This window comes from Paraburkholderia sp. GAS334, from assembly GCF_050436625.1.
Taxonomy (GTDB): Bacteria; Pseudomonadota; Gammaproteobacteria; order Burkholderiales; family Burkholderiaceae; genus Paraburkholderia.
In genome coordinates this window covers 229,040-341,971 of the sequence record NZ_JBNDMO010000005.1, presented here as the reverse complement: position 1 = coordinate 341,971, position 112,932 = coordinate 229,040, and the positions used below count along the sequence as shown (strand labels likewise).

Below are 112,932 nucleotides of genomic sequence, written 5' to 3'. Positions count from 1 at the left end.
AAGGCTCGAGGAACATCGCGCCGGTGACGACGACCGTGTCGTACGACGGATCGTCGAACGCTTTCGATTCGACCTGCACGCCTGATGAACTACGCACCGGGCCGCCATGCTCCGAAATGACTTCGATCTCGTACGCCGGGCTATCCGCCCCGAGATTGGCGAGTTCGAACACCGACACGGCGACCATGTCGAGAATCTGGAATCCTGGAAAAACCACCACGCCGATTCGCTTCATTACACCACCCTCAGCAATGTCTCAAAACGAGGTAAATACGTCATTTGAGACACAAAGATACGCGCCTAGACTCTCCCATGTCAACACCGGAAGCCGCCCGACAAGGCGACCAACCGGGGCGATATTCCCTTATTGATCAACATGATGGGCGCCGCGCATGGATGAGTGCCGGCGCCTCAAGGAGAGATTCACATGGCAAAGTCATCGAACAAGGGCACGGCGCTGATCACGGGCGCATCGTCGGGGATTGGCGCGGTTTACGCGGATCGCCTCGCGCGCCGCGGCTACGACCTGATCCTGGTGGCGCGCGATACGCAACGCCTCGCGAACCTCGCGGACAAACTGTCGAAGGAAACCGGCCGCACGGTCGAAACACTCGCCGCCGACCTGACCGCGAATGCCGATCTACGCCGCATCGAGGCACGCCTGCGCTCCGACGCGGGCATCACGATGCTGGTCAATAACGCTGGCGTCGGCGCGACGTCCAAGCTGATCGATTCCGATCCGGACAGCCTCGAAAGCATGATCCAGCTGAATGTCGTCGCGCTGACGCGGCTGACTTCGGCGGCAGTGCCGGGTCTGGTCGCGCGCGGCAAGGGGATCGTGATCAACATTTCTTCGATCGTCGCGGTTTCGCCGGAGCTGCTGAACGGCGTGTATAGCGGCACGAAGTCGTTCGTGCTGAACCTGACGCAGTCGCTGCATCACGAAGTCAGCGGGCACGGCGTGCAGGTGCAGGCCGTTCTGCCGGGCGCGACCAGCACGGAATTCTGGGATCGCGCGGGGACACCGGTGTCGGCGCTGCCGGAGGCGTGGGTGATGTCGGCGGCCGATATGGTCGACGCCGCGCTCGCCGGTCTCGACCAGGGCGAACTCGTCACGATTCCGTCGTTGCCGGAGGCGGCCGACTGGCAAAAGGCCAACGACGCGCGCCTCGCGCTCGGGCCGAATCTGTCGCACAGCCGCCCGGCTGCGCGTTACGGCGTGGGTAAGGGCGTCGCGGCTTGAGCTTTGCTCTCGCGTATGACGAAAAACGGGCCTGCGATACACGCTGGCCCGTTTTCTGACGCGACATCACGTCGCGCAGTACCTGGGCAGGGAGCATTGCTTCGATCCGCTCGCGGCTTTTGTCCGCCTGTTCTCCCGGTGATCTATAAATAGATTTCATTCGTCATTTATAGGGGCCGTCAAATGGGCATGCTTCAGGACAAGATCGCACTGGTCGTAGGCGGAACATCGGGTATTGGCGCGGCTGCCGCGGCGCTGTTTGCGGACGAAGGCGCGGAAGTCGTCGTGGTTGGCCGCCGTCAGTCGGAAGGCGATGCGGTGGTCGCGCAGATTCGCGAGAAGGGCGGCCGTGCTTCGTTTATCGCCGCGGACGTTGCGGATGGCGCGAGCGTCGCCGCGATGACCGAAGAAGTGATGCGCCGTCACGGTCGCATCGACTGTGCGTTCAACAACTTCGGCATCAGCGCGGGACGCGGGCCGCTGGCGGAGCAGGACGAAGCAACGTGGGACCGCGTCATCGATATCAACCTGAAGGGCGGATTCAACGTCCTGAAGAGCCAGCTTCCGATCATGGCGCGTCAGGGCAGCGGCTCGATCGTGTTCACCTCATCGGTGCTCGCGGAAGTGTTCGTTCCGGGCCTGGCGATCTACAGCGCGAGCAAAGGCGGGTTGACCGCGCTCGCGCGCTCGGCTGCGATCGAAATGGCGTCGAAGGGCGTGCGCGTCAACGTCGTGAGCCCGGCCATCACGCGCACGCCGATGACGGAAGGTTCGTTCGTCAAGGGCGAGAGCGGCGAGAGCGAACATCCCCTTACGTCGATGCATCCGCTTGGGCGGGTCGCGGAACCGGAGGAAGTCGCGCAGGCCGCGCTGTTTCTGTTGTCAGACCGCGCGTCGTTTATCACGGGACAGGTGTTGAGCGTCGATGGCGGACTGACGTCGCAGTAATTCCGCCGCGTGAAACCCCGCTGACGCTAACGCTAACGCCATCACGAAGTCACGCCGTTAGCGGGGTACTCCCTTCATTGCTGGCGCGCAGTGCTCGTGCAGTCGCGCATAACACTTTTGCGCGCCTCCCCTTCGCTTGCTAGACTGCCTTCGCACATCGTCCGGGCGATTCATCGCCGGTCGCATCGACGCATACCGCGTCGCATGAATTTGCGGAGGCTCCATGTCTTACATGTTGCTCATCGTCGAGCCCATCGAACAGCGCCAACAGCGCACGCTCGAACAGGGCCACGAAGTCTATGACCAGATGGTGCGTTTCGCCGAAGACCTCAAGTCGCGCGGCGTGCTGCGCGGCGTCGAATCGCTGAACTCACAGGCGAAAGGCGCACGTGTCCAGGTGCGCAACGGTCAGAGCAAGGTCATCGATGGTCCGTTCGCCGAGGCGAAGGAAATGATCGGCGGCTTTTTCATCATCGACTGCGAGACGTTGAAGGAAGCCGTCGCGATTGCCGGGGAATGTCCGGCGGCATCCTGGTCCACGATCGAAGTCCGCAAGGTCGGCCCCTGCTGGGACTAAAGCCTTCGCGCGTCCATCTTCGCGGCCAAGGGAATTCCCTGGTGCGGTCATTCGCGTGTCGATCCTGCCCCGCGTGGTTCGTCGTGCATGCAGAAGCCGAAAAACGAACGGCTTTTCTGACCAGCCAGGGAGAACTGCGATGCGATTCATGATCATTGTGAAGGCGACGGCGACGTCGGAAGCTGGCGTCATGCCTGACGACGACACCGTGCTGAACGCCATGGGGACGTACCACGAAGAACTCGCGAAAGCGGGCGTGCTGCTCGATGCGAACGGCCTGCGACCGACGTCGAAAGGCTGGCGCATCAAATATTCCGGCGGCAAGCGCGCCGTGATCGACGGCCCGTTCGCGGAGACGAAGGAACTGATCGCGGGCTATACGCTGATCCAGGCGCGTTCCCGCGAAGAAGCGATGGAATGGGCGCGCCGCTTCCCCGCGCCGTTCGGCGAAGACGCCGACGGCGAGATCGAGGTGCGCGAGCTCTACGAGGCGGAAGACTTCGAACCCGACGGAATGCTCGGACGGACCCGCAAACCGCAGGCGCAGAAGCAGAAGCAGAAGCAGAAGCAGTAATACACACACAACCTTTAATGAGATCCCTCATGCATAAACAGATCTTCGTGAATCTGCCCGTCGACGACCTGCCGAAATCGATGGCGTTTTTCAGCGCGCTGGGCTTGAACTTCAACAAGCAGTTCACCAACGATTCAGGGGCCTGCCTCGTGATTGGCGAAAACATCCACGCGATGCTTCTCGTCAAACCCTTCTTCAAGGGCTTCACAGGCAAGCCGATCGCCGACGCGAAAGCGACGACCGAATGCCTGGTGTGCCTCTCGTGCGAAAGCCGCGCGGAGGTCGACGCACTGGTCGCCAAAGCGGTCGCCGCCGGCGGCACGGCGCCGCGTGCGCCGCAGGATCATGGCTTCATGTACGGCCACGGCTTTGAGGACCTCGACGGCCACATCTGGGAACTGGTGTACATGGACCCGAACGCGGCGGGCGCGCCCTGAGGCCCGTCGTGACGTCGACGGATACGCATCGGGCCATCGAGGCGGTCTGGCGGATCGAATCCGCCAAGGTCATCGCCCACGTCGCGCGCATGGTGCGCGACGTGGGCCGCGCCGAAGAGCTCGCGCAGGACGCGCTCATCGCCGCGCTCGAACACTGGCCTGACGCGGGGGTGCCGGCCAACCCGGGAGCCTGGCTGATGGCGACAGCGAAGAATCGCGCGCTCGACTGGCTACGTCAGCAGGCGCTGCACGCGCGCAAGCACGAAGAACTCGGGCGTGACATGGACGCGCTGGAGACGCATGTTGTGCCCGATTTCGTCGACGGACTCGATGCCGCGCGCGAAGACGATATCGGCGACGACCTGTTGCGGCTCGTTTTCACGGCGTGTCATCCGGTGCTTTCGACCGACGCGCGCGTTGCGCTGACGCTGCGTCTGCTCGGCGGCCTGACCACAGATGAAATCGCGCGCGGGTTTCTCGTGCCTGAGCCGACCATCGCGCAGCGCATCGTGCGCGCCAAGCGCACGCTCGCGGCGGCGCACGTGCCGTTCGAAGTGCCGCAGGCTGACGCACGGGCGGTGCGGCTCGATTCGGTGCTCGAAGTGATCTACCTGATTTTCAACGAGGGCTATTCGGCCACGGCCGGCGACGACTGGACGCGCCCCGCGCTCACCGACGAAGCGCTGCGGCTCGGCCGTGTACTCGAAGGACTGACGCCGGGTGAGAGCGAAGTGCATGGTCTCGTCGCGCTGATTGAAATCCAGGCGTCGCGCATGCACGCGCGAACGGACGCGGCAGGCCGTCCCGTGTTGCTTCTCGACCAGGATCGCAGCCGCTGGGATCCGCTCCTGATCCGTCGCGGGCTCGCGGCGCTCGACCGATCGCTCTCGCTGGGCGGCGCGAGCGGACCGTACACGTTGCAGGCCGCGCTCGCCGCGTGCCACGCGCGCGCTCGCACCGCTGCCGAAACCGACTGGTCGCACATCGTCGCGCTCTACGATGCACTCGCGGAGGTGTCGCCTTCGCCGGTTGTCGAATTGAATCGCGCGGTCGCAATCGGCATGGCGTTCGGTCCGCAGGAAGCACTGCCCATCGTGGATGCGTTAGGCGACGAAGGCGCGCTCGCGAACTATCACTGGCTGCCGAGCGTGCGCGGCGATCTGCTCGCCAAGCTCGGTCGTCAGGAAGAGGCGCGCGTCGAGTTCGAGCGTGCAGCCGCGATGACGCGAAACGCGCGCGAGCGTGAGTTGCTGCTGGAGCGTGCGGCTGCGATGGGCAAGCGCAGCTGAGCATTGGCCCTGCAATGGCGCAATGACGTCATGGCGTCATGCGCGGCGCGTGTTACCGGCGCCCGGCCGACCCGCGTGAGACGCAGGCGCTGCCGCACTGCTGCGCACATCCGCCTGACCGTGACATACTCTGGAAGACTGTTGCCGGAGTTTCTGACATGACGCATGCCTCCTGCGAACCCGCCCGCATCACCGAACCGGACCTCATCGCCATTCGCGACGACCTGGCGAGTCGTGAGCCGATTTTTCATCGTCCGGAGTGGGGCAGTACGCGTGCGGACTTCGAGCGGATGATCGCTGACGGCTTCTGGGAAACGGGCGCGTCGGGCCGGCGTTACAGCCGCGCGTTCGTGCTCGACGAACTCGAACGCCGCTATGCGTCGCCGCCACTCGATGACGACTGGGAGAGCTGCGACTTCCATTGCCAGCGTCTCGCCGCCGACATTTATCTGTTGACCTATTCGTTGCGTCAAGGCGCACGCGAGACAAGGCGTTCAACGATCTGGCAGCGCGCCGGATCCGACTGGAAGATCGTTTTCCATCAAGGCACAATCGTTCAGGACGCCTGACGCGTGCCTTGAGGATTGCGCTGCAGCAGGCCTCGGTGCGCGAGCTTCTCAACCAGAAAATCGACGAAACTACGCACCCGCAGCGACAGATGCCGTCCGTGGGGATACAGCAGCACGAACGGCCTCGATGTGCCGCCGAACGCCGATAGCACTTCCACCAGCGAACCTTCGCGCAGATCGCGCTCCACCACGAAGCGGTACGTCTGAAACAGGCCGGCGCCGGCACGCGCTAGCGTCACACCACCCAGCACGTCACCGCCGCTCGAATAACCGCCCTCGGTTGGGCGTTCGACCATCTGGCCTGTCTCGCGATCGGTGAAAAGCCACGGGATGCGGCGTCCGCTACTTGGCAGATCGAACTGGACGCAGTCGTGTTGCGTGAGGTCGTCGGGCGAGGCGGGCGTGCCCGCGCGCGCCAGATAGCCCGGCGTTGCGACCACGACCAGTTCCGCGTCTTCCAGCTTGCGCGCGATGAGATTGGATTCGTCGGGCGCGCGTCCGCGAATCGCGAGGTCGTAGCTTTCCTCGGCGAAATCGATGTTGCGGTTGCTGATGTGCACGTCGACCTGGATCTGCGGATGGCGGGCCCGAAACTCCGGCAGCAGTGGCAGCACGCGGTAATGCGCATACGGTGTCGGCATGCTGATGCGCAGCTTGCCGGCGGGCGCGGACTGCTCGCCGGTCGCCTGCCGCTCGGCGTCGACGAGTTGCGCCAGCGCGTCGCGACACTGCTCGAAATACGTGCGACCGGCGTCCGTCAGACGAATCTGCCGCGTCGTTCGCACGAACAGCCGCACGCCCATCCGCTCTTCCAGACGCGATACCGAACGGCTCACCGCAGCGGGTGTCACGCCCGCCGCATTAGCTGCCGCTGTGAAGCTCGCCAGCTCAGCCGCCCGACAGAACAGCTCGATGCTGCCCAGCAGAAGGTCGTCGAATTGCCGTTTCGTATTCATTACACGATGTATGAACAAATTTTCCAATTGCCGGATTTATCGCTGAGAGCGACATAAGTATAGTGGTTCGTGCGGGAGCCTGAACACACGTCCGGTTCCTTGCAGCAAGTGCCGCCCGGCGCTTCCTGCAATCGCGTTTTATCTTTGCCGCCGAAACCATGACGACGGCGCGCGCCAGACAGAGAGCGGCCGCGCGCTGATACAGGGATAATCGGTCTAAATAAAGGAGCCGATGATGAACCCGTCCAACACTTCCACGACGCTGCTGGCGAAGCTCGGCATCAGCGTGCCGATCATCCAGGCGCCGATGGCGGGCGTGAGCACGCCCGCGCTGGCCGCGGCGGTGTCGAATGCGGGCGGACTGGGCTCGCTCGGCGTCGGCGCGACGACGGTCGAAGGCGCGCGCGCGATGATTCGCGAGACGCGCGCGCTGACCAGCAAGCCGTTCAACATCAATCTGTTCGTGCATGCGGCCGCCACCGCCGACCCGGAACGCGAAGCGCGCTGGCTCGCCTATCTGGCACCGGAGTTCGCACGTTTCGGCGCCGAGCCGCCGAAGGCGCTGCGCGAAATCTACAAAAGCGCGGTCGACGACGACGCCATGCTGGCGATGCTCGTCGAAGAGCGTCCGGCGGTTGTGAGCTTTCACTTTGGCCTGCCGAAGCCGCACATCATCGAAGGTCTGCACGACGCGGGCATCGTCCTGCTGGCAAACGCGACGAATCCGGATGAAGCAGCACAAATCGAGCGGGCGGGCATCGACGCGATCGTGGCGCAGGGCATCGAGGCTGGCGGCCATCGCGGCATGTTCGATCCCGAACAGCCCGACGAAGCGCTCGGTACGCTCGCGCTGGTACGCGTTCTGGTCCGGCAAACGAGCCTGCCAGTGATTGCAGCGGGCGGCATCATGGATGGCGCGGGCATCGCGGCCATGCTCGCGCTCGGCGCGCAGGCGGTGCAGCTTGGAACGGCTTTCGTCGCGTCACCGGAATCGGCTGCGGATGCGGCTTATCGTCAGGCGATCGTTGATCCGGCGGTCCGGACGACATTGATCACATCCATTTCCGGCCGGCCGGCGCGGGGAATCCAGAACCGCATCGCCGAACTGGGACGTGCTGCGGGGCGCCCACCGTTCCCCGATTACCCTATCGCCTATGATGCCGGCAAGGCTCTGCACGCCGCGGCCAAAGCGCAGGGCAATCACGAATACGCGGCGCATTGGGCGGGTCAGGCGGTGCGTTTGTCGCGCGCGATGCCGGCGGCTGAACTGGTGGCGACTTTAGTGCGTGAGACGGCAGAAGCGTTTGAGGCGGCCGCTTAGGGCAGCCCGTTCGGGCCGCGTCAGCTTACTGCTCCTGCCGACGGCGAAACTGCGCAACCTTGTGCCGGTTGCCGCACATCGCCATGCTGCACCAGCGCCGCCGGTGCGACTTGGTGCGGTCATAGAAGTGCAGCACGCAATCCGGGTGCTCGCACTTGCGCACGAGGCTAAAGTCGCCCGTTGCAAGCAGTTCCGCCGCCGATTCCGCGAGCGGTATCAATACCTGTTCCGCCGAACGCGCCTCGTATCGGCGACTGATCTGAACGCTCCCGTCCGTCGCGGCTACCAGCTGCGTCTGGTAGTGCCCGTGCGCCAGAAAGTCATTCAGCGCAGCGATTTCCACGGTTTCCTCTGCTTTGCGCTGGGCCAGCAGCGTGCGGACGAGCTCGCGCAATCCGCGCGCCGCGTCGCGTAACGCAAGCGGCTTGAGCGCGGGCGCTTCGCCAGGCACCACCAGATTCATTTCGCCCAGCCAGTTCAGCACGTCCTCGTCCGTCTGCCAGAAGTCGACCATCTGGTCATCGACCACGGCGACCGTGTTGAGCATATCGAGCGCGGGGTGATCGCCGACGAACGACGGCCGGGCACCGGGTGCAGGCGCGAAAGTGTGTGTATGAGCAGAGAGCATGACAGTTCCTGATTCAGTGTTTCTACTGTAACCGTTAAAAATAAGTTTGACAAGTTACGTCGCCGGGCTATGATGTAACCGTTGTACCTAGTTTTTAGCGGTTTCAAACGATCCCTGTCAGGAGAACCTCATGTCTGATGCTTCATCGGCGCAAGCCACTGTTCCTTCGATTCCCCGCATGGCGCTCAAGCGCGTCGAAGCTGACGGCGTCAGTGTTTTCTATCGCGAAGCGGGGCCGGTCGATGCGCCGGTGATTCTGCTGTTGCATGGCTATCCTTCGTCATCGCATATGTACCGCGATCTGATTCCGCGTCTTGCCGCGCAATATCGCGTGATCGCGCCGGATCTGCCGGGCTTCGGTTTCACGACGGTGCCGGCCGGGCGCGAGTACGTCTACACGTTCGACGGTCTGGCGCAAACGGTACGGGCGTTTGTGGATGCGCTCGATCTCCAGCGCTACGCACTGTACGTATTCGACTACGGCGCGCCGGTTGGCTTTCGTCTGGCGCTGGCGTATCCGGATCGCGTGTCGGCACTCGTTTCGCAGAACGGCAACGCGTACGAAGAAGGCCTGGGCGATGCATGGGATCCAATCCGCCGCTACTGGGCCGAGCCGAGCGAAGCCAACCGCAATGTGATCCGCGATGCTGTGCTGACACTCGAAGGCACGCGCTGGCAATACACGCACGGCGTGAAGAATCCGGACGACGTCGCGCCCGAGTCGTACACGCTGGATCAGGCGCTGCTGGAGCGTCCAGGCAACAAGGACATCCAGCTCGACCTCTTCCTGGACTACGCTTCAAACGTGAAGATGTATCCGGAATTCCAGGCGTTCTTCCGCGACTTCAAGCCGCCGACGCTCGCGATCTGGGGCAAGCACGACCCGTTCTTCATTCCGCCGGGCGCCGAAGCGTACCGTCGCGACAACCCCAATGCGACTGTCGAGTTTCTGGATACGGGTCACTTCGCGCTGGAAACGCACGTGGATGAAATTGCGGCAGGGATTCACCGGCTGATGCGTTCAGCGCAGGTGTAAGCGGTCGGTGTAGGGGCGATGGCGGCCGTCGCGGTCGCCATCGGCGTGATGTGCTTTATCTCAACGCACGCGAGATTCCGGCCACAGCGCCAGTCTGAAGCGAAGGACGAGGTTCGGAAGTCTCAGAACTCCACATCCAGTTCGTCGATTTCCTCGACTTCCTTCTGCGCGTCGGCGATCCATTCCTGCATCTCGGGCAGCGCGAGTATCGCCTGCCCATACGCGACGATATCCGGATCGAGCTTCACGTCGTACGTGACGAAGCGCGTCACGACCGGCGCATACATCGCATCGGCGACCGTCGGCTTTGCGCCGAACAGAAACGGCCCGCCATATTGCGCGAGACACTCGCGCCAGATCGCGACGATCCGTTCGATATCGGATTGCGCGCGCGCCCACACCTTGAAATCAGGAAAATGCGCTTTCAGGTTCATTGGCAACGCGGAACGCAGTGAACTGAAGCCTGAATGCATTTCGCCGCAGATCGAACGGCAATGCGCACGCTCGCGGCGGCCGTCGGGCAGCAGGCCCGCGTCGGGACGAATCTCATGAAGATATTCGGCGATGGCGAGCGTGTCCCAGATGCGGATGCCGTCGTGAAGCAGGCATGGCACGAGAATGGAAGGCGACAGCAGCAACAGTTCCGCGCGCGCGCCGGGATCGTCGATTGGCATCACGATTTCTTCGAACGGAAGCCCGCTCAGCTTCACGAGCAGCCACCCGCGCAGCGACCACGAAGAATAGTTCTTGCTGCTGATGGTTAGCGTGGTGTTGGCCATACGTATCTCCTCAACCGATGCGCGGTGCTGTCTGCCATGCACGTTATCGTGCGCGGCGCGCACCAGATCACGGCAAAACGTGCGCCCTGCGCGAAAGCGCGCAAGTGCCATGCCAACCGCTGGTGCCTTCGGGGGCCCATGCTGCCGCCTGGCATACGTATTGCCTCATTACAGTCATCACTTTTTTAGAGCATCCGTGCGAAGGGCCATGAATCCGCTGTCCTACCCCGCCTACCAGGCCTTCGCCAACATGATGCAGCCGTTTCGCCACGGCGCATCGCTGGTTAACAGCACGCTTAACCTGTGGCCAGAAATGGGCGAGACGCCCCACGGCCGGTCGCTTCGCGCCACATGCGAGCTGATTGCGCTGTCGGGTCTCACGCATCAACGGCCGCCATTCGATATTGATTCGATTGAAGTGGATGGTAAAGCCGTTGCCGTCGTCGAGGAAGTCTCCGCAGCGACGCCGTTCTGCTCGCTGCTGCACTTCCGCAAGGACCACGCGCCCGCGCAGCCGCAACCGCGCGTGCTGGTGATTGCGCCGATGTCGGGACACTTTGCGACGTTGCTACGCGACACGGTCCACACGATGCTCGCCGAGCACGACGTCTACATCACCGACTGGCACAACCCGCGCGACGTCCCGCTTTCGCAGGGCCGCTTCGGCTTCGACGAGTTCGTGCAGACGGTCATCGACTTCACCGAAGCCATCGGTCAGGGCACGCACCTGCTGGCCGTGTGCCAGCCGACGGTCGCGGCGCTGGCCGCCGTGGCGCTGATGGCCGCCGACAATCACCCTGCACAGCCCGCCAGCATGACGCTGATGGCGGGCCCGATCGATACACGCATCAACCCGACGCGCGTGAACGAGCTGGCGAAGAGCAAACCGATCGAGTGGTTCGAGCAGAACCTGATCAGCGCCGTGCCGTTCGGTTTTGCAGGCGCAAGCCGGCGTGTCTATCCGGGTTTCGTGCAGCTGAACGCGTTCATGGCGATGAATCTTCAGCGCCATATGGACTCGTTCGCGACGATGCACTACGAGCGTGCGAAAGGCGATCCAATGAAAGCCGACGCAATCCAGATCTTCTACGAAGAATATTTCGCGACGATGGATCTGACCGCGGATTTCTACCTGGAAACCGTCGATACCGTGTTCCAGAAACATGCGTTGCCGCTGCATGCGCTGGAAGTGCGCGGACGACGCGTCGATACGTCGGCGATCCGTCGCACGGCGCTGATGACGGTCGAAGGGGAAAAGGACGATATCTGCGCGGTCGGCCAGACGCTGGCGGCGCAGGATCTGTGCGACAAGCTGCGGCCGTATCTGAAGACGCATCACGTGCAGACGGGCGTCGGACACTACGGCGTGTTCAATGGCAAGCGCTGGGAACGGCACATCTATCCGCGCGTGCGCAGCATGATTCAGGACAATGAGCCGCGTGCGGTCGTCGTGAGCCCCCGCGCGCAACCGATCCAGCTGGCGGCTTCGTCGCTGGTCAATCCGCCGCCGGGGTCGGCGCCCGCCGCGCCCGCCGCGCCCGCCGCGCCCGCCACCGATGAAGAAGCGGACGTCATGACGAACGTCGTGCCGTTACGGCGTAATTCGGCTTCCTCGCATTAGGCCGGACGATCGCGTGGGTTGAGCGTCTGGCTTAACGCGAACGCGCGCGCGTCGATGAGATCGCGCGCGGTTCGCCAGCGTCTTTACGTCACTTCGCTTTTCCACGGCGTGACCGCCGGCACCTCACACGGCCCTTCAGCATCGATCGACTTGAAGTCGGCGGGAGAGACGATCTCCAGATACTCCATATCTTCGGAATAATCGAACAGGTAGTGGATGATGCCTGGCGCCTGATGCACGCAGTCGCCGGCGGCGACGAGCGTTTCCTTGTCGCCGTACATGAAGCGCGCCCAGCCCTTCAGCATGATCACGATGTGGAAGTCGGCCTCATGACGGTGCCAGCCGGTGCCTGCTGCTGGTGCCATGTTCGCCTTGACGAGCTGCGCGAGCACCTTGCCGCCCGTCGCCTTCGCGATGCCGAGATCGCGATACAGAAAGAAGTCGCGCAAGCCCTGGTCCTCCCAGGCGGTGTCCTGCGGACGGACATGCGAAAACTCAGTGGCGAGTCCGGTAGTCATAAGCGCGCTCCAGAATGATGAACGGTCCAGGGAAAACAACACGCGGATCGTCTTTCCAAGCATCAAGCATTCCAGGCGTTCCGCTCTGCAGGGTGCAGCCGTCACGGGTCATGCGTCTTTTGCGACCAGCGTCCAGTTCAGACGAAAACGCGGATGCACGCTGCGCTCGCCGAGACGTTCGACGAACAGCGCTAGCGCACCGTCAAGTTGCGCGAGCGCGTTCGCCGCCGCGGGATCGATCGAAGACAAAAGATGCTGCATGGACGTGCTTTCGGCGGCCGCGCCTGCCAGCAAAGCCGGGTTGGCGACGCTGTATTGTGCGATCAGCGTGTCGACCCCGGCCAGTATCGATGTTGCCAGATCGTGGCCGAAAACGACAGAAGAAGACGGCAATGCGGTGCGTGTTTGCCCAATCGGGTGACTGGGCGCACGGGTCCAGTGCAGGCAGGCGAGCAGCGATCCGCTCGCCAGTTCGAGGCTGGGATTCCATACGAAAACGCGGCGAGGCGGGCGGCCAGCGTCGCGCCGGATTCCTGCGTGCGAGCTGCGATGACGCGTCGATCGGCGCGGGAGCGCATATTGCCGACGAAGCGACGCCGGGACACCGCGACCACGTCGTGTCGTGGTTCAACCCCGGTTCGCGACGTAGTCGGGCGTGTGATCGTACTCGGCGTCGGGCACGGCCGGGCGCGGCGCGAGTTCGAGCGGCAGTACGCCAGCCCAGACAGGCAGGCTCATGTCTTCCTCGTCGTCCTTCGGGCCGCCCGTGCGGATCTTGCAGGCGTACTCATCGAGCGCGATCCTCAGCACGGTCGTGGCGGCCAGTTCCTTCGAATTCGCGCGCCGCGCTTCGCGGGAACGGCCACGCGCGATGGTTTCCACGAAGGCGTCGAGGACCGCGGGCTTATGTTCGTCGGGAACCCGCTCGCAGACGCCGTAAATGACCGCCGAGCGGTAATTCATCGAATGATGGAACGCCGAGCGCGCCAGCACGAGACCGTCGAGATGCGTGATCGTGACGCAGATCTGCGCGCCCGACGCCGCCTGCCTGATAAGACGGCTGCCGTTCGAGCCGTGGATGTACAGATGATCCCCTTCGCGCCAGCAGGCCGTCGGAATGCAGTGCACGCCACGTTCGTCTGTGAACGCGACGTGGCAGATGTGCGCGGCGTCGACGATCGCATTGAGCGTCTCACGCTCATACCCGGCGCGTTCAGCGACGCGGCGCACGCGGGTGCGCTCGCTTGGGGCGGTGGCCTTCATGTCCATCTGCAGGGTTCCTTTTGTGTGGGGTCTGCTGGCAGAATAGGGTTTTCGTGGCTCTACGTGTAGACCCACCAAGCACTCAAACTCTGGAGCCACGGTTCAATGGATTTTGGATTGCTTCTGTCCGCGTACGCGCGACAGCAGAACGACCGCAAGCTGCCGCGCCAGCGGATGCTCTACGAAGCGTTGCGCAGCGCGATCCTTGACGGCACGATCGCGCAGGGCACGCGGCTCGTCGCGACGCGCGTGCTGGCTGAAGAACTCGGCATCGCGCGCAACTCCGTGCTGTATGCGTACGAGCGGCTTGCCGCCGAGGGCTTTCTCGAAGCCGACCGGCACGGTTCGGTGGTGGCGCACCTGGGTTTGCAGCAGCAGTCGTCCATGTGTGCGGCCGCTCCGCTGCCCGCTACGTTGTCGAAACGCGTGGCGGGGTTGAGCAACGATCGGGATGCGTTGAAGGAGCTCGTCGCATTTCGCCCCGGGCTTCCGGCGCTCGATGAATTCCCGCTCGCGCAATGGCGTGCCGCCATGGAGCGCGCGTGGCGTGGCATCGATGCATCGGATCTCGGCTATGGTGGAAGTCACGGGCATCCGTGGTTGCGCCGCGCGATTGCGGACTATCTGAAGGTGTCGCGCGGTGTGCGTTGCGATCTCGAGCAGGTGTTCATCACCGATGGCACGCAGACGAGTTTCGACGTCGCCGCACGCGTGCTCGCAGACCCGGGCGATATCGCGTGGATCGAAAACCCCGGCTACAACGGCGCGCGCGCCGCGCTTCAGGCGGCCGGCCTGCGCGTCGTGCCGATTCCCGTGGATGCGCACGGCATCGCGCCGACGCCGGCTCACTGGCAACAGTCGCCGCCGAAGCTGATCTACATCACGCCGTCGCACCAGTATCCCCTTGGCAGCGTGCTGAGCCTGGAGCGGCGCGTTGCGTTGATCGACGCGGCGCGCGCACATGGTACATGGATCATCGAAGACGACTACGACAGCGAGTTCCGGCACGAGGGACCGCCGCTGTCGGCGGTGCAGGGGCTCGCGGCCGATACGCCCGTGGTGTACGTCGGCACGTTCAGCAAGACGCTGTTTCCCGCGCTCAGGCTCGGCTTCATGGTTGTGCCTGCACAACTGGCGGATGCTATTTCGCTGACGATGGGCGAAATCTCGCGGCGCGGGCGCGTGGCGGATCAGGTCGCATTAGCGGACTTCATCGATCGCGGCATGTACAGCCGTCACCTGCGACGCATGCGAAGGCTCTATTCGGCACGACGTGAGGCACTGCTCGAAGCGATCGAGTGTCATTTGCGCGGTATCGTGACGGTGTCGGGTGGCGCGGGTGGCATGCATCTCACCGCGCGGCTTGACGTGCCGCTTTCCGATGTCGAAGTCGGCAAGGCGGCGCTCGTCAGGCGCATCGTCGTGCCGCCGGTCAGCGGTTATTGCCTGCCGGCGCCGGGTGCGGAGCGTTACAACGGGTTTGTGCTCGGTTACGCGGGTGTGCCGGCTGATGAGATCGATGGCCTCGTCGCGCAGGTGGCGAACGTGATCGAGACGATGCTGTCAGCGCGCGAATCGTAGCGATCCGCGCGCCATGCCCTCAGCCGCGATGGATCACGACTTCAGCGGAACCCAGAGTTCGACGCCGCCCATGCCCGTCGTCGGGTTGAACTGCTCGCTATAGCACTCGAACACGGGTGCATCGGCGACCTGGTGTCCGGACTCCGGCAGCCATTTGTTCCAGATCGTATTCCATGTGCGGCGGATCGCTGAGATGTGATCGCGATGCGTGAATATGGCGTAGCGCTGTTCGCCGATTCGCACACGCGCCAGATCCGCCGGCAGCGATGAAAAGTCCGTGACTTCGACGCCGCACAGATAGTCGAAATTGCCGGCGTCGTCGTTGTTGAAGCAGACGCCGTACGCGATCTGTCCGACCTGTCCCGGCACCTTGCCGATGCGTGGACCGAAGCGCTGCCATTGCGCGGGAATGCCTTCGCTGTGTTCGAAGTGATACCGCTCGCTCAGGCCCGCGACAAGCAGCGGTTTGCCGGTTTCGATGCGCGGCGGCGCGAGGTCTTCGAGAAAGGATTCGTTCATTTTGATGGGCTCCACGAGTTCGATGTTGCACACGTTGCCTTGCGTACGGACCGCTTCGGGCGTGACGCCGAACTGGTCGCGAAACGCGCGGGTGAATGCCTCGTGAGAGCCGTATCCTGCATCGACGGCTACCGCCAGGATATCGGGCGCGCCATTCGCCAGCGCGCGCGCCGCTTCCGACAGACGACGGCCGCGCACATAGCGCATCACCGCGCGACCTGTCGCGGCTTCGAACGCGCGCGACAGATGGAAGCGCGTGACGCAGCCACTCGTCGCGATATCGTCGAGCGTGATGTCGCTTGCGAAGTGACTTTCGATAAACCAGAGTGCTTTTCCGACGGGGTTCATGCCAGCTCTCATGTCAGCATGGAACCAGCATAGCCGTGGCGAATGCGGCGCATTTGATCGCGCTTGCGCACATCGTCCGCGCGCTCGGACGGGGCAACGTCATTGCTTTCATGGCCCATGATGACGTCTCCCAATGGTTCAACTGCTGCGGGCTGTGGCTCCGCTGCCAGGGCGTTTTGCAGTGCCGTGCAGGTTCCCAGCTTCGCCGTGCGGGGAGGGTAAGGGCGCGGGCGAGGATGCGCGTGCGCGCAGGAATGCTGCGCCCGCGAGACTCGCGACCGCTGCGAAGATTGCCCCAGCCAGGAACGCAACGTGATAGCCGGCGTTGAGCGCGACGGGCGCCGGTGCGCCGCGCGCAAGAAGCTGGTCGCTGCGCGCGGCGGCGAGGCTCGCCAGAATCGCGAGACCGAGTGCACCGCCCATCATGAACGCCGTGTTGACGATGCCTGACGCGAGCCCGGAATCTTCCGGCTTCACGTCGCTCATTGCGGCGAGCAGCAGCGGATTGAACGCGATACCTGCGCCGAAGCCGAGCAGCAGCATGCCGGGCAGCACGTCGATCGTGAAGTGACCATCCACCGGCGCGCGCGCGAAAAGCGCGAGTCCGCACGCCGCGATCAGGAGGCCAACGGCCAGCGGCAATCGCAAACCGAAGCGCATCACGAGCCGCGCAGAGAGCCCAAGCGAGAAGAACGCCATGATCAGGTTCGCGGGCAGAAACGCGAGACCGACCTGCATCGGCTGGTAGCTGAGCACGCGCTGCAGATAGAGCGCAGAGATGAAGAACCACGCGAACATCGCAGCTGCCCACAGCACCCCGACGACATTCGCTGTCGCGACATTGCGCAGTGTGAAGAGGCCGAGCGGCATCAACGGATGACGCACGCGCGATTCGATCCACAGAAAGACTACGAGCAGTGCGGTGGCAATGGCAAGAAGGCCAAGCGTGGTGAGAGACGTCCAGCCGGCCTCGTTGCCGTTGACGATCGCATAGACCGCCAGCATCAGCGATGCCGTGACGCTGGCCGCACCCGCGACATCGAGCTTGCCTGCCTCCTGCTTGCCACGCCCTGCTGGCAATAGCGCGAGACACAGTGCATAGACAGCGATGCCGATCGGCAGATTCACGAGGAAAATCCAGTGCCAGCTGAGCACATTGGTGAGTAGCCCGCCGAGCAGCACGCCGATACTGCCGCCGCCCGCGCACACGAAACCGTAGACGCCCATCGCTTTTGCACGCTCGCCCGTTTCGGTAAACAGATTCATGATGAGCGAGAGCGAAACCGCCGATACGACAGCGCCGCCCAGACCCTGAACGGCCCGCGCGCACACGAGCAGAACCTGCGTAGTCGAAATGCCGCAGGCGAGTGATGCGACCGTGAAGAGGGCGATACCGGCAAGGAACAGCCGCCGGTGCCCGAAGAGATCGCCGAGACGCCCGCCCAGCAGCAGAAACCCGCCAAAGGTCAGCATGTATGCGTTGACGACCCACACGAGCGAGGTCTCTGAGAAGCCGAGGTCCGCCGCAATCGACGGCAGCGCGACGTTCACGATTGTCGTGTCGAGGACGATCATCAGCACGCCCATGCACAGGACGATCAGCGCGAGCCAGCGTTTGTTCCCTTCGATGTGGTGCGTCATGCGTGGGTCTCCGTTACGTTCGCTGCGCGCGAACAGAGGGGCCAGTCCCTCATCATCCCGCTTGGGTCGAACTCGAAGTTTAGTACGAGACGGCAGGTTGGGAGCGTGGCCGCGGAGATCACATCATAAGGGCGTCCCGTGGAGATGGGGTCATGGCGGAACACTCCAGCAAAGACGACGGTGTCAGGATGAACTACATCGCGCGCAACGCAAACCGTTTGAGCTTGCCCGTCTCCGTGCGAGGCAAGGCATCGACGAACGTGATCACGCGTGGGTATTTGTATGGCGCAATCGTATTCTTGACGAAATCCTGCAGTTGCGCGACCAGTCTGTCGTCAGGCACATAGTTTGGGCGCACCACGACGAACGCTTTCACGATCTGCCCGCGCGTTTCGTCGGGCATACCGACGACGCCGCATTCGGCCACCGCTTCGTGCTGCATCAGCGCGCTTTCGACTTCCGGGCCGGAGATGTTGTAGCCCGCGGATACGATCATGTCGTCGGCGCGTGCCTGATAGAACACGTAGCCGTCTTCGTCCTGATACACCGAATCGCCGGGCAGATTCCAGCCGTCGCGCACGAATTTCAGCTGACGCTCGTCTGCAAGATAGCGGCAACCCGTGGGTCCGCGTACCGCAAGCTTGCCGATCGTGCCGCGTGGAACGGGTTGCATTGCATCGTCGACCACCTGCACCACATAACCCGGCACCGCGCGGCCGATCGCGTTCGGACGCACATCATCGGCTGCCGCAGCAATGAAAATGTGGATCAGCTCCGTGCCGCCGATGCCGTCGATCATCTCGATGCCGCTCGCGTTGCGCCACAGCGCACGCGTCGAGTCAGGTAGCGCTTCGCCCGCCGACACGCTTTTGCAGAGGCTCGATGTATCGAAGCGCGGCAGCAGCGGCGCCATCTGCCGGTAGAACGTCGGCGCGGTGAACATAACCGTCGCGTGAAAGCGTTCGACGGTTTGCAGCAGCGTTTCCGGGGTGAGTCGCTCGATCAGCACAGTTGACGCACCGGCGCGCAGCGGAAAGCACAGCATGCCGCCAAGGCCGAATGTGAAAGCAAGCGGCGGTGTGCCGCAGAACACGTCATCGGGCGAAGGCTTGAGCACGTGACGCGGAAACAGGTCACACATCGCGAGCACGTCGCGATGAAAATGCATGCAGCCTTTCGGCGTGCCCGTCGTGCCGCTGGTGAACGCGATGAGACAGACGTCGTCGCTGGCGGTGTCGCACGCGGTGAATTCGGCCGGCTTGTTGACCGCGAGTGTTTCCAGCGAATCAGCGGAGTCGTCATGAAAGACGCGTGTTTGTTTGAGATCCACGCAAAAGAATTCATCGTTGGGATTCGCGCAGCGTTTCAGTTCGTCGAGCAGGCGGTTGTCGCACAGTGCGGCGCTGATCTTCGCCTTGTCGATGATCTGCTTGAGTTCCTTCGCGCGCAGTAGCGGCATGGTCGGCACGACGACGAGCCCGGCCTTGAGCGCCGCGAGAAACGCCACGGCCATCTGCAACGTATTCTGACCACGCAGCAGCACGCGATTGCCGGGACGCAATCCCATTTCTTCGACCAGTACGTGCGCGCTGCGATTCACCAGGGTTAGCAGTTCGCCGTACGTGGTGGACTGCGGTCGTCCGTCCACTTCAGACCAGATTGCGGGACGGTCGCGCCAGCCAGCTTCGACGCTGCGATCCAGCAGTTCCGTCGCGCAGTTGAAGCGCGCGGGATACGCCACGTCAGGGTTGTCCAGCAGAAACACGGGCCATTGATCCTGCGGCGGGAGATTGTCCCGTGCGAAGGTATCGACGTGTGCTGACGGTTCCATCATGGTCTCCGGAGCGGGTGAGATGTTTAGCGGGCTTCGTGAGGGATCACAGCAGTCGCTTCAATTTCAACTTTTGCTTCGTCTTCGATCAGCGCGACCACCTGAACCGCGCTCATCGCGATGTCGTAGTCGCCGATCAGTTCGCGGAATGCGCCGCCGATTTCCTTTAACGAAGCGAGGTACTCGCGCTTGTCGGTGACATACCACGTGAGGCGCACCAGATGCTCCGGCTTCCCGTTCGCTTCGCGCAGTACCGCGACGACATTGCGGAGGGCCTGGATCGCCTGCGCGGCGAATTCCGTGCTTTTGAAGCGCGCCTCTTCATCCCAGCCGATCTGTCCGGCGATGAAGACCTGCGTGCCGCTCGCGGCGACGCCATTTGCGTAGCCGCGCGGCTTGACCCAACCGGCTGGCAGCAGAGGTTTTTTCATGAGCGAAGCTCCTGCGTGGATTGGAATTGCGGGGCGAACGCCGTCATGGCGGCGGCGATGTCTTCGGGGATATCGATCGACGCGCCCGTTTCAAGCGACGTCGTCACCAGCACCTGATGTGCGCGGAAACGCACTTCATTGCCGCACTGGCCGACGATGTCGATTTTGACCGAGCGTCGGCCAATAGCGTCCAGCGAGAGCGATAGCGTGACCGTTTCACCCATCCGGCTCGGTCGCGAAAACTCGCATTCGAGCTTGACGATCGGTAAGCCGACGCGCCGCGTTTCGATCATGTGCGCGTAGTCGATCTTCAGGCCTTCGGTGAACCAGTCTTCGACCAGTGCGTTGGTCATGATCAGGTATTGAGGGAAATAAACGATGCCCGCCGGGTCGCAATGCGCGAAGCGGATGCGCACGGGCAATTCGAACGCGGCACTCATGGATTCGGCTCCCGACGTTCACGTTGGGATGCATGCGCCTTAAGCACGTCACGCCCGACGATCAGTTGCTGCACTTCCGTCGCGCCTTCGTAAATACGCAGTGCGCGGATCTCGCGATACAGCACTTCGACGGCCATGCCGCTTTGCACGCCCGTACCACCCCACAGTTGCACGGCCGCGTCGATCACCTGTTGTGCGCCTTCACTGGCATGCCATTTCGCCATCGCTGCTTCGCGTGTGACGTTTTCGCCCTGATCGCGCAGCCACGCCGCGCGATAGACGAGCAGTGCGCTGCTGTCGATGGTCAACGCCATCTGTGCGAGTTTTGCCTGCGTCAACTGGAAGTCGCCGAGTGTCTGGCCGAACATCTTGCGTGATGCCGCGCGTTCAAGGCCCGATTCCATTGCATGACGTGCAAATCCAAGCGATGCCGCCGCAACCGACGTGCGAAAGATGTCGAGCGTTCGCATCGCTATCTTGAAGCCTTCACCGGGTGCACCGAGCATTTGACCGCGCGGCACGCGTGCACCCGCAAAATGTAGTCGCGCGAGTGGATGCGGCGCGATCACGTCGATGCGTTCGGCGATCTGCAAACCCGGCGTGTCCGCATCGACGATGAATGCGGAGATGCCGCGTGCGCCGGGCGCTTCGCCGGTGCGTGCGAACACGACGTAAAAGTCGGCGATACCCCCGTTGGATATCCACGTTTTTTCGCCGTCGAGCACGTATGAGTCGCCATTCAGGCGCGCGGATAGCGCCATCGCGGCAACGTCCGATCCCGCTTCCGGTTCGGATAGCGCGAAGGCGGCGATTGCCGTACCGCTAGCGACACGCGGCAGATAGCGCTGCTTCTGTTCATGCGTGCCGGCGAGCGAGATTGCACCGGATCCCAGGCCTTGCATTGCCAGCGCAAAATCGGCGAGGCCTGAATGCTTTGCGAGTGTTTCGCGCAGCAGGCACACGGCGCGCGTGTCGATCGTATCGCCGTGGCCGCCATAAGCCGTGCCGCCGACGCCGTATTTCAGCCAGCCCGCTTCGCCCAGCGCGCGAACGAGATGGCGACAGGTTGCGTCAACGTCATCGTGTTTCTCATCGCGTAGATGTGTCGCGGCCCACGCTTCGATTCCGGCTGCGAGTTCGCGATGACGGTCTTCGAAGAATGGCCATGCGAGTGCGCCATGCATGTCTGGTTTAGCGAAAGCGTTCAACTTAGTCTCCCTCGAACACAGGGCGTGATTTCGCTGCGAATGCGCGATATGCGCGGTCGAAGTCGAGCGTGCTCATGCAGATGGCTTGCGCTTGCGCTTCCGATTCGATCGCTTCGTCGACACTCATGCTCCATTCCTGATGCAGCATCTTCTTGGTGATGCCGTGAGCAAACGTCGGTCCGGCGACAAGGTCAGCAGCAAGCTTTGCCGCTTCATCAAGGAGCGCGTCAGGTTCGCACAGGCGGTTGTAAAAGCCCCACGCGAAGCCTTCTTCGCCGCTGGCAGACCGACCCGTGAGCAGAAGATCGGTGGCGCGTCCCTGGCCGATGATGCGCGGCAGGATCGAGCACGCGCCCATGTCGCAGCCCGCGAGACCCACGCGGGAAAACAGGAACGCGAGTTTGCTGCGCGCCGTGCCGAGCCGAAGATCGGACGCCATCGCGAGAATCGCGCCCGCGCCGGCACACACGCCATCGACGGCCGCTACTACCGGTTGTGGGCAATGACGGATCGCCTTCACGAGGTCGCCCGTCATGCGCGTGAACATCAGCAGTTCCGGCATCGGCAGATCAATCAGCGGCCCGATGATTTCGTGCACATCGCCGCCTGAGCAGAAGTTTTCTCCCGCGCCGTGAATCACGACGGCCTTCACATCCGTTGCGTATGCAAGCTGACGAAAGAGGTCGCGCAGTTCCGCGTACGATTCGAACGTCAACGGATTCTTGCGTTCAGGGCGGTTCAATGTGACCGTTGCGACGCCTGCCTTAACCGACCATCCGAAATGCCGTGCTTCGTAGTTCGCCAGCGTGACGCGATTGCCGGCGAAGAGCGCATCGGCGTTGTGTTGTGTCATGGAAGTCTTCTCCAGTTCGGTGCGGATCAGCTGCCCAGGTTATCGAGCAGATGTTTCTTGAGCTTGCCTAGACGCAGATGCATCCGCGATTTTTCGTCGAGATCGAGGCCGCCGAACATTTCGACGACCCACTGTTCGTGCGCAATCGCCATGCTGTCGAAGAGCGCGCGGCCGTCCGCGGTGAGCTTCACGCTGATCGAGCGACGGTCGTTCGGATCGACATCGCGCACCACGAGCCCTTCTTTTTCGAGCTGATCGGTGATGCCCGTGACGTTGCCACCTGTCACCATCATGCGGCGGGACAGCTCGGTCATCTTCAGTCCGTCGGGATGGCGCTCGAGTTGCGCCATCAGATCGAAACGCGGCAACGTCGTGTCGAAATCAGCGCGCAGACGTTTGCGCAATTCGGCTTGCACGAGGTTGGTGGTGGTCAGCATGCGCAGCCACAGACGCAGACCCATATGGCTGTCCGCGCCAGTACTCATCTCAAGATCGACGACGTTGTCGGCGGGTTTGGCCACGCCTTTGCGCGCTGTCTTTGCTTCAGCAGAAGATGTCTTTTTCACTTTGGCTGTAGGGGTCACACTATTTCTCCACCTGAGACGGAGATCGACTGTCCGGTGATTGCATCGGAGCCCGGCGCGCATAGCCAGAGCACGCTGTTCGCGACTTCTTCCGGCGCGACGAAGCGGTGTTGCGGATTCTGGCGCAGCAGTGCTTCACGCGCTTCCTGCTCGCTGCGTGAAGTCTTCGCGGTAATCTGATCGAGCGATGCGCGCAGCAGTTCTGTTTCGGTATAACCGGGACACACTGCGTTTACGGTGATGCCCTTTGTAGCGACTTCGCGCGCGAGTGAGCGGGTGAGGCCAATCACGCCGTGTTTCGCGGCGCAGTAGGCGGCGACGTAGGCGTATCCCGTCTGTCCAGCCGTGCTTGCGACGTTGACGATCCGGCCTGTGCCGCGTTCGAGCATCGCGGGCAACACGGCGCGCGTGCACAGGAAAACGCCGGTGAGATTCACGTCGAGCATGCGTTGCCAGAGCGACATGTCGGTGTGCGTGAAGGGTGCCGCCTGCGCCTGACCCGCGTTGTTGATGAGCACATCGACCGGGCCCGCACGTTCGGTTGCCTGCGCGAATGCCGCCACAACCGAAGCTTCCTGCGTGACGTCGACGCTGACGAAGCTCACTTCGCCTGCACCGCTTAACGCATCGCGTTGCGCTTCGAGTCTTGCCCCATCGCGGCCCATCAGTGTGACGCGTGCACCCGCACGTACAAGCGCGGTGGCTGTCGCTGCACCGATGCCGCTGCCGCCGCCCGTGACGACGGCATGTCGTCCTTCAAGTCCCTGCCATGCGTTGCTCACACTGTTCCCTCCGCGCGCTGCGCGCGCTCCTGTGGCGACAGCCGCGCGTTCTCGACGGCCTGCGCGCGTTCGCGCTCGAGATTACGTTCAAGCTGCGATTTCGCGGCGATGTACTGCCTGGGCCACGCAACGTCGAAATAGCCGATCCGCGCAGCTTCGTTGAGCGTCCACGAAGGATTGGCCAGATGTGGACGCGCGACCGCGCACAGATCGGCGCGTCCCGCAGCGATGATGCTGTTGACGTGATCCGCTTCCGAAATCGCACCGACGGCGATCGTCGCGATGCCAGCTTCGTTGCGGATACGATCGGCGAACGGTGTCTGAAACATGCGGCCGTAGACGGGTTTTTCTTCCTTGCTGACCTGTCCCGACGAAACGTCGATCATGTCCACACCTGCCGCTTTGAATGCGCGTGCGATTTCAACGGCATCATCCGGGGTCGTGCCGCCATCGACCCAGTCGTGTGCGGAAATGCGGACTGAAATCGGCTTGTCCGCAGGCCACACCTTGCGGATCGCAGCGAACACCTGCAGCGGATAACGCAGACGGTTCGCGAGCGAGCCACCGTATTCATCCGTGCGTTTGTTGGTAAGCGGCGAGAGAAAGCTCGAAAGGAAGTATCCGTGCGCGCAGTGCAGTTCGAGCCAGTCGAAGCCGGCCTTAACGGCCATTTCCGTTGCACGCACAAATTGCGCTTCGATCGTTCGGAGATCGTCGTGCGTCGCTTCGCGCGACCACTGGCTTACGCCATGCAAATACTGTTGCGGCGAAGCTGAAACCAGCGGCCAGTTGCCGTCTGGAAGTGGCTGATCGATGCCTTCCCATGCGACGCGCGTCGATGCCTTGGCGCCAGCGTGTCCGAGTTGCAAACCGATCTTTGCATCTGACTGACGATGCACGAATTCGACGATCCTTCGCCATGCGTCGAGATGTTCCGGTGCATACATGCCAGGGCACCCGGGCGTGATACGCGCTTCCGGCGACACGCAGGTCATTTCGGTCATCACAAGCGCGGCGCCGCCCATGGCGCGCGCGCCGAGATGCATCAGATGATAGTCACCGGCAATGCCATCGATGGCAGAATACTGCGCCATCGGCGATACGACGACCCGGTTCTTCAACGTGACGCCACGCAGCGTGAACGGAGTGAACATCGGCGGTATCGGACGTTGGTGTTCGGCACGCGCGGTGCCTGATTCGCTCGCGAGCCAGTCTTCGAATTGCGACACGTAGCGCGCATCGCGTGCTCGAAGGTTCTCGTGCGAGATGCGCTGCGAGCGCGTGAGCAGCGAATAGGCAAACTGTTCCGGATCGAACGACGTGTAACGGTTGACGTTCTCGAACCATTCCGTCGAATTGCGCGCAGCGTTTTGAATCCGCAGCACGTCGACGCTGCGGACCTCGGTGTAGTGCTTTAGCGCTTCGCCGAGATTGTCGGGATGCGCGTCGATGCTGCTGGCCAGTTCGATTGCATCTTCGAGGGCGAGCTTCGTGCCCGAGCCGATCGAAAAGTGCGCGGTGTGCGCGGCATCGCCCATCAACACGACCGGCGTCTTGCTGCCGTCCGCGCGTGGTTTCCAGTGCACCCATTCCTTGTTGACGACGCGCGGAAAGCGGATCCATTGCGACGAGCCGCGCAGGTGGCTCGCATTGGAAAGCAGCGGATTGCCGTCGAGATATTTCGCAAAGAGCCGCTCGCAGAATGCGATGCCGTCTTCCTTGCTCATCTCTTCAAGACCCGCGGCCCGCCACACGTGCTCAGGGGTTTCGACGATGAATGTCGACGTGTTGTCGTCAAAGCGGTACGCGTGCGCCTGGAACCAGCCCCATTCGGTTTCTTCGAACGCGAAGGTGAATGCATCGAAGAGCTTCTTCGTGCCGAGCCAGACGAAACGGCAGTTGCGCATGTCGATGTCGGGCTGATACGTCGCCACGTATTTCTGGCGGATTGCGCTGTTGGCGCCGTCGCAGGCGATGATCAGGTCGGCGTCGTAGACGTCGTCATTCGTCACCTGGGTTTCGAAGACGAGCTTGACGCCCAGTTCCTCGCAGCGCGCCTGCAGGATATTCAGCAGACGCTTGCGGCCAATGCCGCAAAAGCCGTGGCCGGACGAGCGAACCTGTTTGCCGCGAAAGTTGATCTCGATGTCGTCCCAGTGATTGAATGCGTCGAGGATGTGATCGGCACTGGGCGCGTCGGCCGCGCGCAGGTTGCCGAGTGTCTGGTCCGAAAACACGACGCCCCAGCCGAACGTGTCATACGGACGGTTTCTTTCAACCACCGTCACTTCGTGCTGCGGGTTCCGGCCCTTCATCAACAGCCCAAAGTACAGGCCAGCGGGGCCTCCTCCGATACAGACGATTCGCATGCCGTGCTCCAGACGTGGATTTCTGGATTTAATTTAGCCCTTGATAGTTTAGATGTCAAGTAAATTGGAGCTTTGGGGAAGTGAAGAATTTCTTCAGACAAGATGGCTGACGACATTGCACTGCGCCGGATGGAGCGCGGTGGCGTCACGCTGACGAGTACCAACCAGCTGATCGCGGCACTTGCCGGTAGCTGGGCCACGCCGGAAGGTGGCCGGTTAGTGCAGGTGCTGATGGAAGCGTTGCAAGCTTGAGGAGGAACAGAACCATTCATGGCAACGGTGTATAAAAGAGCTCAAACGGCAAGACGTGCATCACGACCGCCAGCAACCGGAGTTGTAATTAGAAACATGGTGCTACTGTTCGACCACCGCGCTCGTAGTGGCCGTGGCAGTCGAATCGGTCCATGACGCAAGGCGGCTTCACTTAATCGGCCAGAAACGTGGGGGTGTCAGGTGACCGCTGAGCACAAGCGTCTTCAGGAGGAGCGCGAGCAGGAGGTGGCCTGGAAGAAGTGGGGGCCTTATCTATCGGAGCGGCAGTGGGGAACAGTGCGCGAGGACTATAGCGAGTCCGGCGACGCATGGAACTATTTCACTCACGATGAGGCACGTTCCCGCGCATATCGTTGGGGAGAGGATGGCCTCGCCGGCATCTCCGATGACCACCAGCGCCTCTGCTTCGCGCTGGCCCTGTGGAACGGCAGGGACGCCATCCTCAAGGAGCGTCTGTTTGGCTTGACCAACAGCGAGGGAAACCACGGCGAAGACGTCAAGGAATGCTATTTCTATCTCGACTCCACGCCGACCCACTCGTACATGAAGTATCTGTACAAATACCCGCAGGCGGCCTTTCCGTACGATGACCTCGTGGCGACCAACCGGCGCAGGAGCCGACAGGATTTCGAATACGAATTGCTCGATACGGGCGTGTTCAACGATGACCGATATTTTGATGTATTCGTCGAATACGCGAAGGCTTCGCCAGAAGACGTTCTCATCGAGATCACCGTCTGCAATCGCGGCCCGGAGGCGGCTACGCTGCACGTGCTGCCGACGGTATGGTTTCGCAACGTATGGTCGTGGGGCGCCGATGTTCCAAGACCGTTACTGCGGCAGTCGGCCAGGCACGACGCCTGCGGTACGGTCGTTGCGTCAGATGCGGATCTCGGAGAGCGGTTCCTCTTTTGCGAAGGCGAATGCTCGCTGCTGTTCACCGGGAACGAGACCAACACCGAGCGCCTCGCGGGCGTTCCCAACCGGACGCCGTACGTCAAGGACGGCATCAACGACTATATCGTTCACGGTCGCAAGGGCGCAGTCAACCCAGCGAATGAAGGCACAAAAGCTGCGGCCCACTATTCGCTCACTGTTGACGCACACGAATCCCGAATGCTTCGCCTGCGTCTGAGCGATCAGGCACCCGCGCCGTCGGCTGCGCCTGGAAACGCGGATGGCGGACCGTTCGGAATTGCGTTTGCTACGACAATGAACGCTCGACGGCGCGAAGCCGACGAGTTCTACGCTGAAGTGATCCCTTCTTCGCTGGCCGCGGATGCCGCCAGCGTGATGCGCCAGGCGCTCGCGGGCGTGCTGTGGTCGAAGCAGTTCTACTTCTACGATGTCGACAAGTGGCTTTCGGAGGCCGGCACCGGCCCGTCCGGGTCGAAACGCCGCGCACCCCGCAATGACCGCTGGCGCCACCTGTACAACGCGGACATCCTCTCGATGCCGGACAAGTGGGAATACCCATGGTATGCAGCCTGGGACCTGGCGTTTCATGTCCTTGCGCTGACCCTCGTCGATGAGGACTTCGGCAAGCAACAGCTGGAACTGATGTTCCGGGACCGCTATCTCCACCCGAGCGGACAGATTCCGGCGTACGAGTGGAACTTCGGCGATGTGAACCCGCCGGTGCATGCATGGGCCACGATCTTCACGTATCGACTCGATCAGGCGCGGCACGGAAAGGGCGACGTCGAATGGCTCGAGCGCTCCTTTCAGAAGCTGCTGCTCAACTTCACCTGGTGGGTGAACCGCAAGGATCGCTCCGGGGACAACGTTTTCGAGGGCGGATTCCTGGGGCTGGACAACATCGGGGTTTTCGACCGCAGTGCGCCGCTGCCGACGGGCGGCCACCTGGAACAGGCCGATGGCACAGCGTGGATGGCGCTGTTTTGCCAGAACATGCTTGAGATCGCGATCGAGCTGACGCTCGAGCGGCCCGCCTACATCCAGATGTGTGTCAAGTTCACCTCCCATTTTCTGTGGATTGCGTCGTCCATGCTCCATGCCGGCGAAAATACTGGAATGTGGGACGAAGAAGACGGCTTCTTCTACGATGTGCTTCGACTGCCGAACGGTGGCTCACAGCGCCTCAAGGTTCGCTCCATGGTGGGACTACTCCCGCTGTGCGCGGTGACCTCCTTTACCGGAGACCTCATGGACGCGGTTCCCGAGGCGAAACTGGGATTGCGCAAATTCATGGAGGCGCGGCCGGAACTCACCGCATTCATCCATAACCCGAACAAACCTGGACATGCCGGTCGGAAGCTGGCGGCCGTCCTCGATGAGAGCAAGCTGCGCCGCGTATTGGCGACGATGCTCGACGAAAACGAGTTTCTGAGTCCCTACGGCATACGCTCGCTCTCCCGCTACCACGCGGAACATCCCTACGTGCACCGCGTGGGCGACGAGGAGTACCGGGTGTCATATCTGCCGGCCGAGTCCGATACGGGAATGTTCGGGGGCAACTCCAACTGGCGCGGCCCGATCTGGATGCCGGTCAATGCGCTGATTATCCGGGCCTTGCTGCAGTACTACAGCTACTACGGGAATGATTTCACGGTCGAATGTCCGACGGGCTCCGGCCGGCACATGACCCTGTACCAGATCGCCGAAGAGATTGCGCGTCGGCTGGCCAGCATTTTCCTTCGCGACGACGATGGGCGGCGGCCGGTCTACGGGGGCAGCCGGTTGCTTCAGGAGGACCCGCTATGGCGCGACCACGTCCTCTTCTATGAGTACTTCCACGGCGATAACGGAGCGGGTCTCGGTGCGAGCCACCAGACCGGCTGGACCGCCATCATCGCGCGCGCCATGCATCTCTTTTCGACTACGACGGCAGAGCAATTTCTCGACCTGGGCAAGAGCGCCATTTTTACGGCAGGGGAGAGGCCGATGGGCGACGCGGCAACAGGCTCAAAAGCTGCCGGACCGAATCAATGATTCCGCTACTTCACGGCCCCAAGCGCAAGCCCCTTAACCAGGTACCGCTGCAACCAGGCAAATACAACCGAAACCGGCAAGGTCGCGCACAGCGTCGCAGCCATCACCAGATGCCATTCGACGACATACTTGCCGGCCACCATATCGGTCACCTGTACGGTTAGCGTCTTGTTCTCAGGCGAGCGGATCAACGTATAGACCACAGCAAACTCATTCCACGCATTGATGAACGTGAAGATTGCAGTCACGACGATCGCCGGCACGGCCAGCGGCAAAAACACCTTGAAAACAGCCTTCGTCCGACTGCATCCTTCAAGCCAGGCCGACTCTTCAAGATCCCGGGGCACCGTCTGGAAGTAAGACGAAAGCATCCACACCGCAAACGCGATATTGAAGGCCGCATACGAAACGATCACGCCGATCTTCGAATCGACCAGATTACCGTCGCCGTAAGGAATCATCGCTGCAAGCCGGAACAGACCGACCACCAGCAGAATCGGCGAAAGCATCTGCGTAACGAGCAGGAACTGGCGATACACGCCGCGTCCCTTGAACGGAAAGCGCGCAAGCGCATAAGCGGCCGGAAGGCTAACGGCAAGCGCCAGCGCCGTCGAAAGCAGACTGATGACCGTGCTATTACGCAACGCGACGCCGAAATTCGCCGCCGTCCACATATCGACGAAGTTCTGCCACTGCCAGTGCACCGGCAGCCAGCGCGCCGGATAAACAAACACTTCGTTAGCAGGCTTGAGCGCGGTGAACAGCATCACCGCGAACGGAAACAGGATCACGATAATCAGCGGCGTGAGGGCGAGCCAGCACCACACGGTGCGCTTCATCTTGATGCTCATGCCAGGTCTCCTGACGACTTCGGCTGGATGCGCAGATACGCCATCGAGAACACAAACAGCATCACGAGCATGATGAGCGACACGGCTGCCGCCTGCCCCGGTCTGCCAAGCCGGAAGCCCAGCTCATACAGGTACGTGACGAGAATATGCGTGCCGTTGTCCGGACCGCCCTGCGTCATCACCCAGATAATCGGGAACGAGTTGAACACGTAGATCACGTTCAGCAGGATCGCCATATTGACGAACGGACGCAGCAGCGGCAGCGTGAGCTTGCGGAACATCTGCCACGCGCTCGCGCCATCCATCCGCGCGGCCTCGTAGATGTCGCCCGGCACCGACGACAGGCCGCCAAGCAGGATCGTCACCGTAAAGGGAACCGACACGAGAATACCGACCGCGATTTCCACCGGGAACGCCAGTTCAGGCGTAGCGAGCCAGTGGATCGGACCAGAGATCAGACCAAGGCGTTGAAGCGTGACGTTGACCATGCCGTAGTCGTCGTTGAACGACCAGCGCCAGACCACGGCCGTCATCGTCAGCGACACGGACCACGGCAGCATCACGAGCGTGCGCGCGATGCCGCGGCCGTAGAAATCCTGATTGAGCACCAGCGCAACAGGCACCGAAGTCAGGACAGTGCCGCCGACTACGCACACCGTCCACACGAGCGTACGCCGCAGCGCATCGAGGAACGCGGGATCGGTGAAGACCGTGCGGAAGTTCTCGAGGCCGGTGAAATCGCGGATCGCACCGAAACGCGACACCTCATGCACCGATTGCCACACGATGTTGAAAATTGGATAGGTGATGATGAAGAGCGCGAGGATCAGACTCGGCGCAATCAGCAACCAGGGCGCCGGAAGGCGCGACGAAGCGGGACGGCTCATGCGTGCTCGATCAAAAGAGGCGCCGGCCATGATGCAATATCACGCCGGCGCGCCAGAATGGGCCGATCAAGGCGGGGCTTGAGCAGGCGCCGACACCACCCGTTCAAGCCCGGAAAACATCAAACGGGCCGCAATCGAAGCCATAATGGCTTCGACACGGCCCGCCACATCAATGACCCAGCGCCTTGTTCGCCTGCGTGGCCGCGTCGTTCAGCGCGTCCGCCGGCTTGGCCTTGGCGAGGTAGATCGATTGCATTGAGTTGGTCACGGCTTTCGCGGTGTCTTCCCAGCCCGTCACCGTCGGCGCGAACTTCGCCGTCGGCAGCAGTGCAACGAATGCCTTCGTGTCCGGATCGTTGAACACCGGGTCCGTCGCTTCGGCCTTCGTCGTCGGCAGGAAACCTTCCGTGCTCGTGAATTCGACGCGCGGTTGCTTCGTGAACAGGAAGTCGAGGAACTTCCAGGCGTCCTTCTTCACCTTCGAGTTCTTGAACATCACGATCGAATCGGTGACCGCGTACGTTGCTGCCTTCGTGCCCATCGGCACCGGATCGATACCGTACTTCAGGTTCGGCGCTTCCTTCTTGATCTGCTTGGCGAGGAACGGTGCGGAGATCACCATCGCGACGCGGCCCTGCTTGAACAGATTCTGCACATCTTCACGGCTGTAACCCGTGACGCCCGGCTGCGTCAGGCCTTCGTCGATCATCTGCTTGTACATCGTCGCGGCCTTCACGCCAGCCGGCGAGTTGAACGCGGCCTTGCCGTCCTTGCCCAGTACGTCGCCACCTTCCGTCCACAGCGCGTAGTAGTAGTACACGTCGGTTTCGATTTCCTTGCCTTGCAGACCGAAGCCTGCAACACCCTTGGCCTTCAGTTTCTTCGACGCGTCCATCACGTCGTTCCACGTCTTCGGGCCGTTCGGATAGCCGACCGAAGCGAGCAGATCCTTGTTGTAGTACAGCGCGCGCGCAGAAGCTGCGATCGGCAGGCCGTAGGTCTTGCCGCTGATCTCGCTCGGTGCGAGGAACGGGCCGATGAAGCGGCTCTTGAACGAGGCGTCCATGTAGCCGTCGAGCGGCTCGGCGACGTCATCCTTCACGAAATCCAGCAGCCAGCGCGTGCCGACGATGGCCAGATCGGCGTTTGCGTTGCCCGAAATGTCCGTTTGCAGCTTTTGTTGCAGCGTGTCCCAGTTCACGTCCTCGATCTTGATCGTGGTGCCGGGATTGGCCTTTTCGAACTCCTTGGCCATTTTCTCGAAGTACGGCGCGGTGGCGTCGCTGTAGTGGGCGACGGTCACGCGGACCGTATCGGCGTGTGCCGAGATTGCGATACCTGCAACGGTAAGCGCAACGGCCAGCTTGCCGAGCGTAAGTGAAGCACGTGCATGCAACGACATTTTCGTCTCTCCTGGGGTGGTCTGCCGCCGTAGCCGGCCGCTGGGTTTGGATTGTTTGAAAAAATCCTACAGGACGAAAAAATAGTTGTCACGTAGGGTTCGCCATATTTTTTCTTTGAGCCTTTTCTGCTTAATATGCTGTAAAGAAGGCATATTTTGTGCGGTGCAGGAAAAGACCGGGCAAAGGCCGAGCGTGCTGGAAATACCGCTGGGCGCTGTGTTTGTTGGAAATTTACACGCGCCGGGAAGCGAAAAACAACGGCAGACCGCCGCCATTCGAGCGCACGCGGCGGGCACGAATCAGGGGGCAGCACGGGCAGTAACGGCGGCGACGCGGGCATCAGGCGGCGGCGCGCAGGGCAACATCGACGAGGTCGGACATGAATCGCGTGGTCTTGGTGACGGGTGCCTGCGGCGGAATCGGCAGGGTGTTATGCAAACGCTTCGTGGAGCAGGGCGATAAGGTTCTGGCGCTCGATATCGACGCGACGGCGCTCAATGCGTTGACCGCCGGGCTTGGCGCGGCACACGTTACGCCCGTGGCGGTCGACATCGGCGATGCCGCCGCCGTGAGCGACGCTGTTGCAAAGGCCGTAGCGGCAACCGGCCCTGTTGACGTCGTAGTCGCCAATGCAGGCGCAGCCGAAGGCCTGACGCTCGCCAAAACCGACGCCGCCAGCTGGCAGCGCGACGTCCATCTGAATCTGAACGGCACGTATCACACGGTAGAAGCCGTGCGCGCATCGATGATCGAGCGTGAAAGCGGCGTGCTGGTGCTGATCGGTTCGGTGAACGGCATGGCGTCGCTTGGGCACCCGGCATACAGCGCGGCTAAAGCGGGTCTTATCAGCTACACGAAGGCGCTTGCGCTGGAACTCGGGCGCTATGGCATCCGCGCGAACATCGTCTGTCCGGGCACGGTGAAGACGCAGGCGTGGCAGGCACGTGTCGACAAGAATCCCCAGGTTTTCGAGGCGCTTAAGAAGTGGTACCCGCTGCGCGACTTCGCAACGCCCGACGATATCGCCGACGCGGTACTGTTTCTCGCGTCGCCTGCAGCGCGGGTGATTACGGGCGTGGCACTGCCTGTCGACGGCGGTCTGATGGCGGGCAACCGCATGATGGCAGAGGAATTGACGCTCGAGGCGCTGTAGGGCGCCAGCAGGCAGCTGGTTTGAACAGAATCGCACGATGAACGCATGAACGTCGCGCAACGCGCGCGGCGCTTTCGATCCTGACGAGGGCAGTATGGCAGCAGTGCAACTGAGCGGCATTTTCAAGCGCTACGGCGATACGCAGGTCGTGCATGGCATCGACCTCCATATCGACGACGGCGAATTCGTCGTGCTGGTTGGCCCTTCGGGCTGCGGCAAGAGCACCTTGATGCGCATGGTGGCCGGTCTCGAAGAGATCAGCGGCGGCGATCTGATGATCGGCGGCACGCGCGCAAATGCGCTCGCCCCGCAGGAACGCAATATTTCGATGGTGTTCCAGAGTTACGCGTTGTATCCGCATCTCTCGGTGTACGAGAACATCGCGTTTGGTCCGCGTATCCGGAAGGAATCAGAGAAAAATTTCAAGCCGCGTATCGAGACGGCCGCGAAAATGCTGAACCTCGGCGGCTATCTGGACCGCCTGCCGCGCGCTTTGTCGGGCGGGCAACGGCAGCGTGTCGCGATGGGCCGCGCGGTGGTGCGTGAGCCGTCCCTGTTCCTGTTCGACGAACCGCTTTCGAACCTCGACGCAAAGCTGCGCGTACAGATGCGCACTGAAATCAAGGCGCTGCATCAACGTCTGAAGAATACGATCATCTACGTCACGCACGACCAGATCGAAGCGATGACGATGGCTGACCGCATCGTCGTGATGAACGCCGGACGCATCGAGCAGGTTGGGCGTCCGCTTGAACTTTACGATCGCCCCGCGAACCTGTTTGTCGCGAGCTTCCTTGGCTCGCCTTCGATGAATTTCGCTGAAGGCACAATCGTGCAAGGCGACCTCGGCTTCGTGCTCGCGCTTTCCGATAACCACGTCATTCCGCTGCCGGACGCCGCGAAAGCCTACGCCGCGCCGGGGGCGCGGGTCACGCTCGGTATCCGGCCGGAGCATATCGAAACGGACACGACGGCGCACACGGGCGTGGCGATGGAAGTCGAAGTCGTCGAGCCGACGGGCGCGGAAACCCATCTATACGGGCAGATTGGCGGCAGCACGTGGTGCGTCACGACGCGTCAGCGCTCGAAGATCGAGCCTGGCCAGCGTGTCGCGCTTGGACTGCCGGCCGGACATCTGCATCTGTTCGACACGGAGAGTGGTGCCAGGCTTGGCTGATCCGCGTGTTGCCGGAGCCGTCGGAGCAATGACGGAACGCGGAGTTTCTAACCCAACAGGAACGCACGGGTGTCCGCTCCGAACCTGATTCCCCACATCCGCAACGCGCTTGCGTCGCTGCGGCCGGCTGAACGCAAGGTTGCCGACATGGTGCTGAGCGACGTCGACTTCGCGATGCGCGCCAGCATCACCGAGCTCGCGCAACGCGCCGACGTATCGGAGCCATCTGTCACGCGCTTTTGTCGCGCGATCGGTGCGCATGGTCTGCGCGACTTCAAGATGCAGCTCGCGCAAAGCGTCGCGGGCGGATTGCCGTATGCATCGACCGCAGTCGCGCGCGATGACGATCTCCAGACACTCTTCGACAAGGTCAGCGAAGCCGCTGTTCAGGGCATCACGCATGCGCGCGGCGCACTGGAACCTTCAGCGGTTGAAGCTGCGATTTCCGCGATTGCTACGGCGCGGCGTGTGTATTTCTTTGGCGTCGGCTCGGGATCGGGTCTCGCAGTGCAAGACGCAGCATTGCGTTTCCTGCGGCTCGATATCGCGGCAAGCGCATTCACCGATGGTCATCTGCAACGGCTTTACGCCGGCTTGATGGAACCCGGCGACGTCGCATTCGCGATTTCGCATTCGGGACGTAGCGTCGAAGTGAACGAAAGCATCCAGATCGCAAAGGAACGCGGTGCGACGACGATCGGACTCACGAACGTAGGTTCGCGTCTTGCGTGGCTCGTAGATATTCCGCTGTTGCTTCGTGTGCCGACCGCGATTGATCCGAATACACCTGGCGTGTCGCGCCTCGTGCATCTGTGCATCATGGACGCACTTGCGATCGGCGTCGCGCTAAGGCTCGGCCCTAAAACGCTTGAAAAGATGCGGCACGCTAAAGCGCGCCTGTCGCAGGAAGCAGAGCCTTCTTCCGGCGACACGCCTTAGTCTGCTTCATTCCACCGCCGCCAGCAGACCCGCTTTCTTCCGCCGGCTCGCGATCATGCGCACGGCCAGTATGGAGAAGATCACCACCGCAAACGACATCACCGTGGTCGTCGTGCCGAGCGCGTAGATCACGGGCGTCGTCACCGATGTGGTCAGCCCCTGCAATTCCAGCGGCAACGTATTCGCATCGCCGATAGCCTGCGACGTCCGCGCAATCTCGTCCCACGAAAGCGTAAAGCCGAACATGCCGACGCCGATCACGGATGCGCCGATGATCGGCAGCACGACATACAGAAAACGCTGCCACGCCGTCGCACCCAGATCGTGCGCGGCTTCTTCCCAACTGCGGTTGAAGCGGTTGAACACGGCGAACATGACGAGCAGGCCGAACGGCAGCGTCCACGTCAGATGCGCACCGAGCGCCGACGTGTACAGGCCCATCGAGGTCGTATAGCTGTCGGCGAAGCTCTGCCAGCCAACCGTCGTTGCAAAGGCTTTCACGCCCATATCGAGCAGACGGAACGTCAGGCCAATGCCTAAAGAAACGATGATTGACGGCATGATCAGACTTGCGATGCTCATATAAAACACCGCGCCGTCACCGCGAAAGCGCCGGCGGAATGCGAGACCCGCCATCAGCGAAAATACGACGGTCAGCATCATCGTCACGAGCGCCAGTTTCATCGAGCGGCCAAAGGCGCCCCAGATGTCGATCTGTCCGACACCCTGGCTTAGCTGCTGGAACCAGTGCAGCGAAACGCCGCGCATCGGAAACGTCAAGCCGCCTTCCGGTCCCTGAAACGACAGGATGAAAATCGTGATCGTCGGTCCGTAAAGAAATAGCACGAAGAGTGCAAACAGGGCGGAGAGCCAGTAGAAACTCGCGGGACGCCGGTCGCGTCGCAGAATTTTGGGCGCGGTCATTTAAAGCTCCTTGCGAATATCGACGAGACGCGTCAGCGCCCAGATCATCATCAGCACAATGGCGAGCAGCACCATCGCGTTAGCGGCCGCGGCAGGAAACTGCAGATACGATGTTTGTACCTGAATGATCTTCCCCACCGATGCAATCTGCTGTCCGCCCATCACGCCAACGGTCAGGAAATCGCCCATCACGATCGTCACAACGAAGATCGAGCCGATGATCACGCCGGTTCTGGACAGCGGCAGCACCACGCGCCACACGATCTGCCAGCCGCTTGCGCCGGCATCGCGCGCGGCTTCAATGAGCGAGCGGTCGATACGCATCATCGCATTGAAAATCGGCACGATCATGAAGAACGTGAAGAGATGCACGAACGCAAGCACGACCGCGAAATCCGAATACAGCAGCCATTCAACTGGTTTATCGACGAGATGCGCGCCCACCAGCGCGTCATTGACGAGCCCATTGCGACCCAGCAGCGGCATCCACGAAATCATGCGGATCACGTTGGACGTCCAGAACGGAATTGTGCAGACAAGGAACAAAATGGTCTGCATGCGTACTGTGCGTATATGAAACGCGAGAAACCATGCAATCGAAAAGCCGAGCACCAGCGTCACCGCCCACACGATCACGCAAAAGCGCAGCGTCGACCAGTAAGTCTTGAGCGTGACGCACACATTGGTCAAGGAACCGCAGCCATCGAAGATCGCCTGATAGTTCTTGAGCGTGAACGCCGGGATGATTTCGTATTCGTTGAAATTCCAGAAGCTCACCACGAGCGTCATCACCAGCGGCACGATGAAGAACAGCAGGAAGGCGAGCGTAAGCGGTGCGGCTTGCCACCACGCGGAGCGCCGCTCCTTGCGGCGTTCGCGTGCGACAGGCGAAGCGGCGATCGTGTCGGGAAGCGTTGCCATCGCGTTGTCCTTGAATGACTTGAGAAGCGAAGCAGGGCGCGCCCTGCTTCATGTACAGACGATCAGGCTGCGATGAACTCGTTCCACTTCTGGACCATGTAGATGTTCTCGTCCATCACAGCGTTCCAGCAGGCGATTGCGCCCATCCGCGCCTGATAGGAACCGCCATCACGCGTGGCACCTGCCTTCTCAAGCGCCTGCCCGTCTGGCGCCTTGATTTCCTGCGTAGCGGGCTTGCCTTCGATCCAGTAGTCCCACTCGTACGCCTGCATTTTCGGCCGTGCTGTTTCAAGTACGGCAGAGTAGTAGCCCTGACGCATCAGATACGCGCCTGCCCAGCCATCGAGGAACCAGTTGATGAACTCATACGCGCCATCGCGCTTGCGGCCCTGCAACGTACGCGGCAAGCCAAAGCCCGACGCCCACGCGCGATAGCCTTCTTTCAGCGGCTGGAACGTGCAGGGCACGCCCATCGTGCGCACCTTCGTCACGGCCGGCGACCACATCGACTGGATCACCACTTCGCCCGACGCCATCAGGTTCACGCTTTCGTTGAAGTCACGCCAGAATGCGCGGAACTGGCCTGCACGCTTAGCTTCGATCAGCGCGGCGATGGTGCCGTCGATCTCCTTCTTTGTCATGTTGCCCTTGTCGCCGTACTTCATCTTGCCGCTGGCTTCGAGTGCCATGGCGGCGTCCATGATGCCGATCGACGGGATGTTGAGCAGCGCCGCCTTGCCCTTGAACTCAGGATTCAGCAGATCGGCCCACGTGCTCACCGGGCGCTTGATCAGGTCCGGACGAATGCCGAGCGTGTCGGCGTTGTACGTCGTCGGGATCAGTGTCATCCATTCGGTGGGCGTGGTGGAAAACTGCGTCGAATGCTCGCCCGTCAGGAACATGACTTTCTTCGGCGCAGTGCCCTGGTCGCCAATCTTCTTGCCGGCGATTTCGCCGCGCGTGAGCACAGGTGTGATCTTGTCCGCATACTTGATCTTCTTCGCGTCGAGACCGACGAGCGTGCCCGACGGAATCAGCTTCTTCAGCGAGAAGTATTCCGTGTCGGCAATATCGAACGAATTCGGCTGCGTGATGATGCGCTTCGTGACGTCGTCGGTCGTGAGCGGAATGTATTGAAGCTCGATGCCCGTGTCTTCCTTGAACTTCTTCGCGATGTCGGCGCTCTGGTTCACGGCCGTGCCGAGATAGCGCAGCGTGATCTTTTCCTGCGCGTGGACGTACGGGAAGCCGGTGATGCCGGCGGCCGCAACCGCACCCTTCAGGAAGGTGCGGCGCGAAAGACCGCCAGGCGCGGCGGCTTCGGGTGCATGCGTTGCTGTCTCAGGGACGGCTGTGGCGGCGGTGTCCACCTGGGCGTCCGTTGTTTTCTTGTCGCTCATGGCAAAGGCTCCTCGTTGCGTTTGTGATGCTTTCAGAGAAAATCGGATCGTTCAAAGCGTGTTTCAATGCGCTTCAGGCAGCAAGCGCATGCGCATGTGCCTCACTCCACCAGACGATGACGCGCGCTCCTACCTTCATCTGGGCGGGGTCGTATTCAGCATCGCCGACGAGCGCGATCAGCTCGCGATCGGTATCGGCGGTGACAAGACTCATGCGGACGTGCGTGCCGTGATACTCGGTTGCCGTCACGCGGCAAGGCACACCGCCAATGCGGCTCAAGCCTTCGCGGCCGTCCTGCACGGGTACGGTGCCGTGCGGTGCGACGCGCAACTGGTCGGCGCGCACGGTGATCATCTGCTGACCCGCCGGAATCACGTTGTGCGCGCCCAGAAAACGCGCGACGAATTCCGTGCGCGGATGGTTGAACACTTCATGCGGCGTGCCCGCCTGCTCGATCTTGCCGCCGTTCATCACGACGACGAGATCGGCCAGCGCGAGCGCTTCCTCCTGCGAGTGCGTGACGTGAACGAATGTGATGCCGAGATCTTTCTGCCAGCGTTTCAGTTCGGCACGCATCTGCACGCGCAGGAATGGATCGAGTGCGGATAGCGGCTCGTCGAGCAGCAGGCAGCGCGGCTGGTTCAGCAACGCACGCGCGAGTGCGACGCGCTGCTGCTGGCCGCCGGAAAGCTGCGCTGGCTTGCGATGCGCGTACTGGCCCATTGAAACGAGTTCGAGCAACGCTTTCGCGCGCTGTTCGCGCTCTTCGCGTCCGACGCCGCGCATGCGCAGGCTGAACGCAACGTTGTCGAGTGCGGACAGATGCGGGAACAGCGCGTAGTGCTGAAACACCATCGCGGTGCCGCGGTCGCTCGGTTCGAGCAGCGTGACGTTGCGATCGCCGATCAGCACGTCGCCGTCGTTGACGGTTTCGTGGCCGGCGATCATGCGCAACGTCGTGGTCTTGCCGCAACCGGATGGCCCAAGCAGACAGCAATAACTGCCACCTTCGATAAAGAGATCGAGCTTGTCGACGGCCACGCTGTCGCCATAGCGTTTCGTCACGTGAACGAGTTCGATCTGCGACTGCGCGTGCGGATTCGAGGAAGACGATGAAGCGGACGATGAGAGCGGGGCGGGCACGTTACACCTCTTCTGTGGAATGAGCGCGATGAATCTCGCAGCAGTGATGCGTGGTCACGGTGATACGGCCGCGCTTGATGACCCAGGTGCGCGGCGGCATGTCGAGCAGGGCGTCGGCGATCCATGGCGTATCGAGCACGACGAGATCGGCGAGCCGTCCAGGCGCGATGCCGTAGTTGCCTTCGATGCCGATTGCGCGGGCTGCATTGACGGTGCCCATCGCGAGAATCTGCGCCTGCTGCGATGGCGTGCCGAATTGCGCAGCGTGCGCGAGCAGGTTGCCGATGGTCAGCACGTCCGCGTTGCCGAACGGTGTGAATGCGTTGCGCACGTTGTTCGACGAATACGCGACGTTCACGCCTCCGTCGACGAGCGCGCGCAATGGCGTGAGCGCGCGGCGCGGGTTTTCTGTGTCGCGGCGGGCGCCGAGGTAAAGATCGGTCGCGGGCAGCGTGACGATATGAATGTGCGCATCGGCGAGCAGTTCGACCAGCGGTGCGAGTTGCGCGGGCGGCAGCGAGCCGAGACTCGTGACGTGTCCAAGCGACACACGGCCCTGATAGCCAGTCTCGATTGTCTTGCGCGCGATGTATTCAGTGGCGAAGAAGCGGGCGTCGGCGGTGTCATCGGCGAAATCGGCGTGCAGGTCGATGTCGACGCTAAAGCGCTGCGCAAGCGCGAATACCGCATCGATATGGGCTTCGGTGTCTTCGCGACTCGCTTCGTTGTAGGGGCAGCCACCGGCGACGTCGGCGCCGAGATTCAACGCTTCTTCCAGCAATTGCAGCGTGCCGGGTGCCTTGATCAGGCCTTCCTGCGGAAACGCGACGATCTGCAGGTCGATCAGATCGCGATATTCGTCGCGCAGTTCGAGCATCGTTTCGACGCCGAGCAGCTGCTGGATCGGATCGACGTCCGGATGCGTGCGCATTGCGATCGTGCCATTGCGCACGGCCATGTCGAGAACACGTCGCGCGCGCGTCAGCATGTCTTCACGGTCGCAACGCGATTTCAGTTCGCCCGTGGTGCGGATCGCTTCTTCCAGTGTGCCGGCAACCGAAGGTCGCGCGCGATGCCACATCGCCTTGTCGAGATGGATATGCGGCTCGATAAAGCCCGGCACGACCGCGCGGCCGGCGGCGTCGATTTCTTCACGAGCCGTGCCGTCCCAACCGGTTGCAAGTGCAACGATGCGGCCAGCGTTGATCATGATGTCAGTGAGCGGCGCGTCGTCGTCGACGCGCGCGTGGCGGATCAGCAGATCGACGTGGCGGGTTGACGGGGTCATGGCGTCGACGTATTCAGTAGCCGAGCGCGACGCCTTCGCCGCGCGGATCGGCACCGCCCTCGAAGAACGGCGACCACGGGCCGCGCAGACGGATCGCCTGCGCCGTGCCAAATAGCGGATGCAGCGCGGCAGCCGCTTCGACCGGATGACCGAGCGCCCGCAGCGCATCGAAGGTCGCGGCGGGCGCGCTGTCTTCGAGCAGCAGACGGTTCGATGCGTCGCCCCACGCACGGCCGCACAGCACGCGCGGCGCTTCAATTGCGCGCTGCACGTCCCAGCCGAAATCGGCGACGCGCGTAGCGATCGACGTCTGCGTTTGCGGCTGTCCTTCGCCACCCTGCGTGCCGTAGACGAGATACGGCAGGCCGTCCTTAAGCAGCATCGCGGACATCAATGTCGATGCGGTGCGTTTGCCAGGCGCGAGCGCATTCGGATGCCGCGGATCGAGCGAGAAGAACGACCCACGGTTTTGCAACAGCACGCCGGTCGCCGGATCGAGCAGCGCCGCACCAAAATCGAAGTACAGGCTTTGCACAAGGCCAACAGCATTGCCTTCGCTGTCGGCTACGCAGATGAACGTCGTATCGCTGCCTTGCGCGACGGCGGCGTGCTGGCGCGTCGCGTCGGCTAGCCACGCATCGCGTTCGCGTGCAGCGAGTGACGCAGCAAGCAGTTCATCAATGGGCACCTTCACAATCAAGGGATCGGTCAGATGCCGGTCGCGATAACCAAATGCCCATTTGATCGCCTGAATCTTCGCGTGAAAATAATCGGCGCCAAGAGGCGCCCGCGGATCGATCTGCACGCCATCCAGAAAGTTGAGGATCATCGCGCCTGCCACGCCTTGCGACGGCGGGGGCATCTGACACACCTCATAGCCGCGATATTGCGTGCGCAGCGGCTTCACCCATTGCGCGCGATTTGAGGCGAAATCCATGGCATCGAGCAGACCGCCTTGCGCATCCACATATGCAGCGGCTGAATCGCCGATGTCGCGATAGAACGCCGACAGGCCATGACGCACGAGGTGTCCGAACGTTCCGGCGAGCGCGGGTTGCCTGAGACGCGCGCCTTCCTTCAGCACGTGACCGTGCTCATCGAAATACGTCGCACGGCAGCCCGCATCGGCGCGCAGTACTTCGGCGTCGTCCGCAAACCAGCGCGCAAGATCGCGTCCGACCGCGACGCCCTCGCGCGCGTAGTCAATCGCGGGAGCGAGCACGCGCTCAAGCGGCAATTTGCCGAAGCGCTCACGCGCCAGCATCCAGCTTCCGACCGCGCCAGGAACCGTCAACGCAGCCAGCGCGCCACGTGTCGGTAGCGCTGTGTGACCTGAAAAGCGCTCAAGCGTCGCGCGTCGCGCGCTCTGCCCGCTACCGTCGATGCCGATCGGCGCCTCACCGGCAGGCGCGATCATCCAGAACGCGTCGCCGCCGATGCCCGTCATATGCGGCTGCACGACGCTGAGCATCGCGGCGGCAGTGAGTGCGGCGTCGACTGCGCTGCCGCCTGCGCGCAGCACGGCGAGCGCTTCCTGCGTCGCAAGCGGATGCGCGGTGGCGACCATGCCGCGTTCGGCGCGGCTGACGGGGCGCGTCGTACGCGCGGGCGTTTCGTTCGGGTTGTGCATCATGCGAGCCTAAAGGCCGGCCTCTGCGCCAGAAATCGGGCGCGCCTCAAATGCGCCTGAGGAATTCCTCAGGTCGCGACAACCTCGGTGATGCATCAGGCGGCTCAAGGAAACGCCGCGGCAGCGGCGCTTTCGACGCTGTCGGCGGAGGTCGGGAACACGGCGGCGTCCTGTTCCAGCAGCCCATGTCGCTGCGCGTACAGTACGGGCGCAGGGGTCCAGCGAATGTGATCGAGGATTGCCTTATAGGGCGCTTCGTCGCGCAGCATGGGAGAGATCCGCTCGTCGGGCGTCCGTGAGGGACGCGATGCGAGCGGCTATGCAAGCTCCATGCCGATGAGCGTCGGGGCTTGCCTGTGGGGGTGCCGGTGACAATTGCTGGCCGTTGCCTTGACGGGCGGTGCACCACGTTGCGGCAACGCGCGCCAGGGCGGTGCGAAGGTCAAGCTATCGCCACCTTACCCAATCTGCACCGAAGGCACGCTCTTCATGCAGCGCACCGCGAACATCGAGCGGCTGTGGCGGGTCCCGGCAATCCGGTACAGCTTCTCGCGTCGGACGTAGCGCCCAGCGGGTACGAAGGCATGTTCTCTCTTCTGCAGTTCCGCTTCCCACTCCCTCCCCTCAGATTTCAGGCGTGGCCCGGCCACCAGACCCAGCTTCTGTCCCGCGAACGCCGCAATTCGACAATCGACAGCGGGGCAATCTCGATCCGCCTGAACGCTGAGGCCGGTGCGCCCAGCGCGTAAATGATCGCCGCGCGGATCACCACCGCATGCGTGATCGCGACTAAAGCGTCGCCGTCGTGTGCAGGCTGAAGCGCGTCGAGCCACGCGCCGACGCGGGCGAGGACCATGCCGAAGGACTCGCCGCCAGGCGGCGCGGCGTCGGGCGAACGCGTCCATGCGGCGAGCGCATCCGGTTCTTCGGCGGCGAGATCGCTGAGCCTTCGGCCGCGCCACTCGCCACAATCGACATCGGCCAGCGCGGGCGCGGCTTCCGTCTTCAACCCAAGCGCTTCAGCCATTTCGCGGACGCAGGTCGCGTCGCTGCGAAAGACGCGCGCGGCTTGAGCGACGATCTGCGCCCGCTCGCGCCACGCCTCGATCTCGGCCAGGCCGCGCGCATCGAGCGGATCGTCGGCCGGGAAAGCGCCCACGCGCATCGCCCGCGTCGCCGCGTGGCTGACCAGCAGCAACCGTGTCTGCATCTCGTGTCCCTTTGTCGGAGGCGTAGCGTTCATCACGCTGGCGCGGCGAAGTTTAGCGCGTAGAATAGCGTCACCGAAGCGCGGAAGCCGGTGTAAGCCCGGCGCGGTCGCGCCACTGTAATCGGCTCAGCATAGAGCCGAAAGCCAGACCTGAGCTTCGAGTCATCCCTTTTCTAGTCGACTGTCGGGGCGCGTAACCCCTGGAGAGATTCATCATGACTGACACCGTTTTCACGCCGGCCGCTCAACCTGCACTGATCCCCCTGCGCGAACTGCTGCCGTGGGTCATCTTCGGTGGCCTGCTGCTTTTGCTTGCGCTGTATTTTGTCGGCGCTGAACAAGGGGCGACGTCGCTCGTCCCTGGCATGATGGTTCACGAATTCGTCCACGACGGCCGCCATCTGCTCGGCTTCCCCTGCCACTAACGGGGGCACACATGGTAGGCAAACTGTTGGTACGCGGCATGCTTGCAGGCATCGCCGCGGGACTCCTCACGTTCGCATTCGCCCGCTTCGCCGGCGAACCCGCGGTCGAGCAGGCAATTACATTCGAAGAGAAAGCCGCAGCGGCGCGTGGCGAAGCGCCGGAGCCTGAACTTGTCAGTCGCGAAACGCAGGCGGGTCTCGGCCTGTTGACTGGCGTGGTCGTGTACGGCGCGGCATTCGGCGGACTCTTCGCGTTGACCTTCGCGTATGCGTATGGCCGCGTCGGCAAGCTGGGCGCGCGGGCGCTGTCCGCGATGCTCGCAGCGGCGGCGTTTATCGCGCTCGTAATCGTGCCGAATCTCAAGTATCCGGCTAATCCGCCTTCCATCGGCGACCCCGAAACGATCGGCTCGCGCACCGGGCTCTTCTTCCTGATGATCGCGATATCGCTGGTTGCGCTGGTGTTTTCGCTGAAGGTGCGGCGACGCGCGGTTGCGCGCTTCGGTCAGTGGAACGCGGCGATCATCGGCGGTGGGGTGTACGTCGCGATCATCGCGGCCGTGCAGATCGCGATGCCGGTGATCAACGAGGTGCCGCAGACCTTCCCGGCCACGCTGCTGTGGCATTTCCGCATTGCGGCGATCGGCATGCAGCTGATCATCTGGACGACGATCGGGCTGCTGTTCGGCTGGCTCGTCGAACGCAGCGAACGCGCGCAACTTCGCGCGGGCGAAGCCAGGACATCCGCGTTGCCTTGATGTCGCTTTGATGTCGCTTTGATGTCGTTTGATACGGGCCCAGGCGGTTCAGCCGGAAGGCAACGCCTGAGCCTGCAACTGTCTGCGTTTCTCCCCCGTCTTCTTCTGGCGTATCCCGCCGCTCGCCGCTCAACCGCGCGCAAGCCGCGCCGACACTTCCAATAACGCGGCGGCTGGCGGCAGACGCAGACGTTCCGCAAGGAGCTCGAGTCCGATGATCGCGACGAGCGAGAGCAATACCAGTTTGAATGCTGCAACAGAAGACACGAGATGACCTGGATGTCGACGATAGCTACGTCATGTGGAAGGGCGGCACGGCGTGCCCGCGTATCAAGCCACAGAGCTTCGCAGCCGTCCGCGCGACAGCGTGTGTCGTGCTGCGTGGTCAGGACTGCGCAGCAGACTCCCGCGTGACGCCCGAGCGGGACGCCGCAGCTGCAGCCGCCGCAGAACGGCGGCGCGCACCGAGCTTCTTCAGCCAGATCATCAGCCCGGTTGCGCTCAATATCGCCACCGCGATGCCGGTGAAGCTCATCAGAATTCGTCCACCGATCCCGATGATCCGGCCGGAATGCAGCGGGTATTGCGCCTGCATGAAGATGTCGCCGGCCGAGCCTTTGCCGGGTATCGATCCGCCTGCCAGCTTGCCGGTATTCGCGTTGTAGTACAGCCACGCGTTGCCGAGACCGGCGTCGCCGTGATCGTGGCCCGGCGCGAAGAATCCCACACCGTATGCATTGAACGACGGCACGTAATACAGCGCGCCCGGCGGCGACTTGAGCCCGCGTTCGCGGCCCGCCTGCGCTGCCATCTGCACGATGCGCTCAGCCGTGAGCGATACGTTGCCGGGCTCGCCGCGACGTTTCAGTTCGGGATTGTTGAAAGGCGTCGGCGTGAGCGTCGACACCGTCGAAAGGATCGGGCGCACCACCGGATCGGAGAGATTCATCGAGACCGAAGTCAGCGCGACAATCGCGAGCACGCCCCAGATCCAGACGCCGCCGGAGCGGTGCAGGTCGAACGTCAATGCGTAGCCGCCCCGCCGCACGCGAAACGCAAACGACTTGCGCCACGCCTTCACGCTCGGGAACGACAACACGAGCGCAATCACGCTATCGAACAGCCACACAATGCCGACGATGCCCATCAGCCACGTGCCCGTGTCGAAGCTGCCCATGAACGGCAGATGCAGCGTGTAGTGCAGCTTGTAGATGAACGGAATCAGGTTGAGTCGCGCGACCGAAACGGCGCCCCATTCGCGGCGGCCCTGAATCTCGCCGGTGGCGGGGTTGACAGCAAGCTGGTTGAAGCCGAGCGCGTAAGGCTGGCCGGTCTTCGGATCGGTGCGCGGCAGCACCATCATCTGCAACGTCTGGCCTCGCTCGACGCCGAGCGGCAGATACGTCACGTCGAAGCGCGGATCGGCGGCCTCGATGCGCTTTGCCAGTTCCAGCGAAGGCAGCGCCGGCCCATTCGTGCGCGCGTGGAAGAACGATGGATTCAGCGCCGCGTCGAGTTCGTGATCCCATGCGATCACCGCGCCGGTCAGTCCGGCGACGAACAGGAACAGCGCCGTCGCGACGCCCATCCAGCGATGCAGGCGAACGAGCAGCGGCCTCATGTCGCGCGGGCGCCCGCGCGCGCGGGCCCGGCCGCAATAGATTGCGCAACGAAAAACACGGGAAATCGGCTCTTTGTAAATAAGAATTGTTCGCATCTTAACGGCTGCGGGGCCGGGCCGCAAGTTGTCCGTAAGCCGCCGTTTTAGCGACAAGCCTGACATCGGTTACGCGATGATTTTTCCGGCGATGACGATCGTGAAGATCGTGTTCGTGGATATTGTCGCGGGGCTGTGGTGAGTCGGCGGGTTGTGGCGATAGTCCCGACGTCACGTCATCGCAAACCCGCGGCGGCCTCGATGTTCGAGACCATCATCATGAGACGCGGCGCGACGTCGTCGAGCAGCGCGCGCGCCTGCGGTGTGTGAGCCCGCACGGCGCAGTTGAACACCAGCGTTTCCGAATCGACCGGCGCGCACACCGGTACCGCCACGCCGTACACATTTTTTTGCATGTCGCCGTACGACACGCACACGCCCCGTTCCGCGTAGTCACGCATCGCCTGATCGAGTTGCGAACGATATTGCTGCCACTGGTCAGGTACGCCAACCCTCAGCTGGTTCAGCGCCACTTCGCGTTCTTCGGGCGCCACGGCGGCGAGCCACGCCCGTCCCATCGCCGTGCGCAGAACGGGGCGGATCGCTCCGACGTCGGGCCGCGCGTCGGAGCGTTTGTCGGCTGAACAGCTTTCGATGTAGATCATGTTCGCCTGGTCCCGCATGCCGAGCGACACCGCACCGCGTATCGAGAGGGCGAGTTCGCGCATGAACGGTCTCGCAATCTGGCGGATGCGCATGCCGGAAAGCAGTGGATACCCCATCGACAGCACGCCACCGCCGAGCCGGTATTTGCGCTCCTGCACGTCGTGACGCAGATAGCCGAGCTCCGTCAACGTATAGGCAAGCCGTGAAACGGTGGCTTTGGAAAGGCCGGTGCGCTCGACGAAGTCGCGATTGGCCAGCATCCTTTCGCCGGGCAAAAAGCAACGCAGCATTTCGAGTCCGCGTGCCAGCGTGACGGCGAACTGGCGGTCATCATCGTCAGGCGGCGCGAACATGGCAAGTCCTGTTCGGGATCAGATTCATGGATGTTTCAGGGCCTTCTCTACGGGCGTGGCGTCATGCTGTGCGGCAAGTTCGTGTTCGATCGTCTCCACCATGTGCATCAGCTTCGGTGCGATTTCGTCGATTAATGTGCGCGGGGCGAGTTGAGTCTGCGGCACGCCGCAGTTGAACACGAAGATTTCCGAATCGATCGGTGTGCGCATCGGCACGGCGACCGCGTGAATGTCGCGCTTGATGTCGCCCTCGCTAAGGGCGAAGCCGCGTCTCGCGAACGCGCGCAGCGCCGCGTCCACCGATGCGTGATAAGTCTGCCATTGCAAAGGGTCTCTCGTGCGCACCTGTTCGAGCACGGCGCTGCGCTGTGCGGGCGCCGCACGTCCAAGCCAGGCGCGCCCCATCGCCGACGCCAGAACCGGCAGCGAAGCACCCGTATCCGGGCGAAACGCCGGCGAGTCATGTCCCCTTGAAGTCTCGACGTACACGACCTGCGTGCGGTCGCGCATTCCGAGTGACACCGAGCCGCGCGCTGTATCCGCGAGTTCTTTCATCAGCGGCCGCGCCAGTTCCCTGATTCGCAGGCCCTGCAGGAACGGATAGCCCACCGAGACCGCCGCCGACCCCAACCGGTATTTGCGCACGCTGTTGTCGTAGCGCAGAAAGCCGATCATGGCCAGCGTGTACGTGAGACGGGAGACGGTGGCTTTCGAGAGACCAGTACGCTCGGCGAACTCCTTGTTGCCAAGAATCGATTCGCCCACCTTGAAGCAGTTCAGCAACTCGAGACCATGAGCAAGCGTTGTCGCGAACTGCGGGTTACGGGTTGGATTCCCAGTCATGGATGTGATCACGAAAACGCGCGCGTTTTGCGCTTCGCCTATTCAATCACAGCGGCGCGCGCGGCGCATCGGTGTTTAACATGGCGAAACCCTAATATCAGCATCTTGTCAGGTTGTTAGGCTTGAACCACACCTGCTGTTCTAGTCCTGGAGTGGTATCAATGCCTTTGTCTTCACATGAATACGCCGCGCTTGGCGCCCTGTTCAACCCCGCTTCGATCGCCGTGGTGGGTGCGTCGTCGAACCCCGGCAAGATCGGCGGCCTGCCCGTCGAGTATCTGTTGAACCAGCGCCATCCCGGCGCGATCTATCCCGTCAATCCGAACCAGGAGACGATCCAGGGGCTGCGAGCATGGCCCACATTGCGTGATGTCGGCGCACCGATCGATATGGCGATCTGTGCTGTGCCTGCGTCCGGCGTGATGTCCGCGGTCGAGGATGCCGCCGCCGCTGGCGTGCGCTCCATCGTGATGTTTTCATCCGGCTTCGCTGAAACGGGCGAAGCCGGCCGACGTGCCCAGGAGAGCCTGCGCGCGCTCGTCAAGGAGCGTTCGATCCGTCTGCGCGCTCCGCGCCAGCGAAGCCGTCTGAAACGTCGTTCGAACGCAGTAGCGGAACGTGGCCTGTCTGTGCGGATCAGACAGGCCGTCGTTCGTTATCCGGCGGCGGTTTCGTCGACGCGCCGGACAGCCGGAATGATGTAGTCTCGCGACAGAATCTCCCTGCGCGGATGGTATAGACGCAGGATCAGATAGAAACGGCCACACGGAGCGGGCAGCCAGTTCGAGACACCCTGCTGCGGTGCCTTGTGCTGAATGAAGATGTCGAGCGAGCCGTCCTGTCCGTACCGCAGATCCCGCGAACGGTCGCCGATCGCGTAGCGCCGGATTGGGTTGTCCGCGAAATAGAAGTCACTGCCGTAGATCGACACGGACCAGAAAGCATCGACGGGCGGCAGGTGTCCGGCCGGAAAATGCAGCACGTATTGACGCGCGCCGTCGAGTTGCTCGCCACTGGCATCGAAGTCGCCGAGCGCGTAGAGCGCTTCGTCGCTTGCAAGCGCGCCGAGGCCTTTCATCGCCGTGCAGGCTCGCGCGAGGTAGTCGGTGCCGAGACGGCCGCCCGCGTAGTTGATCGACCACGGCAGCGCGCGACGGCTGCGGGTATGGCCTTCGATGAGTTGCATTCCTGCTTCGGCCGCCCGGTTTAAGCCTGCCAGTCGCGCTTCGCTGGCGGACTCCACATCGAAGCGCCGGCCGCGTGCGAGTCCGATGCGCGCGAACTGTGCGACGAGACCTGCATCGACCACGGGCGGCGGATTGTCCGTCATCGCTCTCGCCAGATTTTCGAAGAACCCGATGCCGTTGTGCGGCGATGCCTGGTAGTCGGCCACCGCCTTCGGTAACCGGCTTTTTCCGGTGGCCTGTAGCGTGAACTGGGACTGAAAGGCGCACGCTTCCGCCATGTCGTTGGCGCCGTCGATCAGTACGCGTCCGAGCATCCAGACCAGGTTTGTCGGGCAACGGATTTCTACCGTGCCATCGGGCAACGATCCCGACCAGTCAGGTCCGACAATCGCGAAGCGCGCTGCCGACGGACCCACGACGCGCGGACCGAGATTATGAAAATTGTCGCTATACGCGTCGACGAATTCCATCACGAAGTAGCGTCCGGTCGGCGCAGGTGTCGACAGCACAACCGGTCCATCGGCGAGATTCAGCCACGCCATCGAGTACAGCAGATCGTTGGCCGGCGTGACGACGTCGCGGTCCTCATGCGTCCATGGGCGCGGACAGTGCGAGAACTGATTGATCGGTGCGCGACCGCGATCCGTCGGCGCATCGACCGCGGTCATCAGGGCACACGTCCGTACGATCTCGACGAGCGGATAGCCGTAGACGAACGCCTGAAGGCCAACGACGTAGGCCCACTCTTCCTGTGCATTGCCACTGATCATGCTGGGACTCCTCCTGTTTGACTACCTGCGTGCGCGGGCCGTTGCCGGCGCACGCCACAGTCGCCGGTCAAGCCGGAACAGTCACCGCACGCCGCATCAGTCCGCGGAATTTTGTCCGCAAAGTATAGGCAGGCGACCCCGTTCAAGTGTTTAACATGGCGAAACCCTAATTCCGTTATCGGGTGGCGCGGGTAGGCTTGACTCCGTTCCACGTATCCCCTTTTAACGGAGCGGTTCTCATGTCTTTATCAGCAGGCGGTTACGCCGCCGCGCGCGTTCTCCCGGCCGCGACGGATGCAACCGAAGCCCTCGCCACACTCGCGCGCGATGCCGTGCTCTACACGCTGCCGTTGTTCGAAATGGCACGTAATGTGCCCGCGTCGCGACGACGACGGTCGATTCGCGGGCGACAGCCCCGATTCAACGGTGTGCTGGATCAACCGGCTCATGCGCGACCGTCAGTTGCTCGGTCCGCAGCACCGCAAGGTTGTGACGCCCAACAACGACACGCTGTATATCAGCGCGTGGCTCGACGTCGGCGAAGAACCGCTTGTGCTGACCGTTCCCGATACCGCGAATCGATACTACGTGCTGGGCCTGCTGGACTTCTATACGAATCCGTTCGACTCCATCGGCACACGCACCACCGGCAACGGCGCCCGCAAGTTCCTGCTGCATCATCGCGATACGCCGCCGCCTGCCGATGCCGATCTGACGGATTGCACGCCGATCGCCTGTCCCACGCGTGACGTCTGGTTGATTGGACGTGTGCTGGTCGACGGTCCGCAGGATTTGCCGGCCGTCCACGCGTTGCAGGATCGTTTCCTTCTGACGACCCTGAACGGTGGTCCTGCGCAGCGCCGTTTCGACGTTGCGATGGAACGACGCGAAACGGCGGGCGATGGGCGCCGTTATGCCGAAGTCGTCAATGCAGCGCTCGCACGCAATCCGCCTCCCACGGCAGAACGGACGGGTCTCGCCCGGTTCGCCGCTGTCGGCATCGGCGCCGGTATCGATGCGTCGACACTCGATGCGGGGCCGCTCGCCGCGCTCGTTGCAGCGATCGAACAGGTGCTCGCCGAACTGGACGTGCCGCATCCGTCGGCACTCGGCGGCGGCTGGTTCCTGCCGGTCGGAGTGCGCGATTCGTTTGGCGACGATTACTTCACGCGCGCTCACGTCGGCTGGAATTACATCGGCGCGCTGGGCATCGAGGAGGCGATGTACATCTCCGCCGACTGCGACAGCGAAGGGCGACCGCTCGACGGACGCCATGCCTATGAACTGACGTTCCCGCCAGGTGACCTGCCAGAGGCCCACGCGTTCTGGTCGATCACGATGTACGACAAGGCGTCCTGCATGCTGGTGGAGAACGTCATCGACCGTTACTCGGTCGGCGATCGTTCGTCCCACCTTCGCTACGACGAAGAGGGCCTCACGCTGCGCTTTTCGGCGTCCCAGCCGCACGACGCAACGATGCAGCGCAACTGGCTTCCGGCGCCGGCGGGACCGTTCTACGTGACCCTGCGCGTGTATATACCGGGCGCGGCGCATCTCGAACACCGCTTCCCGTATCCACCCATCCGGCGCGTCGAGTCGTGAGCATGCGGCGTGCGCACTGACCGGAACACGCTGGCGCGGGCGTCGCCGCGTTCGGGTTGATCAATCCCGGGAAATCGCTGCGCCGGCTGCACCGATCTGCAGCGCTGCGCGAGGAGCGGGATTCAGGCGATGTCGGCCTCCCCGCGGGCGTGCGGGACGAACCGGCAGGAGTGGGTTGACCGATCGCCCGGCGGGGCGTCGCCGATCCGGGTTTTGCTCGCCGGGCCGTTGCGGGCATCGCAACCTTCAGGCGGCTACCCGAAGCGTCTCATCGACGATGCCCAGGCGCGGCGGGTGGCAGCGTTTCATGTTCGACGCTGCGTTCGCGGCTCGCGCGAATCATGGCGATTTTCGCGGCAATGCTGGCGAGCACGGCAAGCGCACCGATCGTATCCAGTAAGGCTGAAATCATCGTACGTCTCCTGGTTCAGGTTTGCTGATTGCAGGAGCGGTGCGTGAACGGGCTTCCTGACAACCATAGAACGTGCGGACGCGTCGTTTATTTCATCGCGGGTAGTACGCGCGAACGAAAAACGCCAGCGTGATGCAGGCAGTCAGCAGCAACGTGCCGGAACGGATCACGGCGGGCGGCGCGCGGCGGCCGATCTGCGCGCCGCCGTACCCGCCCGCAATCGCCGCAACCAGCATGACGAGCGTTTCCGGCCAGTGAACCGCGTGAGCGACGACGAAGGTGAGCACAGCCATCGCGTTCGCCGCACTGACGAGGAGCGTCCGGGGCGCGTTCAGTCGCTTGAGGTCACCGCTGTCGAGCAGCCCCCAGACGGCGATCATCATGATGCCGACGGCGCCGCCGAAATAGCCGCCATAGACGCCCAGCGTGAACTGAACCGCCAGCACGGCAGAGGGCCAGATGCGCCAGCGACGGCGCAGCCGCTCGCCGATCCGGCGTCCGAACGCCAGCGCAAGGCTCGCAATCAGAAGCAGCCAGGGCAGCACGAAGTTGAACGCCGCAGGGGACGTCCACAGAAGCAGAAGCGCGCCGGTGACGCCGCCTGCGATCGTCACTGCGACCAGCGGGCGCAGTGATACGGCGCCGACAGGGCCGAGCCCATCGCGATACGCCCACGCGCTGGTGATGCCGCCCGGAAACAGCGCGACCGTGCTCGAAGCGTTCGCCTGAACCGGTGGCACGCCCGCAAGAATCAGCGCCGGCAAACTGACGAACGAGCCGCCGCCAGCGAGCGCATTCATCGCGCCCGCCAGCAGACCCGCACCTGACAGTAACAAAAACTGGTTCATTCGAAGGATCGTAGCGACAGCCTTGTGCGTCCGCAATCTGGCTTTTCCAATGCTAGACTTCGCCAAAACCGAAGGGAGGTGCCAATGCGATTCGATCTGACCGACTTGCGGTTATTTTTGAGCGTCGTCGAACACGGCAGCCTGACCCAAGGCGCACGGGCGATGAATCTCGCGTTGGCTTCCGCAAGCGAGCGCATTTCAGGGATGGAGTCCGCGCTCGGCGCGCCGCTCCTCGACCGGACTCGCCGCGGCGTGCGCACAACCGCCGCCGGCGACGCTTTGGTGAGGCACGCGCGCCTGATTCTCGAGCAGGTCCAGCAGATGCGCGGCGAGCTGCATACGTACGCGACGGGTTTGAAGGGGCGCATCAGGCTGCTGTCGAACACCGCCGCGCTCGCCGCCTTTCTTCCGCAGCAGCTCTGCCGCTTTCTGGCGGCGTGGCCTGATCTTTCGGTTGATCTCGAAGAGCGTCCGAGCAGCGAGATCGTCCTCGCGATCGCGGAAGGACGCGCCGAGGTGGGCATCGTCGCGGACATCGCGGATCTGACGACGCTGCAAACCCATCTTTTGGCGCGCGATCAGCTGGTGGTCGTCGTGAGCACGATGCATCGCATGGCCGGGCAGGCCAGCGTGGCGTTTGCGGATATCGTCGGCGAGGCTTTTGTCGGGCTGTCGGATGCGGCGCTGGAAACCCATCTGGGCGAGCGCGCGTCACGTCTTGGCCGGCAGGTGAATTACCGGCTCAAGCTGCGCAGCGCGGAGAACGTGGCGATGCTCGTCGAAGCGGGCATTGGCATCGCGATTTTGTCGGAAGCGTCGGCTGCGGCGCTTCGTCGGCCGGGTCTTGCGATTCTGCCGCTCTCTGAGCCGTGGGGGGCGCGGAAACTCCATCTCTGTGCGCGCGATTTCGCGACGCTGACGCCACATGCGAGGCTGCTCGCGCAACATCTCAGGGAGAGCAGCGCGGTGCCAGCTGGCTAGCCGCGCGGCACGGCGTGACTCACGCTTTATCTTTTCCTAACCGCTTGAGTATCGCGATGCCAGCCGCCGGGTTGTGCGCCTTGAATCCGCTGATCACGTAGAGATAGACATCACGGGCAGTGTCTCCGGATGCGCCGGCTTTGCCAACCAGATCAAGCCCTTTCGGCGTGCCGCCGGATGCCCACGTACGCGCACGCTCAGTCCACAGATCGAGTGTCGCGCCCGGATAACCTTGCGATTGTGCTTCGGTCGTGCCCATGATCCGCGCGTAGATGAAAGGCGCTGTGGGGTCTGCGATCTGCGGATATTTCGAGTCACCCGCGATCACGATCGCGACCTCGTATTTGCGGGCTAGAGCGACAAAGGCTTCGTCACGAAAGCTCTCGTGTCGCACTTCGACAGCATGACGGATCGCGCGTCCATCGACACGCTTCGGCAGCAGCTCGAGAAAGCCTTCGAAATCGTCGGGATCGAACTGTTTGGTGGTCGCGAATTGCCAGTTGATCGGCCCGAGCTTGTTCTTCAGTTCGAGCACGCCGCTCGCAAAGAATCGCTCGATGGAATCACCCGCTTCCGAGAGCACCCGCCGGTTAGTGGCGAAACGCGGCGCTTTCAGCGAAAAGACGAAGTCGTCCGGTGTTTCGTCGTGCCACTTTGCGAACGTCGCAGGCTTTTGCGAGCCGTAGAATGTGCCGTTGACCTCGATGGTCGTGAGCTGACTGCTGGCGTATTCGAGCTCGCGCTTTTGCGCGAGCCCTTCGGGATAGAACACGCCGCGCCACGGCTCGAAGGTCCAGCCGCCGATGCCGACCCGGATCTGTCCTGTCTTTTCTGCTGATTTCACCGCCGTCTTTCGCGTCGCCATGAATCACTCCTTCTTGAGCAATCGATGCGCTCGAGTGTAGTGAATCGGCAGGACACGTGCTGCGATTCCTCTTCTGGGAACGTCCCGCGCCGCGCTTAGGCCGCTTCTGCCCGCATCGCCTGGTGACGTTTCGCGCCACCGCCAAACGCACGGCTTTAAAGGCGTTTGCATGCGCAACGAAGTGCATCGCGCACACACTTGATGCGCACGGCACCAGTGAAGTGCGTGAACGCGTATCGCATCATCGAAGGCTTTAAGCAATAGATAGCGATTCCGTTATACCGGCGATAACATGCGCAATTACTTCGCTGCGAATTGGCCCTGGACTATAGCTGTTCTGCTGTGAAGATAACCAGAGCCTGCTGACAGGCATTTCAAACCGACGACCCGCTACCGGAGAATTCATGAAAACAAAGATGGCTCGCGTGCTGCATCGCTCATTGCGCATCTCGACTGCTGTTCTCGCCGTGTTCGGCGCAACCGTAGCCCTTAGCGCCAGCGCCGCGGCACCGCAGCCGCTTGGCATCGCGTTCGTCTATCTCGGCAACCCTGGCGACGCCGGCTGGACCTACGCGCACGAGCAGGGCGTCAAGGCCGTTGAGGCGCAGTTCGGCGACAAGGTGAAGGTCACCCGCGTCGAGAATGTGCCGGAGTCGGCGGATTCGGAACGTGTGTTCCGCGATCTGGCGAACAAGGGCAACAGGATCATCGTGGGGTCGAGCTTCGGCTTCCAGGACTTCCAGCTCAAGGTTGCAAAGGATTTCCCGGACACCGTGTTCGAACACGCGACCGGCTACAAGAAGGCCGCGAACTTCAGCACGTATGACGTGCGCACCTATCAAAGCGCGTATCTCGCTGGCCTGATCGCCGGTTATACGACGAAGACGAAGACGCTGGGTTTCGTCGGTTCGGTGCCGGTGCCGGAAGTGGTGCGCAACATCAACGCGTTCACGCTCGGCGCGCGTTCGGTGAATCCGGACGCGAAGGTGAAGGTCATCTGGATCAACAGCTGGTTTGATCCGGGCCGCGAAAAGCAGGCTGCCGAAACGCTGATCGGCGAAGGCGCGGACGTGCTGATCCAGAACACCGATTCGACCGCGACGATGCAGACCGCCGAGCAGAAAAAGGTGCATGCTTTCGGCTGGGATTCGGACATGAAGAAGTTCGGCCCGAATGCGCAGCTGGGCGCGTGCGTGAGCAACTGGGGCGTCTATTACACGCATCTCGTGGAGCAGGTACAGTCCGGCAAGTGGACGAATGCGCCGGTATGGTGGGGTCTGAAAGAGAAGGCGATCGATCTGGCCGACATCAATACGGACGCGGTTTCGCCGGCTACACAGAAAGCAATGGCGCAAAAACGTGACGACATCATCTCCGGCAGGTTCGATCCGTTCACGGGCCCGCTCAAGGACCAGACGGGCGTCATCAAGGTGGCCGCAGGCAAGTCGCTTAGCGATGCGGAACTGCTGCGTTTGAACTGGTTCGTTCAGGGCGTCGACGGTACGGTGCCGAAGTAACGCTAAACAACAGGAGACATTCAGTGAGCCTCACAGTCGCATCCGGTTCTGCCGGCGAAGCATCCACGTATCCGCCGCAAGGCCTGACCCCGACGCGCGAACAGATCGTGCGTCATCTGCGGCATTCGAGTGCGATCGCCGAACGCGCGACATTGATGGGGCATCACCCATTCGGCGCGATCCTGGTCGGTCCGGATCAGGAGACCGTGTTGATGGAGCAGGGCAACGTCGACACGGTCAATCACGCCGAATCTGTGCTCGCGCGTGTGGCTGCGCTGAACTTCACGCCGGAGTATCTGTGGGGCTGCACGCTGTACACGTCGGTTGAGCCGTGCTGCATGTGCGCGGGCACGGCTTACTGGGCGAACATCGGTCGTGTGGTCTTCGGCATGACGGAAAAGCGTCTGCTGGAGGCCACGGGCAGTCACACCGAAAATCCGACGATGAGCGTGTCCTCACGCTATGTCTTCGATCATTGCCAGAAGCCGGTGGAACTGATCGGCCCTGTCGAGGAAGTCGAGGAAGAGGTGATGCGCGTTCAAGACGCGTTCTGGAAAACGCGCGTCACGGAGTAGTGGTTTCTGTCGCGGACCTTGCGTGCGGTGCGGGTGCGGATGAGGCGTGCGATCCGTCCGCGCTCGCAACGCCGCTATTCTCGCGCGGGAAATGCACGCTGAGAACGGTAGCGCCCTTCGTGGACTCAACGCTCAACGTCCCACCAAGACGCCGTGTGCGAGCCCGCATGCTGCGCATGCCGGTGCCCGGATGCTGGCCGATCGCATCGGGATCGAAGCCCATGCCGTTGTCCCTCACGGTCAGCCTCACGCCTTCGTTGTCGCTGGCCAGGTCGATATCCACGCGGCTTGCCCGGCTGTGCTTGAGCACATTCGTTAGCGCTTCCTGAAGCGTGCGCATCACATCGAGACTGTGAGACGCCGGCAGATAGCATTGCTCAAGGCCGCTAACGGTCCAGTGACATTCGATGCGATGGCTTTCGAACAGACGCGTCAGCCGGTGCCGCAACGGGCTGATCTGCGCGTCCAGCGCGTATTCGCCCGACTGATGGTTCGATGCTGTATCGATGATGATGCGCAGGTCGTCGCGCAACTCCTTCAGGATCGACAGGAACTGGTCCGGCGCGATGTCATGCGGCGCGCGTTCAAGCGTCGCGATACTGCTGACGAGCGTGCCGCCCAGACCGTCGTGAAGATCGTGCGCGAGATTGAGCCGCTCGCCGAGACGGGCATTTGCCACTTCTAGCGTGTGCTGGCGCTGTAACGTCGATTCGAGTTCGGTCCTGGCGGCTTCGATGCGCACGGTGAGCCTGTCGTTGAACTGCTCGATGCCGCGCAGATTCGCGACAAAACGCCAGGCTAGCACGAGCGCCATGCCGATCGTCTGCAGTTGCGAGGTCAGCGCGGTGTAGTAGTGGTTGTCGCTGAAAATCCCGAGGAACGTCAGCAGATCGTGCGCGCCGGCCGCGACAAAAATCGCGATGCAGAACGACAGGATGCGATGGTCCGTCCGTCCGCTTCGCCACGCGAAGGCCAGAAACGCGAAACAGGTCGCGAAGAACGAGCACGCCTGGGCGGTCGCCAGCACGGCACGCGTAGCGCTCATATGGCTGTGCGGCGTCGCCAGCATCGCGACCGTGCCCAGCGCGACGAGCAGCCAGAGCGCGGCCTCGATGCGAGGCAGCCGCCGCTCGCAAAATCGTGCGATGAACATCGTGAACGATGCGCTATAGACGATCAGCGCGATCGAATTCGCGGCTTCCCAGCTATCGGTGGTGATGAACGGCCAGGGTGTTGTTACGACCTGATTGAGCGCGACCCACCACCACGCCAGCGACATCAGACTGAACCAGCCGTACGGCGCTTCCTGCCTGCGCATCAACCACAGCGACAGAAAGAAGCAGCCCAATGTCGCCGTGACGGCGAGGCTGAAGAGTTGCAGATCGTGACGCAGCCGGTAAGCGCTGTCATATTGCGCGATGACGACAGCAGGATCGCCGATCGACACAGGCCCGAGACCCGGCTGATACTGCGATTGACCCGCGACGCGAACCAGCAGCGTGTTCGTTCCTTCACGCAGCAGCGGCGGCGGAAGCAGTTGATAGCGAGGCGTGTTCCAGGCGCGCGTCAATGGCTCGGTCAGATGCGGGTCGCGCATCAGTAACGTGCCGTTCAGATAGATGGCGCCGGCCATGTTCAGATAGTCGAGCATCAACGCAACAGGCTGGGCCGTACCCGCCTGTCGCCACGTCAGCCGGTACCAGACGTCGCCGTCGAAGTCGGGCCAGCGCGACGACCAGTCATCGGGTAACGAAACAGAAGTCCAGCCGGCGGCCGGCGGCGTATCGGCCGGCTGTGCGGCGCGCGCAGCTTCGATACGCGTGAACGCCCCCGTATCGGACGACGTCTGCGCGGCAGCGATATTCGAGTGCAGCGCGAGCACCGCGACGAACGCCGCGGCAAGCGGCCCGATCAGGGTAACAAGCCATGCGTGCGCGCTTCGAAGACCGCCTGCGTGCGCGAATTTACTGCCAGTTTCTTGTAGATATTCTTGATGTGGCATTCGACCGTCAACCTTGACAGGGACAGCAAACCGGCGATTTCCCGATTGGTCAGCCCCTTGCCCACCAGCGACAGAATTTCGATTTCGCGTGCGCTAAGCGGCGATGCGGTGACAGTCTGCGGCGTGTGGATGTCTTCCGTCACAGACGAAGGCCCCGTGGTGCCGACCAGATCGAGAATGCGTCTGGCGACGAACGGATCGATCGGCGCGCCGCCGCGCAGTGCGCTGCGAACGGAGAGCGATATCTCGATGTCGTCGCGTTCCTTGAGCAGATAACCGGTGGCGCCCGCCTGCAACGCAGTCACGATGATGTGCTCGGTGCTCCACGCGGAGATTACCAGAATCGGCAAGGCCGGATCGCGCTCATGCAGCGTGCGGATGAGATCAATGCCGTTGCCGTCCGGCAGCCCGACATCGATCAACGCCATCGCAAACGGCTGATCCGCGAGCAGTGCTCTGGCGGCGCCGATACTGCCGGCAAACGCTAGCGCTTCATCGGTATAGCCGAGTGTCGCGAGGATGCCGCGCATCCTGTCCTGCATCAACGGTTCGTCTTCGACGACCAGCAGCGGTCCCGGGAGGACCGACTCGCTGGCGTTAGAAAAGGCCTGGCTCATGGGTGAAATAGTGGTTTCGAAGGGGTAGGGCGCGGCATGCTTAACCGTACAGTGCGGGCGCACGGCCTGCATCGGCAACTTACCTGAAATCATGTCGCGCGGATGACGAAACTATCGGGTGTCGGGGCTGCATTGCGAATACCTGGTTCCAGGTATTGTTGCTGACGCGTGCGCGCGGTCAAATCGGCGCGTTGTCGGTGGGTGCCTGCAGATGGCCCGGACGTCAATCTAACGGTACACACAAAACGTGCTGTGCAGAGCGTAGTTCCGTGGCGCGGTCCCAAGGGCGCTGCGTGTGTGTTGGAGCCGACGCGGTTGCGGTCGGCTCCTTTTTTTTGGGCACGCGCGTCGGTTACGATATGCGTCGCAACGCGTTCGCGTCAGGGCAGCCTGTAGTAAAACGTCGTGCTGCAGATGCGGAGCGGCTTTATGAGCGCGGCGGCTGGCAGCGCGCCGGCGTCGTGCCGAAGTACGCGTTGATGCCCGACGACGCATTCCCCCGGCAGAAAATCGTCGCTCAATAAGCCAGCCGACCCTCGATTCATACCTGATATACTAAATTCAATATTCCGCCACGATCTTCGCTTATCGCCGGACGCAAGCTGAACGCGTCGCGCGGCCGCGCAGGTCCAACCTGGGGCGACGCATCTTGTCAGAACTTCATACGGAGATAGCGGCGACGCCGCTGACGCTGTCGCTGCGGCCGATCGGCGCGAGCGTGAGCCTGCGCGACCGCGCATACGCGATGCTGCGTCAGGCCATCGCCGACGCCGACATCTACCAGACGCGCGAAGACGTGCGCCTCGACGACCGCGTGTTGAGCGAGTCGCTCGGCGTGAGCCGCACGCCGGTTCGCGAGGCGATGACGCGGCTCGAACAGGAAGGCTTTCTGCGCACGGTGCCGCGGCGTGGCATCTATATCGTGCGCAAGAGCAAGCGTGAAATCGTCGAGATGATCCAGATGTGGGCGGCGCTCGAAAGCATGGCGGCGCGTCTCGCCACGCTGCACGCCACCGACGCGGAGATCGCCCGGCTGCGCCACATGTTCGATCATTTCCACGACACGACGCCGACGGAGCACATCGCCGATTACTCCGACGCGAATATTGCGTTTCACCAGGCGATTGTCGAACTGTCGAAGTCGCAGGTCATCCTCGATACGATCAAGAATATCTTTATCCACGTGCGCGCGATTCGCCGCCTCACGATTTCGCAGAGCGATCGCGCGTCGCGTTCGATCGTCGATCATCTGCGCATCATCGAGGCACTTGAGAAGCGCGATACCGAACTGGCCGAACGGCTCACGCGTCAGCATTCGCTCGACCTCGCTGCATTCGTCGAAGCGCACTGCGATTTCCTCGACTGATTACCGCGTATTGCGACGAAGGTTCATCGAGCACGGAAGCCTGGCACGTCATCTGACGGCCGGGCTTTTTGCGCTGACGCGCTTGCGTGCTGTATTCCGCGTGCTCCGACCGTATTGCGAAGGGCAATCCATAAGCGCGCAAAGGTCGATGCATAAACGATAGCGAATGAACACGATAACGAATTTTGATTATTAGTAATTCTGTAATGTACTTAGCATGACTCCGTATAAGCCGGCGCAGCACGATGCGATACGACGCTCTACGCATAGCGCAAGACACCGGCACAAATCAGATAGCGGAGACAAGGCACATGAATGGAATGACCCGGCAATCCCCGGCGAGCCCCTTTTGGGCGAACCGCTGGTGTCAACTGGTGATCGGCATGTTGTGCATGGCGCTGGTCGCGAATCTTCAGTATGCGTGGACCCTGTTCGTTGCACCGATGAACGCGCGGCATCACTGGGGCGAAGCGTCGATCCAGCTGGCTTTTTCGATTTTCATCCTGACTGAAACGTGGCTCGTGCCGATCGAAGGCTGGCTTGTCGATCGCTTCGGACCTCGCCCGGTGGTTGCTGTCGGCGCGGTCTGCGCGGGTGTTGCGTGGATCATGAATTCGTATGCGACAACGTTGCCTGAACTGTATGCGGCGTCCGTCATTGCCGGGATCGGGGCGGGCGGCGTGTACGGCACGTGTGTCGGCAACGCGCTGAAATGGTTTCCGGACCGACGCGGTCTCGCGGCCGGGCTGACAGCGGCGGGCTTCGGCGCTGGCGCTGCGGTCACCGTGATTCCAATCGCCAACATGATCACGCGCTCGGGCTACGAACATACGTTTCTGTTCTTCGGCATTCTTCAAGGCGCGAGCATCCTGGTGCTGGCGCTGCTGTTGTTCAAACCTGCGCCGCGCCCGGTATCGGCAGCGAAAAAGAAGTTCGCTGTCAGCAAGGTCGATTACACGCCGGGGCAGATGATCAAGGCTCCGGTGTTCTGGGTGATCTACCTGTCATTCGTCGCAGTTGCGGCCGGCGGCCTGATGGCGACCGCGCAGATCGGCCCCATCGCGAAAGACTGGGGCCTTGCCCGCCTGCCGATGACCTTCTTCGGCATGACGTTGCCACTGCTCACGATGACGCTTTCCATCGACAACATCTGCAACGGCTTTACACGTCCACTCTGCGGCTTCATCTCCGACAAGCTCGGGCGCGAGAACACGATGTTCGTGATCTTTATCGGCGAAGGGCTCGCGCTACTCGGGTTGATGCAGTACGGGACGAACCCGTATGCGTTCATGACGTTCGCGGCACTGATCTTCCTGTTCTGGGGCGAGATCTTTTCGATTTTCCCGGCGATCTGCGCGGACACGTTCGGCAGCAAATATGCGGCTGCCAACGCGGGCACCTTGTATACGGCGAAGGGCACCGCTTCGCTGATCGTGCCGCTTGCGTCAGTGCTGTCCGCGACGGGCGGCTGGAATCTGGTCTTCATCGTCGCAGCCGTGGTGACGATCGCGGCGGGGATCTCGGCGAAGTTCATTCTCGCGCCAATGCGTAAGCGCTGGATCGAATCGAGCGATGGGAGCGCGGTGAATGCAAACGTCAGCACGGGTTCGCGTCTGAGCCACTGACGCTGGCGGCGGGTAACAACAACGGACAACGAGGGTCGCGCAGCACGATAAAACTCACCCCGACGCGAATGCGTCGGGGTGAGTTCTACATGTATAGCGAGCGCGTTTGCTGCGCGTGACCGCGCGGCTGGCTAAAGTTGATTCAGGTTGATTCCGGTTGCCTCAGGCGCCAGCAAGAGCGGGCAGATCGGGTTCACCAGACCAGTACGCTGCGAACGAAAAGCTCTGCGAAGCCGGTTGTGTGGCATGCGCGTTGACGCTGGCCTCCGTGCGCGCCGGCAGGACGTCCGGCGAGAGTGCGGTCTTCTTCGCGAGAATCGCTTCGCTCAGAAACGCCGCGCTGTACGCGTTCAGCAGATGCGGATGGTGCGTCTCGATGTACGCGACGATGCGCGCCTGTTCGCCTTCGATCGAAGTGAGCGATTCAAGCGTCTGTGCGTCCCAGCGGAAGCGCAGTCCAAGTTCGGCGAACGCCGTGTTGAATGCGCAGAGCTGGGTCCGGATTGCCTGTTCGCGTTCCGTGTGGTGTCCGTGGATGTGTGCGTCGCCCATGTTGTCTCTCCGGTGGTCGATTACGTAGACACAGCGTAGGGCGCCAGAACGATAGATGATAGTTAAAGATTATTTCTATAAACATAAGCTTTAACTTATGTATCGCGTACCCAGCGCCTCTCTCATTCGACTGGAAAAGTCATGTTCTCGTATGTGATATTCAAAATAAAGAATGTTTCGATGGGCCGTTTCTCATGTGTAGATGGATCTCGTCGAAGCGTAAACGGCAGCATGGAAGGCTGGAAATGGCCATTTGCCTGGTAGGAGCACACGTGGACGCTCATCAGCCAAAAATCACCTGGCGTCGCTTGCCGATCGTGCTTCATCCGTCACGCAACATTGACGCACCGCCGCAGCGCATTCGCGGAAAGTGAGCAAAACCACCCGCCTCAGCCACGCTGCAGAGCAGCACAGACAACCATCGGGCAAAACCCGCTTGACTAATATTGTGTTTGGAATATTGTATATCACGAAACAACACACACGCCCCGCCAAGGAGGAGACGTCATGGCAGAAGTAGTTGGGACCATTGAATCGCAGACCGCCCCTGCAGAAGTTGCGCAGCAAACGACTGACGGCTTTCACCTCGTCATCGATGCCCTGAAGGCAAACGACATCGACACGATCTTCGGTCTGGTCGGCATTCCTATCACCGACCTCGCTCGCCTTGCGCAAGCCGAGGGCATGCGCTTCATCGGCTTTCGCCATGAGCAGCACGCGGGCAACGCGGCGGCTATCGCCGGCTATATGACGAAGAAGCCGGGCATCTGCCTGACGGTGTCCGCCCCCGGCTTCCTCAACGGCCTCACGGCGCTCGCGAACGCCACCACGAACTGCTTCCCGATGATCCTCATCAGCGGCTCCAGCGAGCGCGAGATCGTCGATTTGCAGCAGGGCGATTACGAAGAGATGGATCAGCTGAATGCAGCGAAGCCCTACGCGAAAGCAGCGTATCGCGTGCTGCACGCTGAAGACATCGGCATCGGCGTCGCCCGTGCGATTCGCGCAGCGGTGTCCGGCCGCCCCGGCGGCGTGTATCTCGACTTGCCGGCGAAGCTGCTGGCCCAGACGATGGACGCCGTGAAAGCGAAGAAGTCGCTGGTGCGCGTCATCGACGCGGCGCCGCGTCAACTGCCCGCGCCTGAATCGGTCAAGCGCGCGCTCGATCTGCTGAAGGGCGCGAAGCGTCCGCTGATCCTGCTCGGCAAGGGCGCGGCCTACGCGCAGGCCGACGCGGAAATCCGCGCCTTCGTCGAGAAGACCGGCATTCCGTATCTGCCGATGTCGATGGCGAAGGGCCTGCTGCCGGATACGCATGAGCAGTCGGCATCGGCGGCGCGCTCGTTCGTGCTGGCCGAAGCGGACGTCGTCGTGCTGATCGGTGCGCGTCTGAACTGGCTGCTGTCGCACGGCAAGGGCAAGACCTGGGGCGCGCCAAAGCAGTTCGTCCAGATCGACATCTCGCCGACGGAAATCGACAGCAACGTGGCGATCGCCGCGCCCGTCATCGGCGATATCGGGTCGTGCGTGTCGGCGCTCGTAGCCGGCATCGATTCGAGCTTCACGAAGCCCGGCATCGAATGGACGGGCGCGATCACCGAGCGCAAGAGCACGAACCTCGCGAAGATGGCCGCGACGCTCGCCAAGAATCCGTCGCCGATGAATTTTCACAGCGCACTGCGCGCGATCCGCGACGTACTGAAGACGCGTCCCGACATCAACGTCGTCAACGAAGGCGCCAATACGCTCGACTACGCCCGCAGCATCATCGACATGTATGAACCGCGCAAGCGCTTCGACTCGGGCACGTGGGGAATCATGGGCATCGGCATGGGCTTCGCGATCGGCGCGGCGGTGACGAGCGGCAAGCAGGTCGTCGCGATCGAAGGTGACAGCGCATTCGGCTTTAGCGGCATGGAACTCGAAACCATCTGCCGCTATGACCTGCCGGTCTGCACGATTGTGTTCAACAACAACGGCGTCTATCGCGGCACGGATGTGAACCCGACTGGCGGCAAGGACGTTGCGCCGACCGTGTTCGTGAAGGGTGCGCGCTACGACAAGATGATCGAAGCATTCGGTGGCATCGGCCACAACGCGACGACGCCCGAGGAGCTGACGAAGGCGCTGCTCGGAGCGATCGCATCGGGCAAGCCGACGCTCATCAACGCAGTGATCGACGAGGCCGCTGGCACCGAAAGCGGCCGTCTGACGAATCTGAATCCGCAAAGCGCGGCAATGAAGAAATAACTGGCTAATTTACGGAGATACCAAAGTGAGCAAACCCCTCGATGGCATCAAGATCATTGACTTTACTCACGTGCAGGCCGGTCCTGCATGCACGCAGATGCTGGCATGGTTCGGCGCCGACGTGATCAAGGTCGAACGTCCCGGGTCCGGCGACGTCACGCGTAGCCAGTTGCGCGACATTCCGGGCGTCGACGCGCTCTACTTCACGATGCTGAACAGCAACAAGCGTTCGCTGACGCTCGACACCAAGAAGCCGGAAGGCAAGGAAGTGCTCGAGAAGCTGATCCGCGAATCGGACGTGCTCGTCGAAAACTTCGGCCCGGGCGCACTCGACCGGATGGGCTTTTCGTGGGAACGCCTGAACGAACTGAACCCGAAGATGATCGTCGCTTCGGTGAAGGGTTTCAGCGACGGCCACCACTACGATGACCTGAAGGTCTACGAAAACGTCGCGCAATGTGCGGGCGGCGCGGCGTCGACCACCGGCTTCTGGGATGGTCCGCCCACGGTCAGTGCGGCTGCGCTTGGCGACAGCAACACCGGCATGCATCTCGCGATCGGCATCCTGACCGCGTTGATCGGCCGCGACAAGACCGGCAAGGGGCAGAAGGTCGCGGTGTCGATGCAGGACAGCGTGCTGAACCTGTGCCGCGTGAAGCTGCGCGACCAGCAGCGCCTCGATCGCGTCGGCTATCTTGAGGAATATCCGCAGTATCCGCATGGCGAGTTCAGCGACGTCGTGCCGCGCGGTGGCAACGCAGGCGGCGGCGGTCAACCGGGCTGGGTGCTGAAGTGCAAGGGCTGGGAAACGGATCCGAACGCGTACATCTATTTCACGGTGCAAGGTCACGCGTGGGAGCCGATCTGCCGTGCACTCGGCAAGCCGGAATGGATCGAGGATCCGGCCTACAAAACGGCCGAAGCGCGTCAGCCGCACATCTTCGAGATCTTCAAGACAATCGAGGAGTGGCTCGCCGACAAGACCAAGTACGAAGCCGTCGACATCCTGCGCAAGTTCGATATTCCGTGCTCGCCGGTTCTGTCGATGAAGGAACTCGCCAACGATCCGTCACTGCGCGCGAGCGGCACGATTGCCGAAGTCGAGCACAAGGAGCGTGGCACTTACCTGACAGTGGGCAGCCCGATCAAGTTCTCGGACCTGAAGCCGGAAATCACCGCGTCGCCGCTGCTGGGCGAACATACGGAAGAAGTGCTGGCAAGCCTCGGCTACAACCGCAACCAGATCGACAATCTGCGCGAATCGAAAGTGGTCTGATCGCGCGGGTGGGTCGCATCTGACGTCTCCGGTTATCAGGTCGTGGAGCGTCGTTGAAACAGCGCCCCGAGCGGGCGCTGTTTTCACTTCAACATGAATAGCCGGATCACAAACGGCAGCTATTTCTGGAGATTCGCTCGAACCATGCAAACAGCCATCGATTATCAGCAACTGGTCACGGCGATCGGCGACGCGGTCGTTATCTCGGGCGCGGACGGCAACATCACGCTGTGGAACCCCGCAGCTGAACGCATGTTCGGCTTCACCGAAAAGGAAGCGTTGGGCAAGTCGCTTGACGTCATCATTCCCGAGCGTCTGCGTGGACGTCATTGGGACGGTTATCACAAGACCATGTCCACCGGACAGACGCGCTATGGCAACGATGTGCTGCGCGTGCCGGCCATTCATAAGGACGGCCGCGCGCTGTCGATCGCGTTTACGGTCGCGCTGCTGTATTCGCCGGAAAAGGCGTTGACCGGCATCGTCGCGGTCATTCGCGACGAAACCAGTCGCTTTCAGGAAGAGCGCAACCTGCGCAAACGTCTTGCTGAGCTGGAAGCGCAGGCGCCGGCGGGCGCATAAAGTGCCGGCATTTCATCCGCCGGCTCTGTCAGGAGAAATTCGATGCGAGTAGAGACGCTTGGACGATATCAGTTCGAGCTATCGGCGAGGCAGTTCATTCACAACGGCGGCTGGGCTGCGTTCGCTGCGATCAGCACAACGGACGACACCGCCGACGCGCCGGTCGATGTGCTGCCGCTGCAGCAGGTCATGGAAAACGCGATCTTCGAGAGTGAGGCAGCGGCGATTGCCGCTGCGCGCGGCGTCGTGATCGCGTTGCTGAAGCAACCGTTTCCGCCCTCCTGACGGGCGGGAACGGGAACGGCTTCAGCCTGTCGATGCTTCACCGACCGCCCTGAGTTTGATCGCGGGCACGATCATCACCGAAAGCACCACGCCCAGCGAAATCACGAGAATCGACGCAAACGTGAGATGCAGCGACTGGTGCAGCGCCAGTCGCACGGCGTTGTCGTGCAGGTTGTCGGCGGCTGAGTCGAGCAGTTGACGCAACTGGTCGGACGTAACCGCGGCCATGCCCTTCGTGTGGCTCAGCCCGTAGTTGAGCACTGCGCCGAACATCGCGGCGCCCAGCGTGCTGCCCAGATTGCGCGAGAAGAGATTCGACGCAGTCGCGCTGCCGCGCTCCGATGGCTTCACAATTTCCTGAATCAGCATCAGACAGCTCACGCTGACGACGCCCATCCCGAAGCCCATGACCAGCGAACCGAGGCCTGCGAAGACCGGCGTGCTGTCGGGCGTCAGCGTCGCAAAGAACACGGCGCCAAGCGGCAGAAACACGCTGCCGGCGATGAGCGTCCGGCGCAGTCCGATCCGGTGAAACGTGCGCGCGGCGAGGGTGGCGCCGGTCGGCCAGCCGACCATCATCATTGTCAACGCGAGCCCGGCGATCACCGGCGAGCGGTGCAGCACGCCCTGCACGTACATCGGCAGAAACGTGGTCAGTCCCATCAACGCCATGCCCGACAGCACGGTGGCCGCGTTGCACGCGGCGATCGGCCGATGGCTCCACAGTGCAAACGAAATCATCGGATCGGCGGCGCGTCGCTCCTGTGCGACGAAGAGCATCCCGCTCACGACAAACACGGCCAGTTCCAGCGCAGCGCGTTCATAGTCCGACGTGCCGAAATCGGTCAGCGCCATCATGAGCGCCGCGATGGCGACCGTGAACAGCGCGGCGCCCGCGATATCGATCGAAGGCTGTCCGTGCCGTTCGTGTTCGTGCAGATAGCGGATAAAGCCGATTGCCGAAATGATGCCGATCGGCACGTTGATCCAGAAAATCCACGCCCACGACAGATCGTGAATGATCAGACCGCCGAGCATGGGGCCGACCACCGCCGAAATGGCCCAGACACTCGCGAGATAACCCTGGATTTTGCCGCGCTCGCGTGCCGGATAAAGGTCGCCGACGATCGTCAGCGCGACCGGCTGCATGGCCCCGGCGCCGATACCCTGAATCAGGCGGAAGGCGATCATTGCGGGCATCGACCAGGCGAAGCCGGCGAGCACCGAGCCCAGCAGAAAAATGGCAATGCCGATCAGCATGACGGGCTTGCGTCCGTACAGGTCGGCGAGCTTGCCGAACACGACGGTCATCGCCGTTTGCGCGAGCAGGAACGATGAGAAGACCCAGCTATATAGATGCAGTCCGCCGAGTTCGGTGACGATCTGCGGCATCACGGTTGAGACAATGGTGGCCTCGATCGCGACCATCGCCATCGATGCCATCACCGCTGCGATCACCAGCGGTCTTACGGTCTTTGTGTGTTGTGACATGTCACCTGTCGGCGGCATCGGGTCCTCGTGTGCATCGTACGCAGGTTGCTGCATCGCGGGAGACGCAGGCGTTCGATGTTATCACCGGGCTCGAAATGGCGTATGGCGCGTGGGTCGCTGCGGGGATTTCACGCAGCGTCTTCTGCCACGTTCGCGACAGTCCGATCCTTATGGCTTTTTCGCCAGGTCGCAGGCGGCACGCCAAATTCGCGCCTGAATGCGCGGTTGAACGCTGCCTCCGAATCGTAGCCGATCTGCTCCGCGACCACGGCCAGCGATGTGCCGCCAGCCAGCATTTGTTGCGCTGCGATCTGCAGACGCCAGCGCGCGAGATACTGCATCGGCGGCTGGCCCATCAGATCGCTGAATCGTTGCGCCAGCGCCGAGCGCGACAGACCGACCTTGCGCGCGAGTTTCTCAACGGTCCATGCGTACGCGGGCTGCGCATGCAGCATCGAAAGCGCGCGCCCGACGAAGCGATCGCGCACCCCCGCAAGCCAGCCTTTCTGGTTTTCAGGCAGCGCGTCGATGCAGCGCCGCACGGCTTCGACAAAGAGCAGTTCCGAGAGCCGCGCGAGGATGATCGTGCTGCCAGCGCGTAACTCGGACGCTTCGGTCGCGGCGAATTTGACTGACGATTCAAGCCACGCACAGTGCGGATCGCCGCGCATATCGATCTTGAAGATGCGCGGCAGCGACGACAGCAACGGATTGCTCAGCACGTCGTCGCAGGCGAGAAAGCCGCAGACCACCTGCGTGCGCGCTCCGCCGCCGCCGTGAGACAGCTTCATCACCTGGCCGGGGAACGCATCCAGCTGACCCGTCAGCAGCGTGGCGGCGGGCACCGGATCGAGATCGAGCGCGCTGCCCATCACGTGTGTTTCGCCTTGTGGCACGACGAGCAGTTCGCCCGCGTTGAGATGAATGGCCGACTCGGGCGCGTCCGGCAGCTGCGCCCAGCAGCTTCCCTCTGTGATCAGATGATATGAAACGATGCGCTCGGAGACGGGCAGATACGACGAGCGAAGCGCCGTATCCGTGCATCCTATCAGGCTCCACGGCGCAGAGAATTCCGCGTTGAGAAAAACCGCGCCGCTCAGGCGCACAACACGAAGCACGTCAGAAACGGCATCCATGAAAGTGTCCGGCAATTCGTCAATTCCGGCGTTCCGCTCAAGAAATCTGGACGCCTGATCGTTTATCGATGCGACCAACGCGCCGATACTAGCATCCACCCTGGCGCACAACAACGCGCCACGCGACGAAAGCAGCGGTCGTGACCTTAATCCGGCGGGGCGTGTACATATCACCAAGGAGACGCTATATGAGCAACGGAACATCCTACGCAGGCAGCTGTTTTTGCGGCGCTGTGCAATTCACGGTCAGCGGTGAACCCGAGGGAATGGGTTATTGCCACTGTGAGTCGTGCCGAAGCTGGTCAGCAGGCCCGGTGAACGCGTTCACGCTATGGAAACCGGAAGCAGTGCACGTCACGCGCGGCGCCGACAATATCGGCACTTACAACAAAACACCGCACAGCTTTCGCAAGTGGTGCAGAACATGCGGCGGACACATTTTCACCGAGCATCCCGGCATGGGACTCACCGACGTCTACGCTGCATCCATTCCCGACTTCCCATACGCCGCCGGCGTTCACGTTCACTACCAGGAAACCAGGCTGCCGATGAAGGACAGCTTGCCCAAGATGAAGGACCTCCCGAAAGAAATGGGCGGCTCGGGCGTTGTCGTCGTGGAATAACGCGGTCCTGCGTTTCGTTCTTTCGCATGTTGGCCTGTGTGTGCGTTGTGTGTGCGTTGTGTGTGCCTTAACTGGAGTTCAACTATGCCCTCAGAAGTATCACCACCCCCGGCTTCTACCCCTTCGCCCGCGATCGATCTTGCCGCGGTCAAAACCCGTCAGCAGATCGCGTGGTCGACGGGTAACTATGCGGTTGTCGGCACGACGTTGCAGATCGTCGGCGAAAAGCTGTGCGAGGCGCTCGACCTGCGTTCCGGTGCGCGCGTGCTCGATGTCGCGGCCGGCAACGGCAATGCATCGCTGGCGGCGGCGCGTCGCTGGTGCGACGTTACGTCGACCGACTATGTGCCGTCCCTGCTCGAATCAGGCAAGGCGCGCGCGCTGGCCGAAGGTCACGCCATCCACTTTCAGGAAGCGGACGCGGAAAACCTGCCGTTCGCTGATGCATCGTTCGATGTGGTGATGTCGACGTTCGGTGTGATGTTCACGCCGGATCAGGCCAAAGCCGCGAGCGAACTCGCGCGCGTCTGCAAACCCGGGGGGAAGATCGGCCTCGCGAACTGGACGCCCGAGAGTTTCATCGGGCAGGTGTTCAAGACGATCGGCAAGTACATTCCGCCTGCACCGGGCGTCAAGTCACCGGCACTATGGGGCACGTCGGCGCGGCTGGGCGAACTGTTCGGCACGACGGCGCTGAAGATCCATACGACCGATCGCGCGTTCGTGTTCCGCTATCGCTCGCCGGGGCACTGGATCGACGTGTTCCGGACCTGGTACGGTCCGATGAACAAGGCATTTGCCGCGCTCGACGCAGAGAAGCAGGCTGCGTTCAATCAGGACCTGATGACGCTGATCGCGAGCCGAAACCGTTCGGGTGATGAGACGCTGGTGCTGCCGAGCGAATATCTTGAAGTGGTGATCGAACGGAAGTGATGGAATGCAACGGGGACGCCTGTTACGGTTTTCGCACGTGACAGGCGGTTCGTGTCGCGTTTCCCGGCGGCGAGCCGTACCTCTTATGGCGCGCGGTTGACTGTAGAGGTCGCACGAATCGACTGCTGGGGTCTTCGCACGCGCATAGCGCGAATTGAGGCCGCTTGCGGTCGTCTTTTTTACCCCGCTTCGTCCAGCTTGATTGCAAAACCGCGCTGCACGCCGGGACGCGCGAACAAGGCCTCGTACCAACGTTTGACGTTCGGGAAGTCGTCAAGCGAGACCTGATGGCGCTCGTGTCGCCACGCCCAGCCGAGAATCGCGAAATCCGCCACGGAGATACTATCGGCGACGAATTCAACCTCGGCGAGCCGCCGGTCCAGCACGCCATAGAGTCGGCGCGTTTCCTCCGAGTAGCGCTTGAGTCCGTAACGCCGGTCGGCCTCCGACTCAATCATCCGAAAGTGATGCACCTGGCCAGGCATTGGACCGAAGCCGCCCATTTGCCACATCAGCCATTCAAGTACCGGCACGCGCTCGCGCAAGCTTGCGGGAAAGAACTTGCCTGTCTTTTCGCCAAGATAAAGCAGGATCGCGCCCGATTCGAAGACATTGATCGGTTGAGCGCCGGGTCCATCGGAATCGACGATCGCCGGGATCCGGTTGTTCGGGCTAATGCGCAGGAAATCCGGCTTGTGTTGCTCGCCCTTCGTGATGTCCACCGTCTTGACGGTATACGGCAATTCCATTTCTTCGAGCGCGACGCTGATCTTGCGGCCGTTGGGCGTGTTCCAGGTGTGCAGAGTAATAGTCATGGGAAGCGGCCTGTTATGAAACGATGTGCGTGCGTGCGGGACGATCACTGCGTACAAGCGGCCGTAATGTCCAGCAAGCGGAATGCTTTGCCTTCAGTGGGTGTTGTCCGCGTGACCATCACGATACGGGCGACAGTGGCCGTTCAAATTTGCGGCCGCAGGTTCCTGCCGGCCGAAACGTTGTACGCACACAGCGCACGTAACGGTGCGGCGAGATCGACGCGTGAATGGAACGGTCCTGCGACTCGCCAATCACAACGGCGACCAGCAGCTGATCGAACAGGATTTCAGCTTAGACGAGCGTAAGTGTCACGTCTATGTTGTTCCGCGTTGCGTTCGAATAAGGGCACACAACATGGGCCTTGTTGATGAGGTCCTGAGCCGCTTCGCGTCCCATGCCCGGCAGCGATATCTTCAACTCGACTTCGACGCCGAAGCCATTGGGAATGGCGCCGATGCCCACGGTTCCGTTGACCGACACATCAGCCGGGATAGCGATTTTGTCGCGCGCGGCAACGAATTGCATTGCACCGATAAAGCACGCGCTGTAACCGGCAGCAAAAAGCTCTTCGGGGTTGGTGCCTTTCTCGCCCTTGCCACCCAATCCCTTCGGCCTCGTCAGCTTCAGGTCCAGTCCGCCTTCCGGCGCCACGGCGCGGCCTTCCCGGCCTCCGGTAGCCTCGGCATGAGCGCGGTAGAGAACGTTTTCGATCGACATTGTCAGCTCCTTATCGATGTATCAGATAACGGGCGCAACCAGCGGCGCCCCGGTGATGCTTTAGTGCCCGGCGCTCTGGCCGCCGTCGACGTGCAGGATTTCGCCTGTCACGAACGGCGCCTCACGCACCCGTAAAGACTACGACCTTTTGGGACGTGCCCATGGAAAACCTCGAATATTGGATTCGGCTCTCTTGCCGACCGGGCCGGCAGCTCCGCCAGGTACCCAATCTAGGCGTATTGATGCTCCGGGCAAACACCCACCATGGACAAACAATTTTGCGCGAGCGGAACAAATCGGATCGCGGCTCGATAATTCATGGGCCAGCGTGGGTCGAGCGAGGTCTTGATTCCTTATCTTTGGCAGCCCGCCTTGCGCTCACCCGGCGTCATCCTTTATGCGCGAATGCCAGCACGATCGCGTTGCCCAGTTCGTCGGCGACGCCTGCCGATGCGCCCGGCGCTGTGAACATCGTGAACTCGACATCGGGCAACGCAGGCAGGCCGACATCCGGCGCGACCGCATGCAAGCCGTGCGCGAGCTGTGTATGCACGATCGGCGTCACCGCAAAGCCGGCCTGCGCGGCGGCACACAGGCCTGCGCCGCTGGGGCATACCAGCACGACCCGGTAATCGCGGCCGGCGCGAGCGAGCGCGGCCAGCGCGGCCTCGCGATACGGGCAAGGTTCTGGAAGCAGCGCTAGCGGCACCGGCACGCCAGGCGCAGGCGAGGCCCACGTCGCGCCGGCCCACACGAGCGGCTCGCTCCACAGCACGCGTCCTGGGCGGGCATCCTGGCAGCGTCCGCCGATCACCACGTCGAATTCGCCCTGGTCCATCGCCTGCAGCAGTTGGGCCGGTATGCCGACCCTGATACTGAACGCGATGCGTGGGTAGCGTACCGCGAATGCCTGCATGACATTCATCAGCCTGACGTTGGCGAGGTCTTCTGAGAGGCCGAGACGGATCGCGCCCTCGCTGGGTCCGCGAAACAGCTGCGCCTGCGCATCATGATTGAGCGCGAGGATGGCGCGCGCGTAACCCAGCAGCAGTTCGCCGTCCGCCGTGAGCGTGACCGAGCGCGTGGTGCGCGCGAGGAGGTCGCGGCCGGTCTGCTTCTCCAGACGCCGCAGATGCGCACTAACCGCGGACTGCGTCAGATTGAGACGGGCGGCGGCGTGTGTGAAGCCTCCTTCCTGGACGACGGCCACGAAAGAGCGGAGCAGAACGGTATCGAACATGGGATAGTCCTTGCCAATACAGTGCGAATGCAACTGAATAGGGCGATGATACTTCGTTTATATTTTGAATTGAAATATGTTCTGATGGCGGCAGTCAACCTACCTGGAGTAGTCCCATGCCGACCTTATTGCATATCGAATCGTCGCCACGCAAAACGCGGTCTGCGTCGCTCGACGTTGCACGTGCCTATCTGGAGGCCTGGCGAGACGCTCATCCGGATCATCCGATCGACGTGCTCGACCTGTGGGCGATCGAGTTGCCGGAATTCGACGGCGACGCGCTCGATGCCAAATACGCGGACCTGAGCGGCACGCCGCTAAGCGTTGCCCAGCAGCAGGCGTGGGCGGGCATCCGGCACCTCGCGCAGCGGTTGCACGACGCGGATACGTTGCTGCTCTCCGTGCCGCTGTGGAATTTTTCCATTCCGTACAAGCTCAAGCATTTCATCGACGTCGTGTCGCAGCGAAACATCCTCTTCTCATTCGATGAGCGTGGGTCCCGGGGCTTGCTGGAAGACAAGAAAGCAGTGGTGATTTATGCGAGAGGCCTCGACTATTCAGTGCAGTCGGGCACGCCCGCCCATTCGTTCGATTTTCAGCGGCCCTATATGGAAGCGTGGCTGCGATTTGTCGGCGTCACCGACGTCGAATCGATTGTCGTGGAGAAAACGCTCTTTGGCCCCGAAGTCGATCACGCGGCGAGACAGGCGGCGCGCGAACGGGCAGTGGCGCTGGTGGGGGCGGCTTCCGTTTCGGGTCGGTAGCTGAATTATCCCGAGCTACTAAAGCGTAGCGCCACGGCTTACTCCGCCGACATTCGTTACGTGGTGTATGAACTGTTTTGCGCAGTGGTTATAGCGAATCACGTTGCCCTTCGCGACCTGCTGCTCCACTATTTGAAGCGCTTCTCGCAATACGGATCGAGCACAAGGTTCGCTCTTTCAACATTATTAATTGGACTCCTTACCGTATCGACGGCGCAGATCTAGCCCTCGCGGAAACTGACGACGCGTGTGTGCGATATCGCCGCTTCCATTCCTGCCTTTTTTAACGAGGTACTGCTTTGAACACGCTGATAAAGAAATGGTCGTTGTCGCTGGCCGTCGCCGGTTGTCTGTTATCCACCGCTACTGCGCAGGCCGCGTCCGACCCGGACCTCGCAGGCAAGAACGTCGTTCTGGTACATGGCGCCTTCTCGGACGGATCGAGCTGGGACAAGGTGATTCCTCTCCTCGAAGCAAAGGGCCTGCATGTGACGGCTGTGCAAAACCCCCTGACGTCCCTCGGCGATGACGTTTCGGCCACAACCCGCGCGATCGGGCGGCAAAATGGTCCAGTGGTGCTGGTCGGCCATTCGTGGGCGGGCTCTGTCATCACGCAGGCGGGCAACGACGACAAGGTCAAGGCGCTCGTGTATGTCGCAGCATTCGCTCCGGACAACGGACAATCGGCTAACGACATTCAAAAAGACCTGCCGGCACCGTCATGGGCAGCCGAAATTCATAAGGACGCTGCGGGTTTCCTGACGCTGTCCGATAAGGCGATCGCGGAAGATTTCGCGCCCGATGTTTCGCGGGCGCAAGCGCGTCTGCTCGCTGCGACACAAGAGCCGTGGTTTTCAGGCTGTCTCACCGAAAATATCGGTCACGCAGCATGGCATGACAAGCCGTCCTGGTATGTCCTCACGACGAAAGACCATATAGTCGGTCCCGCATTCCAGATGAAGATGGCGAAACAGATCGGCGCTACGGTCGTCAATGTGGAGGCGAGTCACGTACCGATGCTGTCGAAACCTCAAGAGGTCGCTGCCGCAATCATCTCGGCAGCGCGGCAGGCAAAGTAGCAGCGCGCGCCCGTTGTTCAGAAACCCGCCGACAGATTTGAAGCGAAATCGGTTAATTCGCTCCAGGCGACGAATCGCGCGGCGAGTCGTCTAGCAAGTCCAGTTCGACGCCGCACTCGCCGGCAACTGGTTCGGTGGGTCCTAAGCAAGATTGACTGTCTTCAAGACACCCAGCATATCTGGAGAATCCATATGTCAATGCACAAGAAACTGTGCGCTTTTCTCGCCACCCTTACATTGGCCTGCGTCTCGTTCGCGCAGACGTCCGACGTCAAGCCCGAACGTATCCGCGGCGAAATTGTGTCGCTTCGCGGCGACGTCCTGAAAGTGCATCGCCGCAGCGGTGGCACCGTTTCGATTGAAGTCAAGCCTGACGTCGCGGTAACGGCCCTCAAGGTGGTCAAGCTCTCCGACGTCAAAGTGGGATCGTATGTTGGGACGCCAGCAATTGCGGGCCCGGACGGAAAGCTGACTGCTACTTCAGTTCTGCTTTTTCCGGAAGCAGCGCGTGGCACACAGGAAGGACATTTTGCCTATGATTTTGGCCCCAATAGCACGATGACGAATGCCAACGTGGACAGTCTTGTTACAGCTGCCAGCGGTCGCGAGCTCAAACTCTCCTATAAGGGAGGCAGTAATACCGTGACGGTGCCGGAAAACGTGCCGGTCGTGACCTTTGCTCAGGCGACGCGAGCCGACCTCACATCGGGCAAGAAGGTGATTGTGGTCGTGACCCCGGCTCAGCATGGTGTCTTTGAGGCGCACGTGGTTCTGGTAGAAAAAGACGGGGTTGTGCCGTCGCTGTAATGGCAATCGGGCGCCGCTGCGCCCGGTTTTTCCATGCTCCATCGCATAGGCAAAAAGCTGGACGCTAAATCGCACCTGACGACAGCAGCGGTCCGCACACGATTAAGCAAAACGAGCTTGGGAATTTTCGCCTACTGCTACAAATTGTAGTGATCTCCACCAACAGGCGAGATAGGTACGTGATGAAGAACGTCGATTCCGTCTGAGATTGCTACTGCCACGAATGATATATGCGTCCCTAAAGCGGATTTTCGTATGGAGGTCAGGCATGCTTCAAGTGACTGTAGAACTGTTGCCTGGTGATGGGGAACACGGCAAGCGGATCCTCGCGCGGGCTGACAATGGCCAGCCCTCCGCCACGCTTGCAGGCTCGATCGAGAAGTCACCGGGATGCAGGGCGCTTACGCGCTCGGCGTTGTCGCTGAACATACATGACGGCGCGGATCGAATTGAAATCGGACGCGTTTCATGACGTGTCCGAGACATCCGCCAGCGTAGAATCACACACTCACTTCGAGGTACGCTCCATCGCTGCACGTAATATGGATCCGACATGGAAATCAAGTGGATTGAGGACTTCATCGCTCTCTCGCAGTATCAGAGCTTCTCGCGGGCGGCGGAGTTCCGGAATGTCACCCAGTCGGGGTTCAGCAGGCGCATTCAGTCGCTTGAGCAGTGGGTTGGCGCGGACCTCATTGATCGCAGCAGCTTCCCTCCAACTCTGACGCCTGCCGGACAACTGTTTCGCGAGGCAGCGGTAGACATACTGGGAAAGCTATTTGATACGCGAGCCATCATTCGTATTGACCAACGCATGGCGGGCAAAGGCTTGCAGATTGCAGCGGGTCATACGATCGCGCTAAGTTTCCTGCCCGGCTGGCTGAAAGCGCTCACTGGCCGTTTCGGGGAGGTACGTGCCCGGGTGATACCCACCAATGTCCACGACTCCATCCTGATGCTCGTGAACGGCAACTGCGAACTGATGTTTGCATATCATCACCCGGAACTCCCCCTCCATCTCGATCCGATCAGGTACGAGCATCTCACCGTGGGCGTCGATGTACTGATACCTGTCTGCCGGCCAAACCCACGTGGTGCGCCCATATTCCGGTTGCCGGGAACGGCGGCCCGTCCATTGCCGTTGATTTCGTATACAGAAACCAGCTATTTCGGCCGCTGCCTCGCACTCCTTTTGAGTCGGGTCGACACGACGCCAGCTTTGCGGCCTCATTACGAGTCCGACATGGCCGAGGTTCTCAAGAAACTGGTGCTGGAAGGCGAAGGAGTCGCCTGGCTTCCCAAAAGCTCGATCATCGCCGAGCTCGACGCGGGTGTTCTGGTTCCAGCGGGCCGGGAGGCATGGACTCTTGAAGTCGAACTTCGCGTCTACCGGGATGCCTCAAATCGCAATGAGTTTTTGGACACGCTTTGGCGCCACCTTCGCGCCGCGTCGCAGTCCGTCGATTAGGGGTTATCCCGCCTTATGCGAGTTTCGCATATCCCTATGCAAGACCCGCATCGCGTCTTTTTTGATCATCTCTATCATCCGTCCATACACAGAAACGCCGCCCCGCTAACGGCGTTTTTGCCTCCTGCTAGCGTACGGTGGTCACGTCAGACCTTTGTGCGCCTTTCTCGGACTGATGGAAATGAAAAACCGCCTTACTTTCTATATTCTGGTCGGCATGGCGCTCGGCGTGATTGTCGGTTACATGTGCCATCGGAATGTCGCCGATGCTGCAGAAGCGAAGGCAATCGCAGGCTACTTCTCGATCATTACCGATATCTTCTTGCGGCTTGTGAAGATGATTATCGCGCCGCTAGTCTTCGCCACGCTGGTGTCCGGGCTCGCCGGAATGGAAGGGACGAGCGACGTGCGCAGAATCGGGCTCAGGTCGGTGGGATGGTTCGTGTGCGCCTCGCTTTTCTCGCTTGCGCTTGGTCTCGTCCTTGCGAATGCTCTGCAGCCCGGCGCCGGCTTGCATATGACGCAGACCAGTTCCGATGTTGCCACCGGCCTCAACACCGCGGGTCTGAACTTCAAGGACTTCGTCACGCATGCGTTTCCTTCCAGCATCATCGATGCCATGGCTCGAAATGACATCCTGCAAATCCTCGTCTTTTCTGTCCTGTTTGGCGTCGTCCTGAGTGCCATCAGAAAGGACCCGCGTGTCGCACCGCTGATCGCCTGCGTAGACGCGCTCGTACCCGCAATGCTGAAGCTGACCGACTATGTGATGCGACTCGCGCCCGTTGGTGTTTTCGGCGCCCTTGCATCCGCGATTACTGTGCACGGCCTGGATGTGCTGACCACGTATGGCAAGCTCGTCGGCAGCTTCTACCTCGGTCTCGCGCTGCTGTGGATTGTCCTCATCCTCGTCGGTCATGTCTTTCTGGGCAAATCGATCTGGATGTTGCTAAAAGCTGTCCGGGAGCCTGCGATGCTCGCCTTTTCGACCGCGAGCAGTGAGGCCGCCTATCCGCGTCTGACCGAGAAGCTGGAAGAGTTCGGTATCGACAAGAAGGTCGTTGGCTTTACGTTGCCGCTCGGCTACGCGTTCAATCTCGACGGATCGATGATGTACCAGGCGTTTGCCGCGATTTTTATCGCGCAAGCATTCGGCATCGACATGCCGCTCAGCGCTCAAATCATGATGTTGCTGGTCCTTATGTTGAGCAGCAAGGGCATGGCCGGCGTCGCAAGAGGTTCCGTGGTGGTGGTCGCTGCGGTTGCCCCGATGTTTCACCTCCCCCCGTCTGGCGTGGTGCTTATCCTCGCCATTGATCAGATTCTCGATATGGGGCGAACCGCCACGAACGTGATTGGTAACAGTATCGCGACGGCTGTTATTGCGAAGTGGGAGACGAGGCGGGTCGTCAAGCGGATCGACGAAGAGGACAGCGTTGCCTTGGGCCAATTGCGAGGCGAGACGAAATGAACAGCGCAAGGGTGCTGAGCGGGAAAAAGTTCGGCGTGGTGGGCGGTCTGGGTCCGCTGGCGAGCGCGGACGTCTTTTTCAAGCTGGTCAAATCGACGCCCGCGTCGAGCGATGCAGAGCACGTCGACGTCATTTTTGAGCAGCATCCCTTCCGAAGCGCGGCTATAGGCAGTGAGGCGACGACTCAGCGAAAACTGTACATTTTCGACATGATCAGCGGCTTCGAGAAGCGAGGCGTGACGACCGTCGTACTCCCCTGCTTTCTCAGCCACACGTTTATCGATGAGCTCAAGGCGAACTCGCCCTTGCAGATTGTCGATATGGTCGAAGCCGTCCGCAGCCATGTTCGAAGGAAATTTCCGGCTGCCCGGCGAATCGGCGTGCTGACCTCGGACTACACCAGTCGAAAAGGGCTATTTGAAAAGTATTTCGCGGCGCCGGAGTTTGAAGTTATTCATCCCCGCCCACGTGACGGCATCGATCTCATCACCGAAGCCGTCTACGGCGAGAACGGCGTCAAGAGTGGAAACCTGTCTGGCCGGCCCGTTGCGCTTCTGCGCGAGGCGTGCGAGGACCTCATCGCGCAAGGTGCAAATATCATTGTGCCGGGCCTGACAGAGATTGCGCTCGTGGCTGAGGAAATGGGCCCTTTTCGAGTGCCACTGATCGATTCGAATCTCGCGTATGCGCAGTACGTGATAGCGGGCGATTACGGTTTGCCCGAATCCTTTTTCAAAGTGGGTGTAGTCGGTGGAGTTGGGCCCGCGGCTACGGTGGATTTCATGCAGAAGATCGTGCGCAACACGCCGGCGAATCGGGACCAGGACCATATCAGGCTTCTGATTGAACAGAACCCCCAGATTCCCGACCGCACAGAAAACCTGATAGGTGACGGGCCCGACCCAACTATTTCGCTTTACGCGACCTGTAAGAAGCTCGAGTCGGGCGACGCGGACCTCATCGCTATTCCGTGTAACACCGCTCACGCATTTGTTGAACGCATTCAACCGTATCTGGGCATACCGATCGTCAATATGCTGACAGTTACGGTTCGCCATCTCAGGGAGACGTTTCCGCTGCTGCGCTCCGTTGGCGTGCTGGCAACCTCGGGCACGATCGCAAGCGGCGTCTACGAGAAAGCCCTCGAATCAGAGGGGTTGCGGCAAATCGTGCCTGAAGCGGAATTGCAGGCCCGCGTGATGGAAGCGATCTACGGCAAGGAAGGGGTGAAAGCGGGATTCACCACCGGGCGATGCCTGGACGATATCGCCGCTGCCATTGACGGACTCATTGAAGAAGGCGTCGAAGTCATCATACTGGGATGTACCGAGTTGCCGCTTTTACTGCCGCAGGCGAGTTTCGTAGGCACGACCGGCGCACGCGTCAGCCTGGTCGATCCAACCGATGTCCTTGCACAGCAATGCGTGGCCCTGGCGACGGCGGCAGCGGAACGGCCCCTTACCCGATCAGCAGACTAACCCGGTCAAAGTCGCTGACTAACGCGGCATACCAGCGAGCGCGGGGTAACGAAGTTCCGCAGTCATTGGACACCTGTGGATCGATGCTGACACCCGCCGAACGTATCGAGCACGACGTGGACGCCTGTAGAAAGTAGTACTGCCTGGTGACGTTGACATGCCACGTCCTTCTTTGCGCTGTTAAATCCTTATAGGAAACTGGATATGAACATCAAGACTACCCTTCAACAGGCCGCCTGTCTGCGCAGGTCTGGCACAACGCTAACCGCTGTGCTTCTCGTATGCGCCAGTTCCTTATATGGCACGAGCGTTTGGGCCGCAGACACGACGTCTGATAACGCGACAGCCATCGAGGCGGCGAGTCCGACAGCCGGATCGCCCCGGATTCTTGTCCTGGCAACCGGTGGCACGATTGCCGGCACAACTGACCCGCGTTCAGCCATTGGCTACAACTCGGGAAACGTAAAAGGCCAGGAACTGGTTCGGGCGGTTCCGGGCATTGAAAAACTCGCGAGCATAACCTCTGAGCAGATATCCAATGTCGGGTCGCAGGATATGAACGACGAGATCTGGTTCCGGCTTGCGCACCGAATCCAGGAGGCCTTCGATCGAAACGAAGCAGATGGGATCGTGATCACCCACGGCACGGATACGATGGAAGAAACGGCATTCTTCCTGCAAAACGTTGTGCGCCCGGACAAGCCGGTGGTACTTGTAGGGTCAATGCGGCCGGGCGGATCGACGAGTGCGGATGGGCCCAACAATCTTTACGAAGCGGTGGAAGTGGCAGCGAGTCCGAAATCCCGAGGTAGAGGTGTGATGGTGGTCATGAATGACCAGATTCACGCGCCACGCTGGATTACCAAGACCAACACGACTTCCGTGCAGACTTTTGCTTCGCCGAACGCGGGTGTAATTGGCTATGTCGACCCGGCGAGCATTCGTTTTGTCGCGCCTGCGCTTGCCTCGACACGCGATCCCCTTAGTTTGCCGGCGAGCGGTCACCTGCCGCGTGTGGAAATCGTCTATGCCCACAGCAACATGGACGGAGCCCAGATTGACCACGCTATTGCCGACGGAGCGAAGGGTATCGTACTGGCGGGCGAGGGCGATGGCGATGCGTCCAGGGAGGCGCTGGCTGCCCTCGACCGGGCGGCGAAAAAGGGTATTGTGGTTGTCCGCTCGACGCGTGTGATGTCTGGATTCGTCAACAGAAACGTGGAGGTCGAAGACGACAAGCGCGGCTTCGTCGTCTCGCTCGATCTGAATCCGCAAAAGGCACGGTTGCTCACCCAGTTGCTCATCGCGAACGGTACGACTAGTCCCGGCAAGGTCCAGCAGGCCTTCTCTGGCACCTTTTGACTGTGGGCCGGAGAGCTCTGATCAGCGAAGGTCCGACGCTGATCAGGCAGCGCAAACCGTGAAGGAGGGGTTGGCATGGCGATTTCACGGAAATCGCCATGCCCTGTGCGTGGATTGACGCGCATCATGACAAATTGGCATTACGATCGCGTCATATTTTTTCCTCCTTTAGGTGCAAGGGTGTCTTCGATCCCAATCAACTCCATTTCCGCTTGAGGAGCATGTCCATGGCTGCCGAAACTTTCTTTAGAACCGAACATGATCTGCTTGGCGATCGTGAAGTTCCCGCTGACGTCTACTATGGAGTTCACACGCTACGTGCGCTGGAAAATTTTCCAATTACCGGTTCACCGATCTCCGTATACCCGGAGTTGATCAAGGCACTGGCTTGCATCAAACAGGCCGCCGCACAGGCGAATCATGAGTTGGGTCTGCTCGACAAGGCGCGTTGTGACGCGATCGTCGGTGCCTGCGCTGAATTGCTGGGAGGCAAGCTGCATGATCAGTTTGTGGTTGACGTGATTCAGGGCGGCGCCGGGACCTCGACCAACATGAACGCCAACGAGGTCATCGCCAACCGCGCGCTCGAACTGTTAGGGAAGAAGAAGGGCGAATACCAATATCTGCATCCGAACGAGCAGGTCAACATCGGCCAGAGCACCAACGATGTGTACCCATCGGCCCTGAAAGTCGCGACCTGGTTCGGCATCATGGGTCTCATCGAGGCAATGGAGGTTTTGCGACACGCTTTTGAAGCAAAGGCGCTGGAGTTCAAGGACGTTCTGAAAATGGGGCGTACGCAATTGCAGGATGCGGTGCCGATGACGCTCGGTCAGGAGTTCAGCACCTACGCCGTGATGCTCGGAGAGGACGAGGAACGGCTTCGAGAGGCGGCGCTGCTGATCTGCGAAATCAACATGGGCGCGACGGCGATCGGAACGGGCATTACCGCGCACCCCGACTATGCACCGCTCATCCTGAAGCATCTGAAGGAAATTACGGGTATTCCACTTGTCACGGCACCTAACCTCGTAGAAGCGACGCAGGATTGTGGCGCTTTCGTTCAGTTGTCCGGCGTGCTCAAGCGCGTGGCAGTGAAGCTCTCGAAAACCTGCAACGACTTGCGTCTGCTCTCCAGCGGTCCACGCGCGGGTCTTGGGGAGATCAACCTCCCGCTCATGCAGGCTGGCTCGAGCATCATGCCGGGAAAGGTCAACCCGGTTATTCCTGAGGTAGTGAACCAGATTGCATTCGAGGTCATCGGCAACGATGTCACCGTGAGTTTCGCGGCCGAGGCCGGTCAGCTCCAGTTGAATGCTTTCGAGCCGATTATCGCGCACAGCCTGTTCAAGAGTGTGACCCACCTGCGCAACGGCTGCCTGACACTCGCCGAGCGGTGTGTCAAAGGAATCACAGCCAACGAGGCTCGCTTGCGCGCGTCGGTCGAGAATTCGATCGGCATCGTGACGGCGCTCAATCCGTACATCGGCTACGCCAACGCGACATCCGTCGCGATGGCGGCACATGCCTCGGGCGGGCGAGTCTACGACATCGTGCTCGAGCGGGGGCTGTTGTCCAGGCAACAACTCGACGAGATCCTCAAGCCAGAGGTACTCACGCAGCCCACGCTGCTTCATATCCCGCCGACACGGTAAGCGATCTGGCCGTATGAAGCGCCTGGTGTCGAGCCGGGAAGTGACGATTGGGGCTTCCGGGTTCGGCCATGAAGAGACGGTCGACTATGCTGCCCAGATCGTCAACAATCGCTCACCGCACCCCTCGCCGACACGGATCCGCAATGCTTGTTCGCCTGCTCACCGCATCCGACGCACTATCGTTCCAATTTCCGCGGCTATCAAAGACCGGCGCGATCCGATGCTCGGCTTCGACTAACAGCAAAACTCTCGAGCATCGGCTTACTCTGCGACACTAGCCAGCGCGACGGCACGAATGAGCCGTGTCTCCTGTGCCGTGATCAGATGGCCCGACGCCTTGAGATAGGCCGGGAAATCCGGATGCGTGTCGCGTGCAAGGCACCGTCGTTCGTAGTCCGCCAGATCGTCATACCCCCACAGGTGGGTGAACTGGTTCTGCTGCCCCACCAGACTTGTCCAGAAACCGAGCGGATGTCCAAGCGTCTCGAGCAGGATTGGCATGGCGAGCCTGTCAAACACCTCGAGAAACTCGGGCATCTTGCGCAGCGCGATAGTGTAGACCCGGAAATCCACGACGGGCTTTGCCAGATACATTGGGTGGGTGCTCATGCGCGCACCTTCTCTTTGCAGGTCATGGCTCTGGTCGCGATGGCGTTGCCGGTGACATAGCCGAAAGTCATATTGGGCCCATGGGTGATACCGGCGCCCGGATAGTTGCCGCCCATCACGCTGCGCCGGTCATTACCGACCGCGTAAAGGCCCTCAATCCGACTGCCGTCGGCGCGCAGCACCTCGCCGGTGACGCTAGTCCTGAGGCCGTCGAACGTGCCCAGATCGCCCATCACCACCTTCACCGCATAGAAGGGGCCGGTCGCGATCGGCGCAACGCAAGGATTGGGCTTGTTGTCCGGATCGGCGAGATAACGGTTGAACGATGTGCGACCGCGATGGAACGCCGGGTCTTCTCCGCGCTCGGCGTCGAGATTGTAGGCAGAGACCGTCATCTCGAGCGCATCAGGAACAATGCCGCAATTGCGCGCCAGCTCGCCGATCGTCTCGCCCTTGACGAGGTAGCCTTTGCGTAACAACGGCCCCACCGGCATCGGCGCGGGCTTGGCGTAGCCGAGTCCATACTTGCCGAGCGCCACCTTATCGCAGATCAGCCACATCGCCGTCTCCCTTTCACCCTCGCAGGCGCGCATCAGCGCCGCGCCAACATCGTGGTAGGAGTTCGATTCGTTGGTGAAGCGCCGACCGCTTTGCAGCACGCCGATCACGCCGGGCTTGTAGCGGTCGAGCAGATGCGGGAATACGCCTGTGCGGCCCTTGCCGAAGGGCACCCTCGAGACCGGCATCCAGGCCGACGCATCGGCGAAGCCGAGCGCCACGGCACCACCCATCTTCTCCGCCATGGTTAGCCCGTCGCCCGTATTGCCGACGGGAGTAGGCGACAGATGCTCACCCCCGCGCTTCACGTGCGGATAGACCTGCGCGATGCGCCTGAGATCGTGGGGGAAGCCGCCGCAAGCCAGCACGACGCCGTGCCGCGCGGCGATCCGAAGGTCACCGTCCGCTGCGGTCGCGCGCACGCCGACCACCTTGCCGTCCTCGCTCAGTAGTTCCTTCACGGGCGTCGAAGTGAGGATCGGAATGTCGAGCGCCAGCGCCGACTTCGCGAGCCTCGCGGCGAGCGCGTTGCCGCTCGTGACGTTGATCCCCCGCCGGTAAAGCGCCAGCTCCTTGATGTGCGTAGCCAGACGCCGGGCTACGTAGAAGAACGAAACAATGGACCTGGTCGCGCGGAAGAAGTGCTTGAGGTCCGCGTTCGAGGAATTGAACATCATTCCCATGAAGGTGATCGTCTCGAGCGGCGGCTTGAGACGGCGCATGTCCTTGCCGAGCCCGCGAATGTCATAGGGCGCGGCGAGGATCGAGCGGCCGATGTCGACGCCGCCGGGCGCATCCGGGTGATAGTCCGGATAGAGCGTGGGCACGAACTTCATCTCGGTCTCTCGCTCGAAGAACTCGACCATTCTTGGCCCGTTCTCGATAAAGCATTGGACCGCAGCGGCATCGTAGTTGTTGCCCGTCTCGCTCATCATGTATTCGCGCACGCGCTCGACGGTGTCAGCCGGGTTCTGCTGTCGGCCATATTTGCTCAGCGGAATCCACAAGACCCCGCCCGACAGCGCGGTGGTACCACCGAACACGGGCTCCTTTTCGAGCACGATGACATCGAGGCCGCGCTTGCGTGCAGTGATCGCGGTCGCGAGGCCCGCAGCACCCGTTCCGACCACGACCAGATCGCAAGTGATCTCCTTGGCCATATCCACTCTCCTTGTCGTTATGGTGTAATGAGACTCACGCGGCTGGGGTGGCGTTGAAACCGGGGCGAGGGACCATGTCCATCAGCATGCAATCGAGCCCGCCGTCGACGAGCACCTCCGCGCCATTGACGTAGGCGGCCAGGTCAGAGGCGAGGAACAGGGTTGGGCCGGCGAGGTCCTCCGGCTCGCCGATGCGGCGGCTCGCGGTCGCGGCGGCACGGCGAGCCTCGAAGCCGGGCTCCTCGTAGAACTTCGCGGACAGCGCGGTGCGGATCATGCCGGGCAGCACGCAGTTGCTGCGCACCCCGCGTGGACCCCACTCCGCCGCCAACTGCCGCGAGAGCAGCAGCACGCCCGCCTTGCTCGGGCTATAGGAACCGCTATTGGTCTGCGGACTGAGCGCCGCAATCGAGGCAACGTGGACGATACTGCCCTTGCCCGCCGCCAGCATGTCGCGCCCGAAAGCTCGAGCACACAGAAGATAGCCGGTCAGGTTCACGGCGATGGCCTGGTTCCAGTCCCCGATCGAGACCGTCTCGAGAGGTCCAGCGCGCAGAAGCCCTGCATTGTTGACAAGCACGCTGGCCGGCCCGAGTGCTGCGCGAACCTCGCCGGCAGCCGCGGCAACCGAGGGCTCGTCCGACACGTCGCAGCCGATCGCCTGCGCCACCGCACCGGCCTTCCGAAGTTCGGCGGCGACAGCTTCAGCGCCGGCAAGATTCCGATCCACGAGCGCCACATGTGCTCCGACATTGGCGAAGGCGCGCGCGATGCCGGCACCAATGCCACTGCCCGCACCCGTGACCACGCAGACCTTTCCGTCAAGGTTCAGCCAGTAGGGGGTCGAGGCAGCCACGCGATTTTCAAGTTCCTGTCTCATGTAGTTGTCCTTTCTGAAATTTTCCATGCGATTTTGCTTCCTGAAATCTGTATCGCCATTGAACGCCTCAAGCGCCTGTGGAACAATGGACAAAGATCACATATAGCAGGACATAACGTGCATCATGGCCAATGACCAACAGCGCCGCCGGACCGTTCTGCATTTCGCGCTCTATGGCGCGGAAGCCGATCAATCCTGGGTCGACATGGTCCATTACGAACGCATTCCCCTGCGTGCCGGCCGTTTCGACTTCGACATCAAGCCGCACGTCCATGACGCGCTGATCCAGGTGCTCTACGTCACCGCCGGGGGTGGCGAGACCTTCATCGACGGCAAGACCTGGACAGTCGAAGCGCCATGCCTGATCGTCGTGCCAGCGCGCTCGGTCCACGGCTTTCACTTCCGCAGCGACATCGACGGTCACGTCATCACCGCCGCGCAGTCTGCGCTGGAATCGCTGGCTATGACGGCCGCGCCCGAGCTGCTGGAATTCATCCGCACGCCGACGGTGCTGTCGATCGATCCCGACGTCGAGCGCGGCACACCTCTGGACACCCTGTTTCAGTCGATCGGGCACGAGGCTGAGAGCCACGAGCGCTGGCAGTTCACCGCAGGCGCAGCACTGGCGATCACCCTGTTCGTCAAGATCGGGCGCCTCAGCGAGAGCGCCCGGCTTTCAGCCAGTTCCGAGCAGCGGACCATGGCCGCGCGGATCGAACGGTTCCGCGCCCTACTCGACAGGCATTGTCGTGAGCGGCGGCCGGTCGCCAGCTATGCCGACGAAATGGGCGTGAGCACCGGCCAGCTCTCCCGCATCTGCCGTGCCACCTTCGGGGTCTCGGCTATCGAGGCAATCGATGCACGCTCGATCCATGAGGCCAAGCGGCTGCTCGGCTATTCGACGCTAAGCGTGAAGCAGATCGCCAGTGAACTGGGCTTTCAGGACGAGGCCTATTTCGGTCGTTTCTTCCGCAAGCAGACGGGACTCCGGCCAACCGAATACCGCTCTGCGGCCCACGACCGATCCTTGCCGCCTGAAAAGGGCGGAGCGGGCTGACTCGACCGCGCCCCGTCATCCGCTTTAGGCCGGTAACCCACGGAACTTTACGAACAGGTGTTCCGGCCCGGAGTTGGTCAGGTTGTTGCCCCGCACATACTGGATCGGCCTTGCAGGATCGAGCGCGATATCGCCAACCTTGCGGGCCAGAGCCTTGGTCGCGATCAGCGTCTCCAGCTTGGCGAGCGGTGCGCCAAGGCATTTGTGCATGCCGTTGCCGAAACCCAAATGGCCGTCGGAATCGCGGTCGATGTCGAACGTCTCGCCGTCGGCAAACTTGCGGCTGTCGCGGTTCGCAGCCGACAGCAGCAAGCGCACCACCGCGCCCTTGGGAAGATCGACGCCCGCGACCGTGGTCGCCTCGGTGGTGATGCGGCTCACGCGCTGGACGGTCCCGCGATAGCGCGCCACCTCCTCGACGAGACGGTCAGCGTCGGCGGGGTTTTCGCGGATCCGTCCCAGCAGATGCGGCTGTTCGGTGAACATGCGAAAAGCGTTGGCGACAAGGATAGTCGTCGTGTCGTGCCCGGCGATGAAGACGAAGGCGCACAGCTCCTTCGCTTCCTTTTCCGAAAGCAACCCGTCCTTCCACATGCGCGCGATGTGCCCGCCGATAGACTGGCTGTCGGTGCGAGCGAGCCGCTCCATCGCTTCCTTCAGGTAAGCGAAGAAAGCCTGCGCGCTCTGCTCGTCGGTGCCGGTCCCCGGCGCATTGCGGGCGATCCGCCCGAAGTAGCTAAAGGTCTCGTCCGACCAGAACTTCATCTTCTCCTCATCCTCGTTCGGCACGTCGATCATCGTGGAGATGGTCGAGATGCTGAGCGGGATAGCGAAATCGTTGACGACATCGCCGCCGCCTTTGGCAATCATCACGTCGAGCAGGTCCTCCGCTCTCTGCCCGATCTGCTCGATAAAGGGATCGAGCGCCAGCGGCAGGAACGACGGCTGGACGACCTTGCGCAACCGCGAATGGTCGGGCGCATCGAACAGCGTCAGGAACGTCAGCGGTGGCGGGCTGACGACCTCGGAGGAAAACAGCTTCGGGTTGCGAATCGCCTGGTAGACATCGTCATAGCGCGACAGGAACCACACGTCCGAAGTCGCCGACTGGCAACGCAGCACCGGCGCGTGCTCGCGCATCCAGCGGTAGTGCTCGTAAGGGTCGCCTTGCGAGCCGTCATCGACCACCTTGAATGGCTCCAGCCCCTCGGGCCAGTCCAGTTCGTGTGAATAGGGCGGAAGGGTCCTGGCCGTGAATGGGCAAATCTGCGGCACGCTCTGCGGCACGGCAGACGGGGGAGAGGGTGGCGCCGCGACCATGGGTGCCGTCTTGCCCAGCGTCATACGCTCCAGCGCCCGGCTCATCGTGGCCTTGGAATGGAGCGCATGCAGCGCAATCACGTCCCGTGCCGCGTTCAGGTCGCCCAGTTCGAAGGCGGCGACGATGTCCCGGTGCTGCTGGACGATATCGCCGACGATCTCGATCTGGTTGGTCAGCGCGCGAGCGATGTAGTCCTGCACGGCAAGTTGCCGGTAGAGCGCGATCAGCTGGGCGTTCCCGGAAGCTTCGATCGCGAACATGTGGAAGGCGTGATTTGCCTCGATGTAGCGTGGAACATCGGTAAAGCGCCGCCCGGACACGAACTGCGCTGTCGCCTCGGCGAGCTGGCGGAAGATGATCAATTGCTCGCTCGACAGCCGGCCCATGGTCAGCTGAGCCGCCCCCAGTTCGAGAGCCATGCGCAGGTCGAAGGCTTCATCGACATCAACAGGAGCGATGCGCTCCTCGCCGGTCTGGACCACCAGGCCGGTGCCGGCGAACTTCTCATAATAGAAATTGCACGGCGTCAGCCCTTCGGACGACAGATAATTGCGCACCGCATCAACCATCGGCGGCGGCCCGCAGAGGTAGACGTCCGAATCGCCATCGTTGAGCTGGGAGGCGCTGATGTGGTGGGTCACATAGCCCTTGTTGGGATGGGCACTGTCGGGGCTGGCGACGGTGCAGGCATAGGTGAAGTTCGGCAGGCGCTGCGCATAGGTTTCGAGCCGGTCGATGCCAACCAGATCCTCATCGCTGTTCACACCCAGGATCATGTGGATCGGATACGGGCTGCCGCCGTCCTCGACGATCTTGTCCAGCATTGAGAGGAGCGGCGCGAGGCCCGTGCCACCCGCCAGAAACAGCACCGGCCGCTCGATGGGGCGCAGGTAGAAGCTTCCCATCGGGCCGCGAAACTCGATTGGGTCCCCTACTTTGGCGGTTTCGCAGAGCCAGGTCGACATCACCCCTTGACGCACATTGCGCACAAGGAAGGACAAGTGCGGCTCGGACGGCCCCGAGCTGAAGGAGTAGGACCGTGTCTGATCGGTGCCGGGCACCCGGATGTTGACATACTGCCCAGGAAGGAAGCTGAGATCTGCGCGGTTGTCGAGCTCGACCGAGAAGGCGATCGTGGTGTCTGACGCTCGTTGGCAGGCGACGATCCGTCCCCTGTGGGAGGACGGGCCGGTACCCGAGACATCGGAGTTCGTGGCGATCTGGATCACGCAGTCGGAACGTGGGCTCATCTGGCAGGTGAGAACCTTGCGGGCGCTCGCCTCCTCCGGGCTAAGCGCATCTTCCACGCAGTCGCCCAGAACGTACTCGCCGGACTCGCAGACCGCCTTGCAGGTGCCACACACACCATCACGGCAATCGAGTGGAATATTGATCCTGGCGCGAATGGCGGCATCGGTGACGCGCTCGCCCTCCTCGCACTCGATGAAGCGGGTCACTCCGTCCTCAAAACGGAGGGTTATCTGATGGGCCATGGCGGTGTCTCCTCTAGAGCCGCCCGAACATACCGCTGCGCTGGCGGATTGCTCGGGCGGGGTGGCGCGCGAGGTAACCTTGTTTCTCGCAAGCGCCCGGTGGGTTCAATGACGCCAATTTAGAGCCTGAGCCGCGTTCTCCTCAACGGACAGAGACGACGTTCGCCCGGACAAAACGTGCATAGTGATGGATGCCGGATGACCGTAGCAATCTGGACCTCGCCCGCCTTGCGCGTCAAGAAAGTACCGATTGACCGTACTAAATCCGCCGCGCTTCGTAGCGGATTGTTCGCCACTGCTCTGTTCGCTGCGCGTGCCTGTTGGCCGAGTCGGGCTACGTCACGGCGTGACGTATTACGTTGGTGCGACGCCAACGTTAATTCATGGCAACAGCGGTTGCGAGAAGCGCTGAAGGTTGCTGAGCAGGTCCGCTGGCGCGAACCGAACCTTGCCGGCGGAATGTCGCAGCAGACCGATCGTAGCGAGCGCGGCTACGTAGCGGCGCTGCATTAAGCCCTCAGCTCTTACCAGCTATTTTTGAAAACCGCTGACAGGACTGGATGCGGTGTCATCCGCATAAAAACCTCGTCCGTGTCCGGCGAGGCTTTCTGGCTGCATCTTATCTAAACCTGACGCGTATAACTCTCCGGAGGCGCGTCCTGAAGGACTGCCATGCCGGGTTGCATCACGAAGAAGGCAGTTTGCGTCAGCTTACATCGAGTGCCCTTGCAGTTGAGACACGTGTCAACCATTCGAACCTTCAATACAACCACGAATGTCCGGTTTGGGGAAAGGTAGAGGACCGCTGCGGGTCGAACAGCGCCCGTCGACGGCGGTAGTGAGCTGACAGGTTTGCGGCAGTCTCGCTGCCGCACTCGATGCCGGCTAACATCATGACTGGCATCCGGACTCGATGCATATCCGGACTGGGTCATCCGATCGACATAGGGCGGGGCCGTGACCATCGGCAAGCTGACGATTCGCGCACTCGCGTTCTGCGTAGCGGGCGCGTTACTGGGCAGCGGGGCCGCATTGGCAGACGAAGTCAAGGTGATGATTTCGGGCGGGTTTGCGTCAGCCTATCGCGAACTGGGCCCGCAATTCGAGGAGGCGACCGGCCGTAAGCTAATCACCGTCTGGGGGCCCGCGGTGGGTACGGCCGCGAATGCGATCCCTGTGCGGCTTGCGCGCGGCGAGTGGGCCGACGTGCTGATCGTGGTTGGGTATGCGCTCGATGAACAGATCAATGCGGGCAGGGTCTTGCCTGACAGTAAGGTGGACTTCGCACGCTCGGCAATCGGCATGGTGGTTCGCGAGGGGACGCCGAAGCCGGATATCAGCTCGGCCGACGCATTGCGGCGAGCGCTGCTCGCAGCGAAGTCGATCGTCTATCCGGACAGCCCGAGTGGCGTCTATGTCGGCAGCGAACTGTTCTGGCGTCTCGGCATCGCGGGGCCGATGGAGAGCAAGAGCCGCATGATTCCGGCTGCGCAGGTCGCCGATGCCGTCGCGAATGGAGAAGCTGAGATCGGAATTCAGCAGGTCGTCGAACTGTTGCCGGTGAAGGGGGTGACGGTGGTCGGCAGTTTGCCCGCAGAAGTGCAGAGGTACACGGTGTTCTCCGGGGGCATCGCCACCAATGCGAAAAATCCAGCCGGCGCAGAGGCGCTGATTCATTTTCTGTCGTCGCCGGACGCGGCGCCCGCGATTTCGAGGACTGGGCTCGAACCGCTTTCGGCGACACCTGCGAAATGAGCGAAACGCGTGTCCTATGCGCCGTTCGACCTGAGTGGCTGGCTTTCCGGGAACGGCCAGATTGAGACGTTCGACAGAGTCGCATAGATCGTCAACAATGCAATGTTTGTCTGTCTGGACGCGACCTATTGCATTCGACTTGAAGTAACCGATAGCGTCGTCGATTTACTTCAGTGTCGATATCAGGATTCACGTATGTCCCGCTCCGAACGTCTCCTTCATCTCCTGCAAGTGTTACGTCGTTATCGACGTCCCGTGCGTGGCCAAGCCCTGGCCGAGGAGCTCGGCGTGAGTATCCGCACGCTATACCGGGACATCGCCAGTTTGCAGGCGCAAGGTGCAATGATCGAGGGAGAACCGGGCGTTGGTTACGTTATGAAACCGGGTTTCATGCTGCCGCCCATGATGTTTCGCTCAGAGGAACTCGACGCTCTGGTTCTTGGCATGCGTTGGGTGGCCGATCGCTGCGACAAGACGCTATCGTCCGGTGCGCTGAGCACGCTTGCGAAGATAGCCGCCGTACTGCCCACTGAACTGCGTCGCGAACTGGAGGAGTCTTCGCTGCTAGTCGGCGCGCCGTTGAAGAGACCTGCCCACAAAGTCTCACCTGACCTTCTGCGTGCCGCAGTCCGAGAAGAGCATAAGCTCAATATTACATACGTGGACGCCAGTGGTATTCAATCGCGGCGTATCGTTTGGCCCTTTGCCTTGGTGTATTTCGACCAGGCGCGGGTCCTGATGTGTTGGTGCGAGCTTCGAGCTGATTTTCGGAATTTCCGTTCGGACCGGATCTCGAACGTCGAGCAGTTGGAAGAGCGCTACCCCCAAAGGCGGTCAACACTGCTTCGTGAGTGGCGCAGGCTCAATCACGTCGCCAGCCGCACGATACTGCCAGAATCTGACAGTATCGACCATTAGACTGAGCTTCCTTTCTTGGCGAGGAGCTCAAAATGAAGTTAGCATCGGTTCGTGTTGTTACCCGGGATATCGATGGGCTGGTCGAGTTTTATCAAAGGCTTTCCGGTATCGAGGCTGTACGTCCGGCCGATGGATTTGCCGAAATACGATTCGGGGGAGCGACGCTTGCGATATCGTCTGAGCATCTGATCGAGCTTTTCAATGTCGGTGCTGCAACTGCGGCTGCAAATCAATCGGCGATCCTGGAGTTCGAAGTGGAGGACGTTGACGCGGTGTTCGAACGGATGAATGTGTCCGGGACAAACATCGTGATGCCGACGACGTTGATGCCGTGGGGCAATCGCTCGCTCTTGCTGCGCGACCCTGACGGCAATCTCGTCAACATATTTTCTCGTCCCAAGCGTTGAGGAAACCCGCCGTCACGACTGCCCGCCGCGTCGTTGTTCGTTCGCGAACGGCCGCTTCGGGAAGACGCGACCGCCTCTTGTGGGTCGCGTGCTGCCGATCGCCGGCTCGGCAGTTTCAGGCGGCGTATGCCGATTGCATCGGGCAGCACCCGGCCATGAAGGGTCATTCGCTCGCACCGCATCTCGGACATTCAGACGTCGGCTTCGCTCGGCGGATTCAACCAGTGGATGCAATAGTTTGCTGGAATCGCTCGGCTGGCGTTTCGTAGTCCAGGGTCTTTCTCGGACGCTCGTTCAATCGTCTCGCCACGGCGTTGAGTTTGGCCTGCGAATACACTGACAGGTCGGTCCCTTTAGGGAAGTACTGTCTTAACAGGCCGTTCGTATTTTCGTTTGATCCGCCTGTCATTGCTTTGAGCGAGAACATCGCGCATTCGGGGCACGCTGCCTGGCTGCAGGATGCACCAAAACAATCTGTGAAATCGCTTTGTCAGCGCGTGTTTGCTGTCTCGCGCCGATTCTTGTCACATTCGGGAGCGAATCGATGCTCAACACCTCGAGAAGATATTTTGCCGCCGCGCTGACTGCCGTCGCGATGTCAATTGCGAGTAACCAGTCGATCGCGCAGCAGGTCGTGAAGATTGGCGTGTCGGCCCCGTTGACGGGAGCCGGGGCCGCCAACGGGAAGGACATCGAGAATGGTGTTCGTCTCGCCATCGAAGAAGCCAACGCCCAGCACACGAAGCTCGGCGGGCAGGAGGTGCGCTTCGAGCTGGACTCGGTGGATGATCAGGGCGACCCGCGCATTGGCGTGCAAGTAGCCCAGAAACTCGTCGACGATGGGGTAGCGGCCGTGGTGGGCTACTACAACTCCGGGGTCGCGTTGCCTTCGTCGCCGATATTTGCCAAGGCCGGCATTCCGTTGATAGACCCCGCCGCCACCAACCCGGCCATAACCAGGCAAGGGCTGAAGAACGTCTTCCGTATTATCGCCACCGACGCACAGAACTCCGGCAACGCAGGAAAGTACGCGGTAACGGTCACCAAGGCGCGGCGCATTGCAGTGATGGACGACCGCACGGCATTTGGCCAGGGGGGCGTGGAAGAATTCAAGAAGGCGGTCATTGCGGCCGGCGGCCAAATTGTCGCGTCGGAATACACCAACGACAAGGCCGTCGAATTCAACGCGCAGCTCACGAATATCAAGGCGGCAAACGCAGACCTCTTGTACTTTGCCGGCCTTGATAACCAGGCGGCGCTCCTGACCAGGCGGATGAGACAACTCGGTATGCAGACGCAGTTCGTAGGAAGCGGGGGCATTGCCGACAGCATCTTCCTCGGCGTCGCGGGCAGTGCTGCCGAGGGTGCAATGGCGTGGGAGTACGGACGGCCTGTCGAGTCCCTTCCCCAAGGCAAAGCGTTCGCGGAAAAATTCAAAAAGAGATTTGGCGCGGATACATTGACTTACGCGCCATTCGCCTATGACTGTGCGTGGGTGGCTATCAACGCTATGAAACAGGCGAATTCCGCAAAACCCGAAGTATTCATGCCTACGTTGCGAACTATGCAGTACGACGGCATCACGGGAAAGATTGAATTCGATTCGTACGGTGACCTGAAACACCCCACGTCGACGTTCTATCAGGTAAAAGGCGCCAAGTGGAAACCTGTGACGACCATCAGCGCAGAGTGACTTGCTGAGCGGTTGTGCGTGAGCGCCTAGTAGCTGGCAACCTCGATCACTGCATCCGCAAACGCCTTGGAGGCTTCCTGCGGCAGATTGTGACCGATTCCACCTGTGACGGTGCGGTGCGCGTATTTGCCGACGAACTTCTTCGCGTACGCCTCGGGCTCCGGATGGGGCGCGCCGTTCGCGTCGCCTTCGAGGGTGATGGTCGGCACGGTCACGACCGGCGCGGCCGCGAGACGCTTTTCCAGCGCGTCGTATTGCGGCTCCCCGTTCGAGAGACTCAATCGCCAGCGGTAGTTGTCGACCACGATCGCAACGTGATCCGGGTTCTGGAAAGCACGTGCAGATCGCTCGAACGTCGCATCGTCGAAGTTCCATTTCGGCGACGCAAGGTGCCAGATGAGCTTCGCGAAGTCGTGCCGATTCGCTTCATAGCCCTGCCTGCCGCGCTCCGTCGCGAAGTAGAACTGATACCACCATGCGAGCTCCGCCTTCGGCGACAAGGGCGCCTTGTTGCCCGCCTGGCTACCGATCAGATAGCCACTCACCGAGACCAATGCCTCGCAGCGTTCTGGCCACAGCGCGGCGACGACATCGGCTGTGCGCGCGCCCCAGTCGAAGCCGCCGAGTATCGCCTTCTGAATCTTCAGCGCATCCATCAGCGCGATGAGGTCGACGGCGAGCGCCGACTGCTGGCCATTGCGGACCGTATTGCCGGAAAGAAAACGCGTCGTGCCATAGCCGCGGAGGTACGGAACGATTACCCGATAGCCTGCGGACGCGAGCCGAGGCGCGACGTCGGCGAAGCTGTGGATGTCATAAGGCCAGCCGTGGAGCAAGATCACCACCGGGCCGTTGCCTCGGCCGACTTCCGCGTATCCGACGTTCAGCACGCCGGCGTCGATCTGCTTGATCTCGGCAAACGATGCATTCGACGCTGCTGCGTTTGCGTGCGGGTTTGCGTCCTGGCCTGCGGACTGCGCGTGCGCCAACCCGCTCAAGACCAGCTCCATCGCGCAGACGCTGACGGCTGCCGTCCCAAGAAAGCATCGACGACGAGTGTTCATCTCATTCGACATCAGTACTCTCCTCTTCATGATCAAGGTGCTCGAAAACGTCGCTTCACAGCCAGAGGGCTAGCGGCCATTGAGCAATGCATGGCAGGAGGCCGTGAAGCCGCGCCATCGACACGTGGAATATTATGCGCAACGTGCCGCGGTTGCCGGAAATGATTCGATCACGTCCCTAAGCCCGAATGGGGCGGCGAATCCGTGCCATCTCACTCGGGCGGTTCGATACACGAAGAGCGAATCAGGTTTTGAACTTGTCGTTGAACAGCGTGACGAATGCCGCCTCATTGGTTACGAGGCATCGCTGCCCTTTGAAACACTAACCAACGCCAGATTCAACGTGTCCACGGTTTCTTTAGCGCTGGAAAGCGACGCTCAAGCGTGGCTAACCGACTAGGCCGGCCCAATGTTCGGGGACTTCTACCGGGAACGACTCGCTACCTGATGAAGCGGCGCTACGGCAGATTCTTGGCGTTGGCGCGTCAGGACGCGGTCGAGAGATAGTCCGCCAGGCGAGCCAGCATTGCATCGCAGTTGCCCAGTTGCTCGACCGTTACGAACTCGTCCGGCTTGTGCCCTTGATCCATGCTTCCCGGTCCGCAGACCACCGTGGGAATGCCCACCTGATTGAAGAGTCCGCCCTCGGTGCCGAAGGCGACCGTACCGAACTCCGTGGAGCCGCTCAGCAGTGTCAACAGACGTGCCGCCTCGCTGTCGGGCGGGGTGGCCAGTCCCGGATACGCGCTTAGCGCCTGAAGGCGAATGTCGGTGTCGGATTTCACCGCACGCATCTTCGGCAGCAGCTCAGCCTCGGCATAGGTCTGCAACTCATCTGCCACTTTAAGGGCATCGAAGCCCGGAAGAGTGCGCACTTCGAAATCGAACTGGCATTCAGCCGGCACGATGTTGAGCGCGCGACCGCCGTTGATCACGCCGGTCTGCACGGTCGAGAACGGCGGATCGAAGCGCTGATCATGATGTTCAGGCTGCGACAACTGCTCGCCGATCTCTTCTAGCCGGCCGATCAGTCGCGCCGCATATTGAATGGCATTGACACCAAAGGGCGCGTAGGCCGAATGGCAGGCGGCGCCTTTCACATGGCAGCGCATCGCCAGCTTGCCCTTGTGGCCCAGCACCGGTTTGAGTTCGGTCGGTTCGCCGATCAGGCACAAGGCTGGCTTGTGCAGACGCTTTTCCAGTTCGGCCAGCATCGGTCGCACACCCAGGCATCCGACTTCCTCGTCATAGGAGAAGGCGAGGTGTACTGGCAACTTGAGCGTTTGCTTGAGAAAGAGCGGTACCGCCGCCAACACCGAAGCAATGAAGCCCTTCATATCGGCCGTGCCGCGGCCGTATAGCCGTCCCTCTCTCTCGGTGAGGCGAAATGGCTCGAGCGTCCAGGCCTGACCATCGATCGGGACCACATCGGTGTGGCCGGAGAGCACGACGCCGCCCCGGTCACGAGGGCCGATGGTTGCGAACAGATTGGCCTTGGTGCACTCAGAGTTGTAGAACAGCTCGCTCTGGACGCCGAGTTCCGCAAGGTATTGCCGGATGAAATCGATCAGTTCCAGATTGGAATCCCGACTCACCGTGGCGAAGCCGATCAGCCGTTCGAGCAGCTCACGGCTGGACATTTCATTCATTGCCCGGCACTCCGTAGCTGGGAGCCGCGGTCGGATTCAACGCCCGAGTGACGTAGTCCTGCATCTGCGGCCGATAGGCTTGCCATAGACCGTCGAGCTGGCCGATCGGGTCTTCATCCGCCCAGTCGACCCGCAGATCGACGATCGGCCAGGTCAGGTCGCCCACTACCTTGACCGCCGCCGAGTGCACGGGCCCCGCTTCGCCACCGGCGGCCATCGCGGCGTGCATGGCCGCGAGCAGCCGGTCGGCGAGCATGCCGTGCGCATTCTCGAATGCAGGAATCATAGCTTCGATGACTTCAACACCCGCCAGCATGTTGCCGGCGGCTACGCATTGCTCTCCCGCCACGGCGTTGTGTAGTCCAAGGGCTTCCTTACCGCTAAAGAACGCCGTACGACCCTGACCATCGATCACCGTCACCTGGCGATACTGGCTCCAGTCGTTCGCATTGAGCGCACGCTCCAGCGCCGCCTCAGGAGCGAGCTGCATGCTTTCGAGGAGATCGAGAATCTGCGGACCGAGCGCAGGCAGCGTGACGTTCTGCGTCGCCACCGCGCCCACTCCTGCACGTACCCACGGACATCGTGCGCCCACCGCGATACTGGATGAACTGATGGCGATCCCGAGCTGACCGGTTTCCGGGCAACGTCCGATAACGGAAAATGTCATTGCTGACTCCTTAGGCCTGGTTCGGCTTCCAGCCATCCGGGATGACCGCGATCACATCGATCTCCATCAACCACTGCGGCTGCCCCAACGCGCTCACCACCAGACCGGTTGAAATGGGAAACACGCCCTTCAGCCACTTTCCGACCTCCTGATACACCGGCTCACGATAGCGCGGGTCGATCAGAAACGTTGTTGTCTTGACGATGTGAGACAGATCGCTTCCCGCCTCTTCAAGCAATTCCTTGACGTTCTTCATCGCCTGCGCGGCCTGGGCACGCGGATCGCCGAGCCCTACCAGGCGGCCTTCGAAATCCGTACCCACCTGGCCGCGCACGTAGACGGTGTTGCCAGCGCGCACGGCCTGACAAAGATCGTTGTCGAGCGTCTGGTTCGGATACGTATCCTTCGTGTTGAACATGCGGATGCGGGTATGCGTAGGTTGGCTCATCAATGCACCTCAATGCCTGGAAGAAATGGATCGCAGCTTAAGCAGGAGCAGGCATCAACTCACACCCATCTCGCTAGCTTTAAGCACGCGCGAATCGCGGTGTGCGCCGTCGGGGCTTTCCTCACGATGGTCGTCTGCATGACGTTGCGAGGCATCGCGGTAAGCGAGATATTTTCGCTGTGTAACGATATGGTCGGCGATATGCCTGGCATCGTGCCAGACGCCCCAGATGAAAGCGGAGCCGCGACGCGACAGCCATGGCAAACCGAGGAAATAAATGCCGGGTTCCCTCGACACGCCTCGTTGGTGTTTCGGCTTGCCCTTTTCGTCGAAGGCGTCGACATTCAGCCAGCTGAAATCGACCGCATAGCCGGTTGCCCAGATGATCGAGGTCACGCCGGCCTTCGCCAGATCGAGGTCGAGAATGGGATGGGTCACGCATTCCGGATCCGAAGGAATGGCACGGGCTTCCGGGTCTTCCGGCAGGTCGAGACCGTTGCGGGCAACATATGCGTCAGCTGCGTTCAACAGCGACAGATAGTTCTCGTCGCCTCGGGCAATGTTCACCGCAAGATCCGATTCGAACGTCACTACGCCGTCATCGAATGACTTCGTCAGGCCAACGAGCGTTATTCCCTTGTCCGCAAGACGCCGGAAGTCCACTGTATGACCGCCACGCGCACCGCTCACTGCAATGGTGACGTGTTCCCGGCCGGGCTTCATGACCTCCGCATCCCATTCGCCGAGAACGCCCAGCCACCAGCAGAAGTCGCGGCCGCGATATGCACGCGGGGGACGATCATGCGCTCCAACCGACAGATAGACCTGCTTGCCCGCCCGCTGCAACTCATCCGCGATTTGCACACCCGACGACCCCGCACCCACCACCAGAACGGCTCCTTCGGGCAATTGCCCGGGGTTGCGATAGTCGGCGGAGTGAATCTGTGTGAGATTCCCGGCTCCTGACGCGATTGGCGGAATGACAGGGCGCTGGAAAGGTCCGGTCGCGACAACCACGCGGTTGGCCTCGATCGTGCCTTTGGATGTTTCGATGGTGAAACCCTGCCGGCCAGCATTGCGCACAACCTTCTTCACTTCCACGCCGGTGCGGATAGGAGCGTCGAACTTCCTGGCATAGGCTACAAAATAATCCGCAACCTGCTCTTTCGAGGCAAAAGCGTCTGGATCGAGATTGTCGAACTCAAGATTGGGGAAACGATCGTGCCATGCAGGGCCATTGGCAACCAGCGAATCCCACCGCCCCGTGCGCCAGCGCTCGGCGATACGATCGCGTTCCAGGACGAGGTGCGGCACGCCAAGTTTGCTCAGGTGTTCGCTCATGGCGACGCCGGCCTGGCCGGCGCCGACAACCAGCGTGTCGATTGACGTTCTTTCCACGGTCATGGCTGTGTCCTTCTGAAAGGCGGTTCGATTCGGGTCGGTCATGGCTTCGCCGCCAATGAGCGCTCGCGACCGTCGCTGATCAGGTCACGGTGTTGTTCGCGGAGCAAATTTACGCCCGCCTTTAGAATTCGAAAAATATATTAAAAAAATGCAAAGCATCGGGTTTGGCTATGCAAGCCTTTTTGAGCACCTCACAATGTGGCCCACTGGAGACTCGATCGTGGAGCATTACGGATGGAAAACCACCCCTTGCGCTACTCGTTGCGGCAATTGCGCTATTTCGTCGTCACCGCGGAAACGCTGTCGTTTACCGCCGCCGCGCGGCGGCTGCACATCTCCCAGCCGTCGATTTCGACGGCGCTCGCGGACCTCGAAGTCTCGTTCGGCGTGCAACTCTTCATACGGCATCACGCGAGCGGCCTGTCGCTCACACAAGCCGGCCGCGATCTGCTCGGGCAGGCGCGCAATCTGCTCAAAATTGCCGAAGAATTGCAGATGGCCGCGAAGGAAATGGACGGCGGCATGACGGGCGCCATCGCGCTCGGCTGCCTCGTCTCTCTCGCGCCGCCGCTCATGCCGGGACTCATCGCCCGGTTCACGGGCGAGCACGCGGGCATTTCGTTTCGCACCGTCGAGGCGCATCAGGACGGTCTCTTGCGAGGCCTGCACGATGGCTCGCTCGACATCGCCCTGACCTATAGCCTCGATTTGACCGAGGACATCGTCTTTACGCCGCTGCTTTCGCTGCCGCCTTATGTGATCCTGCCGAAGACGCACCGCCTCGCCCGCGCGCGCAAGGTTTCGCTCTCCGACTTGCTGCCCGAGCCGTATGTGATGCTGGATCTGCCGCATAGCCGCGAGTATTTCGCCGCGCTCTTCGACGCGGTGGGCAACCGTCCTGTGCCCGCCTTTCGCTCCTCGCAGCCGGAGGTGGTGCGCGGTATGGTGGCCAACGGCCTTGGCTACAGCATCCTCAATTTCCCGCTCAAATCGAACCGCACCGTGGATGGCGAAGACTTCGTCATTAAACGCTTCAAGGACAGCGTCAACGCAACAACGCTCGGCATCGCGCAATCGCGCACGATGAAACCGCGGCAAGTCGTGCAACGCTTCGCGTCGTTCTGCGAGACCTATATACAGCGGCTGCATCTCGACGCCTGACTTGAGGACGCTTGTGCCCGGGTTTGCGTCGAAGCTGTTCGCGCTGCATAGGTAAAAGCTTTGCTTTGTATCCGAAAACAATATTTTGACTGGCAATTTGGCTTGATAGATTTCTGACCATGTTGAGCGCAACGCCGCAATACCTCACGTTGGCGCGCTCCCACAGGGATTGATCAAGGAGGGCTCCATGGCAAACCCCGCAAGGACGATCGCGGCGCAAGCGCTGGTAGAAGGGTTGCAGGCCGGTTGCGAGCGGTCGTTCAGCGATGCGCGTTCCATGCCGCCTGGCGTCTATACGTCGCCCGAATTCCTGTCACTGGAAGAGCGCGATATCTTCGAACACGAATGGCAGTGCGTCGGCCGCGCAAGCGCGTTGGAGGCCCCGGGCGACTATCTGACGGCGCGTATCGGCGCACAACCCGTCGTGATCTTGCGCGACGAGCAGATGCAACTCAAGGCAATGTCGAACGTGTGCCTGCATCGCATGTCGGTGCTGCTCGAAGGACGCGGCAATGTGCGCAGGATCGTGTGTCCTTATCACGCGTGGAATTATTCGCTCGATGGCGAGCTGCGAGGGGCACCGCTCATGGATCAGCAAGCGGGCTTCTGCAAGGACAGCTATAAGTTGCCCGCCGTGCGCTGCGAAGAATGGCAGGGTTGGATTTACGTGGCGCTCGACGAGAACGCGCCGCCCGTTCATGCGCAGCTTGCCGAACTGGAGAGACTCATCGGCGCATACGGCATGTCCGACTACATCGAAACTTTCTATGAAGAGCACGTGTGGGATACCAACTGGAAGATCCTTGCCGAGAATTTCATGGAAAGCTATCACTTGCCGATGCTGCATCGCGCGACGGTAGGACCGCATTCGCGGCTCGATGAAATGGAATGCCCGGCGGGTTTTCCCGGCTTCAACTATCACTGGATCACGAAGGAAGCGTCTTTGCCCATCGGCAACGCGCATCCGGATAACACACGTCTCACGGGACACTGGCGCAAGACCACGGCGTTGCTCGCAATCTACCCGACGCATCTCGTCACGCTCACGCCCGGTTACTTCTGGTATCTCGTGCTGCAGCCGCAAGGGGTCGGGCGCGTGCACATCCGCTTCGGTGGCGGGCTTGCGCCGGAGTTCATCGCCGATCCCGAGGGCAACGCTCACATGGCGACGCTAAAGACGCTGCTCGACGAAGTCAACGCGGAAGACCGGCGCGGCGTGGAAGCCGTCTTTCGCGGCGTGCAGGCGCCACTTGCGAAGCCCGGCCATCTCAGCCATCTCGAACGCCCTAACTATGACTTCGCGCGTTATCTCGCGAAGAAGCTCGGCGAGCATTGAATATGGCAGCACTCCGACAGGACGCGATCACGATGTCAAACCCTTCCTTCATTTCATTCTCGGGCGTGAGCAAATCGTATGACGGCGTGCATCACGTCGTGGAGGATTTGAACCTCGACGTGCGCGAGGGAGAATTCCTGTCGCTGCTCGGGCCGTCGGGTTCGGGCAAGACGACCACCCTTATGATGCTCGCCGGATTCGAATCGCCGACGCAAGGCGAGATTCGCCTCGCCGGCCGGCGTCTCGACGACAAGCCGCCGCATCAGCGCGATATCGGCATGGTGTTTCAGAATTACGCGCTCTTTCCGCATCTGACGATTGCCGAGAACGTCGCGTTTCCGCTTTCTGTCCGGCACATGAGCCGCGCCGAGCAGAAGATGCGCGTGAAGCGCGCGCTCGAGATGATCGAGCTCCCGCACCTTGCCAACCGGCGTCCCGCGCAACTCTCCGGTGGCCAGCAGCAGCGCGTGGCACTCGCGCGGGCGCTCGTGTTCGAACCGAGCGTCGTGCTGATGGACGAACCGCTCGGCGCGCTCGACAAGCGTCTGCGCGAGACGATGCAGTACGAGATCATGCGCCTGCATCGCGAACTTTCGCTCACGATCGTGTATGTCACGCACGATCAGGCCGAAGCGCTGACGATGTCGGACCGCGTCGCCGTCTTCTCCGACGGCCGTATTCAGCAGGCCGCCGCGCCGAGCGAACTCTATGAAAACGCGCAGAACGCATTCGTCGCGAACTTCGTCGGCGAGAACAACGGGCTGACCGGACGCGTCGTCAATGCGAGCGACGACTGGGCGACGCTCGCGCTAGCGGATGGCAGCGTCATTCGCGGACGTTGCGAACGCGGCCTGCGCGCGGGCGATGAAGCGATGCTCGCGCTGCGCCCCGAGCGCGCGCATATCCCGAGCGCGGAGGGCACGCACGTCGACGAGCACAGCAACGTGGTCCACGCCTGCGTCGAGGAACTGGTGTATTGCGGCGATCATCATCGCGTGCATCTGAAGCTCGGCTCGCGGGACGACATCGTCGTGAAGCTGCCCAATACGCAACGCCACGCGCTGCCCGCGCCCGGCAGTGCGATCGATATCGCATGGCGCCACGACGACTGCAAGATCCTCGCGATGAGCGCTCCACGCAGGACGTCCGCGCTTCATTCCTCCACACCGTCGTCAACTTCCATCATCACGCCCGCTACAGCAGGAGCCAACTGATATGCGCACCTTCATCAAAGCCCAATACGCCGCACTCGCCGTACTCGCGTTCGCCAACGTCACCGTTCAGGCAGCGGAGACGCTCTCCGTCGTGACCTTTGGCGGCGCATACGAGGCGGCCGCAAAAAAGGCGTATTTCGAGCCGTTCACTCAAGCCACAGGCGTCGGCTTCTCGACCGAATCGTATGACGGCGGCCTCGCCAAGCTCTCCGCCATGGAGCAGGCGAAGAACACCACGTGGGACCTGATCGACCTCGAAACGAACGATGCGATCACCGCCTGCGACGAAGGCCTGCTCAAGAAGTTCGACAGGAAGTCGCTCGGCAAGACGAGCGATTTCATCCCGGGCTCGATCAGCGATTGCGCGGTGGCGAGCATGGTCTGGTCCACCGTCTACGCCTACGATGCGAGCAAGCTCAAGATGGCGCCGACGACCGTCAACGACTTTTTCGATCTGCAGAAATTCCCTGGCAAACGTGGCCTGCGCAAGTCGCCGAAGGTATCGATGGAGTGGGCGCTGATTGCGGACGGCGTCGACCCGAAGGATGTCTACAAGGTGCTCGGCACGCCAGCCGGTGTCGATCGCGCGTTCAGGAAGCTCGACACCATCAAGAAGAACATCGTGTGGTGGGAGTCGGGCGCACAGGCACCGCAACTGCTCGCGGATGGCGCGGTCGTGATGACGCAGGCCTATAACGGCCGCATCGACGATGCCGCCAAAAAGGACAACAAGCCCTTCAAGGCGGTCTGGGACGCGCAGGTGTACGACTTCGACTGGTGGGGCGTTCCGACGGGCGCGAAGCACGCCGACACTGCCGAAAAATTCATCGTCTCCGCTTCGCAGCCGAAAGCGTATGCGGACCTTTCGAAGTACATCGCGTATGCGCCGCCGCGCAAGGATGCGATTGCGCTCGTCGACAAGCAGCGTCTTGCCGATCTGCCGACCGCGCCCGACAACTTCAAGCGCGCCGTGCAGATCAACGCGAACTTCTGGGCCGACAACGCGGACCAGATCAACAAGCGCTTTCAGGTGTGGCTGACGCAGTAACGCCGTCATTTGCATGTCTTGAAGCGTCACCGTTCGACGAGAGCACAAATTGACCGCGACCACCAACATGCCCGCTTCGACCACGACCGCGCCCTCAAGCTCTCCAACGAGAGCCGACGGCCGCGCGTCGTATCAGAAGGCGCGCCGCCGCGCGGCAGTTCAAGCGCTTTTGCTTGCGCTGCCGCTGATCGCGTTTTTGCTGTCCACCTTCATCGCGCCGATCGCGCTGCTGCTCGCGCGCAGCGTGGAAAACCGCGAAGTGCCCGACAGCATGCCCGCGCTCACGCGTGCGCTCGATGCCTGGGACGGGCGTGGCGTACCGGACGAGCATATGTTTGTCCTGCTCGCTTCAGGGCTCAGGCAAGCGCAGCAGAGCGGACAGCTCGGCACCGTCGCGCGGCGTCTGAATTTCGCTCAGCCCGAGTTCCGAAGCTTGTTGATGCACACTGCGCGCGGACTGCCGGCCGACGCCCCGCCCGCGTGGAAGCCCGCGCTCATTGAGCTCGACGAGCGCTGGAATTCGCCGGAGATCTGGCGCTTGCTGAAGCGCGCCGCCGCGTCGCCCACGCCGGACTATCTGCTCGCAGCCGTCGATGCTCAAGTGACGCCGCACGGCTCGGTCGCATCCGTGCCGGACAACGCTTCGATCTATCGACAGGCGTTCGTGCGCACGATAACGATCAGCGCCACCGTCACTCTGCTGTGCCTCGTGCTCGGCTATCCAGTCGCCTGGCTGCTCGCCAGTCTGCCCGCGAAAAGCAGCAACCGGCTGATGCTATTCGTGATCGTGCCGTTCTGGACTTCGCTGCTCGTGCGCACGACCGCATGGTACGTGCTGTTGCAACCGGGCGGCGTCATCAACAGTCTGCTGATGGGACTCGGCCTCGCCACGCATCCCGTGGCGCTCATCTTCAACCGCGCGGGCGTGCTCATCGGCATGACACACGTGCTGCTGCCTTACATGATTCTCGCCATCTACTCGGTGATGAAGGGTGTGTCGCCCGTGTATGTGCGCGCGGCGCAGTCGCTCGGCGCGCATCCGCTCACCGCGTTCGTGCGCGTCTACGTTCCGCAAACGCTGCCGGGCGTGGGTGCGGGTTGCTTCCTCGTCTTCGTGCTCGCGCTCGGTTATTACATCACGCCTGCGTTGCTCGGGGGCGCAGGCGACGAAATGATCAGCCAGCTCATCGCGATACAGACGAACACGCAGCTCAACTGGGGGCTCGCCGGTGCGCTCTCGGCGTACCTCGTGATCTTCACGGCGATTTTCTATTTCCTGTTCAACCGGATCGTCGGCATCGACCGGCTGCGCTTTGGTTGAACGATACGGATACGACGAGGGATCGACATGCAAGACCAACGCAACAAGGTGCTGACGGAACGCATGGCCGCGCGCTGGGTGCGCTTGCATACCGCGCTCGTGCTGTTCTTTCTGATTGCGCCGATTCTCGCGATCATCCCGCTCTCATTCAATTCGGGATCGTACTTCTCGTATCCGATGCAGGGGTTTTCGATGCGCTGGTACGAACAGGCGCTCACGAGCGCGGACTGGCAGCGTTCGCTTGCGAACAGCATCGGCATCGGCGCGGCATCCACGTTGATCGCCACGTGCCTCGGCACGCTGGCCGCATTGGGCCTGAGCCGGGCGCAGTTTCCGCTGCGCTCGCTGATCATGCCGATCATCATCTCGCCGATGATCGTGCCGATCGTCGTTGTCGCCGCGGGCTTCTATCTGATCTTCGCGCCGCTCGGTCTCGTGAACTCGTACCCCGGCGTGGTGCTGGCGCATGCGGCGCTCGGCGCGCCGTTCGTGGTCATCACCGTGACTGCATCGCTGCTTTCGTTCGATCAGAGTCTCTTGCGCGCCGCGTCGGGTCTCGGCGCGACGCCCTGGGTCACGTTCAGGCGCGTGACCTTGCCGCTCATCACGCCAGCGGTCGCGACAGGTAGCGTCTTTGCCTTCGCGACCTCGTTCGACGAGGTGATCGTCATTCTGTTCATCGGCGGGCCAGATCAACGGACTGTGCCGCGGCAAATGTGGAGCGGCATTCGCGACTCGATCGATCCTTCGATACTCGCGGTGGCCACGATGTTGATCGTGTTCGCCGTACTTCTTTTCGCGGGCATCAACTGGCTGCGGAGCCGCTCGGCTGCAGCCAGCCAGGCGCTCGTTTGACCGTCGTGGTCGCTAACGCCGTCTGCATTTTTCCCCAGTCACGCATGGCGGTGTGCAGACGGATATGGCTCCCTCGTTGAAGGTCGCGTCGCGGACGTCAGCTTTGAACAGTCGATGCCAGATGGTCCCAATCGTGCAGGAAGATCTGCTGGAAATACGCCGCAGCTTCTTCATGCCGGATGATCAGTCCCGCGTCGCGATTTCGCAGCGTCCCATCCGCGGACCAGTTCTGGCTACTGACCATGACCACTTCGCCGTCGACAACAATTCCCTTGTTGTGGACGTTGGCCTGGCGTCGTAGCACTGAAGCCGGAATGCCCGCAGCGACGAGCTTTTCGACCCATGCATCGTTCTGATACTGGCTGGTAATGAGGCGGACATCCAGACCCCGGTCCACGAGCGCCTTGACCGCGGCAATCAGCGCATCATGATCCGCATCGTCGGGACGACCGCTTGGGTGAATGTACTGCGTCTGCATGTAGAAGGTGCGTTGCGCGGAGTCGATCAGTGCCTTGACGTGTTCGTGATAGTTGTCGGGCGTAAGCAGGGGCTGAATTTCGATCGTATCGGTCAGTGTTTTTGCGGGGAAGAACTGACGCGGCGTCTTGCCCGCGGCGAGCGCGTCAAGAGGAACCTCCAGCACTGGCTCAACCGAATGCGCGGCAGTGCCGCCAGCCTGTGCACGGGCGCTCGCGATCTGCCCGCTCGCCACATCGTAGTCATGCTGAAGATACGCACGGAACCTGTCGGCGAGCGCCTTGCTCGTGACAATCAAATGCCAGTCGCGATCGCTCGTCGCGGCAACCTTGCGTGCCGCTGCAACATCCGAGAGGTCGATTTCCGGTTGATTGCTGTTGTTCCAGTTACCCGAGGACAACCAGAAAGTGTTGTCCTCACGTACCGCGACCTTGATGTGATAAGCATTCGGGTAGATCCACACCGGCGCTTTCGGATCGGAATTCGTAAGCGCCCATGTGCCCTCGAAGCCGTTGCCCAGTTTCCCGGTGAGATCCTGCTGTGTTTGTTCGTCGCTTTGATCTGCGGTGGGATTTCTGGCCGGGTGATCAAGGGTGAGCGTCATCTTCCTGTCGCCCGCGAGCGCCTGCTCGACCGCCGCCAGGATATGGGCGGAAGTGAAGTCGTACATGCCCACCACGAGGCTCTCGCGCACGCCGGCGAGGAAACCGGACAACTGTTCCCAGCCCGCATCGGGGCTCGCATGCAGGATGAGCGTCACAGGCGCAGTGACGGCATCGAGACTGACACCTGGCGCCGGCGTGTAGTCGATCTCCTCCTTTTGCACACGTGCGGCGGCGAACGCGGCAAGCGGAGCCGGGTGGGCCTGAAGCGGCTCGCCTCGACCGTCAAGGAAGACTTCGCCTTCGAAGTCAGGTTGCCTGAGTTCATGCCGTGCTTCGGCCAGCGCGAGATAGTGCGTGGGGTTCGTTACGCGCAGGGATTCCATCGAATTTGCGACGCGCACATCCACGGGCACGTTGTCCACCACGGAGGGCAGCGTGCCATGCAGCGCCGCGGCCTGTTCAGGCAGAACGGTGACCACCACCACGTGCTGTGGCGTGGGAGGTTGCATGCGCCAGCGCAACCCCGCCCGGATGGATAACACCCCTGGCTTCTGGAAAACGCCCCGATTGTGCTCGAGCGCGGCCTGCGCGGCCGCCGCTGTTCCCGCGGCCGCCTGGTCCCGAGCCGCCGCTTCGGCAGCCGCGCGCGCGGCGCCGGCGAGGGCGGCGGAGAACATCAGGGCGCGGACCGGGGCGGCACTGGCGAACATGGTCCGTCTTGCATCGCGCTGCTCGACGGCAGTGACGCCCGGTCGCAAGCGCGACAGCTTGCGCGGCGGCGTCGTCATGGCGTCGACAAAACTGCGCAGCGCGCGTCCCCCTGTCAACGGGCCGCCGCCGGGCTCGCCTTTGGCGAGATCGACGATTTCCGGCGCACCGAAGTGCCTGACCTGTTGAAGCGTATTGTTTTGCGGGTTGAACCAGGTGAGGTAACCATTGGGTAGCACCTGGCGCGGACGCGCGATGCGGCCGCTAAAACTGTAGCGCGCCCCAGAGGTTCCGGCAGGGTCGAAGTAGTTGGGCGTATAGAAGTCGGATACGAGCACATCATCGACAAGATAGGCACATGCGGGGTCTTCGGACGGATCGCAAATTTCCACGAGGTATTCGACCTTGCCGTCCGCATCCTGCACGTCGTCGTCGATGATCTTCACGGCATTGGCGGCGACGAGGCGATTGCCGCTCGGATCAACCAGCATCTCGAGGGTTTCATGACTGGCCGACAGCGACCAGGTGTCGCCCGACAGTACGACCGCATACGGCTGGTTGTACCCGGTGAGATGGAAACCCGTCGTGCCAGACGGAACGTCGTCGACGATATAGACGGGCCAGATACCCGGGTTGAGATGGTCGGCCGTCTCGAGTGCGACAACGGTGCCGGACACATTCCATAGTGGAGCGAGGTCGCGGTTGACCTGAAGATTCAGCGCCTGGGCCACCCGTACGGTATCCGCGTACTTGACGTTCGCCGATTGCGAAATAAGTCCGATGCGTGCTGGCAGCATGGCGTGTCTCCAGTCTTTCGTTGTTCGGGATCGCTGAATGTGTAGCTGCGGAACGTTGGGGAACAACGGATTCAGCCTGACGCACGCGTGTGGCATTCAAATGACAGAATATGGGCGGTTCGATGAACGTGACAAATAAAGCAAAAGCAGACAAAAAATAAACCAGAAGTTGAACGTCAGATCGAGCGTGCGGTCTGGTGCAGCAGCCCAGCAGTTACTGCCAACACGGGCCAGGTCCCTTTTTGAGCGGCAGACACCAAAGCACCATCGGTGTCGCGATTCATGACATCCGTTGCAGCTTCAGCGGATGGACGACGGATGACGTGCGAGCGCGGTCACCTTCATCGTCATATACGGAAACAAAGGTAGACCTGAGAGGATGGTATGCAGTTCGTCGTGCGAGTCGACGTCGAAGACGCTGTAGTTCGCATACTCACCGACCACGCGATGCAATTGCTGCCACTTGCCTTGCCGTTGAAGTTCTTGCGAGTAGGCCTTCTCCTGAGCCTTGATTTCATCGGCCTGAGAAGCTGGCATGTCGTGCGGCAGGTGCACGTCCATTCTTACGAGATAAAGCATGGTTCTTTTCCGAATAATGTGACACCCCTGCCAGTTCACTGGCAGGAAAAGTCCGAGGTGGTTGGTTCTGCGTTGAGCGCGTGCGCTCAGATGTTTTTGTCGCGACGGTAGAAGGCGAGCTTGTCCTCATCGATATGGAGGCCCAGGCCCGGTCCTTCTGGCAGATGAAGGTCGAAGTCCCTATATTGGGGGC

General features: G+C 61.7%; 109 protein-coding genes, 4 pseudogenes and 1 riboswitch (2 of these 114 only partly in view). Of the genes and pseudogenes, 54 read left to right on the top strand and 59 right to left on the bottom strand.

Going from position 1 to position 112,932, the window contains the following annotated elements; genetic code table 11:
• Positions 1-235: the start of a GlxA family transcriptional regulator gene (locus P3T21_RS12460; protein ID WP_429256228.1), read on the bottom strand. 698 nt of this gene lie to the left of the window's left edge; the window shows 235 of its 933 coding nt (coding positions 1-235); its start codon is at positions 233-235; its stop codon lies off the left edge, out of view.
• A gap of 192 nt (positions 236-427) precedes the next feature.
• On the opposite strand from P3T21_RS12460, the gene P3T21_RS12455 reads away from it, so the two are divergent.
• From P3T21_RS12455 to P3T21_RS12425, 7 genes are all read left to right on the top strand, one after another.
• Positions 428-1,243 carry an SDR family NAD(P)-dependent oxidoreductase gene (locus P3T21_RS12455; RefSeq protein ID WP_429256227.1) on the top strand — a complete coding sequence of 272 codons (816 nt, stop codon included), beginning with the start codon at positions 428-430 and terminating at the stop codon, positions 1,241-1,243.
• A 183-nt stretch (positions 1,244-1,426) separates the two neighbouring features.
• A complete protein-coding gene (locus P3T21_RS12450) occupies positions 1,427-2,191 on the top strand; it encodes an SDR family NAD(P)-dependent oxidoreductase (protein WP_429256226.1) in 765 nt (254 codons plus the stop codon).
• Between the two features lie 223 nt (positions 2,192-2,414).
• Positions 2,415-2,768 (top strand): YciI family protein, encoded by a 354-nt coding sequence (locus P3T21_RS12445; protein WP_429256225.1) that lies wholly within the window; start codon positions 2,415-2,417, stop codon positions 2,766-2,768.
• Positions 2,769-2,907: 139 nt separating this feature from the next.
• A complete protein-coding gene (locus P3T21_RS12440; protein ID WP_429256224.1) occupies positions 2,908-3,342 on the top strand; it encodes a YciI family protein in 435 nt (144 codons plus the stop codon).
• A gap of 29 nt (positions 3,343-3,371) precedes the next feature.
• Complete coding sequence (locus P3T21_RS12435; RefSeq protein ID WP_429256223.1) at positions 3,372-3,779, top strand: VOC family protein; 408 nt, start codon at positions 3,372-3,374, stop codon at positions 3,777-3,779.
• Positions 3,780-3,787: 8 nt separating this feature from the next.
• The gene (locus P3T21_RS12430; protein ID WP_429256222.1) at positions 3,788-5,068 is read left to right on the top strand and encodes an RNA polymerase sigma factor; all 1,281 of its coding nucleotides are present in this window, start codon (positions 3,788-3,790) and stop codon (positions 5,066-5,068) included.
• 158 nt (positions 5,069-5,226) lie between these two features.
• Positions 5,227-5,637, top strand: a complete 411-nt coding sequence (locus P3T21_RS12425; RefSeq protein ID WP_429256221.1) for a DUF4440 domain-containing protein — start codon at positions 5,227-5,229, stop codon at positions 5,635-5,637.
• Here P3T21_RS12425 and P3T21_RS12420 read toward each other — a convergent pair.
• Positions 5,625-6,593 carry a LysR family transcriptional regulator gene (locus P3T21_RS12420; RefSeq protein WP_429256220.1) on the bottom strand — a complete coding sequence of 323 codons (969 nt, stop codon included), beginning with the start codon at positions 6,591-6,593 and terminating at the stop codon, positions 5,625-5,627. The genes P3T21_RS12425 and P3T21_RS12420 overlap by 13 nt on opposite strands.
• A gap of 235 nt (positions 6,594-6,828) precedes the next feature.
• Between P3T21_RS12420 and P3T21_RS12415 the strand changes: the two genes are divergently transcribed.
• The gene (locus tag P3T21_RS12415) at positions 6,829-7,914 is read left to right on the top strand and encodes an NAD(P)H-dependent flavin oxidoreductase (RefSeq protein ID WP_429256219.1); all 1,086 of its coding nucleotides are present in this window, start codon (positions 6,829-6,831) and stop codon (positions 7,912-7,914) included.
• A gap of 25 nt (positions 7,915-7,939) precedes the next feature.
• Here the strand turns inward: P3T21_RS12415 and P3T21_RS12410 are convergent, their stop codons facing one another.
• Positions 7,940-8,542, bottom strand: coding sequence for a CGNR zinc finger domain-containing protein (locus tag P3T21_RS12410; RefSeq protein WP_429256218.1), 603 nt, complete (start codon positions 8,540-8,542; stop codon positions 7,940-7,942).
• A gap of 130 nt (positions 8,543-8,672) precedes the next feature.
• Here P3T21_RS12410 and P3T21_RS12405 point away from each other — a divergent pair, with 130 nt between their 5' ends.
• A complete protein-coding gene (locus tag P3T21_RS12405) occupies positions 8,673-9,578 on the top strand; it encodes an alpha/beta fold hydrolase (RefSeq protein WP_429256217.1) in 906 nt (301 codons plus the stop codon).
• Positions 9,579-9,700: 122 nt separating this feature from the next.
• Here the strand turns inward: P3T21_RS12405 and P3T21_RS12400 are convergent, their stop codons facing one another.
• Complete coding sequence (locus tag P3T21_RS12400; protein WP_429256216.1) at positions 9,701-10,357, bottom strand: glutathione S-transferase family protein; 657 nt, start codon at positions 10,355-10,357, stop codon at positions 9,701-9,703.
• A 208-nt stretch (positions 10,358-10,565) separates the two neighbouring features.
• Here P3T21_RS12400 and P3T21_RS12395 point away from each other — a divergent pair, with 208 nt between their 5' ends.
• The gene (locus tag P3T21_RS12395) at positions 10,566-11,978 is read left to right on the top strand and encodes a polyhydroxyalkanoate depolymerase (RefSeq protein WP_429256215.1); all 1,413 of its coding nucleotides are present in this window, start codon (positions 10,566-10,568) and stop codon (positions 11,976-11,978) included.
• An 83-nt stretch (positions 11,979-12,061) separates the two neighbouring features.
• On the opposite strand, the gene P3T21_RS12390 is transcribed toward P3T21_RS12395, so the two are convergent.
• From P3T21_RS12390 to P3T21_RS12380, 3 genes are all read right to left on the bottom strand, one after another.
• Positions 12,062-12,496, bottom strand: a complete 435-nt coding sequence (locus P3T21_RS12390; protein WP_429256214.1) for a cupin domain-containing protein — start codon at positions 12,494-12,496, stop codon at positions 12,062-12,064.
• A gap of 108 nt (positions 12,497-12,604) precedes the next feature.
• Positions 12,605-12,889, bottom strand: a complete 285-nt coding sequence (locus P3T21_RS12385; RefSeq protein WP_429256213.1) for a hypothetical protein — start codon at positions 12,887-12,889, stop codon at positions 12,605-12,607.
• Positions 12,890-13,123: 234 nt separating this feature from the next.
• Positions 13,124-13,765, bottom strand: a complete 642-nt coding sequence (locus P3T21_RS12380; protein ID WP_429256212.1) for a pyridoxamine 5'-phosphate oxidase family protein — start codon at positions 13,763-13,765, stop codon at positions 13,124-13,126.
• A gap of 99 nt (positions 13,766-13,864) precedes the next feature.
• Between P3T21_RS12380 and P3T21_RS12375 the strand changes: the two genes are divergently transcribed.
• On the top strand, positions 13,865-15,340 hold the full coding sequence (locus tag P3T21_RS12375) for a PLP-dependent aminotransferase family protein (protein ID WP_429256211.1): 1,476 nt from the start codon (positions 13,865-13,867) through the stop codon (positions 15,338-15,340).
• Between the two features lie 33 nt (positions 15,341-15,373).
• Here P3T21_RS12375 and P3T21_RS12370 read toward each other — a convergent pair whose 3' ends face one another.
• The 10 genes from P3T21_RS12370 to P3T21_RS12325 all read right to left on the bottom strand — a co-directional run bounded on the left by P3T21_RS12370 (position 15,374) and on the right by P3T21_RS12325 (position 26,346).
• Entirely contained in the window at positions 15,374-16,207 is an 834-nt protein-coding gene (locus tag P3T21_RS12370; protein ID WP_429256210.1) for an AraC family transcriptional regulator, read from the bottom strand.
• A gap of 138 nt (positions 16,208-16,345) precedes the next feature.
• The gene (locus P3T21_RS12365; protein WP_429256209.1) at positions 16,346-17,848 is read right to left on the bottom strand and encodes a DHA2 family efflux MFS transporter permease subunit; all 1,503 of its coding nucleotides are present in this window, start codon (positions 17,846-17,848) and stop codon (positions 16,346-16,348) included.
• Between the two features lie 193 nt (positions 17,849-18,041).
• Entirely contained in the window at positions 18,042-19,679 is a 1,638-nt protein-coding gene (locus tag P3T21_RS12360) for an AMP-binding protein (protein WP_429256208.1), read from the bottom strand.
• Positions 19,680-19,705: 26 nt separating this feature from the next.
• Entirely contained in the window at positions 19,706-20,110 is a 405-nt protein-coding gene (locus tag P3T21_RS12355; RefSeq protein ID WP_429256207.1) for a RidA family protein, read from the bottom strand.
• Entirely contained in the window at positions 20,107-20,526 is a 420-nt protein-coding gene (locus P3T21_RS12350) for an acyl-CoA thioesterase (RefSeq protein WP_429256206.1), read from the bottom strand. Before P3T21_RS12350 ends, P3T21_RS12355 begins: the two co-directional genes overlap by 4 nt.
• 20 nt (positions 20,527-20,546) lie before the next feature.
• The gene (locus P3T21_RS12345) at positions 20,547-21,734 is read right to left on the bottom strand and encodes an acyl-CoA dehydrogenase family protein (RefSeq protein WP_429256321.1); all 1,188 of its coding nucleotides are present in this window, start codon (positions 21,732-21,734) and stop codon (positions 20,547-20,549) included.
• Between the two features lie 25 nt (positions 21,735-21,759).
• Complete coding sequence (locus P3T21_RS12340) at positions 21,760-22,611, bottom strand: enoyl-CoA hydratase family protein (RefSeq protein ID WP_429256205.1); 852 nt, start codon at positions 22,609-22,611, stop codon at positions 21,760-21,762.
• Between the two features lie 26 nt (positions 22,612-22,637).
• Positions 22,638-23,195 carry a MarR family winged helix-turn-helix transcriptional regulator gene (locus tag P3T21_RS12335; protein WP_429256204.1) on the bottom strand — a complete coding sequence of 186 codons (558 nt, stop codon included), beginning with the start codon at positions 23,193-23,195 and terminating at the stop codon, positions 22,638-22,640.
• Positions 23,192-23,977, bottom strand: a complete 786-nt coding sequence (locus tag P3T21_RS12330) for an SDR family NAD(P)-dependent oxidoreductase (RefSeq protein ID WP_429256203.1) — start codon at positions 23,975-23,977, stop codon at positions 23,192-23,194. Before P3T21_RS12330 ends, P3T21_RS12335 begins: the two co-directional genes overlap by 4 nt.
• Positions 23,974-26,346 (bottom strand): bifunctional salicylyl-CoA 5-hydroxylase/oxidoreductase, encoded by a 2,373-nt coding sequence (locus P3T21_RS12325; protein ID WP_429256202.1) that lies wholly within the window; start codon positions 26,344-26,346, stop codon positions 23,974-23,976. Before P3T21_RS12325 ends, P3T21_RS12330 begins: the two co-directional genes overlap by 4 nt.
• A 90-nt stretch (positions 26,347-26,436) precedes the next feature.
• On the opposite strand from P3T21_RS12325, the pseudogene P3T21_RS12320 reads away from it, so the two are divergent.
• Positions 26,437-26,598, top strand: a pseudogene (locus P3T21_RS12320) (isochorismatase family protein); the annotation flags it as partial.
• Between the two features lie 201 nt (positions 26,599-26,799).
• Complete coding sequence (locus P3T21_RS12315) at positions 26,800-29,571, top strand: MGH1-like glycoside hydrolase domain-containing protein (protein ID WP_429256201.1); 2,772 nt, start codon at positions 26,800-26,802, stop codon at positions 29,569-29,571.
• Between the two features lie 5 nt (positions 29,572-29,576).
• On the opposite strand, the gene P3T21_RS12310 is transcribed toward P3T21_RS12315, so the two are convergent.
• From P3T21_RS12310 to P3T21_RS12300, 3 genes are all read right to left on the bottom strand, one after another.
• Complete coding sequence (locus P3T21_RS12310; RefSeq protein ID WP_429256200.1) at positions 29,577-30,422, bottom strand: carbohydrate ABC transporter permease; 846 nt, start codon at positions 30,420-30,422, stop codon at positions 29,577-29,579.
• Positions 30,419-31,309 (bottom strand): carbohydrate ABC transporter permease, encoded by an 891-nt coding sequence (locus tag P3T21_RS12305; protein ID WP_429256199.1) that lies wholly within the window; start codon positions 31,307-31,309, stop codon positions 30,419-30,421. Before P3T21_RS12305 ends, P3T21_RS12310 begins: the two co-directional genes overlap by 4 nt.
• Before the next feature lie 169 nt (positions 31,310-31,478).
• Entirely contained in the window at positions 31,479-32,711 is a 1,233-nt protein-coding gene (locus P3T21_RS12300; protein ID WP_429256198.1) for an ABC transporter substrate-binding protein, read from the bottom strand.
• Between the two features lie 380 nt (positions 32,712-33,091).
• Between P3T21_RS12300 and P3T21_RS12295 the strand changes: the two genes are divergently transcribed.
• From P3T21_RS12295 to P3T21_RS12285, 3 genes are all read left to right on the top strand, one after another.
• Complete coding sequence (locus P3T21_RS12295) at positions 33,092-33,865, top strand: SDR family oxidoreductase (RefSeq protein WP_429256197.1); 774 nt, start codon at positions 33,092-33,094, stop codon at positions 33,863-33,865.
• A 94-nt stretch (positions 33,866-33,959) separates the two neighbouring features.
• Positions 33,960-35,042, top strand: a complete 1,083-nt coding sequence (locus P3T21_RS12290) for an ABC transporter ATP-binding protein (RefSeq protein ID WP_429256196.1) — start codon at positions 33,960-33,962, stop codon at positions 35,040-35,042.
• Between the two features lie 69 nt (positions 35,043-35,111).
• Positions 35,112-35,981, top strand: a complete 870-nt coding sequence (locus tag P3T21_RS12285; RefSeq protein WP_429256195.1) for a MurR/RpiR family transcriptional regulator — start codon at positions 35,112-35,114, stop codon at positions 35,979-35,981.
• Between the two features lie 6 nt (positions 35,982-35,987).
• Here the strand turns inward: P3T21_RS12285 and P3T21_RS12280 are convergent, their stop codons facing one another.
• From P3T21_RS12280 to P3T21_RS12240, 9 genes and pseudogenes are all read right to left on the bottom strand, one after another.
• Positions 35,988-36,905, bottom strand: coding sequence for an ABC transporter permease (locus tag P3T21_RS12280; protein WP_429256194.1), 918 nt, complete (start codon positions 36,903-36,905; stop codon positions 35,988-35,990).
• A complete protein-coding gene (locus tag P3T21_RS12275) occupies positions 36,906-37,826 on the bottom strand; it encodes an ABC transporter permease (protein ID WP_429256193.1) in 921 nt (306 codons plus the stop codon).
• Positions 37,827-37,888: 62 nt separating this feature from the next.
• Positions 37,889-39,226, bottom strand: a complete 1,338-nt coding sequence (locus P3T21_RS12270) for an ABC transporter substrate-binding protein (RefSeq protein ID WP_429256192.1) — start codon at positions 39,224-39,226, stop codon at positions 37,889-37,891.
• A gap of 73 nt (positions 39,227-39,299) precedes the next feature.
• Entirely contained in the window at positions 39,300-40,370 is a 1,071-nt protein-coding gene (locus P3T21_RS12265) for an ABC transporter ATP-binding protein (protein ID WP_429256191.1), read from the bottom strand.
• Position 40,371: 1 nt separating this feature from the next.
• Positions 40,372-41,658, bottom strand: a complete 1,287-nt coding sequence (locus P3T21_RS12260; protein ID WP_429256190.1) for an amidohydrolase family protein — start codon at positions 41,656-41,658, stop codon at positions 40,372-40,374.
• Between the two features lie 13 nt (positions 41,659-41,671).
• Positions 41,672-43,288: a gamma-glutamyltransferase gene (gene ggt / locus P3T21_RS12255; RefSeq protein WP_429256189.1), complete on the bottom strand. Its 1,617-nt coding sequence runs from the start codon at positions 43,286-43,288 to the stop codon at positions 41,672-41,674.
• 104 nt (positions 43,289-43,392) lie between these two features.
• Positions 43,393-43,557 (bottom strand): hypothetical protein, encoded by a 165-nt coding sequence (locus tag P3T21_RS12250; protein ID WP_429256188.1) that lies wholly within the window; start codon positions 43,555-43,557, stop codon positions 43,393-43,395.
• A gap of 189 nt (positions 43,558-43,746) precedes the next feature.
• A pseudogene (locus P3T21_RS12245) lies at positions 43,747-43,842 on the bottom strand (AsnC family transcriptional regulator); the annotation flags it as partial.
• A 77-nt stretch (positions 43,843-43,919) separates the two neighbouring features.
• On the bottom strand, positions 43,920-44,498 hold the full coding sequence (locus P3T21_RS12240; protein WP_429256187.1) for a histidine phosphatase family protein: 579 nt from the start codon (positions 44,496-44,498) through the stop codon (positions 43,920-43,922).
• Between the two features lie 31 nt (positions 44,499-44,529).
• Positions 44,530-44,672, top strand: a riboswitch (cobalamin riboswitch).
• Positions 44,673-44,713: 41 nt separating this feature from the next.
• On the opposite strand from P3T21_RS12240, the gene P3T21_RS12235 reads away from it, so the two are divergent.
• Both P3T21_RS12235 and P3T21_RS12230 read left to right on the top strand, forming a co-directional pair.
• Positions 44,714-44,923, top strand: a complete 210-nt coding sequence (locus P3T21_RS12235; RefSeq protein WP_429256186.1) for a CbtB domain-containing protein — start codon at positions 44,714-44,716, stop codon at positions 44,921-44,923.
• A gap of 11 nt (positions 44,924-44,934) precedes the next feature.
• Positions 44,935-45,681, top strand: a complete 747-nt coding sequence (locus P3T21_RS12230; RefSeq protein WP_429256185.1) for a CbtA family protein — start codon at positions 44,935-44,937, stop codon at positions 45,679-45,681.
• A 129-nt stretch (positions 45,682-45,810) separates the two neighbouring features.
• Here P3T21_RS12230 and P3T21_RS12225 read toward each other — a convergent pair whose 3' ends face one another.
• The 4 genes from P3T21_RS12225 to P3T21_RS12210 form a co-directional block, all read right to left on the bottom strand.
• Positions 45,811-45,948, bottom strand: a complete 138-nt coding sequence (locus P3T21_RS12225; RefSeq protein ID WP_429256325.1) for a hypothetical protein — start codon at positions 45,946-45,948, stop codon at positions 45,811-45,813.
• A gap of 118 nt (positions 45,949-46,066) precedes the next feature.
• Complete coding sequence (locus P3T21_RS12220; RefSeq protein ID WP_429256184.1) at positions 46,067-47,302, bottom strand: PepSY-associated TM helix domain-containing protein; 1,236 nt, start codon at positions 47,300-47,302, stop codon at positions 46,067-46,069.
• 272 nt (positions 47,303-47,574) lie between these two features.
• A complete protein-coding gene (locus P3T21_RS12215) occupies positions 47,575-48,357 on the bottom strand; it encodes an IclR family transcriptional regulator (RefSeq protein WP_429256183.1) in 783 nt (260 codons plus the stop codon).
• 24 nt (positions 48,358-48,381) lie between these two features.
• Positions 48,382-49,200, bottom strand: coding sequence for an IclR family transcriptional regulator (locus P3T21_RS12210; RefSeq protein WP_429256182.1), 819 nt, complete (start codon positions 49,198-49,200; stop codon positions 48,382-48,384).
• Positions 49,201-49,361: 161 nt separating this feature from the next.
• Here P3T21_RS12210 and P3T21_RS12205 point away from each other — a divergent pair, with 161 nt between their 5' ends.
• Positions 49,362-49,904 carry a CoA-binding protein gene (locus tag P3T21_RS12205; protein WP_429256181.1) on the top strand — a complete coding sequence of 181 codons (543 nt, stop codon included), beginning with the start codon at positions 49,362-49,364 and terminating at the stop codon, positions 49,902-49,904.
• Here the strand turns inward: P3T21_RS12205 and P3T21_RS12200 are convergent.
• Positions 49,856-51,157, bottom strand: a complete 1,302-nt coding sequence (locus tag P3T21_RS12200) for a DUF1254 domain-containing protein (protein ID WP_429256180.1) — start codon at positions 51,155-51,157, stop codon at positions 49,856-49,858. The two genes, P3T21_RS12205 and P3T21_RS12200, sit on opposite strands and share 49 nt — an antisense overlap.
• A 369-nt stretch (positions 51,158-51,526) precedes the next feature.
• On the opposite strand from P3T21_RS12200, the gene P3T21_RS12195 reads away from it, so the two are divergent.
• Positions 51,527-52,759 carry a DUF1254 domain-containing protein gene (locus P3T21_RS12195; RefSeq protein ID WP_429256179.1) on the top strand — a complete coding sequence of 411 codons (1,233 nt, stop codon included), beginning with the start codon at positions 51,527-51,529 and terminating at the stop codon, positions 52,757-52,759.
• Positions 52,760-53,027: 268 nt separating this feature from the next.
• Here P3T21_RS12195 and P3T21_RS12190 read toward each other — a convergent pair whose 3' ends face one another.
• Both P3T21_RS12190 and P3T21_RS12185 read right to left on the bottom strand, forming a co-directional pair.
• Complete coding sequence (locus tag P3T21_RS12190) at positions 53,028-53,171, bottom strand: hypothetical protein (RefSeq protein ID WP_429256178.1); 144 nt, start codon at positions 53,169-53,171, stop codon at positions 53,028-53,030.
• A 92-nt stretch (positions 53,172-53,263) separates the two neighbouring features.
• Positions 53,264-54,019, bottom strand: a complete 756-nt coding sequence (locus tag P3T21_RS12185) for a sulfite exporter TauE/SafE family protein (RefSeq protein WP_429256177.1) — start codon at positions 54,017-54,019, stop codon at positions 53,264-53,266.
• An 84-nt stretch (positions 54,020-54,103) separates the two neighbouring features.
• On the opposite strand from P3T21_RS12185, the gene P3T21_RS12180 reads away from it, so the two are divergent.
• The gene (locus P3T21_RS12180) at positions 54,104-55,000 is read left to right on the top strand and encodes a LysR family transcriptional regulator (RefSeq protein WP_429256176.1); all 897 of its coding nucleotides are present in this window, start codon (positions 54,104-54,106) and stop codon (positions 54,998-55,000) included.
• Positions 55,001-55,019: 19 nt separating this feature from the next.
• Here P3T21_RS12180 and P3T21_RS12175 read toward each other — a convergent pair whose 3' ends face one another.
• The gene (locus P3T21_RS12175) at positions 55,020-55,865 is read right to left on the bottom strand and encodes a DUF72 domain-containing protein (RefSeq protein ID WP_429256175.1); all 846 of its coding nucleotides are present in this window, start codon (positions 55,863-55,865) and stop codon (positions 55,020-55,022) included.
• A 404-nt stretch (positions 55,866-56,269) separates the two neighbouring features.
• Between P3T21_RS12175 and P3T21_RS12170 the strand changes: the two genes are divergently transcribed.
• Positions 56,270-57,382, top strand: a complete 1,113-nt coding sequence (locus P3T21_RS12170) for a BMP family ABC transporter substrate-binding protein (protein WP_429256174.1) — start codon at positions 56,270-56,272, stop codon at positions 57,380-57,382.
• A gap of 23 nt (positions 57,383-57,405) precedes the next feature.
• The gene (locus tag P3T21_RS12165; protein WP_429256173.1) at positions 57,406-57,957 is read left to right on the top strand and encodes a nucleoside deaminase; all 552 of its coding nucleotides are present in this window, start codon (positions 57,406-57,408) and stop codon (positions 57,955-57,957) included.
• On the opposite strand, the gene P3T21_RS12160 is transcribed toward P3T21_RS12165, so the two are convergent.
• On the bottom strand, positions 57,947-59,959 hold the full coding sequence (locus P3T21_RS12160) for a 7TM diverse intracellular signaling domain-containing protein (RefSeq protein ID WP_429256172.1): 2,013 nt from the start codon (positions 59,957-59,959) through the stop codon (positions 57,947-57,949). The two genes, P3T21_RS12165 and P3T21_RS12160, sit on opposite strands and share 11 nt — an antisense overlap.
• Positions 59,869-60,576, bottom strand: coding sequence for a response regulator (locus tag P3T21_RS12155; RefSeq protein ID WP_429256171.1), 708 nt, complete (start codon positions 60,574-60,576; stop codon positions 59,869-59,871). The genes P3T21_RS12160 and P3T21_RS12155 overlap by 91 nt, the downstream gene beginning before the upstream one ends.
• 646 nt (positions 60,577-61,222) lie before the next feature.
• Between P3T21_RS12155 and P3T21_RS12150 the strand changes: the two genes are divergently transcribed.
• A complete protein-coding gene (locus P3T21_RS12150; RefSeq protein ID WP_429256320.1) occupies positions 61,223-61,942 on the top strand; it encodes a GntR family transcriptional regulator in 720 nt (239 codons plus the stop codon).
• A gap of 311 nt (positions 61,943-62,253) precedes the next feature.
• The gene (gene oxlT, locus P3T21_RS12145; protein ID WP_429256170.1) at positions 62,254-63,567 is read left to right on the top strand and encodes an oxalate/formate MFS antiporter; all 1,314 of its coding nucleotides are present in this window, start codon (positions 62,254-62,256) and stop codon (positions 63,565-63,567) included.
• A 162-nt stretch (positions 63,568-63,729) separates the two neighbouring features.
• On the opposite strand, the gene P3T21_RS12140 is transcribed toward oxlT, so the two are convergent.
• Entirely contained in the window at positions 63,730-64,119 is a 390-nt protein-coding gene (locus P3T21_RS12140; protein WP_429256169.1) for a hypothetical protein, read from the bottom strand.
• Between the two features lie 507 nt (positions 64,120-64,626).
• Between P3T21_RS12140 and oxc the strand changes: the two genes are divergently transcribed.
• From oxc to P3T21_RS12120, 4 genes are all read left to right on the top strand, one after another.
• Entirely contained in the window at positions 64,627-66,369 is a 1,743-nt protein-coding gene (gene oxc / locus P3T21_RS12135) for an oxalyl-CoA decarboxylase (RefSeq protein ID WP_429256168.1), read from the top strand.
• Between the two features lie 25 nt (positions 66,370-66,394).
• Positions 66,395-67,645, top strand: a complete 1,251-nt coding sequence (gene frc, locus P3T21_RS12130; protein WP_429256167.1) for a formyl-CoA transferase — start codon at positions 66,395-66,397, stop codon at positions 67,643-67,645.
• Positions 67,646-67,789: 144 nt separating this feature from the next.
• Positions 67,790-68,227 carry a PAS domain-containing protein gene (locus P3T21_RS12125; protein WP_429256166.1) on the top strand — a complete coding sequence of 146 codons (438 nt, stop codon included), beginning with the start codon at positions 67,790-67,792 and terminating at the stop codon, positions 68,225-68,227.
• 42 nt (positions 68,228-68,269) lie between these two features.
• Entirely contained in the window at positions 68,270-68,512 is a 243-nt protein-coding gene (locus P3T21_RS12120; protein ID WP_429256165.1) for a hypothetical protein, read from the top strand.
• A 21-nt stretch (positions 68,513-68,533) separates the two neighbouring features.
• Here the strand turns inward: P3T21_RS12120 and P3T21_RS12115 are convergent, their stop codons facing one another.
• Positions 68,534-70,003, bottom strand: coding sequence for an MDR family MFS transporter (locus tag P3T21_RS12115; protein ID WP_429256164.1), 1,470 nt, complete (start codon positions 70,001-70,003; stop codon positions 68,534-68,536).
• 128 nt (positions 70,004-70,131) lie between these two features.
• Entirely contained in the window at positions 70,132-71,139 is a 1,008-nt protein-coding gene (locus P3T21_RS12110; RefSeq protein ID WP_429256163.1) for an AraC family transcriptional regulator, read from the bottom strand.
• Between the two features lie 188 nt (positions 71,140-71,327).
• Between P3T21_RS12110 and P3T21_RS12105 the strand changes: the two genes are divergently transcribed.
• Positions 71,328-71,762, top strand: a complete 435-nt coding sequence (locus P3T21_RS12105) for a GFA family protein (protein WP_429256162.1) — start codon at positions 71,328-71,330, stop codon at positions 71,760-71,762.
• An 84-nt stretch (positions 71,763-71,846) separates the two neighbouring features.
• Entirely contained in the window at positions 71,847-72,695 is an 849-nt protein-coding gene (locus tag P3T21_RS12100) for a class I SAM-dependent methyltransferase (protein WP_429256161.1), read from the top strand.
• A gap of 179 nt (positions 72,696-72,874) precedes the next feature.
• Here P3T21_RS12100 and P3T21_RS12095 read toward each other — a convergent pair whose 3' ends face one another.
• The 4 genes and pseudogenes from P3T21_RS12095 to P3T21_RS12080 form a co-directional block, all read right to left on the bottom strand.
• Entirely contained in the window at positions 72,875-73,510 is a 636-nt protein-coding gene (locus tag P3T21_RS12095; RefSeq protein ID WP_429256160.1) for a glutathione S-transferase family protein, read from the bottom strand.
• 292 nt (positions 73,511-73,802) lie between these two features.
• Positions 73,803-74,228 (bottom strand): organic hydroperoxide resistance protein, encoded by a 426-nt coding sequence (locus P3T21_RS12090; protein ID WP_429256159.1) that lies wholly within the window; start codon positions 74,226-74,228, stop codon positions 73,803-73,805.
• A 60-nt stretch (positions 74,229-74,288) separates the two neighbouring features.
• Positions 74,289-74,363: pseudogene (locus tag P3T21_RS12085) on the bottom strand (3-oxoacyl-ACP reductase); the annotation flags it as partial.
• Positions 74,364-74,616: 253 nt separating this feature from the next.
• On the bottom strand, positions 74,617-75,468 hold the full coding sequence (locus P3T21_RS12080; protein WP_429256158.1) for a LysR substrate-binding domain-containing protein: 852 nt from the start codon (positions 75,466-75,468) through the stop codon (positions 74,617-74,619).
• Between the two features lie 116 nt (positions 75,469-75,584).
• On the opposite strand from P3T21_RS12080, the gene P3T21_RS12075 reads away from it, so the two are divergent.
• From P3T21_RS12075 to P3T21_RS12030, 10 genes are all read left to right on the top strand, one after another.
• Positions 75,585-76,232: an FMN-dependent NADH-azoreductase gene (locus P3T21_RS12075; protein ID WP_429256157.1), complete on the top strand. Its 648-nt coding sequence runs from the start codon at positions 75,585-75,587 to the stop codon at positions 76,230-76,232.
• Between the two features lie 299 nt (positions 76,233-76,531).
• A complete protein-coding gene (locus tag P3T21_RS12070) occupies positions 76,532-77,311 on the top strand; it encodes an alpha/beta fold hydrolase (RefSeq protein ID WP_429256156.1) in 780 nt (259 codons plus the stop codon).
• Between the two features lie 192 nt (positions 77,312-77,503).
• Positions 77,504-78,118, top strand: coding sequence for a hypothetical protein (locus P3T21_RS12065; protein WP_429256155.1), 615 nt, complete (start codon positions 77,504-77,506; stop codon positions 78,116-78,118).
• Between the two features lie 268 nt (positions 78,119-78,386).
• Entirely contained in the window at positions 78,387-78,590 is a 204-nt protein-coding gene (locus P3T21_RS12060) for a hypothetical protein (RefSeq protein ID WP_429256154.1), read from the top strand.
• Positions 78,591-78,671: 81 nt separating this feature from the next.
• Positions 78,672-79,586, top strand: a complete 915-nt coding sequence (locus tag P3T21_RS12055; protein WP_429256153.1) for a LysR substrate-binding domain-containing protein — start codon at positions 78,672-78,674, stop codon at positions 79,584-79,586.
• Between the two features lie 181 nt (positions 79,587-79,767).
• Positions 79,768-81,057: a dicarboxylate/amino acid:cation symporter gene (locus P3T21_RS12050; protein ID WP_429256152.1), complete on the top strand. Its 1,290-nt coding sequence runs from the start codon at positions 79,768-79,770 to the stop codon at positions 81,055-81,057.
• Positions 81,054-82,535, top strand: a complete 1,482-nt coding sequence (locus P3T21_RS12045; protein WP_429256151.1) for an aspartate/glutamate racemase family protein — start codon at positions 81,054-81,056, stop codon at positions 82,533-82,535. Before P3T21_RS12050 ends, P3T21_RS12045 begins: the two co-directional genes overlap by 4 nt.
• 204 nt (positions 82,536-82,739) lie before the next feature.
• Entirely contained in the window at positions 82,740-83,897 is a 1,158-nt protein-coding gene (locus P3T21_RS12040; protein WP_429256150.1) for an asparaginase, read from the top strand.
• Between the two features lie 227 nt (positions 83,898-84,124).
• Entirely contained in the window at positions 84,125-85,552 is a 1,428-nt protein-coding gene (aspA, locus tag P3T21_RS12035; RefSeq protein WP_429256319.1) for an aspartate ammonia-lyase, read from the top strand.
• 13 nt (positions 85,553-85,565) lie between these two features.
• The gene (locus P3T21_RS12030; protein ID WP_429256149.1) at positions 85,566-85,790 is read left to right on the top strand and encodes a hypothetical protein; all 225 of its coding nucleotides are present in this window, start codon (positions 85,566-85,568) and stop codon (positions 85,788-85,790) included.
• 23 nt (positions 85,791-85,813) lie between these two features.
• On the opposite strand, the gene P3T21_RS12025 is transcribed toward P3T21_RS12030, so the two are convergent.
• The 3 genes from P3T21_RS12025 to P3T21_RS12015 are packed head-to-tail and all read right to left on the bottom strand — an operon-like array spanning position 85,814 to position 88,759.
• Positions 85,814-86,161, bottom strand: coding sequence for an NIPSNAP family protein (locus P3T21_RS12025; RefSeq protein WP_429256148.1), 348 nt, complete (start codon positions 86,159-86,161; stop codon positions 85,814-85,816).
• The gene (locus P3T21_RS12020; protein WP_429256147.1) at positions 86,158-87,879 is read right to left on the bottom strand and encodes an FAD-dependent oxidoreductase; all 1,722 of its coding nucleotides are present in this window, start codon (positions 87,877-87,879) and stop codon (positions 86,158-86,160) included. The genes P3T21_RS12025 and P3T21_RS12020 overlap by 4 nt, the downstream gene beginning before the upstream one ends.
• Positions 87,880-87,913: 34 nt before the next feature.
• A complete protein-coding gene (locus P3T21_RS12015; RefSeq protein ID WP_429256318.1) occupies positions 87,914-88,759 on the bottom strand; it encodes an SDR family NAD(P)-dependent oxidoreductase in 846 nt (281 codons plus the stop codon).
• A gap of 124 nt (positions 88,760-88,883) precedes the next feature.
• Between P3T21_RS12015 and P3T21_RS12010 the strand changes: the two genes are divergently transcribed.
• Positions 88,884-89,816: a helix-turn-helix domain-containing protein gene (locus P3T21_RS12010; RefSeq protein ID WP_429256146.1), complete on the top strand. Its 933-nt coding sequence runs from the start codon at positions 88,884-88,886 to the stop codon at positions 89,814-89,816.
• A 24-nt stretch (positions 89,817-89,840) separates the two neighbouring features.
• Here the strand turns inward: P3T21_RS12010 and benC are convergent, their stop codons facing one another.
• Entirely contained in the window at positions 89,841-92,630 is a 2,790-nt protein-coding gene (gene benC, locus P3T21_RS12005) for a benzoate 1,2-dioxygenase electron transfer component BenC (RefSeq protein WP_429256145.1), read from the bottom strand.
• A 198-nt stretch (positions 92,631-92,828) separates the two neighbouring features.
• Between benC and P3T21_RS12000 the strand changes: the two genes are divergently transcribed.
• From P3T21_RS12000 to P3T21_RS11985, 4 genes are all read left to right on the top strand, one after another.
• Entirely contained in the window at positions 92,829-93,143 is a 315-nt protein-coding gene (locus P3T21_RS12000; RefSeq protein ID WP_429256144.1) for a hypothetical protein, read from the top strand.
• A gap of 444 nt (positions 93,144-93,587) precedes the next feature.
• A complete protein-coding gene (locus P3T21_RS11995; protein WP_429256143.1) occupies positions 93,588-94,385 on the top strand; it encodes a substrate-binding domain-containing protein in 798 nt (265 codons plus the stop codon).
• A 195-nt stretch (positions 94,386-94,580) separates the two neighbouring features.
• The gene (locus P3T21_RS11990; protein ID WP_429256142.1) at positions 94,581-95,303 is read left to right on the top strand and encodes a helix-turn-helix transcriptional regulator; all 723 of its coding nucleotides are present in this window, start codon (positions 94,581-94,583) and stop codon (positions 95,301-95,303) included.
• 32 nt (positions 95,304-95,335) lie between these two features.
• The gene (locus P3T21_RS11985; RefSeq protein WP_429256141.1) at positions 95,336-95,710 is read left to right on the top strand and encodes a VOC family protein; all 375 of its coding nucleotides are present in this window, start codon (positions 95,336-95,338) and stop codon (positions 95,708-95,710) included.
• A gap of 217 nt (positions 95,711-95,927) precedes the next feature.
• Here P3T21_RS11985 and P3T21_RS11980 read toward each other — a convergent pair.
• Positions 95,928-96,110 (bottom strand): annotated as a pseudogene (locus tag P3T21_RS11980) (transposase); the annotation flags it as partial.
• Positions 96,111-96,254: 144 nt separating this feature from the next.
• Between P3T21_RS11980 and P3T21_RS11975 the strand changes: the two are divergent.
• Positions 96,255-97,403, top strand: a complete 1,149-nt coding sequence (locus tag P3T21_RS11975; RefSeq protein WP_429256140.1) for a branched-chain amino acid ABC transporter substrate-binding protein — start codon at positions 96,255-96,257, stop codon at positions 97,401-97,403.
• 26 nt (positions 97,404-97,429) lie between these two features.
• Here the strand turns inward: P3T21_RS11975 and P3T21_RS11970 are convergent, their stop codons facing one another.
• Entirely contained in the window at positions 97,430-98,479 is a 1,050-nt protein-coding gene (locus tag P3T21_RS11970) for an alpha/beta fold hydrolase (RefSeq protein ID WP_429256139.1), read from the bottom strand.
• Positions 98,480-98,546: 67 nt separating this feature from the next.
• Here P3T21_RS11970 and P3T21_RS11965 point away from each other — a divergent pair, with 67 nt between their 5' ends.
• Positions 98,547-98,867: a hypothetical protein gene (locus P3T21_RS11965; protein ID WP_429256138.1), complete on the top strand. Its 321-nt coding sequence runs from the start codon at positions 98,547-98,549 to the stop codon at positions 98,865-98,867.
• Between the two features lie 85 nt (positions 98,868-98,952).
• On the opposite strand, the gene argE is transcribed toward P3T21_RS11965, so the two are convergent.
• The 4 genes from argE to P3T21_RS11945 are packed head-to-tail and all read right to left on the bottom strand — an operon-like array spanning position 98,953 to position 102,638.
• A complete protein-coding gene (gene argE, locus P3T21_RS11960) occupies positions 98,953-100,116 on the bottom strand; it encodes an acetylornithine deacetylase (RefSeq protein WP_429256137.1) in 1,164 nt (387 codons plus the stop codon).
• Positions 100,109-100,786 carry a DUF1028 domain-containing protein gene (locus P3T21_RS11955; protein ID WP_429256136.1) on the bottom strand — a complete coding sequence of 226 codons (678 nt, stop codon included), beginning with the start codon at positions 100,784-100,786 and terminating at the stop codon, positions 100,109-100,111. The genes argE and P3T21_RS11955 overlap by 8 nt, the downstream gene beginning before the upstream one ends.
• Before the next feature lie 10 nt (positions 100,787-100,796).
• Entirely contained in the window at positions 100,797-101,234 is a 438-nt protein-coding gene (locus tag P3T21_RS11950) for a RidA family protein (protein WP_429256135.1), read from the bottom strand.
• Positions 101,235-101,288: 54 nt separating this feature from the next.
• Positions 101,289-102,638 (bottom strand): flavin-containing monooxygenase, encoded by a 1,350-nt coding sequence (locus P3T21_RS11945; RefSeq protein ID WP_429256134.1) that lies wholly within the window; start codon positions 102,636-102,638, stop codon positions 101,289-101,291.
• Positions 102,639-102,872: 234 nt separating this feature from the next.
• Between P3T21_RS11945 and P3T21_RS11940 the strand changes: the two genes are divergently transcribed.
• The 6 genes from P3T21_RS11940 (at position 102,873) to P3T21_RS11915 (ending at position 109,573) form a co-directional block, all read left to right on the top strand.
• A complete protein-coding gene (locus tag P3T21_RS11940; protein WP_429256133.1) occupies positions 102,873-103,799 on the top strand; it encodes a LysR family transcriptional regulator in 927 nt (308 codons plus the stop codon).
• Positions 103,800-103,986: 187 nt separating this feature from the next.
• Positions 103,987-105,135, top strand: a complete 1,149-nt coding sequence (locus P3T21_RS11935) for an SRPBCC family protein (protein WP_429256132.1) — start codon at positions 103,987-103,989, stop codon at positions 105,133-105,135.
• Positions 105,136-105,167: 32 nt separating this feature from the next.
• Positions 105,168-106,349: an ABC transporter ATP-binding protein gene (locus P3T21_RS11930; protein ID WP_429256131.1), complete on the top strand. Its 1,182-nt coding sequence runs from the start codon at positions 105,168-105,170 to the stop codon at positions 106,347-106,349.
• Position 106,350: 1 nt separating this feature from the next.
• Complete coding sequence (locus P3T21_RS11925; RefSeq protein WP_429256130.1) at positions 106,351-107,397, top strand: ABC transporter substrate-binding protein; 1,047 nt, start codon at positions 106,351-106,353, stop codon at positions 107,395-107,397.
• A 67-nt stretch (positions 107,398-107,464) separates the two neighbouring features.
• Complete coding sequence (locus P3T21_RS11920) at positions 107,465-108,718, top strand: ABC transporter permease (protein WP_429256317.1); 1,254 nt, start codon at positions 107,465-107,467, stop codon at positions 108,716-108,718.
• Positions 108,719-108,745: 27 nt separating this feature from the next.
• Positions 108,746-109,573, top strand: a complete 828-nt coding sequence (locus P3T21_RS11915) for an ABC transporter permease (RefSeq protein ID WP_429256129.1) — start codon at positions 108,746-108,748, stop codon at positions 109,571-109,573.
• Between the two features lie 97 nt (positions 109,574-109,670).
• On the opposite strand, the gene P3T21_RS11910 is transcribed toward P3T21_RS11915, so the two are convergent.
• The 3 genes from P3T21_RS11910 to P3T21_RS11900 all read right to left on the bottom strand — a co-directional run.
• Positions 109,671-112,160 carry a phospholipase D-like domain-containing protein gene (locus P3T21_RS11910; RefSeq protein WP_429256128.1) on the bottom strand — a complete coding sequence of 830 codons (2,490 nt, stop codon included), beginning with the start codon at positions 112,158-112,160 and terminating at the stop codon, positions 109,671-109,673.
• A gap of 300 nt (positions 112,161-112,460) precedes the next feature.
• Positions 112,461-112,739, bottom strand: coding sequence for a muconolactone Delta-isomerase (gene catC / locus P3T21_RS11905; protein ID WP_429256127.1), 279 nt, complete (start codon positions 112,737-112,739; stop codon positions 112,461-112,463).
• Between the two features lie 86 nt (positions 112,740-112,825).
• On the bottom strand, positions 112,826-112,932 hold the end of the coding sequence (locus P3T21_RS11900; RefSeq protein ID WP_429256126.1) for a muconate/chloromuconate family cycloisomerase. The gene runs 1,021 nt beyond the window's last position; the window shows 107 of its 1,128 coding nt (coding positions 1,022-1,128); the start codon falls outside the window, past its right edge; it ends in the stop codon at positions 112,826-112,828.

What these genes read in the sequence shown, in the direction of transcription:
- P3T21_RS12405 (WP_429256217.1), top strand. Translation starts at nt 8,673, where the DNA reads ATGTCTGATGCTTCATCGGCGCAAGCCACTGTTCCTTCGATTCCCCGC.
- P3T21_RS12240 (WP_429256187.1), bottom strand. Translation starts at nt 44,498, where the DNA reads ATGCAGACACGGTTGCTGCTGGTCAGCCACGCGGCGACGCGGGCGATG.
- catC (WP_429256127.1), bottom strand. Translation starts at nt 112,739, where the DNA reads ATGCTTTATCTCGTAAGAATGGACGTGCACCTGCCGCACGACATGCCA.
- P3T21_RS12020 (WP_429256147.1), bottom strand. Translation starts at nt 87,879, where the DNA reads ATGGCCAAGGAGATCACTTGCGATCTGGTCGTGGTCGGAACGGGTGCT.
- P3T21_RS11920 (WP_429256317.1), top strand. Translation starts at nt 107,465, where the DNA reads ATGCCCGCTTCGACCACGACCGCGCCCTCAAGCTCTCCAACGAGAGCC.
- P3T21_RS12110 (WP_429256163.1), bottom strand. Translation starts at nt 71,139, where the DNA reads ATGGATGCCGTTTCTGACGTGCTTCGTGTTGTGCGCCTGAGCGGCGCG.
- P3T21_RS12420 (WP_429256220.1), bottom strand. Translation starts at nt 6,593, where the DNA reads ATGAATACGAAACGGCAATTCGACGACCTTCTGCTGGGCAGCATCGAG.
- P3T21_RS12080 (WP_429256158.1), bottom strand. Translation starts at nt 75,468, where the DNA reads ATGTTCGATACCGTTCTGCTCCGCTCTTTCGTGGCCGTCGTCCAGGAA.
- P3T21_RS12355 (WP_429256207.1), bottom strand. Translation starts at nt 20,110, where the DNA reads ATGAAAAAACCTCTGCTGCCAGCCGGTTGGGTCAAGCCGCGCGGCTAC.
- P3T21_RS11990 (WP_429256142.1), top strand. Translation starts at nt 94,581, where the DNA reads ATGTCCCGCTCCGAACGTCTCCTTCATCTCCTGCAAGTGTTACGTCGT.
- P3T21_RS12375 (WP_429256211.1), top strand. Translation starts at nt 13,865, where the DNA reads ATGGATTTTGGATTGCTTCTGTCCGCGTACGCGCGACAGCAGAACGAC.
- P3T21_RS12435 (WP_429256223.1), top strand. Translation starts at nt 3,372, where the DNA reads ATGCATAAACAGATCTTCGTGAATCTGCCCGTCGACGACCTGCCGAAA.
- ggt (WP_429256189.1), bottom strand. Translation starts at nt 43,288, where the DNA reads ATGCACAACCCGAACGAAACGCCCGCGCGTACGACGCGCCCCGTCAGC.
- benC (WP_429256145.1), bottom strand. Translation starts at nt 92,630, where the DNA reads ATGGCCCATCAGATAACCCTCCGTTTTGAGGACGGAGTGACCCGCTTC.
- P3T21_RS12140 (WP_429256169.1), bottom strand. Translation starts at nt 64,119, where the DNA reads ATGGGCGACGCACACATCCACGGACACCACACGGAACGCGAACAGGCA.
- P3T21_RS12105 (WP_429256162.1), top strand. Translation starts at nt 71,328, where the DNA reads ATGAGCAACGGAACATCCTACGCAGGCAGCTGTTTTTGCGGCGCTGTG.
- P3T21_RS11910 (WP_429256128.1), bottom strand. Translation starts at nt 112,160, where the DNA reads ATGCTGCCAGCACGCATCGGACTTATTTCGCAATCGGCGAACGTCAAG.
- P3T21_RS12055 (WP_429256153.1), top strand. Translation starts at nt 78,672, where the DNA reads ATGGAAATCAAGTGGATTGAGGACTTCATCGCTCTCTCGCAGTATCAG.
- P3T21_RS12390 (WP_429256214.1), bottom strand. Translation starts at nt 12,496, where the DNA reads ATGACTACCGGACTCGCCACTGAGTTTTCGCATGTCCGTCCGCAGGAC.
- P3T21_RS12010 (WP_429256146.1), top strand. Translation starts at nt 88,884, where the DNA reads ATGGCCAATGACCAACAGCGCCGCCGGACCGTTCTGCATTTCGCGCTC.
- P3T21_RS12425 (WP_429256221.1), top strand. Translation starts at nt 5,227, where the DNA reads ATGACGCATGCCTCCTGCGAACCCGCCCGCATCACCGAACCGGACCTC.
- P3T21_RS12215 (WP_429256183.1), bottom strand. Translation starts at nt 48,357, where the DNA reads ATGTTCGCGCCGCCTGACGATGATGACCGCCAGTTCGCCGTCACGCTG.
- P3T21_RS12440 (WP_429256224.1), top strand. Translation starts at nt 2,908, where the DNA reads ATGCGATTCATGATCATTGTGAAGGCGACGGCGACGTCGGAAGCTGGC.
- P3T21_RS12160 (WP_429256172.1), bottom strand. Translation starts at nt 59,959, where the DNA reads ATGCCACATCAAGAATATCTACAAGAAACTGGCAGTAAATTCGCGCAC.
- P3T21_RS11915 (WP_429256129.1), top strand. Translation starts at nt 108,746, where the DNA reads ATGCAAGACCAACGCAACAAGGTGCTGACGGAACGCATGGCCGCGCGC.
- P3T21_RS12015 (WP_429256318.1), bottom strand. Translation starts at nt 88,759, where the DNA reads ATGAGACAGGAACTTGAAAATCGCGTGGCTGCCTCGACCCCCTACTGG.
- P3T21_RS11970 (WP_429256139.1), bottom strand. Translation starts at nt 98,479, where the DNA reads ATGTCGAATGAGATGAACACTCGTCGTCGATGCTTTCTTGGGACGGCA.
- P3T21_RS11940 (WP_429256133.1), top strand. Translation starts at nt 102,873, where the DNA reads ATGGAAAACCACCCCTTGCGCTACTCGTTGCGGCAATTGCGCTATTTC.
- P3T21_RS12120 (WP_429256165.1), top strand. Translation starts at nt 68,270, where the DNA reads ATGCGAGTAGAGACGCTTGGACGATATCAGTTCGAGCTATCGGCGAGG.
- P3T21_RS12025 (WP_429256148.1), bottom strand. Translation starts at nt 86,161, where the DNA reads ATGAGCACCCACCCAATGTATCTGGCAAAGCCCGTCGTGGATTTCCGG.
- P3T21_RS12195 (WP_429256179.1), top strand. Translation starts at nt 51,527, where the DNA reads ATGTGCCCGCGTCGCGACGACGACGGTCGATTCGCGGGCGACAGCCCC.
- P3T21_RS12410 (WP_429256218.1), bottom strand. Translation starts at nt 8,542, where the DNA reads ATGCTCTCTGCTCATACACACACTTTCGCGCCTGCACCCGGTGCCCGG.
- P3T21_RS12180 (WP_429256176.1), top strand. Translation starts at nt 54,104, where the DNA reads ATGCGATTCGATCTGACCGACTTGCGGTTATTTTTGAGCGTCGTCGAA.
- P3T21_RS12095 (WP_429256160.1), bottom strand. Translation starts at nt 73,510, where the DNA reads ATGACTATTACTCTGCACACCTGGAACACGCCCAACGGCCGCAAGATC.
- P3T21_RS12370 (WP_429256210.1), bottom strand. Translation starts at nt 16,207, where the DNA reads ATGAACCCCGTCGGAAAAGCACTCTGGTTTATCGAAAGTCACTTCGCA.
- P3T21_RS12065 (WP_429256155.1), top strand. Translation starts at nt 77,504, where the DNA reads ATGTCAATGCACAAGAAACTGTGCGCTTTTCTCGCCACCCTTACATTG.
- P3T21_RS12090 (WP_429256159.1), bottom strand. Translation starts at nt 74,228, where the DNA reads ATGTCGATCGAAAACGTTCTCTACCGCGCTCATGCCGAGGCTACCGGA.
- P3T21_RS12300 (WP_429256198.1), bottom strand. Translation starts at nt 32,711, where the DNA reads ATGTCGTTGCATGCACGTGCTTCACTTACGCTCGGCAAGCTGGCCGTT.
- oxc (WP_429256168.1), top strand. Translation starts at nt 64,627, where the DNA reads ATGGCAGAAGTAGTTGGGACCATTGAATCGCAGACCGCCCCTGCAGAA.
- P3T21_RS12295 (WP_429256197.1), top strand. Translation starts at nt 33,092, where the DNA reads ATGAATCGCGTGGTCTTGGTGACGGGTGCCTGCGGCGGAATCGGCAGG.
- P3T21_RS12365 (WP_429256209.1), bottom strand. Translation starts at nt 17,848, where the DNA reads ATGACGCACCACATCGAAGGGAACAAACGCTGGCTCGCGCTGATCGTC.
- P3T21_RS12445 (WP_429256225.1), top strand. Translation starts at nt 2,415, where the DNA reads ATGTCTTACATGTTGCTCATCGTCGAGCCCATCGAACAGCGCCAACAG.
- P3T21_RS11945 (WP_429256134.1), bottom strand. Translation starts at nt 102,638, where the DNA reads ATGACCGTGGAAAGAACGTCAATCGACACGCTGGTTGTCGGCGCCGGC.
- P3T21_RS12275 (WP_429256193.1), bottom strand. Translation starts at nt 37,826, where the DNA reads ATGGCAACGCTTCCCGACACGATCGCCGCTTCGCCTGTCGCACGCGAA.
- P3T21_RS12235 (WP_429256186.1), top strand. Translation starts at nt 44,714, where the DNA reads ATGACTGACACCGTTTTCACGCCGGCCGCTCAACCTGCACTGATCCCC.
- P3T21_RS12100 (WP_429256161.1), top strand. Translation starts at nt 71,847, where the DNA reads ATGCCCTCAGAAGTATCACCACCCCCGGCTTCTACCCCTTCGCCCGCG.
- P3T21_RS12205 (WP_429256181.1), top strand. Translation starts at nt 49,362, where the DNA reads ATGCCTTTGTCTTCACATGAATACGCCGCGCTTGGCGCCCTGTTCAAC.
- P3T21_RS12220 (WP_429256184.1), bottom strand. Translation starts at nt 47,302, where the DNA reads ATGAGGCCGCTGCTCGTTCGCCTGCATCGCTGGATGGGCGTCGCGACG.
- P3T21_RS12185 (WP_429256177.1), bottom strand. Translation starts at nt 54,019, where the DNA reads ATGAACCAGTTTTTGTTACTGTCAGGTGCGGGTCTGCTGGCGGGCGCG.
- P3T21_RS12155 (WP_429256171.1), bottom strand. Translation starts at nt 60,576, where the DNA reads ATGAGCCAGGCCTTTTCTAACGCCAGCGAGTCGGTCCTCCCGGGACCG.
- P3T21_RS12060 (WP_429256154.1), top strand. Translation starts at nt 78,387, where the DNA reads ATGCTTCAAGTGACTGTAGAACTGTTGCCTGGTGATGGGGAACACGGC.
- P3T21_RS12000 (WP_429256144.1), top strand. Translation starts at nt 92,829, where the DNA reads ATGACCGTAGCAATCTGGACCTCGCCCGCCTTGCGCGTCAAGAAAGTA.
- aspA (WP_429256319.1), top strand. Translation starts at nt 84,125, where the DNA reads ATGGCTGCCGAAACTTTCTTTAGAACCGAACATGATCTGCTTGGCGAT.
- P3T21_RS12200 (WP_429256180.1), bottom strand. Translation starts at nt 51,157, where the DNA reads ATGATCAGTGGCAATGCACAGGAAGAGTGGGCCTACGTCGTTGGCCTT.
- P3T21_RS12345 (WP_429256321.1), bottom strand. Translation starts at nt 21,734, where the DNA reads ATGCATGGCGCACTCGCATGGCCATTCTTCGAAGACCGTCATCGCGAA.
- P3T21_RS12455 (WP_429256227.1), top strand. Translation starts at nt 428, where the DNA reads ATGGCAAAGTCATCGAACAAGGGCACGGCGCTGATCACGGGCGCATCG.
- P3T21_RS11955 (WP_429256136.1), bottom strand. Translation starts at nt 100,786, where the DNA reads ATGACATTTTCCGTTATCGGACGTTGCCCGGAAACCGGTCAGCTCGGG.
- P3T21_RS12325 (WP_429256202.1), bottom strand. Translation starts at nt 26,346, where the DNA reads ATGCGAATCGTCTGTATCGGAGGAGGCCCCGCTGGCCTGTACTTTGGG.
- P3T21_RS12050 (WP_429256152.1), top strand. Translation starts at nt 79,768, where the DNA reads ATGAAAAACCGCCTTACTTTCTATATTCTGGTCGGCATGGCGCTCGGC.
- P3T21_RS12210 (WP_429256182.1), bottom strand. Translation starts at nt 49,200, where the DNA reads ATGACTGGGAATCCAACCCGTAACCCGCAGTTCGCGACAACGCTTGCT.
- P3T21_RS12450 (WP_429256226.1), top strand. Translation starts at nt 1,427, where the DNA reads ATGGGCATGCTTCAGGACAAGATCGCACTGGTCGTAGGCGGAACATCG.
- P3T21_RS12395 (WP_429256215.1), top strand. Translation starts at nt 10,566, where the DNA reads ATGAATCCGCTGTCCTACCCCGCCTACCAGGCCTTCGCCAACATGATG.
- P3T21_RS12290 (WP_429256196.1), top strand. Translation starts at nt 33,960, where the DNA reads ATGGCAGCAGTGCAACTGAGCGGCATTTTCAAGCGCTACGGCGATACG.
- P3T21_RS12115 (WP_429256164.1), bottom strand. Translation starts at nt 70,003, where the DNA reads ATGTCACAACACACAAAGACCGTAAGACCGCTGGTGATCGCAGCGGTG.
- P3T21_RS12360 (WP_429256208.1), bottom strand. Translation starts at nt 19,679, where the DNA reads ATGGAACCGTCAGCACACGTCGATACCTTCGCACGGGACAATCTCCCG.
- P3T21_RS12415 (WP_429256219.1), top strand. Translation starts at nt 6,829, where the DNA reads ATGAACCCGTCCAACACTTCCACGACGCTGCTGGCGAAGCTCGGCATC.
- P3T21_RS12250 (WP_429256188.1), bottom strand. Translation starts at nt 43,557, where the DNA reads ATGCTGCGCGACGAAGCGCCCTATAAGGCAATCCTCGATCACATTCGC.
- P3T21_RS11985 (WP_429256141.1), top strand. Translation starts at nt 95,336, where the DNA reads ATGAAGTTAGCATCGGTTCGTGTTGTTACCCGGGATATCGATGGGCTG.
- P3T21_RS12400 (WP_429256216.1), bottom strand. Translation starts at nt 10,357, where the DNA reads ATGGCCAACACCACGCTAACCATCAGCAGCAAGAACTATTCTTCGTGG.
- P3T21_RS12280 (WP_429256194.1), bottom strand. Translation starts at nt 36,905, where the DNA reads ATGACCGCGCCCAAAATTCTGCGACGCGACCGGCGTCCCGCGAGTTTC.
- P3T21_RS12125 (WP_429256166.1), top strand. Translation starts at nt 67,790, where the DNA reads ATGCAAACAGCCATCGATTATCAGCAACTGGTCACGGCGATCGGCGAC.
- P3T21_RS12175 (WP_429256175.1), bottom strand. Translation starts at nt 55,865, where the DNA reads ATGGCGACGCGAAAGACGGCGGTGAAATCAGCAGAAAAGACAGGACAG.
- P3T21_RS11950 (WP_429256135.1), bottom strand. Translation starts at nt 101,234, where the DNA reads ATGAGCCAACCTACGCATACCCGCATCCGCATGTTCAACACGAAGGAT.
- P3T21_RS12270 (WP_429256192.1), bottom strand. Translation starts at nt 39,226, where the DNA reads ATGAGCGACAAGAAAACAACGGACGCCCAGGTGGACACCGCCGCCACA.
- P3T21_RS12040 (WP_429256150.1), top strand. Translation starts at nt 82,740, where the DNA reads ATGAACATCAAGACTACCCTTCAACAGGCCGCCTGTCTGCGCAGGTCT.
- P3T21_RS12230 (WP_429256185.1), top strand. Translation starts at nt 44,935, where the DNA reads ATGGTAGGCAAACTGTTGGTACGCGGCATGCTTGCAGGCATCGCCGCG.
- P3T21_RS12045 (WP_429256151.1), top strand. Translation starts at nt 81,054, where the DNA reads ATGAACAGCGCAAGGGTGCTGAGCGGGAAAAAGTTCGGCGTGGTGGGC.
- P3T21_RS11975 (WP_429256140.1), top strand. Translation starts at nt 96,255, where the DNA reads ATGCTCAACACCTCGAGAAGATATTTTGCCGCCGCGCTGACTGCCGTC.
- P3T21_RS12305 (WP_429256199.1), bottom strand. Translation starts at nt 31,309, where the DNA reads ATGAGCCGTCCCGCTTCGTCGCGCCTTCCGGCGCCCTGGTTGCTGATT.
- P3T21_RS12260 (WP_429256190.1), bottom strand. Translation starts at nt 41,658, where the DNA reads ATGACCCCGTCAACCCGCCACGTCGATCTGCTGATCCGCCACGCGCGC.
- P3T21_RS12075 (WP_429256157.1), top strand. Translation starts at nt 75,585, where the DNA reads ATGCCGACCTTATTGCATATCGAATCGTCGCCACGCAAAACGCGGTCT.
- P3T21_RS12340 (WP_429256205.1), bottom strand. Translation starts at nt 22,611, where the DNA reads ATGACACAACACAACGCCGATGCGCTCTTCGCCGGCAATCGCGTCACG.
- P3T21_RS12170 (WP_429256174.1), top strand. Translation starts at nt 56,270, where the DNA reads ATGAAAACAAAGATGGCTCGCGTGCTGCATCGCTCATTGCGCATCTCG.
- P3T21_RS11930 (WP_429256131.1), top strand. Translation starts at nt 105,168, where the DNA reads ATGTCAAACCCTTCCTTCATTTCATTCTCGGGCGTGAGCAAATCGTAT.
- P3T21_RS11925 (WP_429256130.1), top strand. Translation starts at nt 106,351, where the DNA reads ATGCGCACCTTCATCAAAGCCCAATACGCCGCACTCGCCGTACTCGCG.
- P3T21_RS12190 (WP_429256178.1), bottom strand. Translation starts at nt 53,171, where the DNA reads ATGATTTCAGCCTTACTGGATACGATCGGTGCGCTTGCCGTGCTCGCC.
- P3T21_RS11935 (WP_429256132.1), top strand. Translation starts at nt 103,987, where the DNA reads ATGGCAAACCCCGCAAGGACGATCGCGGCGCAAGCGCTGGTAGAAGGG.
- oxlT (WP_429256170.1), top strand. Translation starts at nt 62,254, where the DNA reads ATGAATGGAATGACCCGGCAATCCCCGGCGAGCCCCTTTTGGGCGAAC.
- P3T21_RS12310 (WP_429256200.1), bottom strand. Translation starts at nt 30,422, where the DNA reads ATGAGCATCAAGATGAAGCGCACCGTGTGGTGCTGGCTCGCCCTCACG.
- argE (WP_429256137.1), bottom strand. Translation starts at nt 100,116, where the DNA reads ATGAATGAAATGTCCAGCCGTGAGCTGCTCGAACGGCTGATCGGCTTC.
- P3T21_RS12380 (WP_429256212.1), bottom strand. Translation starts at nt 13,765, where the DNA reads ATGGACATGAAGGCCACCGCCCCAAGCGAGCGCACCCGCGTGCGCCGC.
- P3T21_RS12030 (WP_429256149.1), top strand. Translation starts at nt 85,566, where the DNA reads ATGAAGCGCCTGGTGTCGAGCCGGGAAGTGACGATTGGGGCTTCCGGG.